General features: G+C 42.4%; 76 protein-coding genes, 6 tRNA genes and 5 pseudogenes. 46 read left to right on the plus strand and 41 right to left on the minus strand.

What is annotated here, in order from left to right; all coding sequences use genetic code 11:
* Window positions 1-401: 401 nt before the first annotated feature.
* Complete coding sequence (locus JCM15907_RS07815; RefSeq protein WP_025843376.1) at window positions 402-734, minus strand: T9SS type A sorting domain-containing protein; 333 nt, start codon at window positions 732-734, stop codon at window positions 402-404.
* Window positions 710-1,597 (minus strand): hypothetical protein, encoded by an 888-nt coding sequence (locus tag JCM15907_RS07820; RefSeq protein ID WP_025843377.1) that lies wholly within the window; start codon window positions 1,595-1,597, stop codon window positions 710-712. The genes JCM15907_RS07815 and JCM15907_RS07820 overlap by 25 nt, the downstream gene beginning before the upstream one ends.
* A gap of 420 nt (window positions 1,598-2,017) precedes the next feature.
* Here JCM15907_RS07820 and JCM15907_RS07825 point away from each other — a divergent pair.
* The 5 genes from JCM15907_RS07825 (at window position 2,018) to JCM15907_RS07845 (ending at window position 7,540) form a co-directional block, all read left to right on the plus strand.
* Window positions 2,018-2,088: transfer RNA gene (locus JCM15907_RS07825), tRNA-Gln, on the plus strand.
* 100 nt (window positions 2,089-2,188) lie between these two features.
* Window positions 2,189-5,269 carry a tetratricopeptide repeat protein gene (locus JCM15907_RS07830; protein ID WP_148297495.1) on the plus strand — a complete coding sequence of 1,027 codons (3,081 nt, stop codon included), beginning with the start codon at window positions 2,189-2,191 and terminating at the stop codon, window positions 5,267-5,269.
* A gap of 17 nt (window positions 5,270-5,286) precedes the next feature.
* Window positions 5,287-6,057: a hypothetical protein gene (locus JCM15907_RS07835; RefSeq protein ID WP_025843379.1), complete on the plus strand. Its 771-nt coding sequence runs from the start codon at window positions 5,287-5,289 to the stop codon at window positions 6,055-6,057.
* Window positions 6,039-7,046, plus strand: coding sequence for a TonB-dependent receptor (locus JCM15907_RS07840; RefSeq protein ID WP_025843380.1), 1,008 nt, complete (start codon window positions 6,039-6,041; stop codon window positions 7,044-7,046). Before JCM15907_RS07835 ends, JCM15907_RS07840 begins: the two co-directional genes overlap by 19 nt.
* Before the next feature lie 68 nt (window positions 7,047-7,114).
* Window positions 7,115-7,540, plus strand: coding sequence for a hypothetical protein (locus JCM15907_RS07845; RefSeq protein ID WP_025843381.1), 426 nt, complete (start codon window positions 7,115-7,117; stop codon window positions 7,538-7,540).
* Between the two features lie 143 nt (window positions 7,541-7,683).
* Here JCM15907_RS07845 and JCM15907_RS07850 read toward each other — a convergent pair whose 3' ends face one another.
* The 4 genes from JCM15907_RS07850 to JCM15907_RS07865 form a co-directional block, all read right to left on the minus strand.
* On the minus strand, window positions 7,684-8,106 hold the full coding sequence (locus JCM15907_RS07850; RefSeq protein ID WP_025843382.1) for a hypothetical protein: 423 nt from the start codon (window positions 8,104-8,106) through the stop codon (window positions 7,684-7,686).
* A 32-nt stretch (window positions 8,107-8,138) separates the two neighbouring features.
* On the minus strand, window positions 8,139-8,555 hold the full coding sequence (locus JCM15907_RS07855) for a hypothetical protein (protein WP_025843383.1): 417 nt from the start codon (window positions 8,553-8,555) through the stop codon (window positions 8,139-8,141).
* 147 nt (window positions 8,556-8,702) lie between these two features.
* A complete protein-coding gene (locus JCM15907_RS07860) occupies window positions 8,703-8,972 on the minus strand; it encodes a YtxH domain-containing protein (protein WP_036884844.1) in 270 nt (89 codons plus the stop codon).
* A gap of 174 nt (window positions 8,973-9,146) precedes the next feature.
* Complete coding sequence (locus JCM15907_RS07865; protein ID WP_025843385.1) at window positions 9,147-9,701, minus strand: pyruvoyl-dependent arginine decarboxylase; 555 nt, start codon at window positions 9,699-9,701, stop codon at window positions 9,147-9,149.
* Between the two features lie 251 nt (window positions 9,702-9,952).
* Here JCM15907_RS07865 and JCM15907_RS07870 point away from each other — a divergent pair, with 251 nt between their 5' ends.
* Both JCM15907_RS07870 and JCM15907_RS07875 read left to right on the plus strand, forming a co-directional pair.
* Window positions 9,953-10,834, plus strand: a complete 882-nt coding sequence (locus JCM15907_RS07870) for a fructose bisphosphate aldolase (protein WP_025843386.1) — start codon at window positions 9,953-9,955, stop codon at window positions 10,832-10,834.
* 1,021 nt (window positions 10,835-11,855) lie between these two features.
* On the plus strand, window positions 11,856-13,025 hold the full coding sequence (locus JCM15907_RS07875) for a PepSY domain-containing protein (RefSeq protein WP_025843387.1): 1,170 nt from the start codon (window positions 11,856-11,858) through the stop codon (window positions 13,023-13,025).
* 140 nt (window positions 13,026-13,165) lie between these two features.
* Here the strand turns inward: JCM15907_RS07875 and JCM15907_RS07880 are convergent, their stop codons facing one another.
* The 5 genes and pseudogenes from JCM15907_RS07880 to pdxH all read right to left on the minus strand — a co-directional run bounded on the left by JCM15907_RS07880 (window position 13,166) and on the right by pdxH (window position 18,260).
* Window positions 13,166-14,884 carry an Acyl-CoA dehydrogenase C-terminal domain-containing protein gene (locus JCM15907_RS07880; protein ID WP_025843388.1) on the minus strand — a complete coding sequence of 573 codons (1,719 nt, stop codon included), beginning with the start codon at window positions 14,882-14,884 and terminating at the stop codon, window positions 13,166-13,168.
* A 16-nt stretch (window positions 14,885-14,900) separates the two neighbouring features.
* Window positions 14,901-15,920 (minus strand): electron transfer flavoprotein subunit alpha/FixB family protein, encoded by a 1,020-nt coding sequence (locus tag JCM15907_RS07885; RefSeq protein ID WP_025843389.1) that lies wholly within the window; start codon window positions 15,918-15,920, stop codon window positions 14,901-14,903.
* Window positions 15,921-15,940: 20 nt separating this feature from the next.
* Window positions 15,941-16,806 (minus strand): annotated as a pseudogene (locus tag JCM15907_RS11440) (electron transfer flavoprotein subunit beta/FixA family protein).
* Between the two features lie 103 nt (window positions 16,807-16,909).
* On the minus strand, window positions 16,910-17,602 hold the full coding sequence (tsaB, locus tag JCM15907_RS11445) for a tRNA (adenosine(37)-N6)-threonylcarbamoyltransferase complex dimerization subunit type 1 TsaB (protein ID WP_051522448.1): 693 nt from the start codon (window positions 17,600-17,602) through the stop codon (window positions 16,910-16,912).
* A 13-nt stretch (window positions 17,603-17,615) separates the two neighbouring features.
* Window positions 17,616-18,260: a pyridoxamine 5'-phosphate oxidase gene (gene pdxH, locus JCM15907_RS07900; protein ID WP_025843390.1), complete on the minus strand. Its 645-nt coding sequence runs from the start codon at window positions 18,258-18,260 to the stop codon at window positions 17,616-17,618.
* A 138-nt stretch (window positions 18,261-18,398) separates the two neighbouring features.
* Here pdxH and JCM15907_RS11450 point away from each other — a divergent pair.
* The 4 genes and pseudogenes from JCM15907_RS11450 (at window position 18,399) to JCM15907_RS07925 (ending at window position 23,129) form a co-directional block, all read left to right on the plus strand.
* Window positions 18,399-19,659, plus strand: a pseudogene (locus JCM15907_RS11450) (L-serine ammonia-lyase, iron-sulfur-dependent, subunit alpha).
* Between the two features lie 30 nt (window positions 19,660-19,689).
* Window positions 19,690-20,049 (plus strand): dihydroneopterin aldolase, encoded by a 360-nt coding sequence (gene folB / locus JCM15907_RS07910; protein ID WP_025843391.1) that lies wholly within the window; start codon window positions 19,690-19,692, stop codon window positions 20,047-20,049.
* 450 nt (window positions 20,050-20,499) lie between these two features.
* Window positions 20,500-22,818 carry an outer membrane beta-barrel family protein gene (locus tag JCM15907_RS07915; protein WP_159099930.1) on the plus strand — a complete coding sequence of 773 codons (2,319 nt, stop codon included), beginning with the start codon at window positions 20,500-20,502 and terminating at the stop codon, window positions 22,816-22,818.
* A gap of 237 nt (window positions 22,819-23,055) precedes the next feature.
* A tRNA-Ile gene (locus JCM15907_RS07925) sits at window positions 23,056-23,129 on the plus strand.
* 114 nt (window positions 23,130-23,243) lie between these two features.
* On the opposite strand, the gene JCM15907_RS07930 is transcribed toward JCM15907_RS07925, so the two are convergent.
* The 18 genes from JCM15907_RS07930 to JCM15907_RS12670 all read right to left on the minus strand — a co-directional run bounded on the left by JCM15907_RS07930 (window position 23,244) and on the right by JCM15907_RS12670 (window position 34,991).
* A complete protein-coding gene (locus tag JCM15907_RS07930) occupies window positions 23,244-23,921 on the minus strand; it encodes an IMPACT family protein (protein WP_235266349.1) in 678 nt (225 codons plus the stop codon).
* 11 nt (window positions 23,922-23,932) lie between these two features.
* Window positions 23,933-24,006: transfer RNA gene (locus JCM15907_RS07935), tRNA-His, on the minus strand.
* A 122-nt stretch (window positions 24,007-24,128) separates the two neighbouring features.
* Window positions 24,129-25,607, minus strand: a complete 1,479-nt coding sequence (locus JCM15907_RS07940; protein WP_025843395.1) for an O-antigen ligase family protein — start codon at window positions 25,605-25,607, stop codon at window positions 24,129-24,131.
* Window positions 25,594-25,752, minus strand: a complete 159-nt coding sequence (locus JCM15907_RS13045; protein WP_159099931.1) for a hypothetical protein — start codon at window positions 25,750-25,752, stop codon at window positions 25,594-25,596. Before JCM15907_RS13045 ends, JCM15907_RS07940 begins: the two co-directional genes overlap by 14 nt.
* Window positions 25,752-26,546: a lysophospholipid acyltransferase family protein gene (locus tag JCM15907_RS07950; RefSeq protein ID WP_025843396.1), complete on the minus strand. Its 795-nt coding sequence runs from the start codon at window positions 26,544-26,546 to the stop codon at window positions 25,752-25,754. The genes JCM15907_RS13045 and JCM15907_RS07950 overlap by 1 nt, the downstream gene beginning before the upstream one ends.
* 347 nt (window positions 26,547-26,893) lie before the next feature.
* Window positions 26,894-27,862 carry a ferrochelatase gene (gene hemH / locus JCM15907_RS07955; RefSeq protein ID WP_025843397.1) on the minus strand — a complete coding sequence of 323 codons (969 nt, stop codon included), beginning with the start codon at window positions 27,860-27,862 and terminating at the stop codon, window positions 26,894-26,896.
* A gap of 21 nt (window positions 27,863-27,883) precedes the next feature.
* Window positions 27,884-28,462 (minus strand): acyltransferase, encoded by a 579-nt coding sequence (locus tag JCM15907_RS07960; RefSeq protein WP_081773833.1) that lies wholly within the window; start codon window positions 28,460-28,462, stop codon window positions 27,884-27,886.
* Between the two features lie 2 nt (window positions 28,463-28,464).
* A complete protein-coding gene (locus tag JCM15907_RS07965) occupies window positions 28,465-29,592 on the minus strand; it encodes a DegT/DnrJ/EryC1/StrS family aminotransferase (RefSeq protein WP_025843399.1) in 1,128 nt (375 codons plus the stop codon).
* Between the two features lie 416 nt (window positions 29,593-30,008).
* Window positions 30,009-30,091 (minus strand) — tRNA-Leu (locus JCM15907_RS07970).
* A gap of 76 nt (window positions 30,092-30,167) precedes the next feature.
* Window positions 30,168-30,240: transfer RNA gene (locus JCM15907_RS07975), tRNA-Gly, on the minus strand.
* A gap of 41 nt (window positions 30,241-30,281) precedes the next feature.
* Window positions 30,282-30,364: transfer RNA gene (locus JCM15907_RS07980), tRNA-Tyr, on the minus strand.
* Between the two features lie 42 nt (window positions 30,365-30,406).
* Window positions 30,407-30,907 (minus strand): 6,7-dimethyl-8-ribityllumazine synthase, encoded by a 501-nt coding sequence (ribH, locus tag JCM15907_RS07985; protein ID WP_025843400.1) that lies wholly within the window; start codon window positions 30,905-30,907, stop codon window positions 30,407-30,409.
* Between the two features lie 125 nt (window positions 30,908-31,032).
* A complete protein-coding gene (locus tag JCM15907_RS07990) occupies window positions 31,033-31,710 on the minus strand; it encodes a tetratricopeptide repeat protein (RefSeq protein WP_025843401.1) in 678 nt (225 codons plus the stop codon).
* A 318-nt stretch (window positions 31,711-32,028) separates the two neighbouring features.
* Window positions 32,029-32,574, minus strand: a complete 546-nt coding sequence (locus tag JCM15907_RS08000) for a 2-oxoacid:ferredoxin oxidoreductase subunit gamma family protein (protein WP_025843403.1) — start codon at window positions 32,572-32,574, stop codon at window positions 32,029-32,031.
* 15 nt (window positions 32,575-32,589) lie between these two features.
* Complete coding sequence (locus JCM15907_RS08005; protein WP_025843404.1) at window positions 32,590-33,387, minus strand: thiamine pyrophosphate-dependent enzyme; 798 nt, start codon at window positions 33,385-33,387, stop codon at window positions 32,590-32,592.
* Between the two features lie 11 nt (window positions 33,388-33,398).
* Window positions 33,399-33,590 (minus strand): hypothetical protein, encoded by a 192-nt coding sequence (locus JCM15907_RS08010; RefSeq protein WP_025843405.1) that lies wholly within the window; start codon window positions 33,588-33,590, stop codon window positions 33,399-33,401.
* Between the two features lie 66 nt (window positions 33,591-33,656).
* Entirely contained in the window at window positions 33,657-34,745 is a 1,089-nt protein-coding gene (locus JCM15907_RS08015) for a 3-methyl-2-oxobutanoate dehydrogenase subunit VorB (protein ID WP_025843406.1), read from the minus strand.
* 18 nt (window positions 34,746-34,763) lie between these two features.
* Window positions 34,764-34,991: a 4Fe-4S dicluster domain-containing protein gene (locus JCM15907_RS12670; protein WP_078737189.1), complete on the minus strand. Its 228-nt coding sequence runs from the start codon at window positions 34,989-34,991 to the stop codon at window positions 34,764-34,766.
* A gap of 571 nt (window positions 34,992-35,562) precedes the next feature.
* On the opposite strand from JCM15907_RS12670, the gene JCM15907_RS08020 reads away from it, so the two are divergent.
* The 24 genes and pseudogenes from JCM15907_RS08020 to JCM15907_RS08135 all read left to right on the plus strand — a co-directional run bounded on the left by JCM15907_RS08020 (window position 35,563) and on the right by JCM15907_RS08135 (window position 61,295).
* Complete coding sequence (locus JCM15907_RS08020) at window positions 35,563-35,859, plus strand: hypothetical protein (protein ID WP_025843407.1); 297 nt, start codon at window positions 35,563-35,565, stop codon at window positions 35,857-35,859.
* A gap of 61 nt (window positions 35,860-35,920) precedes the next feature.
* On the plus strand, window positions 35,921-36,322 hold the full coding sequence (locus JCM15907_RS08025; protein ID WP_025843408.1) for a cell division protein ZapA: 402 nt from the start codon (window positions 35,921-35,923) through the stop codon (window positions 36,320-36,322).
* Window positions 36,323-36,615: 293 nt separating this feature from the next.
* Window positions 36,616-38,181 (plus strand): ribonuclease Y, encoded by a 1,566-nt coding sequence (gene rny, locus JCM15907_RS08035; protein WP_025843409.1) that lies wholly within the window; start codon window positions 36,616-36,618, stop codon window positions 38,179-38,181.
* Window positions 38,182-38,209: 28 nt separating this feature from the next.
* A complete protein-coding gene (locus tag JCM15907_RS08040; protein WP_025843410.1) occupies window positions 38,210-39,793 on the plus strand; it encodes a peptide chain release factor 3 in 1,584 nt (527 codons plus the stop codon).
* Between the two features lie 61 nt (window positions 39,794-39,854).
* On the plus strand, window positions 39,855-40,871 hold the full coding sequence (locus tag JCM15907_RS08045; protein WP_025843411.1) for a tetratricopeptide repeat protein: 1,017 nt from the start codon (window positions 39,855-39,857) through the stop codon (window positions 40,869-40,871).
* Window positions 40,872-40,876: 5 nt separating this feature from the next.
* On the plus strand, window positions 40,877-41,479 hold the full coding sequence (locus tag JCM15907_RS08050) for a ribonuclease H1 domain-containing protein (protein ID WP_025843412.1): 603 nt from the start codon (window positions 40,877-40,879) through the stop codon (window positions 41,477-41,479).
* The gene (locus JCM15907_RS08055; protein WP_148297497.1) at window positions 41,466-42,707 is read left to right on the plus strand and encodes a hypothetical protein; all 1,242 of its coding nucleotides are present in this window, start codon (window positions 41,466-41,468) and stop codon (window positions 42,705-42,707) included. The genes JCM15907_RS08050 and JCM15907_RS08055 overlap by 14 nt, the downstream gene beginning before the upstream one ends.
* Window positions 42,708-42,845: 138 nt before the next feature.
* Complete coding sequence (locus tag JCM15907_RS08060; RefSeq protein WP_025843414.1) at window positions 42,846-43,349, plus strand: RNA polymerase sigma factor; 504 nt, start codon at window positions 42,846-42,848, stop codon at window positions 43,347-43,349.
* 119 nt (window positions 43,350-43,468) lie between these two features.
* A pseudogene (locus JCM15907_RS11455) lies at window positions 43,469-45,120 on the plus strand (fumarate hydratase).
* A 183-nt stretch (window positions 45,121-45,303) separates the two neighbouring features.
* Window positions 45,304-45,435 (plus strand): hypothetical protein, encoded by a 132-nt coding sequence (locus JCM15907_RS13725; protein WP_262498460.1) that lies wholly within the window; start codon window positions 45,304-45,306, stop codon window positions 45,433-45,435.
* A 537-nt stretch (window positions 45,436-45,972) separates the two neighbouring features.
* Complete coding sequence (locus tag JCM15907_RS11460) at window positions 45,973-47,790, plus strand: S1 family peptidase (RefSeq protein ID WP_159099932.1); 1,818 nt, start codon at window positions 45,973-45,975, stop codon at window positions 47,788-47,790.
* A gap of 5 nt (window positions 47,791-47,795) precedes the next feature.
* On the plus strand, window positions 47,796-48,260 hold the full coding sequence (locus tag JCM15907_RS08080; RefSeq protein ID WP_025843416.1) for a hypothetical protein: 465 nt from the start codon (window positions 47,796-47,798) through the stop codon (window positions 48,258-48,260).
* A gap of 15 nt (window positions 48,261-48,275) precedes the next feature.
* The gene (locus JCM15907_RS08085) at window positions 48,276-49,025 is read left to right on the plus strand and encodes a copper homeostasis protein CutC (RefSeq protein WP_025843417.1); all 750 of its coding nucleotides are present in this window, start codon (window positions 48,276-48,278) and stop codon (window positions 49,023-49,025) included.
* A 398-nt stretch (window positions 49,026-49,423) separates the two neighbouring features.
* The gene (gene rplM / locus JCM15907_RS08090) at window positions 49,424-49,879 is read left to right on the plus strand and encodes a 50S ribosomal protein L13 (protein ID WP_025843418.1); all 456 of its coding nucleotides are present in this window, start codon (window positions 49,424-49,426) and stop codon (window positions 49,877-49,879) included.
* 11 nt (window positions 49,880-49,890) lie between these two features.
* Window positions 49,891-50,277 carry a 30S ribosomal protein S9 gene (gene rpsI / locus JCM15907_RS08095; RefSeq protein WP_025843419.1) on the plus strand — a complete coding sequence of 129 codons (387 nt, stop codon included), beginning with the start codon at window positions 49,891-49,893 and terminating at the stop codon, window positions 50,275-50,277.
* 168 nt (window positions 50,278-50,445) lie between these two features.
* On the plus strand, window positions 50,446-51,318 hold the full coding sequence (rpsB, locus tag JCM15907_RS08100) for a 30S ribosomal protein S2 (RefSeq protein WP_025843420.1): 873 nt from the start codon (window positions 50,446-50,448) through the stop codon (window positions 51,316-51,318).
* Window positions 51,319-51,344: 26 nt separating this feature from the next.
* Complete coding sequence (gene tsf, locus JCM15907_RS08105; RefSeq protein ID WP_025843421.1) at window positions 51,345-52,169, plus strand: translation elongation factor Ts; 825 nt, start codon at window positions 51,345-51,347, stop codon at window positions 52,167-52,169.
* A 408-nt stretch (window positions 52,170-52,577) separates the two neighbouring features.
* Window positions 52,578-53,258: an HmuY family protein gene (locus JCM15907_RS08110; protein ID WP_025843422.1), complete on the plus strand. Its 681-nt coding sequence runs from the start codon at window positions 52,578-52,580 to the stop codon at window positions 53,256-53,258.
* Between the two features lie 67 nt (window positions 53,259-53,325).
* The gene (locus JCM15907_RS08115; RefSeq protein ID WP_025843423.1) at window positions 53,326-55,293 is read left to right on the plus strand and encodes a TonB-dependent receptor plug domain-containing protein; all 1,968 of its coding nucleotides are present in this window, start codon (window positions 53,326-53,328) and stop codon (window positions 55,291-55,293) included.
* A gap of 12 nt (window positions 55,294-55,305) precedes the next feature.
* A complete protein-coding gene (locus JCM15907_RS13995) occupies window positions 55,306-57,729 on the plus strand; it encodes a cobaltochelatase subunit CobN (RefSeq protein ID WP_081773834.1) in 2,424 nt (807 codons plus the stop codon).
* Window positions 57,726-59,690 (plus strand): cobaltochelatase subunit CobN, encoded by a 1,965-nt coding sequence (locus JCM15907_RS14000; protein ID WP_036885641.1) that lies wholly within the window; start codon window positions 57,726-57,728, stop codon window positions 59,688-59,690. Before JCM15907_RS13995 ends, JCM15907_RS14000 begins: the two co-directional genes overlap by 4 nt.
* A complete protein-coding gene (gene hmuT, locus JCM15907_RS08125) occupies window positions 59,687-60,370 on the plus strand; it encodes an HmuT family protein (protein ID WP_025843424.1) in 684 nt (227 codons plus the stop codon). The genes JCM15907_RS14000 and hmuT overlap by 4 nt, the downstream gene beginning before the upstream one ends.
* 12 nt (window positions 60,371-60,382) lie before the next feature.
* Window positions 60,383-60,966, plus strand: a pseudogene (locus JCM15907_RS11475) (MotA/TolQ/ExbB proton channel family protein).
* On the plus strand, window positions 60,963-61,295 hold the full coding sequence (locus tag JCM15907_RS08135) for a DUF2149 domain-containing protein (RefSeq protein ID WP_025843425.1): 333 nt from the start codon (window positions 60,963-60,965) through the stop codon (window positions 61,293-61,295). The pseudogene JCM15907_RS11475 and the gene JCM15907_RS08135 overlap by 4 nt, the downstream one beginning before the upstream one ends.
* Window positions 61,296-61,555: 260 nt before the next feature.
* Here the strand turns inward: JCM15907_RS08135 and JCM15907_RS08140 are convergent, their stop codons facing one another.
* Window positions 61,556-62,689: a carboxypeptidase-like regulatory domain-containing protein gene (locus JCM15907_RS08140; protein WP_159099933.1), complete on the minus strand. Its 1,134-nt coding sequence runs from the start codon at window positions 62,687-62,689 to the stop codon at window positions 61,556-61,558.
* 310 nt (window positions 62,690-62,999) lie between these two features.
* Between JCM15907_RS08140 and thrS the strand changes: the two genes are divergently transcribed.
* The 4 genes from thrS to rplT all read left to right on the plus strand — a co-directional run bounded on the left by thrS (window position 63,000) and on the right by rplT (window position 66,517).
* Entirely contained in the window at window positions 63,000-64,949 is a 1,950-nt protein-coding gene (gene thrS / locus JCM15907_RS08145) for a threonine--tRNA ligase (RefSeq protein WP_025843427.1), read from the plus strand.
* Window positions 64,950-65,068: 119 nt separating this feature from the next.
* On the plus strand, window positions 65,069-65,674 hold the full coding sequence (infC, locus tag JCM15907_RS08150) for a translation initiation factor IF-3 (RefSeq protein WP_025843428.1): 606 nt from the start codon (window positions 65,069-65,071) through the stop codon (window positions 65,672-65,674).
* Between the two features lie 165 nt (window positions 65,675-65,839).
* Window positions 65,840-66,034 carry a 50S ribosomal protein L35 gene (gene rpmI, locus JCM15907_RS08155; RefSeq protein WP_025843429.1) on the plus strand — a complete coding sequence of 65 codons (195 nt, stop codon included), beginning with the start codon at window positions 65,840-65,842 and terminating at the stop codon, window positions 66,032-66,034.
* Window positions 66,035-66,172: 138 nt separating this feature from the next.
* Window positions 66,173-66,517: a 50S ribosomal protein L20 gene (gene rplT, locus JCM15907_RS08160; RefSeq protein WP_025843430.1), complete on the plus strand. Its 345-nt coding sequence runs from the start codon at window positions 66,173-66,175 to the stop codon at window positions 66,515-66,517.
* A 558-nt stretch (window positions 66,518-67,075) separates the two neighbouring features.
* Here the strand turns inward: rplT and glyA are convergent.
* The 10 genes from glyA to JCM15907_RS11485 form a co-directional block, all read right to left on the minus strand.
* Window positions 67,076-68,356, minus strand: coding sequence for a serine hydroxymethyltransferase (gene glyA, locus JCM15907_RS08165; RefSeq protein WP_025843431.1), 1,281 nt, complete (start codon window positions 68,354-68,356; stop codon window positions 67,076-67,078).
* A 285-nt stretch (window positions 68,357-68,641) separates the two neighbouring features.
* Window positions 68,642-70,021: a tryptophanase TnaA gene (gene tnaA, locus JCM15907_RS08170; RefSeq protein WP_025843432.1), complete on the minus strand. Its 1,380-nt coding sequence runs from the start codon at window positions 70,019-70,021 to the stop codon at window positions 68,642-68,644.
* A 68-nt stretch (window positions 70,022-70,089) separates the two neighbouring features.
* Complete coding sequence (locus JCM15907_RS11480; protein WP_051522450.1) at window positions 70,090-71,703, minus strand: heavy metal translocating P-type ATPase; 1,614 nt, start codon at window positions 71,701-71,703, stop codon at window positions 70,090-70,092.
* The gene (locus tag JCM15907_RS12460) at window positions 71,703-72,275 is read right to left on the minus strand and encodes a cation transporter (RefSeq protein WP_051522451.1); all 573 of its coding nucleotides are present in this window, start codon (window positions 72,273-72,275) and stop codon (window positions 71,703-71,705) included. Before JCM15907_RS12460 ends, JCM15907_RS11480 begins: the two co-directional genes overlap by 1 nt.
* Window positions 72,272-73,222: a ketopantoate reductase family protein gene (locus JCM15907_RS08180; RefSeq protein WP_025843433.1), complete on the minus strand. Its 951-nt coding sequence runs from the start codon at window positions 73,220-73,222 to the stop codon at window positions 72,272-72,274. The genes JCM15907_RS12460 and JCM15907_RS08180 overlap by 4 nt, the downstream gene beginning before the upstream one ends.
* A 16-nt stretch (window positions 73,223-73,238) precedes the next feature.
* A complete protein-coding gene (locus tag JCM15907_RS08185) occupies window positions 73,239-73,637 on the minus strand; it encodes a GntR family transcriptional regulator (protein WP_025843434.1) in 399 nt (132 codons plus the stop codon).
* Window positions 73,634-74,401 (minus strand): hypothetical protein, encoded by a 768-nt coding sequence (locus tag JCM15907_RS08190; RefSeq protein WP_025843435.1) that lies wholly within the window; start codon window positions 74,399-74,401, stop codon window positions 73,634-73,636. Before JCM15907_RS08190 ends, JCM15907_RS08185 begins: the two co-directional genes overlap by 4 nt.
* A 27-nt stretch (window positions 74,402-74,428) precedes the next feature.
* Entirely contained in the window at window positions 74,429-75,277 is an 849-nt protein-coding gene (locus tag JCM15907_RS08195; protein ID WP_025843436.1) for an ABC transporter ATP-binding protein, read from the minus strand.
* Window positions 75,278-75,738: 461 nt separating this feature from the next.
* Window positions 75,739-75,948 carry a hypothetical protein gene (locus tag JCM15907_RS12465; protein ID WP_148297499.1) on the minus strand — a complete coding sequence of 70 codons (210 nt, stop codon included), beginning with the start codon at window positions 75,946-75,948 and terminating at the stop codon, window positions 75,739-75,741.
* 136 nt (window positions 75,949-76,084) lie between these two features.
* On the minus strand, window positions 76,085-79,120 hold the full coding sequence (locus tag JCM15907_RS11485) for a leucine-rich repeat protein (protein ID WP_159099934.1): 3,036 nt from the start codon (window positions 79,118-79,120) through the stop codon (window positions 76,085-76,087).
* Between the two features lie 548 nt (window positions 79,121-79,668).
* Between JCM15907_RS11485 and JCM15907_RS08210 the strand changes: the two genes are divergently transcribed.
* From JCM15907_RS08210 to JCM15907_RS08240, 7 genes and pseudogenes are all read left to right on the plus strand, one after another.
* Entirely contained in the window at window positions 79,669-81,027 is a 1,359-nt protein-coding gene (locus JCM15907_RS08210) for a Na(+)-translocating NADH-quinone reductase subunit A (RefSeq protein WP_025843437.1), read from the plus strand.
* Between the two features lie 22 nt (window positions 81,028-81,049).
* Window positions 81,050-82,253, plus strand: a pseudogene (nqrB, locus tag JCM15907_RS11490) (NADH:ubiquinone reductase (Na(+)-transporting) subunit B).
* Between the two features lie 18 nt (window positions 82,254-82,271).
* On the plus strand, window positions 82,272-83,012 hold the full coding sequence (nqrC, locus tag JCM15907_RS08220; protein ID WP_025843438.1) for an NADH:ubiquinone reductase (Na(+)-transporting) subunit C: 741 nt from the start codon (window positions 82,272-82,274) through the stop codon (window positions 83,010-83,012).
* Window positions 83,013-83,030: 18 nt separating this feature from the next.
* The gene (locus JCM15907_RS08225; RefSeq protein ID WP_025843439.1) at window positions 83,031-83,654 is read left to right on the plus strand and encodes an NADH:ubiquinone reductase (Na(+)-transporting) subunit D; all 624 of its coding nucleotides are present in this window, start codon (window positions 83,031-83,033) and stop codon (window positions 83,652-83,654) included.
* A 28-nt stretch (window positions 83,655-83,682) separates the two neighbouring features.
* A complete protein-coding gene (nqrE, locus tag JCM15907_RS08230; RefSeq protein ID WP_025843440.1) occupies window positions 83,683-84,297 on the plus strand; it encodes an NADH:ubiquinone reductase (Na(+)-transporting) subunit E in 615 nt (204 codons plus the stop codon).
* A gap of 50 nt (window positions 84,298-84,347) precedes the next feature.
* Complete coding sequence (gene nqrF, locus JCM15907_RS08235; protein WP_036884836.1) at window positions 84,348-85,616, plus strand: NADH:ubiquinone reductase (Na(+)-transporting) subunit F; 1,269 nt, start codon at window positions 84,348-84,350, stop codon at window positions 85,614-85,616.
* A 684-nt stretch (window positions 85,617-86,300) separates the two neighbouring features.
* Entirely contained in the window at window positions 86,301-86,645 is a 345-nt protein-coding gene (locus JCM15907_RS08240) for a DUF4180 domain-containing protein (protein WP_025843442.1), read from the plus strand.
* A 166-nt stretch (window positions 86,646-86,811) separates the two neighbouring features.
* Here the strand turns inward: JCM15907_RS08240 and JCM15907_RS13205 are convergent.
* A partial coding sequence (locus JCM15907_RS13205; RefSeq protein WP_206777362.1) for a hypothetical protein occupies window positions 86,812-86,995 on the minus strand: 184 nt, incomplete at its 5' end.

Below are 86,995 nucleotides of genomic sequence, written 5' to 3' on the forward strand. Positions count from 1 at the left end.
TAAGAGAATAGCAAAACAGGTTCTCGTCAATGAGTTTTGAGAGGCTTTTTATCGGACAGCTGACTCTGTGCAAGAAAAAAGGGGCTTACTGAAACAAAAAAGACTCCAAAGGAGCTAATTTATGGGCTTAACTATACCTTTTTATGCTTTCGAAAAGTTTTATCGGACACCAATAAAAGGGTTTAGTCGTTTATATTACTGAATAACAAATGATAAACGACTGTTTAAGGGGCGACTACTTAAGAGAGACGGAGGATATGCACTTTTGGAGGCTAAGATCTTTTTTCTGCATAGATATACAAAAAATCCTCAGCCTTGGAGGGGGTAACCAAAGCTGAGGATGCGCTTTATTTGAAGGAGAGTTAAACTCTTCCTTGTCGTTTGTAAAGAGTTATGGTCTCTTATAGTATGACTTTGTACGATTGCCCTTCGATAGAGAGGATGTAAACGCCTGAAGTCAAACGCCCGAGGGAAAGAGAAGTGGTTTTAATTATTCCTTTTGATTGTATAGCTCCTAAACTATCATAGAGATGGTATTCCTTATTCAATAATTCTTCTGAGATCTCTGCAAACAGTTCTCCGTTTAGAGTGTGGAATTTACAATTTGAAGTTTCTTTTTCAATTGTATCTACTGCAATATCTGAAGGAGTAGCCTCATATTCAAAGTCATACTGAGGTTCGGCTGGAGTCCCAACTCCATTAGTTGAACTTATTCTTGTGACTTGATGAGCCAAGCTTCATAGGGCATTCTGTAGAGAAAGGCTATAGAATAGTAGTTACCTCCAGTCATAGCAAAGAAGTCTATATATTGTGCTGGGAAGTAGGTGTCAGAACCCTTCTTGGTTTCATCGTACTGGATATAGTTGATAAAATCTCCTGTACCCGTCTTTGTAATACTACCATTTTCTTCGTAAACAAAATCTTCTGTCACTGTCTTCTTCTCTCCAGTGCCTTGATCGACTACCTCTACTTTGAGCTTAGAAGGTCTGTTTTGTTCATCGTAGTTAATGGTAGAAGAATTACGGAAAGAGCCGTTAGCAGTGAGTTTGTTTAGGATTTTGGTAATTTTCTGTTGGGCATTGTATTCCAAAGATATGGTATTAGATACTCTGGTTTGGGTTCTGAGATCTATTGTCTCATTTGTTATGGCATTGGGAGTTGTAGAAGCACCTTCGTATTCGTAAGATTGTTGGGAGAAGACCACATACTCCTCTTCGAACCAGATAAGGAAAATGGATCTGATCAAGCGACCTGCGTCATCATATTCATAGGTGTTTTTGCTCTCGTTTATTTCAAAGTTTAGACCTTTTTCGGTAACTCTCTCCACTAGCTGTTTCTTATCGTTGTAGACATAGCGAGTACGCTTCTGGTCTGTATCAAACTCTGTGGAGATGAGAAGTTCGTTAATATATCCATCTTTATCATATACATAACGATATAGAGCGGGAGTATCGCTACGATGTTCTATAAAGGATTTTAGGCGATATTTGTAGTTTCTCGAAGATAAAGTTCCTGGACCTCCGATGGCAGGAAGTTGGGCATGGAGTAAGAATGTGGAAAGGAACGCAACGACTAGAGTGTAAAAAAACTTCTTCATAGTTTCTTGTTACTATTATTTGTTTATGTATAAATCAGCGATAAGTTCGGATTCAGGTCCTCTCTGAGTGGAGAAATTGACATTTTAGACATTGCTTTAGGATTGTTCTAAAAGCAATAAAGCAAAGATTCTAAGTACTTGTTATAATCAAGAGGTTTATATTTCGACACAACGTAATATATTTCTGCAAAGGTAGAGTAGTTCAAAAGACTCTTCAATACCTAATATTTATTAAAAAGACAATCATCAATACCTTTATGTGAGTATTTTTATCTTTGTTTATATACCGTGTTAGGCTACCTCTCTCTGCTTCAACGAGAAAGTTGATAGCAAATATCTTGGTGTGTGATTTTATTTTCAGATAAATGCTTACCTTTGCACCCAGTTTTGAGCCTCTTTAGGTGTGACAAAGCTTTATAATGTCCCGTGGTGTAATGGTAACACGTCAGATTCTGGCTCTGAAATTGAGGATTCGAATTCTTCCGGGACAACAATGGATTGCCAACTCAGCTTTATTTATAAGGCTGAGTTTTTTTATTTATAGAGGCTTAAAGATATGATTCTTACAAATTGATTGTATCTTTGGACGTTATGCAAGTATTGCCATCTATGGATAATAACTTCGCTACAAGAGAAACGAGCTTTATAGGATTGAAAGCAATGAATAAGAAAAAGATTATAGTTTCCTCTTTAGGGGTACTTCTCGCCCTGCCTATTTTTTCTCAAAACATAACTTCCCCGCATCAGATACGATCCCAAGAGGAGCAGATACTTCTCCTTAACCATGTTTATTCGAGTAGGGCGCATTACCAAAAAGCTCCTTATGCTTTTCGGACGGAGTATATGCCTTTGGCTCATCGAGCCTATGATAAGGCAAAAGGGTATTATAGTGTTGGGTACCACCTTGCCGAACAAGCTCTCGAACATTTTATAAAGGAGTATCCGACGGAGAGTCGTAAATCTGTGGCTACACTATATAGGTCTGCTCTCTATATGCGCAAGGGAGATTTTAATAGAGCAAGGTATCATCTTGAGAAGATGGACGAAACGGCTCTCTCTGCCGAAGAAAAGACCGAGTGGCAGGTACGATTGGCCTATGCTCTCTTAAAGACTAATAGAAAAGAGGGTAATATAGCCGATCTCTTTGCTCAAGCCAGTACCTCTCACAATCATTGGGGGAGAGTGGCTTCTTTCTATGTAGGTAGCGAACTTATAGCACAAGGTAAATTGAAAGAAGCTGAGCAAATCTATAAATCGCTTCTAAACTATGAGGACTTAGAACCTGATGCTCGCATCGGACTCGCTGCAATAGATTATTTTGAGGGTAACTATGAGCAAGCTGTGGCTACAATAGCTTCGGTGGAGCGACGCTCTCCCAAGATGGCATCACACTCGGCTCTCTTGCAAATAGCGGGGAATGCTTTCTATCGTTTAGGAGATGCTCCTAATACGATTCGCTACTTCGAACGTTTGGCTTCGCTCAATCCCTCTCACTTGTCATCGGAAGATTGGCTTCTGTTAGGAGCAGCTTATATTGAAAATGCCGATTTGGAGACTTCGATCTCTCCACTTTTGAAGGCTTCGGTGGGTAAGAACTTTGCTGCTCAAGTGGCTAATCTTTACTTGGGAAGAGCTCGTCGAGATTTAGGACGCTATACAGAGTCTATTACCTCCTATGAGATAGCTTCATCAGAGGGGATAGACCCTGCTATTCGAGAAACTGCGATGTACGAAATGGCTCTTGTGATGCGTTCTTCGGGTCAATCCAATTTTGGGCAAGATGTACGTATTGCCGAGCAGTTTCTTACTCTCTTTCCCTCTTCAAAGCATGTCAAAACTATGGAGCGTTTTTTGACAGAATTTTATCTCTCTAATTCTAATTATGCCACCTCTCTTGCCTCTATCGAGCGAGTGAAAAGTACTTCTCCTGCTATCCGAGAGGCTACCCAGTATGTGCTTAACCACTTGGCTTTAGAGGCTCTTTCAAAGGGGAATATATCCTCGGCAAAAGGTTTTATTGCAAGAGCTCAACATAATCCTGTGAGTAAACTTTATCAGAGCGAGTCCCTATTTATAGAGGCTGAAATTGCTTTTGCAGAGGGGCGCTACGATGGAGCAGTAGCGCCGCTGAAAGAGTTTGTGCAGAATTATGCGCAATACCAATCTCAAAATGTACCAGAAGCACAGTATCGCTTGGGGTATGCTTTCTTCAACAGCGCTCGACTGGATGAAGCGGCAAAGCACTTTAATGCCTACTTGAAGTTGGAGGATAAAGACCTTCTACGTAAAAGTGATGCTTCGGCGCGTTGGGCAGATTGTCGTTACGCTAAAAATGCGTTGGAGGATGCCTTGCAAGGGTACGAACAGGCGGTAAATTTAGCACCACAAAAGAGTTCTTATGCGCTCTTTCGAAGTGCGGAAATATATGGTTTGAGAAAGAATTATACTCGTCAAGTTGAGACCTTGGATAGACTTGTTAAGCTCTTCCCTGATCATGCCGTTGTTTCTAAAGCTCTTTTTGAAAAGGGTAGAGCTCTTCTATTCTCAGGTAATACCTCTATGGCAGAGAGAACTTTTACTTCAACTTTTCAACAGTTTGGCTCTACAGAATCGGGACGTTTAGCTCAGTTACAACTGGCTCTTCTTTACTACAATACACAAAGATCGGATGCAGCCTTGGAGGCATATGCTACACTGATGCAAAAGTATCCAAGGAGTGCAGAGGCCTCGATAGCCTTTTCTAATCTGAAAAGTATGTGTGTCGAGATGGGACGTATGGATTATATTGACCGGGTAGTAAGTGCTTCGAAGGGAGCTTTTAGCCTTTCGGATAATGAGACGAGAGCTTTGCAATTCCAGACTGCCGAAGCAGAGTATAGACGTAACCCCGAGAGGGCAATAGGCTTGTTAGAGGCTTTTATTGCTCGTTATAACAATGGCTCTGATGTACTCAAATCTCAGAAATATTTGGCAGATATTTCCTATCAAAAGGGTGACGAAGAGCAGGCTTATAGCCTCTATGAAAAAGTCGTTTCAGCACAGAAAGAATTACCCGAGTCGCTCCAGCTTTCGTCGATCTCTCGTTTGGCAACCCTCCAGAAAAAGAAAGGAGAGTACCACAAGGCTTATAAAACATATACACAACTTTATAGTGTGGCTACAGAGCAATCGCTACGCCTAATGGCAGCTGAAGAGGCTACTTATATGGCTTTCTTAGGAGAGCAATATAAAGAGGGAATTGATGGAGCTACGGAAGTGCTTAAAACATTTTCGGGAGAGAATGTAGAGCGTTTACGCCTATATAGAGCTCATTGTTATAATGCACTTGGAAAGAGTGATTTGGCTCGTGAGGAATATAAGAGCTTGAGTAAAAATACAGACAAAGAGGTAGGCGCAGAGGCTTTAGTATCCTATGCTAAAGTGCTGAGTCAATCACCATTTCTTCGTAAGGAGGCTAAAAAGATATTGAATCAATTCATTGAGAGAGGTACTCCCTATGAGTATTGGTTGGCCTCGGGTATTATCCTCCTCTCAGATATTTATAGATTGGAGGGAGATGCTATTACAGCCGATCAGTACTTAGAAAGTCTCCGCACCAACTATCCTCACCAAAAGGACAATATCTTGGAAGAGGTAAACAAACGCCTCTCCGATTCTACAAGTAGCAATTAAAAGACTCGTTATCACCTATGAGATATTTCAGACTATCCCTATCCTTATTTGGAATACTTTCGCTCTTTACAATAGGTCGTACAGCCTCGGCACAGAACGAAGCTACTGCCCGTACTCCTCGGGCTGATACACTTCATAGAGAGTTGCTCGTGGTAAGTGACCAAGAGGTACAGATAGAGCAGGCCGTACCGTTGAATTCAAAATTTGAATTCGATAAACCTAAATTTACTAAGCTCAAACCTCTACCTCCTCGTTCAACAGGCGACTTTACTCCTCCCGTTATCGTGCCTCGCCATCCAGTACTCAGTGATTTAGCTGCTCAAGTGCCATCTTCGGATAAGTATGGTTATCTGCAGTTTTCTGCAGGAGCAGACCCTAATGTGCGTTTATTGGGAGGTTATAGTCGTCTTTTAGATGAGAAACATCAATTAGATATACATCTATCTCATCGAAGTAAGCAACACAATGTCCCTTTAAATGAGAAGGAGAGTTTACTCAAACAGCACACTTCAGATATTTGGCTGGGTTATTCTCGCCTTGCTCCTAAGGGAATTTTCTCCATACAAGCTCAAGGAGCGTATGACTACTATAACTACTTTGCTCCTAATCCACTGTTGCTGCTTCATAAACCTCTCTTTGTATCGCCTTTGAATGTCGGAGAAGATTACGAGAAGGTGCAATTTAATTACCGAACATTATCTACTCAAAAAGTGAACGCTGCGGTAGACCTTGCTTATGAGCATACAGGTTGGCAGTTAAAAGAGAGGGTATGCCCTTCAATAGGGTAGAAGAGCAGAGAGTACTATTCAATACACTCATTCAGAGTAAAAGGGGAAATGACTTCTTTATTGGGGTCAATTTTAGTGGTTTTGTCCAACTTCATAGCTCAGGCAACATGCCTCTTCTGTACCATAAGGGAAGTGCTTTGTCTCACGCTATTTTCCTTTCTGAGCTTGTCCCTCATCTCCAATATAGTTCTTTGCTTGGTAATACTCGCTGGGATGTGTATGTAGGAGGGGGAATGGGTTTTTTAACCTTAAGAGATCAAGGACTTTATTTTTATCCAAAGATTTCTACTTCGTTTACCTTCTCTAAGTATGTACAGCTCTTTGCTCGTGCAGAGGGTGGAACTGAGGCCCCATCAAGGTATGAGTTAGGTAAAGTGAATCGATTTATCGATCCGAATCACATCGTTTCGCCCAATGTGTATGCATTGGATGCAGAGTTAGGTGTCAGATCCTATTGGGGGTATGGATTCTCGTTCGACTTCTCGGGAGGTTACCAGATAGCTTCCAATAGAACTTTCTTGCTACCCAATGTCAATATGGCTATTCCAGAGCGTACCCCCTTTATTTCTTTTATACCCGTTTACGATAAGATGGACAATTGGTTCTTAAAGGGAGCAATCTCCTATGCTATGGGTGATAAGTTGCAAGTCTCTTTTTCTGGAATTTACAATAACTACAAAACCGCAAGACTTTCTGTTGCCGAAGGGTTACCCGTTTGGAGTTGGGAGGCAGAAGCCCTTTACCGTTGGTCGGAAAAACTTTCTTTTGCCTTAAGAACCAAACTACATCATGGTATCCGTTACTCGCTGACTCCTGATGAGCAGTACAGGATGCAGGAACTGGCGTTCAGTGGAGCTTATCGTCTGAATAAGTCATGGTCTATCCATGGAGAGATTAAGAACCCTTTTTTCGGAGCCTCTGAATATCCCTTTGGATACAGAGATTTCTATCCTTTCGCTGGAATGATTGGGGCTACAATGCTCTTTTAGAACATTGAAATAGGCACAATGCAACTAATAAGTAGAAGTATTACACTCCCATAATTACAGGTATTACGATGAAACATATTAAGATAAAAAGAGGTATAGGTATTCTATTGCTACTCATTACCTATAATGTTGTTTCTTTTGCTCAGAACGAACAGCCCTTTAGCTATGAGGATTTTATGGAAAAAGTAAGTTTGGTGCAAATTGGTTATACCAAGGAGCAAGTAGAAACTATCATGGGTCCTCCTTATAAAGTGGCTTTTGTGCAGTATAAAGATAAAGGGCTTGTAGAGCAACTTTCGTATGGAGTTGCCATACGCCTTGGGCAATGGAAAATAGTCAATTATAGTTTTACTTTCTACAACTCGAAACTTATTGCTTTGTTAGAAACCGAAATTCCTCGTGACTCTGCCGTTGCTCAGATGGATTATAACAATATTGGTTACTTCGTAAAGAATGTCCTCCCCTCCATTCTTACGGATGAACAGAAAGAGTAGAGGTAGGCTATTGTAGACAATAGCTTTCTATTTGCCTCACATAGGTTGTATCACAACCTTGTTGGAAAAGAAAGACTCCTTTGTAAAGAGTGAAAACTCTCGACAAAGGAGTCTTTTTTATTTATTCTGCGTTTCGCTGTCTCTTATCGAAAAATGCGACGTAAAATAGTTCTTAGAATACTACGCCCAGTAGAGATGCCTGCCGTTATTAGCAAAGGCTTTGTTAGCGTATAGGCTATCTGCAAGATTGGCTGATATTTTAGTGCCGAATTTATGATAGACTTTATTTTGGGTGGGAAGAAGTAAGCAACCTTCTCAATGTATTGAGTAGACCTTCTTGTACGCCTCTGCGAACTTATAGAGGGTACTTTGAAGAGGGAGAGGAAGCGATCCATGTAAGACCCTTTCGGTACGATCAATGAGGTCATTTCTTCCAGTACGTTGCGACGATCTTCGGGTTCACTCAAGAGATGGATATCTTCCTGTATCTGTCTGCTTGTAAGCCAATAGAGATGGTCTATCTCTGCTTGTCGTTGCTTAAACTCTTGATATACTTTGCTTTCCATAATCTCTGTGCTCTCTTACGTTAGGGATTTTATTACTCGATAGGAGTAGTTGGTTCGTTCTTGCTCCATCTCTGCATAGACCTCTTTAGTTGGTTGTCGCAATCCATAAAGAAGCGTAGTACCCTATTGGTTATGGGTGCTGTAAGAGGTTTTCTGAATATGTAGAGCAGTACCAGTACGACTACGAAAAAGAGAGCCGTAATCCACCCCGCTATAAGAAGAGAGAGGTCGAATACTTGAGCCACCGTTAGAGCTAACAAGAGCACAACAAACATTAGGAGAGTAGGGATGATTAGCAAGGCCAAGAAGAGTAAAATTGAAATGCGTACTAATCGCACTGAACCCTCTGCTGTCTGAAATAATGTGCGCCTAAGCCAAGCATAAAGGAACTCCACAAAGTGTAGCACCAACTCTTTGAATCCTAAATTTGTATTTTCTCTATTTGTCATAGATAGCTCCTAAACTAAGTTTGAAGTTTGTTCCCCTCTCCACATCTCAAAGAGGAGCGTAGATAAAGAAGGTCAAAAAGAAGAGAAAGAGCCTCCAGTTCTCAAGTCATAACCTTGATTATTGGAGACTCTTTCGAAAAAAGAAACTTAATCAAAATTCTCGATTCCTTCGTTGATCCGTTCGTTTACATCATTCAAGAGTTGAGAACCCTCTTTTTTTAGTTTGTCGCGGTACTTATAGTACTTTTCTTTTGCTTCATAGTAACCTTCTACCACACTATCGCGTGCCTTATCGGCTGCAGAAGATACACTATCTACAAAACCATCGCGTTTTTCCTTGTCTGCAAAGTAAGCGATTGCAGCTCCGATAGCTGCTCCAAGAGCAACCCCTAATCCAAATTTGAATCCACCTTTCATACTCATAACAAATTTAAATTATAGCCAACCACATCCTTTCTCATAAACACAACCTCGTAAAAACGAGGGAGGGTTACCGCTTATCTGTGCCAAGCTATATAACCTATAACGTAAAGGTACAAACAAAAAGTGTATAAAACAAGCCCTCTAACTATCTCTTTTTTAGGGAAGAGTTTAATTCTGACCCTCTGGCATAGGAGACTCAGGGTTGATGAAATCTACAAAACAGAGCGAAGCCAAGGCGGTACCGTAACGTTTAGTAATCGTAATACCCTCTGTGATGAAGTTGAGCTCTCCTAAATAGTACTGCTTGTAGGTCTTTTGGTGCAAATCATTGATAACTCGGATGAGACGAGACTCTAACTCTTCTATGCGGTAGCGCCCATTTACCTCACACACCAATCCTCCTGCCTTTTCGTCAAAGTTTTCGTCCTTGTACATCCAAGCATAAACAATCCCTGCTGAAACAAATTCATCTTGAAAACCATGAGAAACAGACATTATGGTTTTCATCTCCGATCCGAACGGAGGCATATCTACCTCGTCCATAGTAGCCAAATGGGCTGTGGCAGGCAAAACCGAAGAATAAGTCATAATGTTGTAGTCAGAAATACCTGCATCATACAAAGCCATGTGGTAAGAGCCTGCATGAAGTTCTAAGTCAGATTCTCCACTTCCCTTGGTTACAAAAAAAGTATTGGGGATTGTATTGCCAAAAATAGTACTCATTATCAAAAATATAATTACCTGTTTATTACCTATATATCAAGGCAAAGATAGTGATTTTGGCGGAATTATTCTACTCATCTCTTAGGCTTGTTTTTTTGTTTCTGTTGAGTAGAGATAGAACTTTTAGCTGAAGTTCAAGTGGGCAAGAAAGAGAGCTTTTTCTTATTCGTTTAATTTAACTCATAAATAATCCCTACCTTTGAGGCAAATAAACACTTTAATTCTAATCTTTCAATAAAAGTTACCCAGCAATGAACAAGGAACAATTGCAGCAGATGCGTCAAGCTCCCGGGTTTGTAGGAGCGTTGGATCAGAGTGGCGGTTCTACGCCTAAGGCATTAAAAGCGTATGGCATTCAGCCAGAGGCTTATGCTTCGGAAGAAGAAATGTTCGAGCTTATTCATGAAATGAGAACTCGTATGATTACGTCTCGTGCTTTTTCTTCACGTAAGGTAATTGGGGTTATTCTCTTTGAGCGCACTATGCGTGGGCAAATAGAGGGAATGCCTACTGCCGATTTTCTTTGGCAAAAGCGTAACATCGTACCTTTCCTCAAGGTAGATAAAGGTTTGCAAGAAGAAGCCAACGGGGTGCAGCTCATGAAGGCTTTCCCAGAGCTTGGCAAACTTTGTGACGAAGCCGTTAGCTATAACGTATTCGGTACTAAGATGCGTAGTGTTATCAAACAAGCAAATGAGCAGGGTATTCGTGATATAGTAGCACAGCAGTTTGCTTGGGGGCGTGAGATTCTTTCACATGGTTTGATGCCTATATTAGAGCCTGAAGTAGATATTCACTGCCCCGATAAGGCAAAGGCAGAAGAAATTCTTAAAAAGGAACTCTTGGCGGAGTTGGATAAACAAAAAGAGCCTGTGATGTTGAAGATTACATTGCCTACCGTGGATAATTTCTACAAAGAGGTTGTAGAGCATCCTATGATGTTGCGTGTAGTAGCGCTCTCCGGAGGTTACAGCCGTGAAGAAGCCAATGACCTTCTCGGACGTAACCATGGTATTATCGCTTCTTTCTCTCGAGCTTTGGCGGAAGGGCTTACAGCTCAGCAAAGCGATGAAGAGTTCAATAAAGTATTGGAAGCTACTGTGGATGGCGTTTATGAAGCATCTATAAAGTAACTTTTCCATTAAAGCAAGGGTGATTTACTAATCTCCTTACGTAGTTAAAGAGCATACTCTGTGTGGAGTATGCTCTTTTTTTGTGCCTAAAACTTGTACAAGGCTCTTTTCTGAGAGTCTTATTGCCTTCGCGTGTGGATTGTATATCTGTACAGAAATCGTATGGGTTACGAATTCAAAGGTACGTAGGTTAGGAGTAAAACCATTGACCCTTTTGCTTGAAACCTATGATGTTTTTTAGTGAGAGCTATGATGCTTACTCTTAACAGCTTCGAATAGGGAAGAAACTGGGCGGTAACTTCTCTCTAAAGGATTCTCTTCTTTATCTTTCTATTCACTACTTTTTGGTGGGAGGTTTATTGCACTTTTGTAGAGAGTTGAGGGCTATCTTTTATTTGACTTGGTCTGATTTTATTGTGTGTTTGTTGATTCTAAAGAGCTACAAAAAGAGCTGAAAGTCAAATTTTGGATTAATAGGAGTAATGAATTAGCTGTAAAGAGTCGAGGTAGAAGGCTACAAAATAAGCGAAAAACAACTCAAACGCCCTCTTTTGTCTATACGTAAAAATCGGACATGGGAAATTGGGTATTACTTGTTGTTTATGAGTGTATTATGGATTTTACATGTCCGATTTTGACAAATTTGCTCTTAATAACATGTCCGAAATTGACAGATTTTTGGCAGAAATTGATAAGTGAACTATCAATATAAACCTCGAACTTTGCCCTTGTAAAGAATTGAGGAGTAATATCTACAGGCTTTGAATTTTCCTGAGAAATCTCTTCTGAAACAGTAAGGGTAAAATAAGATAGGGTAGCGGTTTATATTAAATATAGGTCGAGATGAAAAAGGGTCAACTTTCATCGAAAAGGCCGAAAGTCTTTGTAGCCACATACTCTCTCAATTCTTTATTGAAACGTTTGTGTACTCTCTCAGAGAGAAACCCTTTATATCCTCCTCAAGTTAGCAAGATATGGAGCTTGGAGAGAATAATAATAATAATAATAAAAGACCGATGAGATGAAAGTAAAAGTTTTTCAAAATCTGATGTTGGCATTCTGTTTCGTATTAGTTTTGAGTGCTTGTAAGAAACCCGATGCTCCTGTTGTACCCGAACCTGATCTTCCTATCGTTGAGGATCCCTACCAAACTATAACGGAGAATAAAGTGCTCCTCCCTATATTGATTCGTGAGCCTGATATGGATAAGGTAATAGAGGCCGAGAAGAAAAGAGGGGGTACCTTGTTAGAAAAGTTGTTGCCCGACCCCAAAAAGGGAGGAGGTTATGTGCTCTATAGGTTTGGATACGAAAAGATGGATGTTAAAGAGCTACACTATCGCATTGACCCAGAGAGTGGTGTTCTCTTGAAAGCTATTGTGAAATTTCCCTCCAATCAGACCACTTTGGCAAAATGTTTGGCACTAAGTTCTAAACATGGGTTCAATGATGAGCATGTATTGGCTAAGCTGTGCTCCGGACTTGTTCGAGATAAAAGCACTCTATTCGTGATAGAACAAGAAAAAAAAGAGGGGGAAGATTGGCTTGAGTTCATTCAGTATGGTAAGCAACCTCAAGCCTTCCCAACGATTAAAGAGATTCCCTCAGAGTATGGAGAGATGTTGGAAAATAGTCTCTATTCCTTCACTCGAATTAAGCAAGTTGAGCTTAATGCGGGTAATGAACTAAAGAGAACTGAAGAGCAGGAATATGGAAAACATAAGGGTAAAGTGCGATATGCCCTTTTTGAACTTAATGAAAAGGAGGCTCCTATGACGCATAGAGGTTATTTCTTCGAGTGGCAAGATGACACTCCAGAGAATAAGTTGGGACAATGTTTCGAGATAATTTTTATCTACAATGAACCCACTTTAGGATACTACACCGACGATATTCGCAAGGCAAGTATTCCTTCCAAAGAGTTTTATAGTTTGTGTCAAAGAGAGGGCTTTGAGTGGAGGCTAAGACGAGAAAACGGAATAGATGACTTTTATAACAAAGAGAAAAAGTTGAGAATTATTTCCAGAACGCCTACTTTTAATGATATAAATCCTAAAAAAATGCTCTTTACCATCAATCTTGTTAGACATGATGATGCAAAGGTAGCACCTGCAATGCCTTCTCCTATTCTCAAGGCAAAGATGAATCCAAGTACAAATGAAAATGCCAACCAATCTATGAGACTGCGATAAGTTGGATAGGACTTGCTTCACATATAGAAGAGTCGCCTGACTTTCGAGGCTGTTGTACACTTCCCCCTTGGGGAGTGAGCAGAATACCAAAAAAGAGACCCCCATATGTGAGGGTCTCTTTGTTATAATAGAGTGATAGTTTACGCTTGCTTAGAGCGGTAGTCTGCCAATTCGTTAGCAGAGAAGTTGCGTACATAGCTGTCGATCTTTTCTTGCTCTGCCAAGGCATAGCGATGATACACACGACAACTCTTGTCAAAAAGTTCGGGTTCATCGTTGGCTGAGAGAAGAAGCAAGTGAGCAAAGAGAGCGTGAGAAGTAATCTCTACAAGGCGACGAGCTTGGAAGTCCAATAGCTCTTGGTCTTTTTGCTCCACTACGAAGTCTACCAAGGCACGAGCACGCTCTGCCATTTGAGCCATAGATTCTTTCAATGGTTGTAGCTCGGGGCGAACTTCAGTAGCTTGGTATTCTTTTATACGATCGAAGTAAGTACCGGTGGTCACGTGGCGGATGGCTGCTACCACTTGTAGCTGTGTAGTACCTTCATAGATGTTGGTAATACGTACGTCACGGTAGAGGCGTTCGCACTTGTAGTCTTTCATATAGCCCGAACCTCCGTGAATTTGTACACAGTCGTACACGTTTTGGTTGGCAAACTCAGTGCTCAATCCCTTACCGATGGGTGTAAAGGCATCTGCTAAACGAGTATAGTATTTCATTTCTTGACGCTCTTCGGGCGTTAATTTACGCTCACGAGAGATGTCTTCGAGTACCTTGTACATATCTACAAAGCGACATGTTTCGTAGAGGTGGGCACGAGAGGCATCTGTTTTAGCACGCATCAAAGCCAACATTTCGTACACGGCGGGGAACTCGTCAATCGTCTTGCCAAACTGTTTACGCTCGATAGCATAAGCATAAGCCTCTTGCCAAGCCGCTTCGCTGATACCTACTGCCTGAGACATAATGCCCAGACGTGCACCATTCATTAGAGCCATGATGTATTTGATAAGTCCTAAGCGACGCTCTCCACAGAGCTCAGCACGAGCATTAGAGAACACCAGTTCGCAAGTGGGCACACCTTTGATACCCATCTTATGCTCTATACGGCGCACCGTTACACCGGGATTGTTCTTGGCATCGAAGATAAACATAGACAAACCACGTCCGTCACGAGTACCCTCCTCGCTACGAGCCAATACCAAGTGAATGTGAGAATCTCCGTTGGTGATAAAGCGTTTTACTCCATTGAGGTACCAAGCATCCTCTGCCTCGTTATAGGTGGCCTTGAGCATCACGGCTTGTAAGTCGCTACCAGCATCGGGTTCCGTTAAGTCCATAGACATGGTCTCGCCTGCAGAGATACGAGGTAGGAAACGTGCACGCTGATCGTCGTTGCCAAATTCATAGAGCGTTGTGGCGCAGTCTTGTAGTCCCCACAAATTTTCAAAGCCAGCATCACTACGTGATACAATATCGGCTGCCATAATATAAGGTGTGATAGGAAAGTTCAATCCATCGTAACGACGAGGTAAAGCTATACCCATCAAGCCTGCACGGCGCACGGCATCAAGGTTTTGTTGTGTATATGGGTCATAAATAGCACGACCATTTTCCAGGGTAGGTCCTGTCTGGTCAACATTTTGTGCATTGGGTTCAATTAAATCTCCACAGATTTCACCTACAATCTCCAATACCTGTTCGTAACTATTCATCGCATCCTCAAAGTTTTGAGGCGCATAGTCGTACTTGTCTTTATCTGAGTAATCACGCTCCCGGAGAGCTACAATGCGCTCCATCAATGGGTGACGAAGGTGGTAACGTAGCTGGGGGATTTCGTTAAAGAAATTAGCCATAATATACTTCGGGGGATTATTTACTGTTTTTCTTGTAAGCCGTAATCATTTTAGGGATAACCTCTTCGACACGACCTGTTATTACATAGTCTGCAATGGTATTGATAGGAGCTTCGGGATCTTCATTGATAGAGATGATGAGAGAGCTCTCTTGCATACCCGCCACGTGCTGGATCTGACCACTAATACCGCAGGCAATATAGAGTTTAGGGCGTACGGTAACCCCTGTTTGCCCGATTTGACGATCGTGTTCGGCATAGCCTGCATCGACAGCGGCACGAGAAGCACCAACTTCGGCACCCAATACATCGGCTAATTGGTAGAGCAGATTAAAGCCTTCCTTAGACCCCATTCCATAACCACCTGCAACAATAATGGGGCTGCCGTTAAGGTTTACTTTGCTTTCCTCGATGTGTCGTTCAATGATTGATACCACGAAATCTGTATCGGTAACGTAGTCCGCTACATTATGTTTTACCGTTTGTCCTTTATAGTTAGCATCGAAAATCTCTTTCTTCATAACCCCTGGGCGTACGGTAGCCATTTGAGGACGACAGTCAGGATTCACAATTGTAGCTACGATGTTTCCACCAAACGCGGGGCGGATTTGGTACAACAGATTGGGGTAATGCTTCTTACTTTTGGGATCAGTGTACTCGCCTATTTCGAGGGTGGTACAGTCCGCGGTAAGACCGCTATGAAGAGCTGAAGAAACCAATGGTCCTAAGTCTCGTCCTAAGGTAGTGGCACCCATCAAAGCAATTTGAGGTTGCTCTTTTTCGAACAACTTGGTTACGATAGTGCCATAAGGCTTTGTTGTATAGTGTTTCAGTTTGGCATCTTCGAAGACGTGTAAGACATCTACTCCGAAAGGAAATACTTGTGCCTCAATTGTAGAGGCATCATCGGTTATAGCAAGAGCCTCTAACTGACAACCTAATTGGGTAGCCAACGAACGCCCCTTGGTAAGCAGTTCTAAACTTACCTCTTGTACACAACCATTCTCTATTTCGAGATATACAAAAAGATTATTCATAGGATTTGTTTATATGAAGGTTATCCGATCGTATGGTTGGCGATAAGCTCCGCTACCAAATCGTTAATTTGTGCCTCAGAAGCATCGTATCTGCGAGCCTCTTTAGCTTGGAATACTACATTCTCAATGGTTTTTACCTTTGTGGGAGAACCTGCTAAACCGCATTGCTCCAAGTCTGCTCCTACTCCAGCTGCAGAGAGCTCTACCAACTGTAGGTAAGGACGCTCGTTGTAGAGCTTTTTGCTGATGTCTGTAGCAGCATCAACTTCCGAAGCCGACAGAGCATACTTGTAACGTTGGAGTAATTTCGCATTGCGAGGACGGCAGGGAGCGGAGCTTCCATTTACTGTAACCAACAGAGGTAAGGAGGCCTTTACTTTTTCTACTCCATGCTCTAAGCGACGAGATACGGTAATTTCGTTTTTGTCAATAGACTCGATTTCTTCAGCATAGGTAATGGTAGTTATACCAACTTATGTGCCACTTGAGGACCTACCTGAGCAGTATCTCCGTCAATAGCCTGTCTTCCTGAAAGAATCAAATCAGGCATCCCGATGTGGCGTATAGCCATAGCAAGTGCGTAGCTGGTAGCCAACGTATCGGCACCTGCAAAGGCGCGGTCGGTTAGCAAATACCCACAGTCAGCTCCACGGTAGAGAGCTTCTCGTAGTACGTCTGCTGCACGGAATGGTCCCATAGTGAGTACCGAAATGGTAGTCTCTGGGAATTGATCTTTAATGCGGAGTGCCTGCTCCAATGCATTAAGGTCTTCTGGATTGAAGATAGCAGGGAGGGCAGCACGATTGACCGTACCGTCCGCTCTCATGGCATCCTTTCCCACATTGCGGGTGTCAGGCACTTGCTTGGCAAGGACTATGATCTTCATAAAATTTTTCTATTTAGAATTCTGTTTGTGACTATTCGTTCTAAAAATTAGCTTCCTTGTTGAGGTGTTACTACTCAACGGTTGAGTACTTTGTTTTTCGCAATCAGTGCGTTGTAGGGTTTGATGTAGTCGGGTTCCCAGTATGCCAAGTTGGCAAACCTCCCCTCTGCATACCGCTCAAAAGCGATTTTTTGCATATTACGAGCCATACAATCGAAAGGAAGAAAAGAGGCGTTGGGTAGTGATATTGTTTGAGCACACTTGGAGCTCCATTACCTATAAAGAAGGCTGGAGTATCTAAAAGTTTCTGAAAACTCTCAGGGGTTATGATAGCCGCTTCGGGTGCAGAAAGTTCTTTTAACTGCGAAGTATAAGAGGCGGTGTAGACCTCCATTCTACCTGCATCTATCATGGGGATGATGGTTGCCTCGGAGGGAATAGCATTACTCTGTAGAAACCCAGATGCCAAGGCTTCTAAGGTAGAGATGGCTATAATAGGCTTTCCTGTAGCAAAAGCATATCCTTTGGCAAAAGAGGCTCCTATGCGAAGACCTGTATAAGAACCTGGACCGCTACTAAGAGCGATGGCTTCTACTTGTAAGCCCCGTTGCTTTGCCTCTTCCAACAACTCTTTTGCAAAAAGGGCTACTTGCTTGGCATGAGCATTAGGCTCGGTATCGGTTCGCCCTGCGATAATTTCGGAGGCGGTGAATAGAGCCAAAGAACAAACGTTAGAAGATGTTTCCACAGCTAAAAAAGCTGTGCGCTCGCTGATAGATACTGCGCCTGTAGCCATATTGCCTGTTTCGTTAAGGAGCTATACGAGTTAAAGACCAAGAGTTGTCTGCCTGTTTTTGGTATAGGAAGCGGTCGTGTAGGCGACTTTCTCTGCCTTGCCAAAATTCTATACGAGAGGCTTTTACTCCATATCCACCCCAGTTGTCGGGGCGCGGTACAGTACGTCCAGCGTACTTCAAGGACTCTTTGGCAAACTGTACCATAATATACTCTCTGTTGGGGATGGGATGACTCTGAGGAGAAATTCGTGCTCCAACACGACTTTTGTAGGGTCTTTGCGCAAAGTAGGCATCGCTAATCTCAGGTGCTAATCTCTCTACTACTCCCTCTATATGTATCTGACGTTCCAATTCGTGCCATACAAAGGTCAGAGCCACATGGGCGTTTGCACTCATTTGTTCGCCTTTTCGACTTGTATAGTTACTATAAAAGATAAATTGGTCGTCCAAGATTTCTTTCAATAATACGGTGCGCATACTAGGATGTCCATTGGGGGTAGCGGTGGCAACGATAACGGCTGTTGGCTCTAAGGCCTTGGCTTCGATGGCATCCTTAAGCCACTGACTTACCTTTTCAAAAGGGTTATCAGGCATTTCTCTGCGCGTCAAACTCTTTTTGATGTATTCCCGACGAATATTCTCAAAATGCTGATCCATAATAATTTTATTTCCTGTATCGCTCATCTTAGACCCCTACGAGGTCAGAGAAAGGTATATACCTTTGGCAAAAATAGTCTTTTTTTCGATACCTTTGAAGCAGTTTCATTTTTAATACAAATACTTTTCCACCTTATGATGGACACTATAAAGCAGATATATCGCATAGGACATGGACCCAGTAGTAGTCATACAATGGGACCGAGAAGAGCTGCCGAGATGTTCCTTGCACAGACAAAAGGCTCCCGATACACTCTTTTGAAGTAACACTATATGGTAGTTTGGCTGCTACGGGCAAAGGGCATATGACGGACCAAGCACTCTTAGCAGTACTTGAACCCCTATCGCCTACTACTATCCTTTGGCAACCTCAGATAGAACTTCCTTTTCATACCAATGGTATCCTTTTTAGAGCCTTGGGGGTAGGAGGCGAAGAACTCAAACGTTTCACCGTGTATAGCATTGGTGGAGGTGTTTTGGCAAACGAAGATTTCAATGAACAGATTACCAACCCCATCTACAAGATGTCACGCATCAGTGAGATGATGCCCGTACTTCAGAAGCATGGGATGTCTTATTGGGAGTATGTAGAGCATTGCGAAGACTCTGATATTTGGGACTATCTTGCCGAAGTATGGAAGGTGATGAAGCAAGCTATTCAAGCAGGACTGGAGGCAGAGGGAGTACTTCCTGGAGGCTTGGGACTGCGTCGAAAGGCAGGAGAATACCTCATCAAGGCGCAGAGCTATTCCGAAAATGTACGCACCCGAGGTCAAGTATACGCTTATGCCTTGCTGTAAGCGAACAGAACGCCGCGGGAGGATTGGTTGTTACCGCTCCTACTTGCGGTTCGTGTGGAGTGATGCCTGCTGTGCTCTATCATCTGCAAGAGACCCGAAAGTTTACCGACAAGCGTATATTGAGAGCTTTAGCTACCGCAGGGCTTTTTGGTAATGTGGTACGAACCAATGCCTCGATTAGTGGCGCAGAGGTAGGATGCCAAGGGGAGGTTGGAGTGGCTTGTGCTATGGCTGCTGCGGCTGCCAGTCAGCTCTTCGGAGGCACGTTGGCACAAATCGAATATGCTGCGGAGATGGGCTTGGAGCATCACCTTGGGCTAACTTGCGATCCCGTATGCGGGTTGGTACAGATACCCTGTATAGAACGTAACGCTTTTGCAGCCAGCCGTGCTTTGGATGCCAATACCTACGCCAACTTCACTGATGGCCGTCATAGAGTGAGCTTCGACCGAGTGGTAGCCACCATGCACCAGACAGGAAAAGACCTTCCCAGTCTCTATAAGGAAACTTCTACGGGAGGGTTGGCGAGCAATTCTGATATGGATGAGCAACCCGGCGACCCAGCGTTGCGCACCAAAGACCTCAACAAAGAACACTAATCCTATAACCCTTAACAGAGCAAGGTCTATATGAAAACAAGCATCGAACTTTCAGGAATGCGCTTTTATGCCTATCATGGTGTCTTTGAACAAGAACAGAAAGTGGGTAATTGGTTTCTTGTAGACCTTGTTCTGTATGTAGATATCAGCAAGGCAATGTATAGCGATTGTCTAACGGATACTATCAATTACGCTCTTGTGTATGACTGGGTAGCGCAAGAGATGCAACAGCCTTCTCTGCTCATAGAGCATGTAGCAGGGCGCATCATAGAACACATTGCTCAAGAATGCCCTTCGATACAGTCTGTGCGAGTGAAAGTAACCAAACAAAACCCGCCTTTCAAAGGGCAGATAGAGGGCGTTTCTGTGGTGGTCGAAAGAGATCTATAAGGGGAGACTCTCCATATCGTTTTATACCACTTCTTACTTTTTCTTAGAGGAGTTCTTCCTCGCGTACACTTTCTTTTGGAGCTGTTTTGATGCCTTTTCGTGCTATCCTTTAGTGAGGTAGTATCGCTCTCTTGTTCCCTCGATACAAATAGTTATGTAGGCAACCATTAACCTTTTGCAAGTTTGCATAGAGGGTTAAACGAATTTGCACGGAAGGTTTTTGCTCAAAGGTATATAGGTTGGGAAAAGATACCTTTATATGTTCGTGCGATGAGCTTTAAGACTTTTCTTCTCATCGAATACTCCTTCTATTTTTTGCCTTGCAACTCTTCTTGTGCTATCATTTATGTAAGTCCTAACTTGCACTTCTCTAAAACTCTCTTTTTTTTGAGTGTTACTGATTTTTTTACTTTTGATACCACAAACCAATTAGAAATAATAGAGAGATTTATGCAACGCATTACTTTTCTTATCATTGCTTTTTTCCTTTTTTGTCAATTTAGCTATACACAGGCTCAGCAGGCTGTGAAAGGTGTAGTGATGGGTAATGGAGGAGAACCTCTGGAGTATATCAATGTTGTCGCAAAGAGTTTGCCCGACTCGACTTTTATTGCAGGAGTTGTTACTGATAGAGAGGGAGCTTTTTCTTTTGAGAGTTTGCCGAAAAACAGTTGTTTATCTTTTAGTTCTATCGGCTATGAAACTTCTATTTATCCAGCAACCGAAGAGATGAGCATCATCCTAAAGGAAACTTCCATAGAGTTAAAGAGCTTAGTGGTCAAAGCCAATCGCCCACAGATACGCCTTAAAGATGGGGCTTTGGAAATGAATGTGAAGGGCTCTGTTTTGAGCCATCACTCCGACATTATAAACCTATTGGGGCAAGTGCCTGGGTTAAGAGCTACTCCAGAGGGAGGTGTAGGCTTGATTGCAGGAGGAAGACTTATGATTTTCCTCAATGGCAGGGAAGTACGCCAAATGGATGAGTTGCGTACGATTGATATAAAGAGTATTAAGAGCCTGCGTATAGACAATGCCCCGGGGGCGCGCTATCCCAGTGATGTGCGAGCCGTGTTGCACATTCGCACCTTGCGAGACCTCTCGGCTCTCTCGGTGCGATTGGAAAGTTGGACAAGGCAGGCAACTTATCTCTCTAATAGTGAGGAGGCGTATATAAGTTACAGTCGAGGAAAGATGAACTTCTACGGAATGGCTTCGTATGGGTTCTATCAAAAAATCAATGAGCAAGATTGGAAGACTACTATCTCTGAAACCCAAGGAACAAATGTAGAGGAACGACTTAGTACGGACTTAATCAACAGGTCCAATAATAGGAGTCTTGATGTGATGGCGGGGGTCGATTTTACCCCAGTCGAAAAGATTACTTTAGGACTAAAATACACCTTTAACAGAGAGGGAATAATAGCTAATGTGAAAGATGATTCGCATTCTTACATTGGCACTCTTCTCAATGACCATGTACTTTCTCAAACACGTTTAGACAATATAACCCTTTCGCACCACGTCAATGCTTTCTCTTCATGGCAGATTACTCCAAAGCTCAATCTTACTTTAAATGCAGACTTCTTTGGGAAGAAAAAAGATAAAGACCAAAACTCTACCGAACAGAGTCTAATACACCATACTACCACGCCAATAGCTATTTACTCTTTTACTCGTCATAGTCTTTGGCAAGGTAATGCTATTCTGGGGTATGACTTGGGTAAGGGACGCACGGCAGAGATAGGCGCAGAGGTAAACAATATCGGGGGCGATAGCCACCAACTGTACGGACTGGAGCGTAAGCGAGTGAGTGACTATACCAATGCAGAAAAGATTTACGCAGGTTTTGCTTCTTACAACTTCGATTGGTCGGGCTGGAGTACCCAGTTGGGCTTACGATATGAGTATGCAGAGAGTGGCTTGTACAACCACCTTGTGACAGGCAAAGATATCCTTCGCTCTTGGAGTAATCTTTTTTACACAGCCAAGGTATCGGGCAATATTGGAAAGACAATGCACATTTTTAGCCTCAAATCGGGTATTGAACGCCCTACTATGGAGCAACTCAGTAACAATACTTTTCGTTCCAATCAGTATTTGAAACAAGAGGGAAATCCTTATTTAGTACCCGAGCGTAGCTATGATTTTGGGTATAACCTGATCTACTCTAACTATTACTTATCGGCAAGCTATACGTACTATCAAGATTATATGGAAACCTATATCCGAGCCAATCGAGAAGTGCCGAGCGGATATATTGTATCTTCAACTAACTACCGTCAGGCTGGTAAACTGCAAATAATAGCCAATATGCGACAGAAGTGGGATTGGTACAACCAGAGTGTAACAGGCTTTTTTCAGTACCACCATGTTAAAGGGGAGAAACAACTACTTTTCGTTAAACCTTTTCCTCTTTATTATCTTCGTTTGAACAATGGCTTTTCGCTACCTAAAGGTTACTATATAGATTTGGAGTATAGTTATCAAAGCCCTACTACAATGAAAGTTTATTTAGTAGGTAGGAAGCATCTTCTCAATCTATATGCCAATAAGGAGTTTTTCGATGGTAAGCTACAACTTTCTTTGCGCCTTAACAATATACTACGCTCAAGGAATCAATTCTTTACCTCAATGGGAGGCGTTGTAATAAACCAAGGAGAGTATGAGGACTCTCGCAGTATATCATTAAATATAATCTATCGATTCAATAAGGAACGCACTTATAAGGGAAAAGATACAGCTACTGAGGCTATTGGTCGTATGTAGTTAGCAAAAGAGGGAGTCTTGATATAACCTTGATAGTCGTTGTAGAATAGATGAGAGCAGAAGAGGCAGTGTGGGTTTTCTTATAGTAAAGAGAAGAGGCAGAGGTAATAAGAAGAAAGCACTTTGTAGACTCACAAAAACTATTTGCTATTTTCAAGAAAAATAGTACCTTTGCTACGCATTTGAGAAAAGAGTAATGCTTGGTTGTACCCAAAAGCTCTCTTTTCGACTAAAGCAGGTCCTATAGCTCAGTTGGTTAGAGCACCTGACTCATAATCAGGGAGTCCTTGGTTCAAGCCCAAGTGGGACCACACGAGTCTTTGTCTGTTGAATATTATATGCTACGTGCAAAGATAAGAACACAGAAAACGCCTCAAGGTATTAAACCTTGAGGCGTTTTTCTTTTGAAAAAGATGTTTTGCCTTTTATTCTTTGAGACTTGCCTCTGCTCCGTAAATCGCATTGATTGTTTCAATCAATCGCTGGCTACCACTTTTTCGCAAAGAGCAGTAGATAACGCTCTGTCCCTCGATAAAATCTTGTCCTGTAACCGTTGCTTCGTGCTGTTTGATGCGGTGCATAATCTCACCCGTTAAAGAGGGGTTGAATTGTATGCAGATATTATCGTGCAGTAAGACCTCTTCCCGTTCGGCACTCTCTAATACTAATTTGGCTCCCTCACGATAGGCTTCGATGAGTCCGCCTGTTCCTAATTTTACCCCACCGAAGTAGCGAACCACAGCTACTAAGACGTTGCTCAAGTCTGCCGAGACAATTTGGCCATAGATAGGTCGCCCTGCTGTACCTGAGGGTTCGCCATCATCGTTGTGTCGGCTTTCTGCTCGCTCTACCCCTATGGCGTATGCCCAGCATACATGTGTGGCGTCGAAATACTCTTTTCGTAGGAGAGCTACGAAGTTCATAGCTTCTTCTGCCGACTTTACAGGGTAGGCAAGGGCTATAAATCGGCTACGTTGTATGTTGTACTGTTGCTGGCACTCCTTTTTTATTGTCGTATAACTATCGAAAGAAGACATAGAGTTTATAAATAAAAAAAGACCAGCTCTTGGAGTTTCCCAAAAACCAGCCTTCAATCCAACCATTCAATATAAGGGGTGAGTAATGGGGCTCGAACCCACGACCTTCGGAACCACAATCCGACGCTCTAACCAACTGAGCTATACTCACCATCTATCGTATTTACCTCCAAGCATCTTTAACAGAAAGCCCTCTTTGGCAAAACGCACGGCAAAGGTACAAAAAGTTTTCTATTGCACAAGAGTTTTTACACTTTTCGCACACCATTTTGATTAAAGAGAGGCTTGTTTAGCCCTCTTTTCTTGAGTGGTTGTTGGAGAGAGGGCATAGAGTGTAATACTCAAAAGTAGAAGCATGGCGATGAGGTATTCCGAAAGAAAGACCACCAAGTCGATAACCATGATAAGAGTAAAGAGTAGTATCAAGAGAAGTGCCCCACCATTTCTCTGTCGGTAACTTTCGATGCTGTAACTGATTAGTATAAAGGTTATGAGTAAGGCACTGCAAAGTCCCCCCTCCAACAGCGATTGGATGAATTGATTGTGAAAGTGTGCCGAGTGCTCTGCTCCATAGAAGAAGGGGTAGATGAGTGCTTCGGAAGAGCCTAACCCATACCCGTTAAGCAGGTTGGTTCCCAAATAATTGCGCGCTATTTGTAGCAAGTGCAGTCGGTGTGTGTCGATGAAAAAGTTGAGCGTATCAGGGTAAAAGTAGACTACAACGCCCCCAATGAGTAGCAAGGCTACCACTACAGAGCCCATTACTCGTTTATACCCCCAGCTGTTTTGCCTCTTGGCAATAAGAATAAGGGATATAAAGAGGTAGAAGAGCATCAACGTACGGCTTTGATGTATAAACGAATAGCTAATAGCCGCCAGCGAAACGAGTGAGATAATCTCTAAAGAGCCTCTTTCTCTCCCCTTGAAAACATGTTCACTAATAAAGTAAAGGATAGGAGCAAGGAATACAAACCCGATATAGGTGTAGTGGTTGAATCCCATTAGAGAGAGCATAAAGCCTGGGCTAAGCGAAGTCCCGTTAAGAGAAAAGTAGCCTTTGTCGAAAGAGAAAGCTACCCAAAGAGGGTTTTCGATACTGAGGCAAACCCAGCCGTAGATGAGCAACTGGCTAAGCAGATATAGGTAACTGATCTGTAAGGCATATTTCATAAACCGACGGGCTACATCCGCAGAGGGTGGAGCGATGCCTATTAGTAGAGGTATAATAGCTATCCAAGCCTCCTTTTGCCAATAGAAAAAAGAGCGTGCGAGATTGTCGCTCCAGAGCAGAGTGAGTGCTTCGTAAGCTACATAGGCTACTGTGGCAAAGAGAAATAACCGAGGTCGGAAGAGCCCCTTCTCTCCACTGCGGAAGTAACGAACGCTACCCAAGAGAGCACCCAATATAAAGCAGATGAGGATACCCAAGTGGCTATTGACCACACCGAAGAGTAGGTTGGCATATCCCAATCCCCAAAAGAGGACTGTACCCTCTTCGTACAGTGTAGCACCCTCTTGTAGTCTTTTCGGCACCCCTCGTAAGAACTGGTACAGGATTACTACGCCTCCCAAGGAGATGAATATCCAAAAAGGAGGAGCAAGATGGCTTATATCAAGGTGGTCAGAGGTAATTTGCTCTCCAAAGAGTGAGGGGAAAAGGAGGGTAAATAGTCCGCCTCCGAAAAGGAAGAAGAGAGGAAGCAGACGGAAGTAAAGAGGGTAAGAGTCGAATAATTTTTCAAATAGTTTCATCTTGGATAAGGTGGGGGGCTAAGGTGGAAGAGAGTGTGATGCGAGATACATCTTGAGGGCGTATGCGCCATCGGTTATGGCTCCAGAGCCAAGCATAGGGTTGCCGACGGATATTTTCCTCTAAAAGATGTGCATAACGCTCCACTAAGGCAAAGGCTTTTCCTGTGCAGGCTGTGCCGATAGTAGGCGCAGGTGTCCAGTCCAGTGAAAACGACTGTCGCTTACGATGTCCATATAGACAATGGGTAGATTCATTTTGCGAGCTAGGGTTTCCCATCCTACGATAAAAGTGGTGGGTTGGTTCAAGAAGAGTGTCCCATAGCGCGCTGCCTCAGCAAAGGGGCATTGGTCTGCAAGGAATGCCACGATGGCAGTGTCTTTGCTCGCCGATGCTTCTCTTTCGAAGAGTACTTTGGCTGTTTGGCGCATTTCGATGCAGGTAGCTCCATGCTTCTGTCGAAGTGCTATCATCAAGCGGTCAAAGTAGGGATTGGATAATTGCTTGTAGATGTTGGCGTTGGAAAATCCTTTCTCTTGGATAATATAGGGAACACCTGTGAAAACCTCCCAGTTGCCAATGTGTCCCATTGTGAGGATTATCGTTTTATGACCTTCTTGTCGTAGCTTTTCTATTAGTTCTACATTGGCAAGGGCGACATGTTGTTTTAGTTTACGTTCCGAAAGACGAGGTATCTTAAAGCTCCAAAGCAATGTGTCGGTAAGGTGCAGGTAGTAGTGTTTTCCTATCTTTTTGCGCTCTGTATCGCTTAGTTCGGGAAAAGCTTTTCTAAGGTTCTCTTCTACCAATGTACGCCGGTAACCTATCCAGTGGTAGAGGATATAGGCAAAGAAGTGCGCCTTTATTTTCAAGAGCCAGCGTGGTAAGCTCCCCAAAAGAAAACAGGCGATGGAAAGAATAGTATAGAGATATGATTTCACGACCGCAAAGGTACAAAATGAGACCGTTGTACCATCTTTTGGATTTTTTTCTTTGTAGATACTTGTCTAAAATGTCGAGCAATGCTCTTTCCATAAGAGGCTGAGTAGAGGGCTTTATTCCATAAAAAGTGAGGCGTGAGTATGTTGGGCGTAGAAGTTTTTGTGTGTAATTTTTAATTTTATTCTTCTGTGAAGCTGAGAGATTGGAGATTAACTCGGAGCATTTTTCTGTCGCCAAGGCCCGTGTAGAGTTTTCTTGTTTGTCCTTTTTTTGATACACAAGTCAATTATAAACTTCTCTCAAAGGGAAGTGTAGGGTAAGAAGGAAGCAATAGACTAGCCAGAGACTATGAAACGAGACTCTCCTCTGCTAGCTGAAAGTAGAGTGCTCTTGCCTCTTGTTTGCTGTTCAGGCAGGGGATTAGGTGCAGTTCCTCGCCTCCATGTGCGATATATTTAGCTCGAAGTTCCTCTCCTATATCAAGTAGGGTTTCCAAGCAATCTATGGCAAACCCAGGACAGATAACGCTCACTCGCTTATACCCTTTATCAACCCATGTGTACATTTCTTTTTCGATAATGGGGTCTAACCAGCGATGCGGTTTAATAGAGGACTGGAAAAGCACCTCTTTCGCACTTTCAGGGGGTAGGGCATCAAAAAGCAGTTGAGCCGTTTCTTCGCATTGTTCTTTGTAGTCGAAGCCCTTTTCTACCCCTCTTTTCCAATGAGAAATGGGTATGCTGTGGAAAGAAGCTACATACAAATCGGACTTGGGGAGCGTTGCCGAAACGAGAGACTGCTGTAAAAGTCTGATGTAGGTAGGATGATTATAGTAGGGAGGAACAACTTTAAGGGGGATATGGGGCAAACGGTTGCGTAAAAGTTGTGGTATCTTTCCCAACGAAGCATAGTACGAACCGAACGTTTCGTGGGCAAAGAGGGGTAAAAGAATAATTTGTTCTACCTCGGATTCAGCTTCGATTTGGTTGACTAAACTGGAGATTTGCTCTCCTGAGTATTGCATGAAAGAGAGTATTCGCCATTGTTGATTTTCTCTCTGCATCTCTTCTCTTAGTTCATCTACATAGAGCCGTAAAGGAAGTTGTCCTTGAAACCGAGTAGCAAGTTGCTGGTATCGAGCATGCGAATCATTGAGCTTGCTTGGGATAATAATGCCTCGTGTTAGCAGATAGCGAAAAGGTTGAGGAACGGAAACAATGTTCTTGTCGCCTAAAAAGTTTTGGAGATACTTTTTTACCGACTGGCGAGAGGTGTCTTGAGGAGTGCCAATCGTACACAGGATGAGGACTTTCATAAAGAGTGGTTGTGGAAGAGATTATGGATGAGAGATAAGTCTGACTTGACCATTGATTAAACAATATTCCTCTCCCGTTGTAGGACAGATTGCTTTACCCTCTTCCGAAAAGATGAGACGCTCTCCAGCTCGGCTTACCCAACCTATGTGACGTGCAGGGTTGCCCACCACCAAAGCATAGTCGGGTACCTCTTGACAGACCACGCTACCTGCTCCCACGAGGGCGTAGGCTCCTACAGAATAACCACAAACAAGAGTCGCATTGGCTCCAATCGTGGCACCTCTTTTCAGAAGAGTGGGGCGGAATTCCTCTTTCCGCTCTATGCTAGCACGTGGATTGATTACGTTCGTAAACACAGCAGAGGGACCGATAAAAACTTCATCTTCGCACTCCACTCCCGTGTAGAGCGACACGTTGTTTTGTACCTTACATCCACTCCCTAGCTTTACCCGAGGGGCTATGAAAACATTCTGACCTATAACACAATTGGCTCCGATGTGGCTTTCGCTCATAATGTGGCAGAAGTGCCAGACTTTGCTTCCTTTGCCAATGCTTGCACCATCTTCGATAACGGCAGTTGGATGTGCGTAATAATCCATACTTAAGAGAGATATTGTTTTATTAGGTCAATAATTATATCCTGTGTTTTGTTCGATAGCTCTGAGTGAATTGGTAAAGACAGCACCCTTTGAGCTAAGAGGGTAGACCTTGACAAATCACTCCGAGGGCTGTGAGACGAGGCAAAAGCTTTTTGTGCGTGAAGGGGAAGTGGATAATAGATCATAGAGGGGATGCCTTGCTCTTGAAGCCACTGCTTTAACTCCTCTCTCCTCTCGTCGATTTGTAGCGTATATTGGTGGTAAACGTGCGTAGTATAGGCTCTCTCTTGAGGAGTAATAATACCTTCAATGCCTTGCAATCTCTCTGTATAGTATTGGGCGGCAGCGTAACGATGGCTATTGTATTCGTCCAAGTGAGGTAGTTTGCATCTCAGGATAGCGGCTTGGAGAGTATCTAATCGAGAGTTACAACCGACTATTTCGTGATGGTATTTTATTCTTTGTCCATGGTTGGCAAGCATCTTTACGCGTTTGGCAAGTTCTCCATCCTGCGTAAATATCGCTCCGCCATCTCCGTAACATCCCAAGTTTTTAGAGGGGAAAAAGGAAGTACACCCCATAATGCCCATAGTTCCCGTGTATGCCTTTCTTCCATCGGAAAAAGTGTACACCGCTCCGATGGCCTGTGCATTATCTTCTATGACGAATAGGTCGTGGCGCTGGGCTATCAAGAGAATTTCCTCCATAGGAGCACTCTGACCGAAAAGATGGACGGGGATGATGACCTTGGTGCGAGGTGTTATAATAGCCTCTATGGCGTTCGGGTCGATGGTGAATGTCTCTATATCTACATCTACCCATACAGGAGTGAGTCCTAATAGAGCAATAACTTCTGCGCTTGCCACGTAGGTAAAAGAGGGGACTATTACTTCGTCTCCACGCTGGAGTGGTAGTGCCATTAGGGCTATTTGTAAGGCATCTGTTCCGTTCGCACAGGGGATGACGTATTGGGAGCCTGTGTAGTGGGCCAACTCTTCGGCAAACAACTCTACATCTTTGCCATTTATGAAATCTCCTCTTAGAAGAACGTTCTCTATGGCTTTGTCTATTTCAGGCTTAATCTTTTGGTATTGTCCCTTTAGATCGACCATTGCTGTTTTGAACTCCATTATGGTATGCTTGTTAAACTGTCTAACAAAGATACTCAGTTAGCGCAATTATACTTGACATTTGCTTCGAAATGGCTTTTGATACTATTGTATAATGCCGCCTTTATTCTGTTATTTTCGACATTTTGATTCGGTTATCTCTTTGTGTATTCCGTATTCCAGACTTCCTCCTCTTACTGTATTTCCCTCCTCTCTAAAATCTCATAAAATCTTGTATTGTCCTTTTGAGGTGTATCATGTAGAGGTCTCTTTAGGGGAGTTGGAGTAATGTCTATATTATAGCTTTTCTGTCAAAGCTTCAGCGTAGAGTATGTTACTCTCTCTAAGAAAAGGTAGTCTGATATGCTCTAAGAATAAGGAGATAAATAAAAAAGTCTCTCCTCAGTCATGCTGAGAAGAGACTTTATGCCTCTAAGTGCCGAAGCGGGACTTGAACCCGCACGGCTGCAATAGCCAAAGGATTTTAAGTCCTTCGTGTCTACCATTCCACCATCCGGGCCTCAAAGAAGATTATCTAACAGAAAAGGAAAGAAGATATCAACCCCTTTTGATATTTCCTTTCCTATTAGACTTAGAGCGGAAGACGGGGCTCAAACCCGCGACCCTCAGCTTGGAAGGCTGATGCTCTATCGACTGAGCTACTTCCGCAAGCATTCGCTAATGCAAGGTGTCTCTGAAGAAGTATCGAGTGGGCAGTGATGGATTCGAACCACCGAAGGCGTAAGCCAGCTGAGTTACAGTCAGCCCCATTTGGCCACTCTGGTAACTGCCCTTATTATTGACTTCCTTTTGAAACCGATTGCAAAGGTAATAACTAATTATGAATTTCGCAAGAGGTATCAATCATTTTTAGTGCTGTAATTGCTGCTTCTGCCCCTTTGTTGCCTAATTTGCCCCCTGCACGGTCTTCAGCTTGTTGCAGGTTCTCAGTAGTAACAAGGCCAAAAATAACTGGAGATGAGGCGTTTCTATTTAGTGCTGTAATTCCATAGGTTACTCCCTCACAAATGTGGTCATAGTGAGATGTATCTCCTCGAATGACACAGCCTAATACGATAATGGCATCATAATATACCTCTGTTTGTAGAAAAGCAGCTGCGGCATAGGTTAATTCGAAAGCTCCGGGTACGTGTACGACCTTTATTTGTTCTTTTGTAACTCCAGATTTTTGTAATACTTCGACCGCTCCTTCCAAAAGTTTATGAGTGATATTGCTATTCCAATCTGCTACAGCGATAGCAATCTCGATATCTCTGGAGGGGATATGTTGAAGTCTATAACAATCTTCAGATGAGTTTTGTAAAATACTTGACATATAAATGTTCTTATTGAAGGTTTAGAAAAAGAGGGGAAAAGAAGACTTGTAGCCCTTTTCCCCTACTATATTTTTAAATGGAAATAGGTGATACTGCTCTATTCCAATTACTCAAAGATATACTCTTACTTTTGAAGCATTTGTAAACGCTGAATATCAGCCTTGGCCTGATTTACTTCAGCCGAATTGTAGTATTCATCGACAACCTTTTGGTAAGCTGCGGTAGCTTTAGTATAGTTCTTCTGTACTTCGTATACACGAGCCGCTTTAATAAGACATCCAGGAGAAACGACATCGTTATTGGCCATAGAAGCAGCCTTTTCGAAGTATTTGATGGCATCGTCTAAACGGTCCAATTCTACCGAGCAGTCTCCCATCAACCGTATTACTGATGGAGCTACCATTTGGTCTTTTGCGCTGAACTTCTTGAGCTCCACAAGAGCTTCTTCATATTTCCCTAAGTCATAGTAAGCGATGCCCGCATAGACATGGCTGATGTTAGCTGCATCTGTACTTGAGTATTCTTTGATGATGCGCAATACTCCCTCCTCGCTTACTCCTTTTGCCTGAAGCACAGTACTGTCTTCTCCCAAGATAAAACGATCTTCAGAGCGGTATAGTTCGGCAGAAGCCTTGGCTTCACGAGGTTTGCTTACATATTGAATATAAGCCCATATACCGAATGCAATAACTATGACTCCAAGTACACAATAGATGACTACATTAGCGTAACGCTCTGCGAATCTCTCGCCACGAGATATGATTTCTGCAGCATCAATCTCTTTTTCTTTTTCGTTGGACATAAAAACTTTAACTTTTTGTCTTGTTTCTGAGGAACAAAAGTAACACTTTCTGCTACAATAACAATATCCTCGATATCTCGTTTGTCAAATGCCTTCTAAAAAGAGGGAACGATAAAAAATTTTTCTCTTCTGTAGTTCTTCTTGAGAGTTTCGAGTTGCTCTCTATACCAAACAAGGCTTTTTCCAATGCAAGAGAATAAAGAGGAAATAAAAAGAGTCTGAAAATAGACTTCGAAAGAAGTTTTTCCAGACCCTTTATGATGGGTGCTGCTCTCCCCTTTAGGAGAGGAGAGCAAGGCAATACCGATAAAAATGCTATTAGTTAATCTGTTTGATAACAGACATCCCGATATTTATAGCCTCTTCATTCATAGGAATGAGTTTGTGGTGGCGTTCGGGAAGAGACTTCTTAAGACCTGTAATAACGCTCTCGAGTTTTACAACAGGAGCTACTTTGAGTAGACCACCCAAAATAATCATGTTGAACGATTTGTCGTTACCCAACTTAAGAGATTCTGCCGTAGCATCTACTTCATAGATTTGAATATCCTTACGATCAGTCATTGTATGGATACCATTGGGTTCATAGATGAGGATGCCACCTTTCTTTACGCGAGGGGCAAACTTGTCCAATGAAGGCTGGTTCAATGCGATAACAATATCGTATAGATTAACTACAGGCGAGCTAACTGTCTCGTCGCTAACAATAACGGTTACGTTAGAAGTACCTCCACGTTGCTCTGGTCCGTAAGAAGGCATCCAGCTAACTTCTTTAGACTCCATAAGTCCAGAGTAAGCCAATATCTTACCCATTGAGAGTACTCCCTGTCCTCCGAATCCGGAAATAACTATTTCGTATGTCATCTCTATATTTTTCAATTACTGGTTATCAATGTCTTTAAGGTCGCCAAGGGCATAGGTAGGAGTCATATTCTCTACCATCCAATCATTGGATTTTTGAGGAGATAGTTTCCAACCAGTGTTACAGGTAGCAACAAACTCGATTACAGAAGTTCCTTTTTCTGCCATTGAGTTTTCAAAGGCCTTACGAAGAGCCTTCTTTGCCTTACGTATGGCTGCTACAGTGTGTACAGCCTGACGTGTTACATAGCAAGTACCTTCAAGTTCTTTCAAAACGTTAGATACGATGAATGGGTATCCTTGTTTCTTGGGGTCACGACCGTAGGGAGAAGTAGCAGTCTTCATACCCACGAGACTGGTAGGAGACATTTGCCCCCCTGTCATACCGTAGATAGCGTTGTTTACGAAAATGATAACGATGTTTTCTCCACGATTGCAAGAGTGAATAGTCTCTGCAGTACCGATAGCCGAAAGGTCTCCGTCTCCTTGGTAAGTAAATACCAAAAGGTCTTTGTGGAGACGCTTGATGGCTGTGGCAAGAGCAGGAGCACGGCCGTGAGCAGCTTCTTGCCAGTCGATATCAACGTAGTTATAGGCAAATACAGAACAGCCTACAGGTGCGATACCTACAGACTTGTCTGCCATACCCATTTCGTCGATAACTTCGGCGATAAGTTTATGAATTACTCCATGGCTACAACCAGGGCAGTAGTGCATTGTGTTGTTGTTGAGTAGACGAGGCTTCTCATACACTAAGTTTTCAGGCTTAACAATCTCGTTGATGTCAAGAACCTTATTTTCTACACATGTATTCATTGTAATGCTTTTTATCTATTTAAATATCTCAGAATATAGCTAACTACACGAACAAGCAACGCTGCTCCTGCTGGGATGAGAAAAAGACGCGGTGTCTCTGTGTTTCTGTAAAGGAAGAAAACCACAATCATAGCCACAATAAGCACATAAAATGCCATTTGTAGTATGAACTCTATTTTCTTTATGCCCCGTTTGTTATCCATCTTTCTGAGTCTAACGTATTCTATTTCTTTCGAGTGGTAAGAAATAATCAATAGAAGAGTAAGGGCTTACTTACGGTTGATGATACGCTCTTTGAGAGCCTCAAGTACTTCGTCAGGAGAGAACAGCATACCACCCATACGTCCGTAGTGAGCTACAGGAACGGCACCATTTACTCCTAAGCGCACGTCTTCGATCATCTGACCAGCATTAAGCTCTACAGAGAGGAAGCCTTTTACGCCACGTTTAACCAAGTTTTCGATAGCGTTATAGGGGTAAGGCCACAGAGTAATAGGACGGAGAAGACCCACCTTGATGCCTTCTTCACGAGCCAACTGCACTACCTTTTGGCAAATACGAGCAGAAGAACCGAAAGCTACCAAAACGTAGTCTGCATCTTCTGTCTTGTACTCTTCGTAGCGTACTTCGTTCTTTTCGATCTCTGCATATTTTGCTTGGAAGCGTTCGTTGTTTCTTTCCATTACTGCAGAGTCTAATTCGAGAGATGTGATAATGCGGCGCTTACCTCCACGAGCTCCTGTTGTAGCCCAAGGACACTGTTCTCTAACTTCTTCGTCTGTACGACGTGGCTTGTAGTCAGGGAGCACTACCTTTTCCATCATTTGTCCGATGATACCATCTGAGAGCATCATTACTGGGTTGCGATACTTGAACGCCAATTCGATACCAAGGTCTACAAAGTCTACAGTTTCTTGTACAGAATTAGGAGCCAATGTAATAAGACGATAGTCGCCGTGTCCACAACCTTTAGTGGTTTGGAAGTAGTCTGCTTGACTGGGTTGGATAGTACCCAAACCAGGGCCACCACGCATTACGTTTACGATAAGGGCGGGGAGTTCCGCTCCAGCCAAGTAGCTAAGACCTTCTGCCATAAGGCTGATGCCAGGGCTTGAAGAAGAGGTCATAACCTTCTTGCCAGATCCAGCTCCTCCGTATACCATGTTGATGGAAGCTACTTCACTTTCTGCTTGGAGTACCACCATCCCAGTGGTTGCTTCAGGGTTTTCTACTGTTAATGTTTCGAGTACTTCTGATTGAGGAGTGATGGGGTATCCGAAGTAGCCATCCATTCCAGCACGTATAGCGGCATGGGCAAGAGCCTCATTGCCTTTCATCAGTCTGATTTCTTCTGCCATATCTCTAACTGCTTAGCTTTATAGTTTAACTTTGTATACAGTGATACATCCGTCTGGACATATCATACCGCAGCTTGCACAGCCTATACAAGCCTCAGGATCACTCATGTAGCAATAGTGATACCCTTTGTCGTTCATTTCATCAGGATGTAAGCTGATTGCTTGAGTAGGACATGATACCACGCACAGATTACAACCCTTACAACGCTGCTGGTTGACTACCACAGCACCTCTAACCTTTGCCATTACCTATGTTTATTTTTGAATTTAATACTTCCTCGGTAAGAGCCTTATGCTACTACCTTATAAATCTATGCGCCAAAGTTACAAATAGTTTTTTTGATTACTACCTAATAGCCGTTATTCTTTACATGATTTATACCTATTGTTCTGTATGAAGGTTTATTTTGGGGGTAATTATACCTTATTAATATAGAAGGCGTTGTTTGAGCTGATTTAAGTGGGGCAAATGAGGCGCTTCTTGCGGTGTTATTACATGATAGTCAAGAGAGGGGAAGGGCGAGAGGTAGAGGATGAAAGGTACTTTGAAAGAGCTTGTTGCCCCATAAGATCGTTAGAAAGGGAGATCCTCTAAAATGAGGCTGAGAGTTAGTTATAGGCTTGTTAATCAAAAGGTATAATACTTGTCCATAAAAGGGTTAATGGTTTTCTCTAAAAGGCTCTGTGTTTAGCATCAAAAGGATTAATGGTTGCATTTGGCGGCTCTGCCTCTTTCGTCTTTCATATATATGGATAACTCTAATTTTGCTTTTCTTTCCATTATATTACTTACCTTTGCAATGAGAATTGGTGTGCAATGACTCCAGAAGAGGAAAGAAACTTAGGTCGCTTAGAGCTGGCTATAACACGTCTTACCGATTTGGTGAAGAATCAGCGTAGCATTATTCTAAAGCAACGGGAAGAAAATATGTTGCTTTGGAAACGCTATAAGGAGCTGGAAAATCGTTTGGATGAGGCTCAGGATAAGCATCAAACCCTTCTGATGGCACGCATGATAGTGGCGAATGATAAGGATTGGCAAAAGGCTTATTCCCGTCTTTCGGTATTACAAAGAGAAATTCAAGAGGCTATAAAACTCTTGGAGTTAGAATAGGTATAAGGAATATAGAATTCGATAGTTGTACAAGTAGTAGGGAATTCTCAAAAGGGGTGTTATGAAAAAAACAAGCATAGATAAGGCAGATGCAAGGGCATTTGCAAGCCCCCAGGAGAAGGATATTAATATGACTATTGATGGAGAGACTTTCTCCCTACACATAGAGGCGAGTGCAGAGGCGTTGTATCGTTCGAGTGCTGGAGATTTTAATAAAACGATTGAGAGATTTCGTGCTATTTTCCCTCCTGATACACCTGGCATTTCAGAGGGGCATTACCGTTTGATGGCGGGCTTGGAGTTTGCCCTTCTCTATAAAAAGGAGGTCGAACTCAGAGATGCTGCCCCAGTAGAGCAGAGGTTGGAGGCTCTGTGTAGCGAGGCTGAAGAGTTTTTGCAACAACAAGAGCAAGACGAGCTTTGGCAAGCGCTTACTCAGGAGTACCTCGCTCAACGTAAGTGAGTTTGTCTTTACCTTTCTTTCTAATTCATCTTTAGAGAAAAGAGTGTAATGCAGAAGAGCTTATCTCTCTCTTGAACAGGAAGCTTTTGGAGTAGTCTCTCTCGTGTTCTCTTTTCCCTTGTAATACCCCAGATCATTTCCGTTTGCTTATGTGTGTGCACTTTCCTTACGTATGTGGGGAGTTGATGTGTGCATTAAGGTCTATTTGGGTAATTGATGTCCCCTAAGATACATGGCATCGAGATATAGTTTGAGTAGAGAGACTCAGACAAGAAGAAACTTAAAGAGGTTATATGACAGGAATTATTGTAGGAGGAGTATGCCTACTGGTTGCAGCCTTAGCAGCTGTGATTTTAATCAAACGTTATGCCGATAAACTCTACGCCTCCAAGATGAGTGAAGCGTTGCAGAAAACTGCACAGATGGAGAAGGAGGCAGAGAAGAAAGCGGAAGTGTTACAAGCCCAAAAGTTGGGAGAAGTAAAAAGTAAATATACCCAACTCAAGCAGGAGCTTGAACGTGAAGTGGCTCAAAAAAACAATGCTATCGAAGCTCGTTTGGATAAACTAAAACGTAAAGAGGATGATTTCTTCGCTCGTCAGAAAGATATTGCTAAGAAGAATGACGAATTAGAGAAAATGCAGGAGCAGGTTGAGGCGCAGCAAATCGTACTCAACAAACGTAAAGAAGAGTTGGATCAGTTAGTACAGCAACAACGTGCCCATTTGGAGCGTATAGGAGGACTTTCATCCAATGATGCTCGAGAGCAGTTAATCGAAAGCATCAAGGCTGAAGCACAGGATGAAGCCTCTTCTTATGTTTCTGAAATCATTGAAGAAGCCAAAATGACCGCCAACAAAGAGGCCAAACGTATCGTGATACAATCTATCCAACGCTTGGCGACAGAAACGGCTGTTGAAAACTTGGTTAGCGTGTTTCATATTGAAAATGACGAGATAAAGGGACGTATTGTTGGTCGAGAAGGACGCAATATTCGCGCTTTAGAAGCTGCAACGGGTATAGAAATTATCGTAGACGATACCCCAGAGGCTATCGTCCTCTCCGGTTTTGACCCTGTACGCCGAGAAATAGCTCGTTTGGCTTTACATCAATTGGTACAAGATGGACGTATTCACCCTGCTCGTATCGAAGAGGTGGTTTCTAAGGTAAGAAAGCAAGTGGAAGAGGAACTCATCGAAGTAGGTAAGCGCACTCTTATTGACTTAGGTATTCATGGAGTGCATCCTGAGTTGGTACGTCTCATTGGTAAGATGAAGTATCGTTCTTCTTATGGGCAAAACTTGCTCCAGCACTCGAGGGAGACTGCCAATCTCTGTGCTATCATGGCTGCCGAGTTAGGGCTTGACCCCAAGAAAGCCAAGAGAGCTGGATTGCTTCACGATATAGGTAAGGTACCTGATGATGAACCCGAACTCTCTCATGCCATATTGGGAATGAAACTTTGTGAGAAGTATAAAGAGAAACCTGATATTTGCAATGCTGTAGGAGCACACCACGATGAGGTAGAAATGACCTCTTTAATAGCTCCTATTGTTCAGGTCTGTGATGCTATTAGTGGCGCTCGTCCCGGTGCACGTCGTGAAATCGTAGAGGCGTATATTAAGCGTTTGAATGATTTGGAACAACTGGCTCTTTCTTACCCAGGAGTAGTGAAGACTTATGCTATCCAAGCAGGTAGAGAGCTTCGTGTTATCGTAGGGGCAGACAAAATCCAAGATAAGGATGTGTCTACACTTTCCGATGAGATAGCACGTAAGATTCAAGACGAAATGACTTACCCTGGGCAGGTTAAAATCACGGTTATACGTGAGGTGCGTTCAGTAAGTGTGGCTAAGTAAACTTCTTGTCAATAAATCTTATAGAATAATGTCTACGTATAGCCAAGAGATTGACAAACGTCGCACTTTCGCTATTATATCACACCCAGATGCGGGTAAGACGACCTTAACAGAAAAGCTCCTCCTTTTTGGGGGAGCTATCCATGTGGCGGGGGCTGTAAAGAGTAATAAGATACGAAAGACAGCTACCAGCGACTGGATGGAGATAGAGCGTCAGAGAGGGATTTCTGTAGCTACTTCTGTGATGGGGTTTCAATACAAAGATTATAAAATCAACATCCTTGACACACCAGGGCACGAAGATTTTGCCGAAGATACTTTCCGTACTTTAACTGCCGTAGATAGTGTTATTATCGTGGTCGATAGTGCCAAAGGGGTCGAAAAGCAGACACGACGTCTTATGGAAGTATGTCGTATGCGCCATACGCCCGTGATTGTCTTTGTTAATAAGTTAGATAGAGAGGGGAGAGACGCTTTTGAACTGCTCGATGAAATTGAGGAGGAGCTACAACTCTCAGTACGCCCTATGACTTGGCCTATCGGTATGGGAGAGCGTTTCAAGGGAGTGTACGATCTTTTTGCTTCGGAGCTAAATCTTTTTAAGATAGATAAACAGCACGTTGCTGAGGATATAAAGAAGATTGAGTCGATAGACTCCAAGGTCTTGGATGAGTCTGTTGGTGCAGTATTAGCGGAGCGTCTACGCGCTGATGTAGAGCTTGTCGATGGTGTGTACCCAGATTTCGATAGAGAGCGTTATTTGCGAGGGGAGTTAGCTCCCGTCTTTTTTGGTTCTGCCTTGAATAACTTTGGGATTAGAGAGCTTTTGGATTGCTTTGTTCGCATCGCCCCATCTCCACAACCTTTGCATGCTCAGGAGCGAGAGGTCCATCCTCATGAAGAATCTTTCACGGGTTTTGTGTTTAAGATACATGCTAATATGGACCCTAATCATCGTAGCTGTATTGCTTTTGTGAAGGTTTGTTCGGGACGCTTCGAACGCAATAAGTATTACCGGCATATACGCTTGGATAAGCAGTTCCGATTCTCTTCGCCCACGGCTTTTATGGCTCAGAAAAAAGAGATTGTAGATGATGCCTATGCGGGAGATATTGTTGGTCTACCCGACACAGGTAACTTCAAGATTGGCGATACACTTACTGAGGGCGAACTGCTCCACTTCAAAGGTTTGCCCAGCTTCTCTCCAGAACTCTTCCAATATATAGAGAATGCAGACCCTATGAAGCAGAAGCAACTCGTCAAAGGGGTAGAGCAATTGATGGGCGAGGGGGTAGCGCAGTTGTTCGTAAACCAATTTAATGGTCGTCGTATTATTGGTACGGTGGGGCAGTTGCAGTTTGAAGTTATCAAGTATCGACTCCTCCATGAATATGGAGCTGAATGTCGTTGGGAGCCAATACATCTGTATAAAGCCTGTTGGATAGAAAGTGATGATAAAGCTGTGTTGGACAATTTTAAACGCAGAAAAGCGCAATATATGGCGAAGGATATAGAGGGGCGCGATGTGTTTTTGGCTGATTCGGGTTATGTGTTACAAATGGCACAACAAGATTTCCCAGAGATAAAGTTTCATTTTACAAGCGAGTTTTAATACAAGCAATCCCTACCTCAAAATAGGTGGGGATTGTGCTACAATAGTAAGAGGGTAAATTATGAATATCTTAAAGTCAATATTCGGTCGTAAGAAAGAGACGCTCTCACAAGAGGAGGCGAAAGTATCTCAGGCGAAAGGCGAAGAAAAAATTATAGATCGGCAGGAAGAGAAAGAGGCAGATGTACTCAAATTTGATGGACTCCGAGCTATGCGATTAGGCGAGGTTTCTTTTGCTCTCAAAGCCCTCTCTAAGGCTTTGGAGTTGCGTCCTGAGTTTGAAACACGTTTCTATTATGCGGAGGCTTTAACGCTTAACCACCAAGAAAGGGAGGCATTGAAGCAGTATGATTTACTCCTCGAAGAGTGTCCCAATCATATATTGTGTTTAATAAATAGAGCTTCTTTAAGGATAGATGTAGAAGCCTATACAGAGGCTTTGATGGATGTAGAGCTGGCTCTTAATACTAATGAAGATGAAGAACAGCGAGCATTACTCTATCAAATGAAGGCTAAGGTGTATCTCTTGTTAAAGGAGTATGATAAGGTATTGGTTACAGCGGAGCAAGCTATTATGCTCAAAGCTAAGTCTTCCTTGGCTTACTTGCAGAAGATACAGGCTCTTGTCGGCTTAGAGCGTTGGGAAGAGGCAAATCGTTTTATCGAAAAAGCCATTTCTACTTTTCCTGAAGAGGAACAGTTTAATCTTTTTCAGGCTAAGGTGGCTTTGAAACAGGAGCAGTATGCAGAGGCTTATCAAGCCTATCAAGATGCTTTGGTGAAAGACCCTTTCAATGAAGAGGCCTATTGTGGTATGGCTTGTCTCTTAGTACAGAGAGGAGAGATGACAGAGGCGATTGACTTTTTGGAACAGACTCTTAAAGAGCAAAACCCAAGTGTTATGATGCTTTCTCTTTTGGCAAGTATCTATAAAAAGATGGGATGGGTTGAAAAGGAACAAAAGATACGTGAGCAGATAAAAGAATTTTCCTCCGATGGAGAGCAACCTATCGACTTCGTTCAACAGCTCTACAAGGGAAATGCCTACGGAGATATTTTTGGCAATCTCTTTTCTTAATCACGATGGGACAACGAAAGCGAAAGTTTTATGTCGTATGGAAGGGAGTTACCCCCGGAGTTTATTCTTCTTGGGCAGAGTGTGAAGCGCAGGTCAAAAACTTTCCGAACGCTTCGTATAGGTCTTTCGATACGGAGGCGGAGGCAGTTCGAGCTTTTCATAATGAGGAAGAAACCCCTTCTTTTAGCAGAATGGAGCAATACGTTTATCCCAGCATAGCGGTAGATGGAGCTACTTCGGGCAACCCTGGTCCCTCGGAGTATCGAGGAGTCGATACGTTGACCCATGAGATTTTGTTTTCTTTTGGTCCTATTCAGGCGACGAACAATATTGTTGAGTTTTTGGCGATTGTACATGCTATGGGTTACCTGTTACAAAGAGGTCTCAATATGCCTGTGTACAGTGATAGTCAAGTAGCTATTGGGTGGGTGTATAGGGGCAAGTGTAAAACACTTTTACCACGTACTCCTAATACAGAAATGACTCTCCAGTTGGTGGCTCGTGCAGAGCATTGGCTGCGAGAACATCCTGCTTCTCAACGTCCTCCATTGCTCAAATGGAATACTGTGGCATGGGGAGAAATACCTGCCGATTATGGTAGAAAATAGTTGTCATAGAGAGAATTTTACTCCCTCCTATCCACGTCTGTTTTGCTTAAATAGTGGTAATGAGAATGCCCTCTATCACTCCGATAAGGTCTCTTTTACCCACTCAAAGTTGGTGCAACAGATGCGTTGTGATCTCTCGATGCTTTTGGCTTGGGTGGCTCCCAATCCAGAGAGCGATTGGGTGTGGATGCCACAAGGTGCATCGAAAGAGTTACCCTATTATGGAGATTTACTACCGCCTTGCAGATGTTTGTTTGAGGATGAAGCGCCCTACAAGCTGGTTACTGAACCTTTAGAGTTGCATCTTTGGGCTCCAGAGCCAACGTTGATTCGCTTCTTTGTTCGAAAAGCATCTCTATTTCCTAATGGTCTGCTTCTACCCGAGGATATTATTTATCCCTCCTGTCTTTTTGACCGCACACAAGCCTCTCTGCTATTGCACTCTATGTCATCAGAGTATGCTCATCTTGTACCGATTATTTGTTCTTCTTATGCTGAAATCGAAGAGGCTATAACCTCTTTTGGTACATCGAGCCATATAGTTGTTAAACTTCCTTATACCTCTTCGGGACGAGGGGTGCAACTTTTCCAATTTCCACTGAGCGAACAAAGCAGGAAGCAGCTTTGTCTTCTTTTGAATACTCATAAACAATTGACCATAGAGCCCTTTTTGAACAAATCGGCAGATTATGCTATTGAGTATGTAGTGGGGGAGGCGGGAAGAGTCTCTTTTGTCGGGTTGTCGCATTTCGAGACGAAAAAATTTCGTTATCTCTACAATCATCTAGAGCATCCTGATATTCTTTGGAGAGATTTGTCAGAGCGTATAGGAGAGTCTCAATTACAGGAGGTAATTGTTGCACACCAAGATTTTATTCAAAAGCATATAGCCCCCTATTATCAAGGTCCTGTTGGGGTTGATATGCTTCTCTACAGAGTTGGGGATGGGGGCAAAGAGCTTTTGCATCCTTCTGTCGAGATTAATGTGCGTAGTACTATGGGGCTTTTGGCACATCTGTTATATGAGAGGTACGGAGAGCAAGGTTGCTCTTATAAAATGGTTATCCAATCCTATTCTCAACCTTCTTTGGCTTTGAGAGAGTATGAAGCTATTTCTCGTTCTTATCCCCCGAAGTCGAACGCAAAGGGAGCATTGATTGGAGGGATTTTATTGCTTACTCGTCCCACTCTCGAGAGCCGATTTTTAGCCTATATGCAGACGCTTTAATGTTCTGAGGATAGATAAAATCTATGTGATAAATGGTTATATCTATTGTTTTTGTCCTTTTTGTGGTCTATCTTCGCTATCGAATCTTAATCCAAAATCTCTATGGATATTGAATTAGGAAATAGTAAGTGGATAACTATGAATGCGATACAATTTAGAGAAAATCTTTTAGATATACAGGGTAATCTTCGTCGTTATGCGTTGAAACTAACGAGAGATGTAAACGATGCTGATGACCTAATTCAAGATACTACCCTTCGTGCGCTTAAAAACGTAGATAAATATGTTGAGAATGCAAACTTCAAAGGGTGGATGATGACTATAATGTATAACATATACCTTAATAACAGAGATCGATTGGATCGTCAAAGACGATTGATAGACTCCAATGTAGATATAGCTAATGTGCCTGTTTCTGTAAGTGGAGGTTACTCTACCCCTGATGGCTCTTATAATATTAAGGAGATTTATGGAGCGGTAAACCGTTTAAGTGGACATATAAGAGTCCCCTTCTCGATGTATCTAAGTGGCTATAAGTATGCAGAGATTGCCGAGCATTTAGATATTCCTATCGGTACGGTTAAGAGTAGAATATTTTTTGCTCGTAAGGTGCTCCAGCAAGAACTTAAAGAGATGCGCTAACGTATCGTTATTCCCGCCGTAATAGACTTGCTGAGGTAGCTATCTGTAGCTATATCCATTGGCAAGTCTATTTTTTGTATTTTCGTTCGTCAGAATAATAGATTGAAAGAGTAAAGGAAATGGAAAAGAAAGAATTTGTTTATCAGCAGATGTTCGCACTGGGAAAGGATACGACAGAGTACTATCATTTAACCAGTGATTATGTTCATACAGAAATATTTAGAGGACGAGAGATACTCGTAGTAGAACCAGAGGCTTTGCGTCTTTTGGCTCGTACAGCGTTTCACGATGTTTCTTTTTATTTGCGTCCAGAGCATCAAGAGCAGGTAGCACAGATATTACATGACCCTGAGTCAAGTGAGAACGATAAGTTCGTTGCTCTGACCTTTTTACGCAATGCCGAGATCTCTTCCTTGGGCAAGTTGCCTTTCTGCCAAGACACAGGTACAGCCATAGTTTTGGGCAAGAAGGGGCAAAATGTCTATACGGGCGGAGGTGATGAAGAGGCTCTTTCGCATGGTATTTTCGATACCTATACGGAAGATAATCTACGCTACTCTCAAAATGCTCCATTGGATATGTATAAGGAAGTGAATACGGGGACTAACCTGCCTGCACAAATTGATTTGATGGCGGTAGATGGCGATGAGTATAACTTCCTGTGTGTAGCTAAGGGGGGAGGATCGGCTAACAAAACATTCCTTTATCAGGAAACAAAAGCCCTCATTACACCAGAGAAATTGCTCCCCTTTATGGTAGAAAAAATGCGTTCTTTGGGTACTGCAGCTTGTCCGCCTTACCATATTGCTTTTGTTATTGGAGGTACTTCTGCTGAGATGAACCTGAAGACCGTTAAGTTAGCTTCGACCAAATACTACGATGCTCTTCCCACATCGGGCAATGCATATGGACGTGCTTTCCGCGATGTAGAGTTAGAGCAACAACTTTTAGAGGAGGCTTACAAGATAGGTTTCGGAGCTCAATTTGGAGGGAAGTATTTCGCTCACGATGTCAGAGTTATACGTTTGCCTCGCCACGGAGCTTCTTGTCCTGTGGGTATGGGTGTGAGTTGCTCGGCAGACCGTAATATCAAGGCAAAAATCAATAAGGAGGGGATCTGGATAGAGCGTTTGGAAACTAATCCCGGACGTCTTATTCCCGCTTCGCTCCGCACAACAGCTTTGGAGGGACAAGTGGTGCGTGTAGACCTCAATCGTCCAATGGATGAGATTAGAAAGGAGTTGTCGCAGTATCCCGTTTCTACCCGTCTTTCTCTTACGGTACTATCATTGTTGGACGAGATATTGCCCATGCCAAGCTGAAAGAGCGCATTGACCGAGGCGAAGGTTTGCCTGACTATGTCAAAAATCACCCCATCTATTATGCTGGTCCTTCCAAAACCCCTGAGGGTATGCCGAGTGGAAGTTTTGGCCCCACGACGGCAGGGCGTATGGATAGCTATGTACGTCTTTTCCAAGAGCAGGGGGGGAGTATGATTATGATTGCCAAGGGCAACCGAAGTAAAGAGGTAACCGATGCTTGTAAGGAGTTTGGAGGGTTCTATTTAGGTAGTATCGGAGGCCCTGCTGCTGTATTGGCTCAGGAGAGTATTAAGCACGTAGAGTGTTTAGAATATCCAGAGTTGGGGATGGAGGCAATATGGAAAATAGATGTTGTGGACTTCCCTGCTTTCATTTTAGTGGACGATAAAGGGAACGATTTCTTTACGCAAATACGCGAACAATGCAGTAGTTGTGGGTTGTATCGCTAATCCTTCGTACTGATACGTTGTAGATTAACTCTTGAATAGCCTCCCGACTGGAATAAGTTGGGAGGTTATTTTTTGAAGTGTACTAAAAGAACGTGTTGATGCGTTTACTAAGTAGAGTGATTAAAGCAAGGAGGATTTTTTCTTTTGTTGCGAGAAGTAAGTTTTACCCAATAAAGAGTGCCTATGGATGATAATTACCAGATTGATTTTTCCCTACAAGCATGGCAACGCCTCGCCTCGATAGAACGAGAGGTCAGGGATGAGCGCCACAGAATGGTGGTCGATTACCTAAAGGCTTACGCTCGTTCGTTGTGAGGGCAGGGACTTTGTTTCGAGAGGTTACGTGGGGTTGTCTTGGAGAGGAGGCTACGACATTGTCTCAGAGGAGGACTACCCGAACAGAGAGATTGTAGTAGATAATTAGGTAGTAATGCCAAAGTGTTTCCGATAGTTCTTCGGGGACACTTTTCTCTTTTTTTGTTTATCCGTCGGAGAGTGAAACAAAAGGTTGCCACATAGGTGACATATGTAAAAGAGGTCGTTGACGTGTCTAACTTGCCCCTTAACGAGAACAACTCTATAGGTTGCTCCCAGAGTGACTTGTGAGAGCTACTTCAAAAATGATTTTAGAACTCTTTGCGTGACAATTTTTTGTGTCGAAAAGAAGAGAATAATACTTTGTTGAAAAGACTTTTTTCAATGTCTAAATTCATGGCATGCTGTTCCGAAGAGCAGCTTGTCTGTTTGCTCATAGGGAGTTTTGTATGGGCTTATTCTCCCAATGCGTTATGTGGTGGTCGCAATATAAATTGTAATTTTGGCACATATACCTACAAGACAATCTTTAAGCAAATGAAACAAATAGGTTTACTATCCCTTTTTATTGCGCTGTTGTTTACCACTCCAAAGGGTTTGCAAGCCCAACTTTCTAAAGGAGGAGTACCCAATATCAATCTCTCTCAACTGCGCAATGCTTCCACCTCTCTTTCCGTTGTAACTATCACCCCTCCTTCGCAAAAGCAAATTGCTCAATGGATGGAGGCGAGTGGCGATGGCTTTCGCAATACCTATACGATAGGGATACCTCAAGAGGTACATATTACCCCTGAGAACAGCGGAACTCGATCGGTAGGAGAGAGTAATAACTTAGTATGGCAGCTTGTCTTGGAGAGTCCAGGAGCACGAGGGTTACAGCTCTTTTTCTCTCGTTTTCACTTGCCTGAAGGAGCTTGTCTATATCTTTTTTCTCCCTCTACGGGCGAAATGAAGGGGGCTTTTGGAGCGCATAACAATACCGAGGAGGCATGTTTGGCTGTTGCCCCTGTGCGAGGAGAGCGCATTATCGTGCATTATGAGGCACCCGCCAATGACTTTTCTCTCCCTGACTTGACCATCGGCTCTATCTCCTACTGTTTTAGAAATATCGTCCAAGACCCTACAAACGGAGTTTATACGCCGGGAGAACCTTGGTTCTCTGGAGGATATTCTTGTGCTCCTAATGTCATAGAGCATCAAGAGGTCGAAGAGATTAGTCGTAGTCAGGTGCTTCTTATTGTGAGAGGTAGAAGTGTATGCTCGGGTGCTTTAATCAATAATAGTGCGCAGGATGGTACTGCCTATGTGCTTACGGCAGCGCATTGCATGAATGGCTCTTTTCGTTTCCCAAATGATAAAGAGTACCGAGATGAATCGGCTCGTCAGACTATTTTCTTCTTTAACTTCCGCAGTCCTGTGGGTAATCGCTTGGTGCGCGGTACGGAAGAACAGTCGCTCTCCGGTGCTACTATCGTTGCTTGGGACGAAGACCACGACCTGTGCCTACTCCGTATAACAGGGGTACAGGATACTCAAGGGGGCGAACGTTGTGGTATACCAGCTTCTTACCGTCCTTATTTTTCGGGTTGGAATGCAGGAGAGCATCAACCTCCCTATGTAGGCTTACACCACCCAGCCGCCTCGGTTACTCGATACAATCAAGTAAAGGAAAAAGTGCAGTTAGCCTCTTTTGCTGCAGGTTCTATGCAGTGGAATAATGTCCATTGGAAAATTAATAAATGGGATATAGGCACCACTGCTCCAGGTTCGTCAGGCTCACCTCTGTACGACAACAAGAACTTGATTATTGGCGCTCTTACGGGGGGAAATTCCTATTGTCATAGCCCGTTTAATGATTACTATTATGCCATTAGTCTCTGTTGGTCGCCCGAGAGTGTCCCTTTGGGGGGACTTGCTCTATATCTCGACCCTAAGAATACGAAAGAGAAGACCTGTTCTGGTTTAGACCCCTATGCTCCTAAGTCTCCTCAGCGACTATCTAATAACTTGTACTCTCTTTCGAGAGATGATATAGAGCAAACCAATGGCAAATTGGAGGAAGTAACGGCTCTTGCCTCTCAATACATTCTAAAGGATAGCAGTCGCTTGTTGGGGGTGATGATTGTAGCCTCTCCCTCCACCGTGTTTAATCGTAATAAGTTACTCATTATGGCAGGTGATGAGCACGGTCCCATTTCTACTCTCTACACTCAAGAGATCAAGCATCCTGTGTATAAATACTGGGACCCAGCTGATGAGGGGCAAGAGCGCACTATCGGAGGAATTATAGAGTTCTTTGTTCCTCTTAATGAAGAGGTCTTATTACCCAAGAATACTACCTATATGTCGGGGTAGAGGCTATGGAAAAAGGCGAAGAGGGAGGCATGCTACCCATTGTTCGCATGAGATCTTCTGAGCAAAATGCGCATTCAGCCTGGGTGAAAAGCCCCTTAGTGGGCAATAGATGGCTCCCTAATAATAGTTCGGAGCTTCCCTCTAATCTCTATTATAGAGGAAATTATTGGATGGACCTTTTGACCCTTCCGCTTGACGAAGTAGGTAACAATACTCCCAATCGTTGGGATATGCCCTCCATCGCTTTTATGGGTGGGCGTTTAAGGCTTACTCTGCCCGAGTTGCCAGAAGGAGATGTTCATCTCAATCTGTACAGTTTGGAAGGAACTCGTTTCTTTACGTCGGCTGTAAACTATAAGATAGAGGAGTTTGCCGTGCCCTCCCTCCCCTTTAAACACTCTTGGATAGTAGCCGTAGTACTCTATAAGGGGGTAGCTTACTCCTATCTTCTGCCCTATGTAATGCCCTAACACTTTGAGAATGGGATGAAATACGAATTGGAAATATGCGTACCCTCTGCTGAGGGAGCTATGATAGCCCAGCAAGGTGGTGCTTGCCGTGTGGAACTATGTGCTGCTTTGGCAATAGGGGGGATAACTCCATCAATAGCTTGTATAGAGCGAGTTTGCTCTTCAGTAGAGTTAGATGTCTATGTACTTATCCGACTTCGTGAGGGGCATTTTGTCTATACCCCTTCCGAGGTTGAAGAGATGTGTCGAGACATTAGAGCGGCATGTAGGGTGGGAGCGGATGGATTTGTCTTTGGGGCTCTTACTCCTCAAGGTTCTTATGACTACGATGCAAATAGTCGTTTGCTTGAGGCTGCGGATGGACTTCCCTGTACTTTTCATAGGGCATTCGATGTGGCTCAGCATCCCAAAGAACTTTTGGAAACCCTCATCGAAAAAGGCTTCCGTCGGGTTCTTACGTCGGGGTGCGCTCCTACTGTGTTGCAGGGAGCATCTCTTCTAAAAGAGCTGACCGAGCAAGCGGGACAACGTATAGGTATTCAATGTGGAGGGGGAGTTACTCCTGACAATATAGAAGAGATCGCGAGTCGTACAGGAGTGCGTATGTTTCACGGCTCTTTCCGTTCTACTACTCCCTCGCCCTTGCTTTTTGATCGTCCTGATATTGACATGGGTGCCAATGCTGATGGCTCGCTGTATGTTACCTCACTGGAAAAAGTAGCGAAAGCGAGAGATCTTTTGTCTCATTTCTTTCACGAAAACTGATACCCTCTCTACGGAGATTTCCTTTTAGAGGGTTTTTGGCACTCTTTTATCTATTCATCTCAAAGGTATAATGGTTTTGCCTCAAACCATTATACCTTTTTCTTATTACCTTCCGTGCAAACTATTGAACCCATTATGCCTTTTGAACTCATAGTAACACTCTTGTTTTCTGACTAAAAGAGATTGATGTGATGTTGTTACGGAAATTTGTAGTACCTTTGCTCGGCTGATTATTATCAATAAGTGATAAAAGTGCTTCTGTTGGTATTGCTCTGTTCGAAGCTCTTGTACTATGTGTTGGGGTGTCCAACCCGATGTGTAGTGGGTGACAAGGAAGCTCGGACGCTATAGAGGAAGGCTCAGAGGCGAGTGTGTATAACAAAGAAAAAAATAAAGAAGTGAATACTTTAAGTTACAAGACAGTATCGGCGAATAAGGCAACTGCAGCCAAGGAATGGGTTCTTGTAGATGCCGAGGGGCAAACCTTGGGTCGTTTGTGCTCAAAGATTGCAAAGCTATTGCGTGGTAAGTACAAACCCAGCTTTACTCCTCACGTAGATTGTGGTGACAATGTAATTGTTATCAATGCCGAAAAGATTATGCTTACGGGCAAGAAGTGGGACGATCGTGTTTATCTCAAGTACAGCGGTTTCCCTGGGGGACAACGTGAATTCTCTCCAAGAGATCTTCAAAAGAAGGGGAGTGATCGCCTCTTCCGTAAAGTTGTAAAGGGTATGTTGCCCAAAAATAAACTTGGTGACAAGTTGCTTGGTAACCTTTATGTGTATGAAGGTACAGAGCATAAGCACGAAGCGCAACAACCTCGTTTAATTGATATCAATACGCTTAAATAAGTTGCCCAACGATGGAACAAATTAATGCATTAGGCCGTCGCAAATGCGCCATTGCGCGCGTGTATCTAACAGAAGGTACCGGCAAGATAACAATCAATAAGAAAGATTTGACTAACTACTTCCCTTCAAGTATTTTGCAGTACGTGGTTCGTCAACCTCTCGCAAAATTGGAGGTGGTTGAGAAGTACGATATTAAAATCAATCTTAGAGGAGGTGGTTTTAAGGGACAGAGCGAGGCTGCTCGTTTGGCTATTGCTCGTGCTCTTGTTAAAATCAATCCTGAGGACAAGGCTGCTCTACGTGCCGCTGGCTTCATGACTCGTGATGCTCGTGTGGTAGAACGTAAGAAACCAGGTCGTCCTAAAGCTCGTAAGAGATTCCAATTCAGTAAACGTTAATCTCCTTACTCGATATTCAGTACTATTTATACTACTGCTGTCGGATGCCAAAGGCGATTATTCGTGTTTAGTATCTAAATCCCTTGGATGGAAAGGTAAAAGATTTCTCTACCAAGAGGTTGCAAAATCAATGGTTAAACAGTTAAGAACGTAAACAAAACAAACATTATGGCATCGATTTCATTCGAACAATTGCTCAAAGCAGGTGCTCACTTTGGACACCAACCTCGTAAGTGGAACCCTGCAATGGCTCCCTATATTTTCATGGAGCGTAATAACACCCATATTATCGATCTCCACAAGACAGTTGCCAAAGTAGAGGAGTCAGCTGAGATTATCAAAAATATGGCACGCAACGGAAAGAAGGTACTCTTCGTTGCTACCAAAAAGCAGGTTAGAGAGCCTGTTGAAGAGCTTGCTAAATCTATTGGCATGCCTTATGTTATAGAGCGTTGGCCTGCAGGTATGCTTACCAACTTCCCTACTATCCGTAAGGCAGTTAAGAAGATGTCGCAAATCGACAAAATGAAAGAGGATGGTACCTACAACAATCTTTCTAAGCGTGAAAAGCTTCAGATAGAGCGTCAGCGTGCTAAATTGGAGAAGAACCTCGGCTCTATCCAAGACATGACCCGCCTCCCATCTGCTCTCTTCGTAGTAGATATTACTAAGGAACACATCGCTGTTCGTGAGGCTACTCGCCTTGGAATACCTGTGTTTGCTATCGTGGATACTAATGCCGATCCTAAGTTGGTGGACTATGTTATCCCTGCAAACGACGATTCTAAAGATGCGGTACAACTCATCGTTGGCGCTATGTGTAGTGCTATTAGCGAAGGTCTTGTAGAGTACAAGGCTCAAAATGCTAACGCAGAAGAAGAAGAGGCTAATCAAGATGGAGCAGCTCGTTCGGGTCGTCGTGCTCGTACAGGTGCACGTCGTGAGCGCGTTCGTGACATAGAGGGGGCTGCATCAGAGGCTACTGAAGCTGTAGCTCCAGAGACATCCGCCGAAGAAGCTCCTGCCGAAGTTGCAGAATAATTACTCTAAATTAAAAGACAAAAGTCATGGCTATTTCAATCCAAGATATTGCAAAACTGCGCAAAATGAGTGGCGCAGGACTCACAGACTGTAAGCATGCTCTTGAAGAGTCTAATGGAGACTTTGATAAGGCAATGGAGATTATACGTACCAAGGGTAAGGCTGTTGCAGCTAAGCGTTCCGATCGTGAAGCGGCAGAGGGTTGCGTATTGGCAGCTCACACAGAAGGTTTTGCCGCTGTGGTTTCTCTCCAATGCGAAACAGACTTTGTGGCAAAAAACGAAGGTCATATTAAGCTTACACAAGATATCCTTGATGTGGCGATGAAGGAAAAACCCGCCAATAAAGAAGCTCTTCTTCAGCTTCCTCTTGGAGACGGTCGTCCTGTTGCTGATCACATCACAGATCGTGTGGGTACTACTGGAGAGAAGATGGAGTTGGGGTCTTATGAGTTCGTTAAGTCTCCCTACACTATGTCTTACATCCATCCCGGAAACAAATTAGCTGTTGTAGCTTCTTTCAATGAAGCTATTGAGGAGCAAATGGCACGTGATATTACTATGCAGGTGGCATCTATGAATCCTGTTGCCATCCGCGAAGAAGAAGTGCCTCAAAACATTGTAGAGGAAGAGCTTCGCGTAGCACGTGAAAAAGCTCATGAAGAGGGTAAACCTGAAAATCTTTTGGATCGTATTGCTCAAGGATCATTGCAAAAGTATTTCAAGGAAAATACACTTCTTCGTCAAGCCTTTATAAAGGATAACAAGATGGATATAGAGACCTATTTGCGTACAGCGAGCAAAACGCTTACAGTAGATGCTTTCCGTCGAGTTACTCTTAATGCAGAGTAATACTCTTGTAAGAGTTTAGCGCTCATCAAAAGCCTCCTTTTCTTTTAGAGAAGAGGAGGTTTTTCTTTTTATCTTTTCGTTGAAAGTTTTTCTTCTATATTGTGGAGGAGTATTATTGTTAGAGACTTTTACAAGAAAACGGTATCGTGTGTTTTTCAGAGGTTGTTATGAGATTGCTGCATGCACTTAAAAAGTCTTTTTACGGGTTTTGTGAGACTTTGTTTTGTTGGTATAAAGAACTCTACCCCTAATAGTTCGTAAAGAAAGGAAGCTAAAAGTTATATACCATTATGTTTGTATCTCTTGTGGGAAAATACCAAAGAGTTGGTATTGCTGACTATTGTTAGAAGTATGAATTTTGCGGTGGAATTGATAATACAATCAAAACAAATAAAAATACGCATCCTTATGAAAAAACTTGTTACATGGGCCTCTTGTGCCTTTGCTGCGATGGCGATAGCCTTTACTTCTTGTAAACCTAAACAAGAACCTAATAACCCTAATCCTGATCCCCAAAAGCCACAGGAGCAGAAAATGATTGCAAAGACAATGACCATTGATGCAACCGATTATGCTAAGTGGGTGTATGTTTCTTTGAAAAAGGGAGAAGTAGTTAATGTAACAAATCCCAAGGAAGATCTTAATTGGGATATTGCTTTCCACCGCTATGATGTTCGTCTCAATGGAGGCTTTAGTGGCAAGGGTAAGGGAGCAGCTGTTAAGGCTAATATTAAGAGTAAGAAGAAAACACCTTTGAAGGATGCTGGAAACGCTCCTGCGGAGGGTTGGATGGCTGATGTTGAAGCAGACGTAACCGTTTCTTTTAACCCTGGTGGAGGAAATCATGCCTCTAAAATAGAGAGACAAGGACTCAATGAGGTTATCTCTGGTAAGAAAAAAGGAGGTTTGCCTGTTGGAGGTTGGGTTGATGTAACTATGGTGATGGGTCCCGCATATAAGTATAGCTACGATATTTACTTTGTTAAGTTGGCTGATGGATCAGTAGCACGCATTAAGTTGACAGATTTCTTTGATGCGAAAATAAAGCCAGGTTATGTTACCTTCTCCTATGAATATCCTGTAAAGTGATATTCAATGTAGATAGTGATTACTCTTTTACGTTAAAAGACTTCTGTCAGAAATACATTTTGTAGATATGAATCAGAATATTATGAAGCAGGCTTTTGTGAGCCTGCTTCTTTTACTTGCTTCGAGCGTAGGTTTTGTTTTTGCTCAAGACAAAAAATATATAGATAGAGATACGACTATTTGTCGTGAAAATTCATTGGACAATGTGGTGGTAACAGGTACCCGTACTCCACGTTTATTGAAGAATGAACCTATCCCGGTACGTGTTATAAAGGCCAAGGAGATAAAGATTTTAGCTCCTCAGAACTTTATGGATTTGATGCAGTATGTACTGCCTGGGGTAGAGTTTAGTAAGCATGGTCCTCAAGACAAAATTATGATGCAAGGCTTCAATGGAACAGCTTTGCTCTTTCTTGTAGATGGCGAGTTGGTTACAACTGGGGCTGGTAATACGGTTGATTTTGAACGTATCAATCCTGATGATATAGAGCGTATAGAGGTGCTCCGTGGAGCTGCTTCTGCTTTGTATGGTTCGAATGCTATCGGAGGGGTTGTTAATATTATTACTCGTAGTGCAAGAGAGCCTTTCCGTTTGGTAACTTCTGCTCGTATAGACTCTCGTTTGGGACAGAAATACGATCTGTCTTTGGGGTTAAAGAAAGGAATGCTTGCCTCCCAAACAGGTGTGCAGTACAGAACAGATCGTTCGTATGAGTTTCTAGGAGAAGATGGGCAAGGTATTAATGTTGCGGGGAATAAGGCTTGGACTTTGAGTGAGAAGCTAACCCTAAAACCCAATGAGAATCTCCAATTCTCTCTTACGGGTCGTGCCAACATTCGTAAGCAACAGTGGTCCGATAAGATAGATTTTGCTTATGATTCTTACGATGTTATTGCAGGAGCTCAGTGGAAAATATCAGATAGAGCAAGTACAGACTTCTCTTATCACTACAATAACTACTTGAGAGATACTATTTTCGTACAGACAGCCGATAAGGAGCGTAGCCACATCTTTACTGAGCAGATGCACCACCTGCGTGCGCAGTTCAACTATGAGTGGACTCCTGAGCGTTACATCAACACTGGGGTAGAGTATATTCACGATGCAGTGGCTTCAGATCGTTTCCTTTCTCCCACTCAGGGTAAGAAGCAGTATGTACGTAACTGTATATTCTATGGTCAAGGAGTTTATCAATTGATACCTACTTTGACTTTGAATTATGGTGGTCGTTTAGACCTTCACTCTGGTTTTGGTGCGCACTATACTTCCAGAGCCTCTATTATGTATAAGCCCGATGGACATCTTTCTTATCGATTGTCCTATTCAGAAGGCTACCGAGCTCCAACGCTACAGGAGCAATTCTTCTTCTTCAACCACCAGCCTTTCTATATCTTGGGTAATCCTGACCTTAAGCCTGAGAAGAGCCGTATGTTCTCTCTTTCTGCCGAAGGTAAGTGGAGTCATGTTAGTGTTATGGCAAATGTATTCTACAACAATGTGTACAGTCGCATTGCCTTGAAGAATACTGTTAATACAGCTACTAAAGAGAGCAATTATATTTATTCAAATATCCCAGGCAATAGTCGTGTGTTTGGAGCGGAGTTGCAGTCTCATATCTCTCTCCCATTGGGTTTTGGAGTGAGACTTTCGGGTACTTACACTAATGATAGGCGTTATGTGCGTAATGCCAAGGGAGAGAGGATAGCTATCTATGACACACGTCCTTTTTCTGCTTTAGGAGCTATTACTTACGATAAATATTACTCTGCAAACTATGGTGTTTCTGCCAATCTTTCTGTACGTTATCTCTCCTCTTTCACTGCAGCGCAGTTTAATGAAAAAGGGGATGTGGAAAAACTTAATTTCCCAGGTTATTTCTATGGACGCCTTTCTTTGGAGCAACGCTTTCTCAAACACTATAGCTTGAATTTGGGTATAGATAACCTCTTAAACTTTGTGCCCAACCGTATTTACGTAAATACTCCTGTTTCTCCAGGTCGTGTCTATAGTGCTACTTTCAGAGTACACTTTTAATGTTTAGATAATATGAATAAGAAAATAAAGCGATATGCACTGCCGCTATTAGGAGTAATCCTGGTAGCGGTGCTTGCAGCACTGTTTTGGCCTCGTCCTACGAGGGTGGCTCTCGTAAACTTTCCGCAGTTTATGTTGGCAAGGGCTATAAGTTCGTCGGATGCTAAGAATGTATCGGTTCGGAGTGAAGACAACTTTTCCAAATTGAAAAACTATGACTTTGTCTTGGCGTTTGGTATGGGTGCTCGTTGGAGCGAAGAGGAGCGTCAAGAGTTACTTCGTCTACAAGAGAAGGGTAGTGTAGGAGTACACGTATTGATGCCTACTAATCCAGACAATGATATATCTTCTTTGGAAGATGCCGATGCAGAGCTCATAGGCTCCTATTTTGGAAATGGAGGGGCTAAAAACTATAGATCGGGTTTTAACTATATTCGTCAGAATATTTTAGGTAAAAAACTTAGAGAGGGGAAGGTAGACAATCCTATAGTTTATTCAGGCAATATCTATTTTGGGAAGACAGACGAAGATATTTTTAATTCTTTCGAAGAATATCAAGAGTACTACAAAAACAATGGATATAAGCCTGGAGCTCCTAATGTAGCGGTACTCATCAGTTTTGCTTCTCCTATCAACTCTAATAGAGAGCATATTGATGAGATGGTTGCCTCTCTGGAGCAGTCGGGACTAAATGTCTATCCTTTTTCCTCGGGCACAAGCCGTCTGGAGCATTTGAAGAAGATAGATCCTTCTGTACTTCTTTATTTACCCCATGGAAAACTCATTGTAGGGCAAGATGGCTCTATGGAGCAGTGGCTTAAAGAGCGTAATATCCCCATTATTACTCCCATGACTATTGCCACACTCCGTAAGGCTTGGGAAGAGGATAAGCAGGGTATGCAGGGAGGATTCCTCTCGCAGAGCGTATCGGTCCCCGAGATAGATGGTGCAATAATTCCATTTGCTCTTATCGCTTTGGAAGAGGATGAGAAAACGGGTTTACAACTATTCCATACCATTCCCGGACGTATGGAAGTATTCACGAGTCTAATCAATCGTTACATAAACTTGCAGAAAAAGCCTAATAAAGACAAGCGTTTGGCGATATATTATTTCAAAGGTCCTGGACAGAATAGTCTTGTGGCACAGGGGATAGAGACGCTTCCCTCTCTGTATAATGTTATGAAACGACTGCGTCAAGAGGGATATACGGTAACAGGCTTACCTGATAGTGAAAAGGAGTTTGAGCGTATGATTATGGATCGTGGAGCTCTTTTCAATAGCTATGCAGAGGGTGCTTTGACCGATTTCATAAAGAAGGGGTATCCTCAATTTGTCTCTACCGACTCTCTTAATAGTTGGATGAAAGCTGTGCTTACACCTGCGCAAATAGAGTTACTTGCTCAGCACTATGGAGCTGCCCCAGGAAGATTTTACTCTATGGAAAAGGATGGAGTGGAGGGAATTGCCGTTACCGCCGTTCCTTTTGGTAATGTTGTCCTACTTCCTCAACCAGGGCAAGGTGTGGGTGCCAATGACTTTAGTGCTGTTCATGGCTCCAATCCTGTACCTCCCTATCCCTATGTAGCTTCTTACCTTTGGACTCAAAAAGGTTTTAAGGCCGATGCTATGATGCACTTTGGAACACATGGTAGCTTGGAGTTCATCAATGGTAAGCAAATAGCTCTCTCAAGCGAAGACTGGACTGATCGATTGGTGAATGACCTCCCCCATACCTACTACTATACGATAGCCAATATCGGTGAGGGAATGATTGCTAAGCGTCGTAGTTATGCTCAAACAGTATCGTATCTGGCTCCTCCTTTCATCGAGACTCGTATGCGTGGTACTGTGGGCGACTTATTGACTATGACCGATACTTATCTAGGTAACGAAAGTGATGATGATGCTCTTTCTCTACAAATAAAAGAGAAGGCTATCAAGATGGGTTATCACAGAGATCTTCGTTTAGACTCTATAAAGGATAAGCCTTGGACTCGGCTTGAAATAGAGCAACTCAGCAACTTTGCCGAAGAGTTGGCGGTGAGCAAAATCCCTGGTGGTATGTACGTTACAGGTGTCCCCTTTATGCCAGAGAAGATATTCTCTTCGGTAGTACACATTGCTACAGACCCTATTGCTTATTCGCTCGCCGCTTTGGATAGAGAGAGAGGACGCTATACGCAGAAGCAACAGGATAGTGAACGTCTTTTCTCTCGTCTCTACCGTGCTCCTGCCGAGCGTTTTGTACGTCAAGCTATCAATACAACTACTGTGAATGTAGATGTTGCTCTCCAAACTTTGGGAGTAACTAAAGAGGAGTTAGAGCGTGCTAATGTATTGCTTGAACAATTGGACAAGCAAGCGCAGATGAATAATATGATGCGCAGTATGATGAGTGGTGGTGGCGGAATGCTACGGGAATGGCTGCTATGATGCCTAGGACCTCTTCAAAGAAGGCTAAAAAGAGTGCTGGAGGAGGACATCCATCGTGGATTCCGAAGTCTTCTAAGTCTGATAAAGAGACTGCGAAATCCGATAATGCCGATGGTAAGACCGAAGCTACTCAAAAGGCAGATGCGGGAAAATCAATGACGCAAAAGGGACACCCTCAAAAGATGGACACAGAAAAGAAGGTTAATACAGGGGCTAAACCTGCTTCTATCGGAGGAGGACACCCTATGGGCATGGGTATGCCCCCTATGAGTGATAGAGATAGAGATTTTGCACTTGCAGTAGCTACTCTTAAACGCACTATTCTTTCAGTTAAACTATACCAGAAATATCTTACCACCAGCCCAGGTTTAGAGTTAGATGGTATTGTAAATGCTTTGAATGGAGGTTACACAGAGCCCTCGCCTGGTGGAGACTATATTGCTAATCCTGAAACTTTACCTACGGGACGTAACCTCTACTCAATCAATGCGGAAGAGACTCCCACGAAAGCTGCTTGGGATAAAGGACGTAAGTTGGCCGAAGATATGCTTGCTGACTATGCAGCTCGTCACAATGGAGAGTTACCTCAAAAAGTAAGTTTCACTTTATGGAGTAGTAGCTTTATTGAGAGTGAAGGGGCTACTATTGCCGAGATTATCTATTTGTTAGGCTGTGAGCCAGTAAGAGATCCTATGGGTAGAGTGCGAGATATTCGTCTCGTTCCCAGAGAAGAGTTGGGTCGTAAGCGTGTCGATGTAGTGGTGCAAACTTCTGGTCAGTTGAGAGATTTGGCAGCTTCTCGCCTCTATCTCATTCAAAAGGCTGTTGATTTGGCTGCCAAAGCAACCGATGAAAAGGATAATGAGGTGGCTAACGGAGCGATAGATGCAGAGCGTGTATTGCTAGATAGAGGACTTTCGCCCAATCAGGCTCGTAGTCTTTCAACTCAACGAGTTTTTGGTGGAGTGAATGGAAACTACGGAACTGGCATCCAAGGTATGGTAGAGAGTGGCGACAAGTGGGAGAAAGAATCGGAAGTTGCCAATGTATATCTTAACAACATGGGAGCTATCTATGGTATGGAGGGTAATTGGGGCGACTTCCAAGAAGGTTTGTTCGAGGCTGCTCTTCAGAATGTAGATGCGGTAGTACAACCCAGACAAAGCAATAGTTGGGGTGCATTGAGTCTCGACCACGTGTATGAGTTTATGGGAGGTTTGACCCTTGCAGTGCGTCATGTTACAGGTAAAGATCCAGAGGGATATTTCAATGACTTGCGCAATCACCATCGTACTCGAGTACAGGAGATTAAGCAGGCTGTAGGAGTAGAGGCACGTACCACGATCTTAAATCCTACTTACATCAAAGAGGTTACCAAGGGTGGTCAAGGTGCTGCCAATGCATTGGCAGAAACTATCCGCAATACTTATGGATGGAATGTGATGAAGCCTGCTCTCATCGACAAGGAGCTTTGGGATGATATATACGATACGTATATAAAAGATGAACAAAATCTTGGCATCCGTGAGTTCTTTGAAGAGAATAACCCTGCTGCTCTGCAAGAGATGACTGCTGTGATGCTCGAAACTGCTCGTAAGGGTCTTTGGGCTGCTTCGCCAGAACAACTTGCCGAGTTGGCTAAGATGCATGCCGAGGTGATGGCAGAGCATGGGGCTGGATGTAGTGGTTTTGTGTGCGATAATGCTTCGTTGAGAAACTTTATCCAGAATAAGTTGCCACAAGAACAACAACAGCAGTATAGCTCTTCTATCAAGAAGGTGAGAGAAGTCTCTGCTACTGATAAGAGCAAAGGACAGGTGCTTAAGAAAGAGGAGCAAGAGGCACAAACGCCTACCGAGCGTAAGCCTGCGCAACTCTTCTTGCCGATAGCTTTCGGGGTACTTGTACTGCTATTAATTGTATTTGTCATCTATCGTCGTCAGAGAGCTAAGCGACAATGAGCGAATTGCTTATAGTAATAGCCCTCCTCGGATCTGTTAAATGGATCATGGAGGAGGGCTTGCACTCCTCCTTTTTGGTAAGGGGGGGGCACTCGGTGTTTTATCTACTATTCATTATGTGGACGCACTTCGTTGCAATGGATAGTAGCCTTACCACGCTTCAGGAGCAACTTTATACACCCGATATGCTGAGGGATATTTCGCTCTTTGTTATGGTAGACTTGCTCTATGTAGTCTACCTCTGTACGAGAGGTAAAACCCCTTCGATCAAGTGGTATAAGCGTTTGAGTGCTATGCTTCCCTCACTTCTCTTCTTCCCCGTGCTATTCTACATAAGACTAAAGCTCTTTTATGTTCTCCCTGGTTATTCTTTTTTAGGAGTAACTCTAGCTCTGACGGCTTTAGTTGTTCTCATTACTCTTTTTGCCCCTCTCATTGGGCGCTTCATAATGCTCTCTGTCGATACGAGTAAGGAGCTAAGCATACTACTCTCTTTGGCTCTCTTCTTCATTGTCGTTGCGGCAGGGGCTATGCACCCCGATTCAAGAGTGCAAGGTACAGGAGCCGATGTAGATTGGCTACAAGTGGGACTTCTTTTACTAACTGTATTTCTCTTTGCCTTCATTGGGTACGTAGGAAGACGACTACTCTCTGTGATAAAAGGGAAACTTAAATCATAACTATTATTTGTAATGAATTACATTTCAAACGCCATGTTTTGGGTATCCAATGGTTTGTTGGTACCCGTTGTTATCGGACTATTGTTCCTTTTTGTCCGTTCCCTGCTTATGTTAGGTACACTTTTTAGTAAGTGGCAAGGTTATCGCAATCGGAATAACACGCTTGGAAAGTTGATTAGAAACGAAGAAAAAATCAATTTAGATGCTGTTAAAGAGACTGCTCTTCTGCACAAAAATAGCATCTTTGAGTCTACACTTATAAGTCTTTTGGGGAGCGACCGCACACGTAGAGAACTCCTCATCGGTGAATATGAACTCCGCATGGAGGGTTCTTTGGGCAGTGCCAAGATATTGAGTAAGTTTGGTCCTATATTGGGACTTATGGGTACTCTCATCCTATGGGGCCTGCTTTGGTAGGGTTGTCTGCGGGCGATATAGAGAGCATGGCGTACAACATGCAGGTTGCCTTTGCTACCACGGTAATCGGTATGTTTACTTCGGCAGTGGGTTATATTTCTCTTCACGTGTTGCGCAATTACCACCACAGAGACCTTATTTGGTTGGACTATATTAACGAATCTATCGATAAGCAATGAGTCGCAGGCGTTTTAGTGAAGAGGAGCCAGACCCATCTTCTCTCGTATCGAATCTTTTCGATATAGCTATGGTTTTTGCTTTGGCCCTGATGGTTGCCTTGGTGACCAAGTTCAATATGACTGAGGTTTTTAGCAAGGAAGACTATACCATAGTGAAAAATCCGGGTAAGGATAATATGGAGCTACTCATCAAAAAGGGGGATAAGATAGAAAAGTTTACTCCCAGCAATGAGACAGACAATAGCTCTGGGAGCAAAGGGAAGCGAGTTGGTACTGCCTATCAGTTAGAAAATGGAGAGATTGTCTATATCCCCGAAGATGCAGAGTAAGTACTACGCAATAGTACCTATAAAACTACTTGTTAAGTTTTTGTAAGAGTAAGGACTGAGCCTATGTTAGGGTCAGTCCTTTTTTATTGAAGGATTTCAAGAGAGTTCTTGTAATGGTTGTTACAAAGTAGTGGTGGGGATATGAGGTATGTTGGATAGTTTTGCTTGAGAATTTATGGCTTCCCTGAATTTGGTGTAGCTTACAATTGCACAATGACTTATTACCTTCTTCGCTTCCTATTAATAGGATGTCCTGTGTATTATTCAAGTTTGTAATCTGGAATTAAGTGTTTAAGATCTTCTATATCAACAATTTTAATCTGTTTGGAGATTTTGAAAGGATCTATTGAAGCGTTTGTCCCAATCTTTCTCTGCTTAGAATTGTAGTTTGTTACTAAAAAGTCATTCGTGAGAGTATAGCTACGCATTTCATTTTCTCCCTCTGAGAACTTAAACCTCCACTCACTTCTTGAATAATTCAAAGCATAACTCCCGTCTTCAAGTCTTTTGTACTTATAGATAATTGTCATCTTATTGTCCACAAGACGACACTCCTCGGGTAGTTTGATGAAATTATCCTTGGGGTATAAGTTTCTATCTACTCTCAGTATCGCATGGTCGGAAGCGTTTATATGTACAACTCCCTCCTCGACAACTACTCCCTTAATACTGTTCGTATAAGCAAATATATAGACATCAGAAGACTCGTCTTCATTTACTTTTTTATCCTTAAACCCCCATTTTATACTCTCGTTACTATTCTGAACAATAAAATGAAAGTAGGGATATAAAATGAGGTTGGAGTTGAGAGTTAGGAAGATTTTATTGGCGTTGTGGGTTCTGTTTATGGTTGCATAGGTTTCTCCGATTGCGACCTTGGGTACATTGCTAAACTTTTTGGTGTTTTTACATGAGACAGCACACTCTCCTAAAAAGACGTATTTGCCATTTTCAAGCAATTGTTTCCTATACACTCCGTCAAAAGTTGGGTATCTGGCAGGGAAGTTTTCTGCTATTCTATCATAGACAATAGGTATATACTTTTTGAAGTCGAACCTTCTTACAACAACTTCGTCCAGCGCAATAGTTTTGGGAGACATTTGTACGACGCTGTTGCTGTTAAAATCGGATAGGGTCAAAAACCTCTCTTGATACCCCACCATGGAGATCCGAATTGTATCAGAATAGTTTACATCACTAATTTTGAAGTCTCCATTCACATTGCTAATGGACCCTGTGTTATTAGCTTTATTAAAAACAGTACAGTAGGAGAGAGGCTCTTGTGTTTCTTTGTCAATGACCTTACCCGATAGTTCTGTTCTTTCTTGAGCTATTAGCCCCGAGAATGTGAACAAAGTAGTACATACCCCAAGAAATATTTTTTTGACAATCATAGTTTTCATTTACTTCCGTATGTTGAAAGTTGATAGTTGCTTGTGTTAGGCGTGCTTTTGTTTGTCTCATAACAAAGATAGTTTTTTCTCTTTCCTCTAATTCGCTTCTTTTCAGTGCTTATAGCTTCTTTTAGTTTATATGGAAGGTATTTGTCAAAAGGTTCTATGGTTTTTGACGAAAGGTAGCATGGTATTGGGCAAAACCATTAATGCTTTTTGCCGAAAAGTATATACCTTTGTGCCGAGCTTGTATAGTGTGATTTTTTAGACTATACAAGCTCTTTTATACACAGATGTAAAGAAGTCATTTATGATAAAGATTACACTCCCCGATGGCTCGGTGAAAGAATATGCACAAGGTATTACTCCCTATCAAATTGCAGAGGGGATTAGTACTCGTTTGGCAGAAGATGTTTTAGCCGCAGAAGTAAATGATAAAATAGTCGACTTAGACACTCCTATACAAGCAGATGCCTCTCTGAAACTTCTCAAGTGGGAAGACGAGGGCGGTAAGCACGCCTATTGGCACACTTCTGCACACTTAATGGCAGAAGCTATCCAGCAACTCTATCCTCAGACTCAGTTTGGTATAGGTCCTGCTATAGAGAACGGATTTTACTACGACATAGATACAGGCGATGCCGTTATAAAGGAAACAGACCTTGCCAAGATAGAAAATCTTATGTTGGAGCTTGCTCGTGAAAAGCAGGTGCTAACACGTTGCTCAATAACCAAGAGCGATGCACTCAAACGCTTTGCTGAAGATGGGCAGACCTACAAGATAGAGTTGATTAACGACCTCGAAGATGGTACCATAACGACCTACTCACAGGGTACTTTTACAGATTTGTGCCGTGGTCCTCACCTTCGTCATACAGGGTATATCAAGGCGGTAAAGCTCCTTAGCATTGCTGGGGCTTACTGGAGAGGTGATGAGAAGCGTAAACAGCTAACACGTATCTATGGGATTACTTTCCCTAAGAAGAAGATGTTGGACGACTATTTGGCTGTATTGGAAGAGGCTAAAAAGCGAGACCACCGTAAGATTGGTAAGGAGTTGGAACTCTTTGCTTTCTCTCAAACGGTTGGTGTCGGTCTCCCTCTTTGGTTACCCCGAGGTACACGCTTGCGTTTGAAGTTGGAAGACTATCTCAAAAAAATTCAAAAGAACTTTGGATATGAGCAGGTTATGACCCCTCATATTGGTAATATAGAGCTTTACAAAACTTCGGGACACTATGCTAAGTATGGGGCAGATTCTTTTCGTCCTATTACCACTCCGCAGGAGGGAGAGGAGTTTATGTTGAAGCCTATGAATTGCCCCCACCACTGCGAGATATATCGTCTCAAACCTCATTCGTACAGAGATCTGCCCGTTCGTTTGGCGGAGTTTGGTACAGTGTATCGTTATGAGCAGAGTGGTGAGCTCCATGGATTGACTCGTGTGCGTGGCTTTACGCAAGATGATGCCCATATCTTCTGCACGCCCGACCAGGTAAAAGAGGAATTTCTCAAGGTGATGGATATTATTTTCATTATTTTCAAAGCTCTGAAATTTGAAAACTTTGAGGCGCAAATTTCTCTCCGAGATAAGGTAAATCGTGAGAAATACATTGGAAAGGATGAAAACTGGGAGCGTGCCGAGCAAGCTATCGTAGAGGCTTGTCAGGAAAAGGGCTTGCCCGCACGTATCGAGTATGGAGAGGCTGCTTTCTATGGACCTAAGCTCGACTTTATGGTAAAAGACGCTATTGGTCGCCGTTGGCAGTTGGGTACCATTCAGGTGGACTATAACTTGCCCGAGCGTTTTGAATTGGAATATACAGGAGAGGACAATGCTAAGCATCGCCCTGTGATGATTCACCGAGCTCCTTTCGGTTCTATGGAGCGTTTTGTTGCGGTGCTTATTGAGCATACGGCAGGGCGTTTCCCTCTATGGTTGGCACCCGACCAAGTAGTAGTGCTTCCTATTGGAGAGCGTTTCAATGAGTATGCTCACCAAGTACGTGCAGAATTGTCTCGTCATGATATCGCTACTATTGTGGACGATCGTAATGAGAAAATTGGTCGCAAGATTCGTGATAATGAGTTGAAACGCATTCCCTATTTGCTGATTGTAGGCGAGCAAGAAGCCGAAAATCAAACCGTTTCGGTAAGAAAACAGGGCGAAGGAGACCAAGGTTCCATAAAATTGACTACCTTTGCAGAGCAGATTTGTCAAGAAATCGATAGAGAGATGAACGCTTGGCAGGAAGAGTAGGCTTTTCATCCAATGAAAAGGGTTCTTTTTTGTCGTGCTTTTTCTTTTGAATTTGAGTGATAAGAAGAAAGATTGTAAACCAACAAGGAGCGATGAGCTCCGGCTCATTGCTTTAGTTAGTGTATAATAACGATAGAAACAACAAAGACCACCATCGCGTAAACGAGGAGATCACGGCTCGTGAAGTCCGTATCGTTGGTGATGATGTGCCACAGGGGATTTATTCCATCCAAGAGGCTTTGCGTATGGCAGAGCGTGCAGGATTAGACTTGGTAGAAATAGTATCGGATGCTAAGCCTCCTGTCTGTAAGGTAATTGATTACCAAAAATTTATCTATCAAAAGAAGAAGAAGCTCAAAGAGCAGAAGTCTAACGCTGTAAAGGTTGTTATTAAAGAGATTCGTTTTGGACCTCAGACCGATGATCATGACTATAACTTTAAGTTAAAACATGCTCGAAGTTTTATCGCTGACGGAGCTAAGGTAAAGGCTTACGTATTCTTCAAAGGGCGTTCCATTGTATTCAAAGAGCAGGGCGAGGTTTTATTACTCCGTTTTGCGACAGATTTGGAAGATGTTGCTACTGTCGAGAATATGCCTTCCTTGGAAGGTAAACGTATGTTTATGATGTTGGCTCCCAAAAAATCTACATCGAGTGCCAAGTCTTCCGAAAAGAAGAGTAAATCTGCTCCCACTAAGGAAGAGTCTGAAACTATCGAGGAATAACTTCTCTTGCGAATAAGATTGAATTATAATAAGAAGAGACTTGCATGGTTGGAAGATTGCAGTAGATGATGCAATAGAAAATCTTTTCCTGCAAGGCATAGGCTTGCCTCACGGAAAATAAGTGTCTCTCATAATAATGTTTCACATACTAATTATTTAAAGAAAATGCCTAAGCAAAAAACAGTGTCAGGAGCTAAGAAACGCTTCTCGATTACAGGATCTGGAAAGATTAAACGTAAGCATGCTTTCAAAAGTCATATCTTGACTAAGAAGAGCAAAAAGCGTAAGCGTAACCTTACTTATAGTGGTTTGGTACACCGTGCCGATGTTGGTGCTGTAAAAGAGATGCTTGTGTTATAAAAATAAGCAACCTTTAATATCTTGACCAATAAGTATTATTTTAAGAGTTTATAATTCAAAGTTTCATCGAGAGGCAAGCTGTAAAAGTGCGTTCGGAACTTGTTTCGAAGCCGCTGCCAATCAAAAGACAAAAACAATATGCCAAGATCAGTAAATCATGTAGCATCAAGAGCTAAGAGAAAAAGAATACTTAAGCTCACTCGCGGATACATCGGAGCTCGTAAAAATGTATGGACTGTTGCCAAAAATACTTGGGAAAAGGGTCTTACCTACGCCTTCCGTGATCGTCGTAACAAAAAGCGTAACAATCGTGCTCTTTGGATTCAACGTATCAATGCTGGTGCACGTTTAGAGGGAATGTCTTACTCTAAACTTATGGGAGCTCTCCATGCCAATGGTATCGAGATTAACCGTAAAGTGCTTGCAGACCTTGCAATGAACAATCCAGCTGCTTTCAAAGCCATCGTTGATAAAGTACGCTAAGCCTTTTTATTGAACTCTTTTTGAGTGCAATATCAAATATCGAAATCATTTTACCCACCTAAGTACTTTGCAGTACGAGGGTGGGTAAAATCTTCTTTAGAGCTTCCTGCTTTGTTTTTTATTCTCTTTTTGAGATGCTTTCTCCATCTCTTATTTAAGAAAGGTTTTTTTCTTTGATATGCTGTGTGTAAGGAGATGTATCTCTCTCTTCGAGACAGGCGTGTACTACCCACTTGCCACGTTACTATTGATATGCAGGTTGGGGGTAGCTACCTCTATTGTGGTCTTTACCTTCGTATTGACTCTTTCTAAGGCACTGTTGCTCGTTTCGGAAGAGTAGTTGTATGCTCTTCCCTCTCATCTTTCACAACTATTGCGCTTACATTATTCTATCAAATCTCGAAAAATTCCATTGGAACAGAATTTATGAAGCCTGTGCAACGCTCTTTTTTCTCGTGTGCAATAGGATTTGTTGTAAGTAGTAAAAGAAAAACCCCTCTTTTCTCTAATAAGAAAAGAGGGGTTTTACTAGTATTAGTCAATTACTTTAGGAGATAATCACCAAGCGAAGAGAGGATATTCCTTCATCATGTTGTTAACTTCAGAGCGAACTGCCGCAATTACAGCATCGTTCTCTGGGTCGCGAAGTACTCGGTCGATGAGTTCAACAACAATAGGCATCTTATCTTCCTTTACGCCACGAGTGGTGATAGCGGGTGTACCTACACGGAATCCAGATGTTTGGAAGGCAGATCTGCTGTCGAAGGGAACCATGTTTTTATTTACGGTAATATCAGCTGCGACGAGTGCTTTTTCGGCTACCTTACCTGTAAGGTCAGGATACTTGCTACGCAAGTCGATAAGCATACAGTGGTTGTCGGTACCTCCTGATATAATGTTGTAACCACAGTCTACAAAAGCCTTAGCAATAGTGGCTGCGTTGAGCTTTACTTGCTCTTGGTACACTTTGAAAGATGGGTCGAGAGCTTCACCGAAAGCAACAGCTTTAGCAGCTATTACATGCTCCAATGGACCACCTTGAACACCTGGGAATACAGCAGAGTCTAATAGTTGAGACATCATCTTAACCACACCCTTAGGTGTTTTCTTACCCCAAGGATTTTCAAAGTCTTTACCCATCAAGATGATACCTCCGCGAGGTCCACGAAGTGTTTTGTGGGTTGTAGAGGTTACGATGTGTGCATATTGAACAGGGTTTTTGAGAAGACCTGCCGCAATAAGTCCTGCAGGGTGAGCCATATCTACAAGGAAGATAGCACCAATAGAGTCGGCTATTTTGCGGATACGTTCGTAATCCCACTCACGAGAATAGGCAGACCCCCCAGCGATGATGAGCTTGGGTTTGTGTTGTTGTGCCAACTGTTCCATCTCATCATAATCTACCATACCTGTTTCTTGACGAAGGTTGTAACCTACAGGCTTGTAGATAAGACCGGAGCTATTAACGGGAGAGCCATGAGAGAGGTGACCTCCATGATCCAAGTTCAGTCCCATAAAGGTATCGCCCGGCTCTAAGCATGCGAGCAATACAGCCATATTGGCTTGAGCTCCAGAGTGAGGTTGTACGTTAGCCCACTCTGCACCATAAAGTTCTTTGATACGGTCAATGGCAATTTGTTCACTCTTGTCTACCACTTCGCAACCTCCGTAGTAGCGTTTTCCGGGATAGCCTTCTGCATATTTGTTGGTCATATAGCTTCCCATAGCCTCCATTACTTGTTGGCTTACAAAGTTTTCAGAAGCAATTAATTCGATACCCTTTAGCTGACGCTGATGTTCCTCTTCAATGAGATTGAAGATTACATTGTCTCTGTTCATAAATATATCTATTATTATACTCTTGTATTACAGGCGCAAAGGTACAGATTATTGCTACAATAGAGAAACAAAAGTCCACTCTTTTAGAGATGGTTGTACGGTTTTGCTTCCAAAAATTCTTCCTTTCATCATGCCGAAACCAGTTTACTATTCTTTGAGCTTATACTCTTTAGGGGTAAGTATTGAAAAAGCATAGAAAAAAGCCCTCTTGCCAATCGAATAGCAAGGGGCTTTCTTATAAAAACTCTCTTCAAAAGATAGAAGAGAAGTGGTATTTAGGTGAAATTACTTAGCAGGTTCTAATTCTACAGTAAAATGACGCATTACAGGAAGTTCCTTAGTAATTACGTATCCACGGTTGATTTGCTCACGACGGTCATATACATTCTTCACAGCAGCTGCAATAACATCCATGTGATTATTGGTATAAGTACGACGTGGGATAGCTAAGCGGAGGAGTTCGAGGCGAGGGTAACGATTTTCACGAGTGATAGGATCTCGGTCTGCAAGGATAGAACCGATTTCTACCCCACGTATACCAGCTTCGAGGTAAAGTTCGATACCCAGTGTTTGAGCGATGAACTCTTCTTTAGGTACATTGGTAAGGATTTTTTTAGCATCGAGAAAGATAGCGTGACCTCCTGCGGGGCGTTGGTAGGGGATGCCATACTCATCGAGTTTACGCCCTAAATAAGCCACTTGTTCGATACGAGTTTCGAGGGTGTCGAATTCCGTTCCTTCATCCAATCCTTGTGCTAAAGCGTTCATTTCACGTCCAGAGAGTCCTCCGTAGGTGATAAATCCTTCATACATCACACAGAACATTTGGCAACGACGCCATAGCTCTTGGTCGCGCATAGCCAAGAAACCACCCATGTTTACGATAGCATCTTTCTTGCTGGACATAGTCATAATGTCTCCATAAGAGAGCATTTCGCGAACGATTTCTTTGATGCTTTTATCTGCATAACCCTCTTCTCTTGTTTTGATGAAGTAAGCATTCTCTGCAAAACGAGCTCCATCGATTTGAAGGGTGATGCCATATTTACGGCACAATTCGGCTGTTCCCTTGATGTTTTTCATAGAAACAGGTTGACCTCCTGCCGTGTTGTTAGTCAAGGTAAGTACGCAACAAGGAATTTTTTCTTTGGGATATTCTTTGAAGACTTTTTCTAACTTTTCGAGGTCCATTTCTCCCTTGAAAGGAATTTCCAACTGGGTGTCGGCTGCCGCATCGATGGTACAGTCAATAGCTAAGGCACGGCGGTACTCGATATGTCCTTTAGTGGTGTCGAAGTGAGAGTTGCCGGGTACTACATCTCCCTCTTTAACGATGGTAGAGTAGAGCACATTCTCTGCCGCACGACCTTGGTGAGTGGGCAAGAAGTATTCAAAACCTAAGATGTTTTGGATAGCATCTTTCATCTTGTAGTAAGAAGAGGCTCCAGCGTAGCTTTCATCACCGAGCATCATAGCAGACCATTGCTTGTCGCTCATAGCGCCAGTACCAGAGTCGGTCAGTAGGTCGATGAATACGTGTTCGCTGTGTAGGTTGAAAAGGTTGTACTTAGCCTCTCTAATCCAAGCCTCACGTTCTTGGCGAGTACTTTTCTTGATGTGTTCTACCATTTTTATACGGTAGGATTCTGAAAAAGGTAGTTCCATAGCTTTACTTTTATGTTGCTTTATTATTGATGATTGTATTTTGTAACAAAGTGCTACAAATATACGAACTATTTGCCGTGCAATCGCTTTTTTAGCAGAAGGCTATTGGAAACCACAGAAAGAGAACTAAAAGCCATAGCAGCTCCCGATAAGGCTGGGGTAATAAAGATGCCCCAAATCGGGAAGAGGACCCCTGCGGCAATAGGAATAGCTAAAGCATTGTATATAAGAGCCCAAAAGAAATTGAGGCGAATGGTTTTAAGTCCCTGTTCCATCATTTGGATTGTTTTGGGAAAGAGGCGTAAATCATGCTTGAGAAAGGTGAGGTCTGCCACCGATATAGCTATATCGCTACCCGAAGCGAAAGAGGCACTAACATGAGCGTAAGAGAGAGCCTCGCTGTCGTTTATACCATCACCAATCATGGCTACTTTCTCTCCTCTATCAATGGCAGATTGTACAATAGAGAGTTTTTCGCTCGGTAGAAGTCCTGCATGATACTCTTGTATGCCAGATACAGAGGCAGCATATTGGGCAGATAGCTCGTTGTCTCCTGTTAGTAGCACTACCTTTAGTCCCATTTTTTGCATATCGGTAATGGCTTCTCTGCTCTCTTCGGTTACTCGATCTTCAATAGTTAGATGCACAATGAGACTATCTTCACATGTCATATAAACATCTGTTCCAGAAGATGTAGAGAGTGTAGTGCCGACAAAAGAGGCGTTGCCTATGCGGTATTTCTTTCCCTCTAACTCAGCTTCTATCCCCTTTCCTACTACCGTGTTGATAGAGGTAAAACTATGTTCCTCTTTATGAGTATCTGCCAGAAACCTACATATAGCATCTGCTAAGGGGTGGGTGCTCTCTCGCTCGAGCGTGTACAATACCGATTGGTAGAAGGGTTGCTCTTCTGTAGAGATGTGCCACTTTTCACTGACAACCTCGGGCATTCCCGCTGTGATGGTTCCCGTTTTATCAAGGAAGACGGTAGTAATATGGGGCAATAGCTCCATAGTGGCAGCTTTGCGGATGAGTATGTGTCGCTTGGCAGTCTCGCCAATGAGAACTGTTAAAGCTGTGGGAGTGGCTAAACCCAATGCACAGGGGCAGGAAATAACTAATACAGAAACGGCACATCGGATAGCAAAGGAGACAGCATCCGCATCGCCATCTCCTCCGAAAAAGTACCATAGTAGGAAAGTAAGAAGAGATAGTAAGCCCACAACAGGGACAAAAATAGAGGCAATCTTGTCAGCTATTCTGCGGATAGGAGGCTTCTCTGTTTCTGCTTTTCGTATGGTCTCTATGATATTACCCAATACTGTCTCGCTACCAACACTTTGAGCTTCCATGGTAAAAGCCCCTGTACCATTGATAGTACCTGCATATACTATACTTCCAATTTCTTTCTCCACGGGAATGGGTTCACCACTGATTAATTTTTCGTCTACTGTGGAGCTCCCTTTCGTTACGACTCCATCTACGGGTATGGTTTCACCTGCTCTTACTCTTACTTTATCGCCCACCTTGATGAGTTCTACAGGTAGTTCTGTGGCAACCCCATCTCGCATTACCATGGCCCACTTGGGTGTGCGGTTAAGAATGGAAGCTATGGCATCGCCCGTTTTTACAGTGGCTTTCTGTTCGAGCCATTTGCCTAATAGTACAAAGGCAGGTATCATCACTGTCGCATCGAAATAGAGGTGTGCATCTTGGCAGGTAAGAGAGAATGCCACAGAGCAATGTTACCTGCAATAAAAGATACGGTAGTACTCAGAGAGACGAGTGTATCCATCGAGAATATCCCATGCCGTAATTGTTTCAGTGCTGCGATGTGAAAGCGAGAGGCGAATATAAAAAAAACGGCAGTTGCAGGAAGCAACATGCCTATTCGGTGGAGTGTTTCAGACCAATGCCACCACATCATAACCATCATTACGATAGTGGATATGCCAGCTCCGATAGTATCCAAACGCATACGTTTAAGCTCTTTTTCTTGAGCTTTACGCCTACGTTCATTAAGTTCTTGTCCTGTGTCTGCCGTGATGAGTTCGAAGCCGATATCTTTTACTCTCTGAGCAATTTCTTCTATTCCGATAAGTTCGTCTTTATAGTCTACATGTAACATTCGTTCGTTGTAGAGGACATTGGCTTCTTCTATGCCAGCCACTTTATCTAAAGCCTGCTCTATTTTTTGTGCACAGGCGGTACAGTGCATCCCGATAACGGGGAAGGAACGCCTTGTAAGTTTCATTTCCCTATTCGTTTTAGTATGGCTTGATACATTTTTTTATAGGTAGGTACTTCTATATGGTACTCCTCTGCTTTTCGTACCACATAACCCACCAAACTGTCGATTTCGGATTGATGTTCGGCAAGTATGTCGGAGTGCATAGAAGTGGTAGCTTCTCTGGGCATTTTTAGTACCATATTGTATGCTTTTTCTTCGAGCATAGAGTCTTTTTCCCACCCTGCCACTCGGTAAAGAGAGGCTATTTCCTGGAGTAGGGATCTAAACTCCTTATCATACTCTTCCTGTACTTTACCGATAGGAGCATCGAAATAGGTTGTTGCCACGGCAGAGGGGGAGAGCATCAAGTATTTCTCGCGCAGAGATTGTGCCATCTCTTGGTACAAACGGCACTTGATGCCCGATGCTTTGAGTAGTGTGTAGAGCCATTCGGCGCGCTCTATAGCTATCAAATCTATTGAGTGAGTCAGTGTGCTGTCAAGTCCGAATTTTAGTAAGTTTTCATCCGAACGCACCGAAATAGTGCCACAAGAACGCCTACCCGTTATATGACAAACAGCAGGGAGGATAAGATTGTTGGGTAAAGCCTCCTGTATAAGAGGGGGTACATCTAATCCATTGTGCATCGGTATAACGATGGTAGCGGGTGTTAGTATAGGTGCTAACTGCTCTAAGTTTTCTAAAGCATTGTAGCTTTTCGTTGCTAAAAAGAGATAGTCTGCTTTAGGCAAAAGAGTGCTATCGGCTGTGGCAAGAGTAGGATGAGCATACAAATCTATCGAAGGAGATAGAAGGTGTAACCCATACTGCTTGACGCTTTCCAAATGTTCTCCCTCTCTCATAAAGAAGAAAACATTTACCGACTGTAAATTTTGAGCATAAGCTGCCAGCATACCTCCATAGTAGCCTCCAATGGCTCCGATGCCCGATATAATTATGTTACAAGCCATATTTTCCCTTTCGTTATCACTGTTCTTTACTATTGTCTGTAGTCTCCTCTTTCCAAGAGCGATAGCTCCTTTGAATTGCTTCTGTACCATCCTCTTCGGAGATGTGTAAAAGATGCATTTCCTTAACGATGGAGGGTACGATATCTTTGAAAAAGATGTTTCTTCGGAGAGCAAGAACACGCTCTAAAGCTCCTTCGCAAACAAAGAAACCTACTCCCAACTGAGAGGCTATAAGCCCCCCAGCGATGAGCTGTTCGTAGGCTTTTACCACTGTATTGGGGTTTACCTCAAGGTTGGCTGCCATCTCTCGAACAGAGGGGATTTTTTCTCCGGGTTTGTATCTCCCTACTAAAATAGCATCTCGTATCTGATCTGCAATCTGTAGGAATATAGATTGTGGATGTATAGGGTTCATTTGATTTGTTTGCGTTTAAGGATATGGTAGCCGAGAAATAGGAAGAGGATAGAGAGGAATAGGTTGAATAGCAAGAAGAGCAGTAGAGCCGTCTCTGATGAAAATACTTCGGAAGTAGTGAAAATGATAGGAGACATAGAGGGAACTATAATCAAGAAGAGGGTCGCTACCAAGATGCCCGTTATAGCTTTAGAGAAGAAGATTTGAGACACCATATAGGTCGAAAAGGAGAGCAGAAGGTAAGAGATAATGTAAAAGACCCCTCCCCAAAATCGAGGTATTTTCCCGCTATTAACACTAATGTTAGCAAAGAAACGCCCCCAATCTGCGAATTGATTTTCTAAACAACCCGGTGCTAAAAGAGCTAGAGTGGTAGAGGAGAAGAGCCCTATAAAAAGGGCTAACACAATGTAGAATAGTGCAATGATAAAAAAGGTAGCATATTTCTCTCCTACACTGGAAGGAATGAGGGTATAGGGTTCTGTTTGAGATTTGTGTACTGTCTTATTAAGCCAAACAAGATAGGTAATAAAGAGGCCTCCGAGAGATGCGAAAGTATTACTTATCAATAAAGGATCGTAGCGCAATCCCTCTGCCCATTCACTATAATCTTTACCAAATATAAGAGGTAAGAGGCGCACTCCCCATAGTACAAGTAATAGCACCAAAGAGGCTTTGAGTAAAGACCGGTGTTGCAACGTCCACTCTCTCTTGAGCAGAAGACCGATACGTTGGATTGAGTGGGTAGAATATTGTGGGTTCATAGGTATATTTTGTTAAGAGGTATGAGTCTATTGTTTATTCTGTTTGTTAAGGAGGGAGAGCATCTTTTCCTGCTCGGCAACCATGCCGTTAAAGAAAAGTTCCATAGAGAAATTGTCGGTTTCTTGTGGAGTTTCGTTTTCAAAAATACCGATACTACCCATTAGAGATTTCTCTTGGTAGATAAGTTTGTCAGGATTTCCCTCCATAACAGGTTGAAACGAGAAGTATTTACACAAATTGTAAATGGTCTCATTGCAGACTACTTTGTTGTTGTCTAAGAGTACCAATCGGTCAATAAGTTGCTCTAAATCTCTTACTTGATGCGTGCTTATGATAATAGTCTGTTCTTCTGTGGTGTATTGAGCTATCAACCGGCGAAAGGCAGATTTAGACGGAATATCCAAGCCGTTTGTAGGTTCGTCCAAGAGAAGTACGGGAGTTCGTAGCGAGAGAGCCAAAGCTATAACTGCCTTTTTCTTCTGTCCCTGCGATACCTTACCCAAGTTCATCTTCCAGTTAAGGTCGAACTCTCGTATAAGTTTTTCGGCTATTTCAGTAGAGTAATTGGGATAGAAAGGGGTGATTATATTGAAGTACTCCTTAATCGTAATCGAGGGGCATACAACCTCTTCGGGAAGAAGGAATATCTGACTCAGAAATGCCACCTCTCTCTCGGACGGATTCTTGCCGTCTACGGAGATTTTGCCCCAACCACAGAGGAGTTGCCCCGTGATGAGTTTGAGTAGCGTGCTTTTGCCCTCTCCATTGCGACCTAAGAGACCAACGATAGTTCCCTTGGGGAGCTCAAGGTTTAGATGTTCGAAGAGATTTTTCGACCGCTTGTAGCAAAAAGCCATGTTTTCTATTTGTATCATCATGATCTTATATCTACTATTAGGGTTTGTTTTGCTGTTTTATTGTAATAGTACAGCGCAAAGATACAATAATAATTGTAGCAAACAAATCTTTTCTCTTTGCTCTTAGAATAAAATTGGGCATCTTTAGGTTCGTTTCTATTTGCGAATAAAGATTATTACACAGAGCTGTACACTTTCTTTAAGTATTGACTTTTCTCTTATGGGATTTTATTTGCCTTACTCTCTTGTAGGGTAGAAGTTACTCGCACTATACCTTTGACCAAAAAGCATTAACCCTTTTGCCTGCAACCCTCTGTGTAAACAGTTACAACCATTATACCTATTAAAGCTATATGTATAGAACTTTCAACAAGCAGTATGGAATGCTCTATTTATACAAAAGAAGAGGAAGCCGAAGTTTTCCCTCGACTCCCTCTCTCTGAGGTTAATGAAGATGCTTGAGATGCCTCTTCCTATGGTTAGAAAATAGTTTTAACGACCTTGAAGTCTGCCGAAGCTCTGTCTTGACACACAATGATGAAACTTCCCTCTAAATTGTCTGTAAGGCGGGTTTCGTGAGAGTCTATCTCATAAGATTTTACGAGGGAACCATCGGTAGTGTAGATGCTTACGACAGCTTTTTCGTAAGGAGAGTGCAAGTGAACCCGACCAGCCGACTTCCATACCACTAAAGTGGCAGTATTATAGATATCGAGTAGGGCTGTGTTACACCCGCTTCCATCACCTTTTATAGCAGGCTTCCAATTCCTTTCTTCGGCAATAGTCGTTTTACTTCCCTTGGCTTCACTATCGTTTTTATCACCATTATAAAGATTGATTTTTGCAGATGGAGCGTTGAGTAGGTAGTTGCTTGTAAATAGCGTTGAGTTCGCAGGCGGTCATTCCATTCTCGACCACTCCTAACATATTGAGCTTAGGGTTCTTGGAAAGGTCTAACTTGTGAATGTTATTCTTGCGGATGTTGAATATCTCAAGTTGGGGGAGTTCAGCGGTTGAAATCTCGGTTAGTTTATTAGAACCCAAATCAAGGCTTCGGAGACTATCTGCCTTAACAAAATTGATGCTACTTAACTGGTTATTTGCCAGAGAAACAATTGCTAAAGAGTCTGGGGTAGAGGGGAATTTTACTTCAGATAGTTGGTTGTTTTTCGCCTGTAGTAAGTAGAGCTTCGAATTCTTTGAAAGATCAAGAGATTTTAATTCGTTGCTATTCGTCCACAATTTATTAAGCTCTTTGAGGTGGGATACAGACAATTCCTTAAGCCCACAAGAACTTACACTCAATGTAGAGATGTTGAGGTTTTTAGAGAGGTCAATTTTTTTTAGCTCTGGGTTTTTTAATAGTGCAATATCCTTGAGATTTTTAGCTACTGAAATATCTAAAGATTTGAGGTTGTTTTGCATAGCGTATAGAGTCTCCAAGTTTGGAGAAACTATGTGTAGCCTTTCTATTTTATTTTCCGAGCAATCAATCTCGATAAGTTTGTTGAAATGAGTAAGGTCTAACTCTCTGATTTGATTTTTTGCACAAAGAAGTTCTTCTAATGGGGCATCTGTAGGGATATTGAGAGAGGTTAAAGAGCATTCATTTACAATAACGTGCTTTAGCTTATGACAATTGGAAAAATCAATGGAAGAGATTTTGCTCATTCGGGCACAGTCGAAATACTCAAGGTTAGGGCACTTGCTTATGTCTATTTTGTTGAGGAAATTGCCCGAACCAACAAAGCGTATCAACTTAGTACAGTTCGTAATATCAATTTCTTTTAATGTATTTGAGAAAAATTCTACATTAAGCAAATTGACAGATTGGGTAAGGTCAAGCTCGGACAGATAGTTAAACTCTGCTTGTAACACTTCTAACTGAGGAGCTTTTGTAACATCGAGTTTGGAAAGTTTATTTCCGATGCAGTTCAATTTGGTAATATCCCCTTTGATATGGAGTACTTTTCCTTTGAGTTCCGATTTGAGTTCGGTATAGTCTTTGCCAATTGTGTAGTCTACCCAATTCCCATCTCCCCAGTCTATGCTGACCTCTGTTCCTTCGTTTGCAGAGGCTACAGCAAAGGAAAGTTCACCTCCACTCTGTACAGTTTCAGCATCAATTACACTGCTACTCTCTTTTTTATCTTCCAGTACGATGCCACATGATTGTAGGATAGACATTTTGTAGGGGAGGTTGTCGTAATTGTAAATAGAGGCTACCAACTTGTATTTCCCCGATTCGTAACCCTCTATTTGTAAGGCTTCTGTGCTAAAAGAGTAGGTGTAATCATCATTGACACTTAAGGGAAGGCCTTCAAGAGGAGTAAGCATTTTGACTAACTTTTGAAATACGGGTGCGTCGGCATCGGGATAAGAGTCGTTCTCATCAAGAGAGGGCAGAGGTGTATTTTCTACGAGGTATAGGTTTAGATATAAATCATCTTTGGTAGACTGTTTAGAAATTTCTCCTGTTACCTTGAAGATGAATTTACCCGACTCGTCTTTTGTGATAGAAGGAGCCATTTTGGCAAAGGCTGGATTGTAAAAACTGCGTTGGAAAAGGAAGTCGAATACATCAGTAAATCGTCCAATTTTAAGAGATGGGGTATAGATAGAGAGGTCTTTTAACCTAAAATCGTTGTTGAGCATACCATAAGGTGTCATCAAATTACGATTGAGCATCACTCTGGGAATGCTATCTATGCGGAATAGTTTTGCCAGCTCCGAGGCTGTTGGAACCGAGGAACTAAAAAACTTAGAATTAGGAGAGCTTACATAGGATACGACTTCAAAGCGATTGGCTTGTTGTGTCGATTGGCACAGTTTCGCCATTGATAGGATAATAGTCTTATATTTTTCATAGGCTTCCTTATCCTTAGGATTGACAAATAGCTCGATATAATGGGTGGGCCTTCTGTAGGTCCCATTTATGTAGTAGCGCCTGAATATTTTGGCTCGCTCGCCCAAATCGACTTCAATATCGTTAATCTTATGAGGTTTGATTGTGATGAGGTGTGTTTGAGTATCTCGAGGAGTTTCGAAGGTGATGAACCCCTCTCCATCTTGCATTTCTTGACCAGGCATCAGTTGGAGGTCATTTTTGGTCTTGTACTTTACATTTTGCTTGTCGTTATCGAACCAATAGGCAAATTCGATTTTGTTTATCGTTTCCTCTGTATGATTGTCCATATAGAAAACGTAGAAAATAGGGTCAGGCTCACTTTGTCCCTCTTTGATAGGATAATAGCATTGACCATACAAATCATCAAAAACGACTTTGTCGTAGGGACCCACTTCTTTTTCCTTGATAGGTAGAATGTTGGCAAACTTTAGCCCCCGTATTTGGGTCGATTGGTAGGAGGTAACAAGACTCTCAGGGACATAGAGTTTAACACTTTTCATCAGAGCATAATCTACAAAATTGCCCCCTACTTTGGGAATAGTAGGCATGGGGAGCGTTATAGACTCGAGGGATGTACATTTGGAGAATGCCCCTCTTACAATACTTTTCAAACTCTTAGGAAGAGTAATATGCTTCAGAGTTGAGGTGTAGGAGAGAGCTGTGGTTAGCTCGTCTGCTTTGTAGTCGATGTAGTTATCCTCATCGTTGTAAGACTCAATAGAAGTCTCCGAAATATCAAGAGATACTATTGATCTGCAATACTCTTTGAGCCACAATAAATCTAATTGATTTATCTTGCCTGTCACGATAACTTCTGTAGCAGAACTATGGGTCTTAAATAAGTTTTTGCCACTTCCTGCTTCGGAAATGTTGATTTTTATTGGAGTGGCGGAAAGAGAAAACAACATTCCATTGACTATAGCCACTAAGAGGAGGTAAATACTTTTTCGCATAAACATATTTTTTAGAAGATAATATTGTTAGTTAATACTTGGTTGTTTCATGAGTAGGGGATGCTTTATTGTTACTGGAGGCAAGATTGTCTTTTGCTGCTATAACCTATGACTTAAAGCAATGGGTACAAATTTATTCATTAAATGGAAATATTCAATAGTGTTAATTGTATTCAATCTTTTTCTTCCTATTTTGTCGCTTTCTATTCGATTTTTCTTTGATATTTGAGTATAGGGATTGAAAATGTTGGATTATTTAGGAAAGGTTACAAGTGCTTTACTGTAACCTGAATGCTTTTCTCTCTTGTCCATTCTGTCAATGTGTATAAAGAAATTCCTATAATCCTTTCTATGATTGGAGAATAAACAAATGCTACAAGTTGCTAAAAATGTTTGAGTCGGAGGAGTTGCCTATACGATTTTGGGGGGCCTATCCTCTCTGCCTGTTAATGTATGGAAAATATAAGGATACTTTTTTCTGATAGATACCTATTTACTATGTTTTATGTACTTTTGCGTTCAGAAAATAGCAATTAGATAGTAGTTTCATGACTAAAACTATTCGAATAAAGAAGGGACTTTCCATTAATCTAAAAGGAAAGGCTCCCTTAGATAATTTGCCTGCTCTAAAAAAGAGTAGTGTCTATGGCTTAGTTCCAGATGATTATCAAGGGATTATCCCTAAGGTTTTGGTTAAGGTCGGAGATGTGGTAAAAGCCGGAGAACCTCTCTTCTGCCACAAAAAGTATCCAGAAATGCTTTTTACCTCACCTGTAAGTGGAGAGGTGACAGCTGTAGAAAGAGGAGAGAAACGCAAGTTACTTAGTATACAGGTCGCTCCTTCGGCAGAAATGGAGTACAAGGAGTATGCCGTCCTTCCTTCGTTTGGAGATCGTAAAGCTCTTCTTAACCTTCTTTTGTCTTCTGGTATGTGGTCTTTTTTCAAACAGAGACCTTATGATATAATAGCCAATCCCGAAGAACTTCCACGAGATATTTTTGTAACAGCTGTACTAACTGCGCCTTTAGCTCCAGATGTAGATTACCTACTTAAAGGTGCTGAAAATGACCTTACTACAGCTTTACAGGCTTTGACTTCCCTAACAGATGGTACAGTTTACTTAGGTGTTCAGAAAAACTCAAGATTATCTCAGATTTCTGTCAAGGGAGTGGAGGTTGTACTAGTAGAGGGGCCTCACCCTGCAGGTTGTGTAGGCACTCAGATTAATTACATTCGCCCCATTAACAAGGGAGAGGTAGTTTGGACGCTTAAAGTAACAGACCTTCTGATTATAGGTCGCTTTTTACGTACGGGTAAGGTAGATTACACTAGAACTATTGCTGTAACAGGCTCTGATGCTGCATTGCGTGGCTATGTGTCGTTATTGCCTGGATGTCGTGTAGAAGAGGTTTTTGGAGCCAATTTAACAGTTAAGAAAGAGCATGAGCGTATTATTAACGGTGATGTGCTTACTGGTGTTCAGCTCTCTCAAGAACGTCCTTTCGCATCGCTCAATATTGATCAGATAACAGTTATTCCAGAAGGAGATGATATTGATGAGATGTTTGGCTGGATTGCTCCTCGTTTCAATCAGTTTAGTATAAGTCGCTTGTATATGAGCTGGTTACAGAAAGGTAAGGAGTACGCTTTAGATGCTCGTGTAAAAGGGGGAGAGCGTGCTATGATTATGAGTAACGAGTTTCATAGAGTATTCCCATTGGATATTTATCCAGAGCAGCTTTTGAAGGCTATTATTGCTTTCGACATTGACAAAATGGAAGCTTTGGGTATCTACGAAGTGGCACCCGAAGACTTTGCTCTCTGTGAGTTTGTGGACTCTTCTAAGCAGGAGCTACAGTATATAGTGCGAAAAGGTCTTGACCTTCTATATAAAGAGATGAATTGATAAATACCCTCGAATACAGATTATGAAAATTTTCTTTGATAAATATCGCTCTGCTTTTACCAAAGGGGGGAAGTTGCATGCGTTCCATTCCGTTTTTGAAGGTATGGAGACTTTTATGTATGTTCCTAATACAACATCGAAAAGAGGGGTACATATTCATGATGCTAACGACTCAAAGCGTACAATGATTTTTGTTGTAATAGCTTTGATCCCTGCGCTTCTATTTGGTATGTACAATATAGGTTATCAACACTACCTATCCATTGGAGAGTTGGCTTCTCATACTTGGGGAGCTTTGTTCCTATATGGTTTATTGGCGGTTCTTCCCAAGTTGATCGTTACTTATGCAGTTGGCTTAGGGATAGAGTTTACTGTAGCTCAGTGGAAAAATGAGGAGATACAGGAAGGGTTCTTGGTATCAGGTTTTCTTATCCCCATGATTGTCCCAGTAGATACGCCTCTTTGGATGATTGCCGTGGCAACAGCTTTTTCAGTTGTGTTTGCCAAGGAAGTATTTGGAGGTACTGGATACAATATCTTTAATGTCGCATTGGTGGCACGTGCTGTTCTTTTCTTTGCCTATCCTTCGGCAATGAGTGGTGACAGTGTTTTTGTGCGTACGGTAGATACCTTTGGATTAGGTGGAGGGATTGTTGTAGATGGCTATTCTGGAGCCACTCCGCTCGGACAAATTGCTACAGCCGGTAAGGAATTGCCTATTATTACCAACATTGTGGGAGAAACCTCTTCTCTTTGGGATGCCTTTATAGGACTCATCCTGGTTCTATTGGGGAAGTTTCTACGCTCGCTATTTTGATTGGAGCCGTTATTCTCTTGGTAACAGGTGTTGCGAGTTGGAAGATTATGTTTTCAGGTATTATTGGAGCTACTCTTATGGCTTTGCTGTTTAATCTTATCGGTACTACAGCATCTATGCAGATGTCTCCTTTGATGCACTTCCTCTATGGAGGCTTTGCTTTCGGTCTTGTTTTTATGGCTACCGACCTGTAACGTCAGCACGTACCGAAACAGGGAAATGGATTTATGGATTTTTAGTGGGTCTGCTATGTGTATTTATTCGCGTACTCAATCCAGGATATCCAGAGGGAATGATGCTTGCTATATTGCTCATGAATGTCTTTGCTCCTCTGATTGATTATTTTGTAGTTGATGCTAATGTAAGAAAAAGAGCCAGTAGAGCTAAACTGCTACAGACAAATAAATAATGATAGGAATGTATTGTTATGAATAGAGAAGGTAATACTTATACTATACTATATGCAGCCATTATGGTTGTTTTGGTGGCTGTAGCATTGGCTTTGACATCTCAGCTTTTGAAAAACTTTAAGCAAGAGAATGTAAGGGTGGATAAAATGGAGCAAATACTTCGTTCCCTTAACATTGTTGTCTCTAACAAGACAGAGGTGGCTAAAACATATAGAGCTATCATAAAAAAAGAGTTGCTTGTCAATGAGAAAGGAGAGGTGGTAAGTTCTTTTGAAGGGAATGATTTAGCTGCTAATAATGCTTTTAATATGAATACTGCCAATCAGTTCAAAAGCATATCTTCAGGCTCTGAGTATATTCTACCCTTATATGTTGCAGAGGTTGATGGCAATCAAAAATTTGTTCTTCCTATGAATGGGAATGGTTTGTGGGGAGCTATTTGGGGCTATCTTGCTTTGGATGCCGATGCCAATACGATTTTTGGGAGCGATTTTGGCCATGCTGGCGAAACCCCCGGTCTTGGAGCAGAAATTGCCACTGAACATTTTGCAAAAAGTTTTGTCGGGAAGCATATTGCCAATGCATCGGGGCAAGTAATAGGTGTTGCTGTCGTGAAAGGAGGCAAGTCTGTAGATGAGCGCGAGTTCGTCGATGGTATTTCGGGCGGAACACTTACTAGTAACGGAGTTGATGAAATGATTTCATACTGCCTCAAACAGTATACCCCTTACCTAACAAAGAGTGCAAATCAAGAATAAAACTGAACGTACACTACTATGGCTAATACGAAAATGAAGGAGGTCTTTTGGGGACCTATCGGAAATAATAACCCTGTCTTGGTTCAAGTATTGGGTATATGTTCTGCTCTTGCGGTTACATCTCAGTTGAAACCCGCTTTGGTTATGGGGCTCTCTGTGATAGTAGTTCTTGCTTTTGCAAATGTTATTATCTCTTTGTTACGCAATACGATTCCAAATCGAATTCGTATTATCGTGCAGTTGGTGGTTGTAGCTACTCTTGTTACTATTGTTAATGAGGTGTTGAAGGCTTTTGCCTATGATGTTAGTAAGCAACTTTCTGTTTATGTGGGGTTGATTATTACCAACTGTATTCTTATGGGACGTTTGGAGGCTTTTGCTTTGAATAATAAACCTTGGCCCTCTTTTGTCGATGGGGTAGCCAATGGAGCTGGGTATGCCATTGTTTTGATGATAATAGCCTTCTTTCGAGAGTTTTTGGGAGCAGGCAAGGTTATGGGGATAACTATTATACCTCAATCATTCTATGAGACTGGATACCAAAATTTTGGTCTTATGAACATGGCGCCTATGGCTCTCATAATAATGGCTTGTATTGTGTGGATACAGCGTGCTCGAAATAAACAATTACAAGAGGATTAATTCCTTAGACTAAACGAACAATACGAATATGGATTACCTAAGTCTCTTTTTTAGATCCATCTTTATAGATAATATGATTTTTGCATATTATCTGGGAATGTGTTCTTATTTGGCTGTTTCTAAGAATGTGAAAACGGCATTTGGATTAGGCCTTGCTGTTACCTTTGTCCTTGTTTGTACCTTGCCTTTGAATTATATGCTCGAAAATTATGTGTTCAAAGAAGGGGCACTTGCCTGGGTGCATCCTTCCTTGGCAACGGCAGATCTTAGCTTTCTCTCTCTGATACTTTTTATTGCAATTATTGCCTCGTTTACTCAGTTGGTAGAGATGGTTGTAGAGCGTTATGCTCCTGCTCTTTATGCCTCCTTGGGTATCTTTTTGCCTTTGATTGCTGTAAACTGTGCTATCTTGGGAGGCTCTTTGTTTATGCAAACTCGAGATTTTGTTAATATCGGGCATGCTACTATATATGGTCTTGGCTCGGGTATTGGATGGTTGTTGGCCATTTTAGGTATGGCTGCCATTAGAGAGAAGTTGCAGTTTTCCAATATTCCTAAGCCACTCCGAGGGTATGGCATTGTGTTGATTGTGACCGGGCTTATGGGTTTAGCGTTTATGAGCTTCTCTGGTATTAAGTTGTAGTATACGAGACTAAGAAATTGGGATAGGACTTATCTAATTAAATTGTTGTGATGGAAATAAACTCTGTTATTATTATAGCAAGCGTAGTCATTTTCTTACTGATTACTTTAGTCTTAGTTATTGCTCTTCTTGTCGCTAAGAAGAAACTACTTCCCTCGGGCAATGCAACCATAAGAATAAATGATGAGCGAGATATAGAGGTACCTGTTGGAAGTACACTCCTTAATACACTCCAGAATAATGGGATTTTTCTATCTTCTGCTTGCGGTGGAGGTGGTAGCTGTGGACAGTGCCGTTGTCGAGTGATAGAAGGTGGCGGTGAGATTTTACCTACAGAAAAAGGTTTCTTTTCTCGTAAGGAACAAAAGGAACACTGGCGTTTAGGTTGTCAAACTAAGGTGAAAGAAGATCTCAAAATAGAAGTCCCTGAATCAGTTTTTGGTGTTAAAGAATGGGAGTGTGAGGTTATCTCAAATGCAAATGTTTCTACCTTTATAAAGGAGTTTGTTGTGCGTCTTCCGGAAGGAGAGAGTATGAACTTTAAGAGTGGTAGTTATGCTCAGATAAAGATACCTAAGTATCTCCTCTCTTTTAAAGATTACGATATTAGGGACAAAGAAGGGCAGGATCGTTTCCGCTCGGAGTGGGATAAGTTTGCTATGTGGGGACTTACTTCTCAGAATAATGAGGAGACAGTTCGTGCCTATTCAATGGCCAACTATCCTGCGGAGGGAAATATTATTACCCTTAATGTGCGTATTGCGACTCCTCCTATTGACCGTGCTACAAAAACATGGAAAGCGGGTGTTCCTTCTGGCATAGCTTCTTCTTATATCTTCTCTTTGAAACCTGGAGATAAGGTTACAATGAGCGGTCCTTATGGAGATTTTCATATCCACGAAGATAGCGATGCCGAAATGCTATATGTTGGAGGTGGGGCTGGTATGGCTCCCTTGAGGGCTCAGTTATTACACCTCTTCCGTACTGTAAAAACGGGTCGAAAAGTTTCTTATTGGTATGGAGCTCGCTCTAAGAGTGAGATTTTCTACGAAGAAGATTTTAGGGAGATTGAGCGCAATTTCCCGAACTTCCGTTTTGTAATAGCCTTGAGCGATCCTCGTCCAGAAGATAATTGGGATGGTGCAACAGGGTTTATCCATCAGGTTATCCATGACCAATATCTTAAGGATCATGATGCACCTGAAGACATAGAGTACTATATGTGTGGTCCAGGACCAATGTCCGATGCTGTTAATCGTATGTTAGAGAATCTTGGAGTGCCACGCGAGCAAGTTAATTTCGATGATTTTGGTGCCTAATAGAATACCTTAATACATAATGATATTACAAAAGAGAGGACTTTGATAGACCTCTCTTTTCTTTTTCAATGGGTTGTTTTTTACCTATCTCTGATACTTACCTAAAAAGCGTATAAGCTCCATTGTTCTTAGTTTTCTTTCTTCTTCAAAGTTAAGAACCAAAGAGGGTTACACATTTTTTCGGACACTGCCGAGAAGTTCACTATTGACTCTCTGCCTCAATCGACTTTTCCAAGAGAACTATAGGAGAGAATATATTTGCAAGAGGTGTTCCTTTGCCGTTCTCTTCCTTGTTCTGCTATGAATGAGTAACTTCGTGGCAAATTTCGTAACGTATAGCTTATGAGACAGAAATTTACTTTAATCACATTAGAGGTAAAAGACATTGACTTTCTATGAAGGCTTGGGCTGAAAGAAGTCGAAATATAGTCAGAAAAACTATGCCTTATACTTTGGGTGAAATGCTTTTGGAGTTATTCCTCTACAAAAATTGGAAAAAGACACTACGTTAAGTCTTCACTGGGTTGCTTTTTCGGGGCTGACCTAGAACTTAGATGGCTACCTGTTTGAGGTGACCTATAATCTGGTTTGAAAAATTGATAGTGAGAGAACCCTTGTCTTATAGGTTCGTGGAAAATTATGAGCAAAGAATGAACATTTGAGGAACTAACAATAAATAATTGCATGCAAATTAAAACTCATAATATAGACGGTGTAAAAGTGGCTGAAATTATAACCGACAAAATAATCTTAAGAACTACTGAAGACGGATTGGATTTGTTGGGAAACTTATATTATCAAGGCTTTGACAAAATCATTATTCACAAAAAGAATATCATACATGATTTTTTTGATTTAAAAACTAGAATAGCAGGGGATATACTTCAAAAATTCGTACAATACCAAATGCCTTTGATTATTGTTGGCGATTTTTCCGAATATAACAACAAGAGTCTCAACGACTTTATTTTTGAATGCAACAAAGGTAAACAAATCACCTTCATTAAAGACTTAAGCAACATCTTGTAGCCTTATTTTTTTCATAGGTTTTGCAGGGTTGCTTGCTCTTCGTTTTTTGTTGTCTCCCTTCATTTTTTCCTCCGATCGTGTGGAGTAGTGCTTTTCCCAAAGGTTGTCATTATGCTTGTCACGTCTATAGTAATACGGCAAGATATTCCCGTTGTACCGATTGTTCTTATTGATATGGAATTTTGAATCTACTAGTCATAGGTCTTAGGATGATTAAGGTTAAGTTTTTTGTGAAAGAGAGAAATCGCTTGCATCCGATTTGTGGGATACAGGGCTTGTCTTCATTGGCGACTTGAAAAGTAAAGATGTCAAAAACTTTTTTCTCTGTTTCTCCCTGTTTTTTCTTGTGA

This window comes from Porphyromonas gingivicanis JCM 15907 (assembly GCF_000614585.1).
Taxonomy (GTDB): Bacteria; Bacteroidota; Bacteroidia; order Bacteroidales; family Porphyromonadaceae; genus Porphyromonas; species Porphyromonas gingivicanis.

What these genes read in the sequence shown, in the direction of transcription:
- JCM15907_RS08025 (WP_025843408.1), top strand. Translation starts at nt 35,921, where the DNA reads ATGAAAAAAACAAGCATAGATAAGGCAGATGCAAGGGCATTTGCAAGC.
- JCM15907_RS08190 (WP_025843435.1), bottom strand. Translation starts at nt 74,401, where the DNA reads ATGAACCCACAATATTCTACCCACTCAATCCAACGTATCGGTCTTCTG.
- JCM15907_RS08240 (WP_025843442.1), top strand. Translation starts at nt 86,301, where the DNA reads ATGCAAATTAAAACTCATAATATAGACGGTGTAAAAGTGGCTGAAATT.
- JCM15907_RS08015 (WP_025843406.1), bottom strand. Translation starts at nt 34,745, where the DNA reads ATGGCAGAAGAAATCAGACTGATGAAAGGCAATGAGGCTCTTGCCCAT.
- JCM15907_RS07960 (WP_081773833.1), bottom strand. Translation starts at nt 28,462, where the DNA reads ATGGATTATTACGCACATCCAACTGCCGTTATCGAAGATGGTGCAAGC.
- JCM15907_RS12670 (WP_078737189.1), bottom strand. Translation starts at nt 34,991, where the DNA reads ATGGCAAAGGTTAGAGGTGCTGTGGTAGTCAACCAGCAGCGTTGTAAG.
- JCM15907_RS07855 (WP_025843383.1), bottom strand. Translation starts at nt 8,555, where the DNA reads ATGACAAATAGAGAAAATACAAATTTAGGATTCAAAGAGTTGGTGCTA.
- JCM15907_RS11480 (WP_051522450.1), bottom strand. Translation starts at nt 71,703, where the DNA reads ATGATACCTGCCTTTGTACTATTAGGCAAATGGCTCGAACAGAAAGCC.
- JCM15907_RS08185 (WP_025843434.1), bottom strand. Translation starts at nt 73,637, where the DNA reads ATGAACCCTATACATCCACAATCTATATTCCTACAGATTGCAGATCAG.
- tsaB (WP_051522448.1), bottom strand. Translation starts at nt 17,602, where the DNA reads ATGGCTACAGGCGCAGTATCTATCAGCGAGCGCACAGCTTTTTTAGCT.
- JCM15907_RS08005 (WP_025843404.1), bottom strand. Translation starts at nt 33,387, where the DNA reads ATGAATACATGTGTAGAAAATAAGGTTCTTGACATCAACGAGATTGTT.
- JCM15907_RS08180 (WP_025843433.1), bottom strand. Translation starts at nt 73,222, where the DNA reads ATGGCTTGTAACATAATTATATCGGGCATCGGAGCCATTGGAGGCTAC.
- JCM15907_RS08055 (WP_148297497.1), top strand. Translation starts at nt 41,466, where the DNA reads ATGGTAGAAAATAGTTGTCATAGAGAGAATTTTACTCCCTCCTATCCA.
- JCM15907_RS07845 (WP_025843381.1), top strand. Translation starts at nt 7,115, where the DNA reads ATGAAACATATTAAGATAAAAAGAGGTATAGGTATTCTATTGCTACTC.
- JCM15907_RS07915 (WP_159099930.1), top strand. Translation starts at nt 20,500, where the DNA reads ATGCAACGCATTACTTTTCTTATCATTGCTTTTTTCCTTTTTTGTCAA.
- JCM15907_RS07840 (WP_025843380.1), top strand. Translation starts at nt 6,039, where the DNA reads ATGCCCTTCAATAGGGTAGAAGAGCAGAGAGTACTATTCAATACACTC.
- JCM15907_RS13995 (WP_081773834.1), top strand. Translation starts at nt 55,306, where the DNA reads ATGAATAAGAAAATAAAGCGATATGCACTGCCGCTATTAGGAGTAATC.
- pdxH (WP_025843390.1), bottom strand. Translation starts at nt 18,260, where the DNA reads ATGGATCAGCATTTTGAGAATATTCGTCGGGAATACATCAAAAAGAGT.
- JCM15907_RS08110 (WP_025843422.1), top strand. Translation starts at nt 52,578, where the DNA reads ATGAAAAAACTTGTTACATGGGCCTCTTGTGCCTTTGCTGCGATGGCG.
- JCM15907_RS08060 (WP_025843414.1), top strand. Translation starts at nt 42,846, where the DNA reads ATGAATGCGATACAATTTAGAGAAAATCTTTTAGATATACAGGGTAAT.
- JCM15907_RS07850 (WP_025843382.1), bottom strand. Translation starts at nt 8,106, where the DNA reads ATGGAAAGCAAAGTATATCAAGAGTTTAAGCAACGACAAGCAGAGATA.
- JCM15907_RS07830 (WP_148297495.1), top strand. Translation starts at nt 2,189, where the DNA reads ATGCAAGTATTGCCATCTATGGATAATAACTTCGCTACAAGAGAAACG.
- JCM15907_RS08000 (WP_025843403.1), bottom strand. Translation starts at nt 32,574, where the DNA reads ATGACATACGAAATAGTTATTTCCGGATTCGGAGGACAGGGAGTACTC.
- tnaA (WP_025843432.1), bottom strand. Translation starts at nt 70,021, where the DNA reads ATGGAACTACCTTTTTCAGAATCCTACCGTATAAAAATGGTAGAACAC.
- rny (WP_025843409.1), top strand. Translation starts at nt 36,616, where the DNA reads ATGACAGGAATTATTGTAGGAGGAGTATGCCTACTGGTTGCAGCCTTA.
- JCM15907_RS07965 (WP_025843399.1), bottom strand. Translation starts at nt 29,592, where the DNA reads ATGGAGTTCAAAACAGCAATGGTCGATCTAAAGGGACAATACCAAAAG.
- JCM15907_RS07880 (WP_025843388.1), bottom strand. Translation starts at nt 14,884, where the DNA reads ATGGCTAATTTCTTTAACGAAATCCCCCAGCTACGTTACCACCTTCGT.
- JCM15907_RS07885 (WP_025843389.1), bottom strand. Translation starts at nt 15,920, where the DNA reads ATGAATAATCTTTTTGTATATCTCGAAATAGAGAATGGTTGTGTACAA.
- JCM15907_RS08020 (WP_025843407.1), top strand. Translation starts at nt 35,563, where the DNA reads ATGACTCCAGAAGAGGAAAGAAACTTAGGTCGCTTAGAGCTGGCTATA.
- nqrF (WP_036884836.1), top strand. Translation starts at nt 84,348, where the DNA reads ATGGAAATAAACTCTGTTATTATTATAGCAAGCGTAGTCATTTTCTTA.
- JCM15907_RS11485 (WP_159099934.1), bottom strand. Translation starts at nt 79,120, where the DNA reads ATGCGAAAAAGTATTTACCTCCTCTTAGTGGCTATAGTCAATGGAATG.
- JCM15907_RS08050 (WP_025843412.1), top strand. Translation starts at nt 40,877, where the DNA reads ATGGGACAACGAAAGCGAAAGTTTTATGTCGTATGGAAGGGAGTTACC.
- JCM15907_RS07835 (WP_025843379.1), top strand. Translation starts at nt 5,287, where the DNA reads ATGAGATATTTCAGACTATCCCTATCCTTATTTGGAATACTTTCGCTC.
- JCM15907_RS08045 (WP_025843411.1), top strand. Translation starts at nt 39,855, where the DNA reads ATGAATATCTTAAAGTCAATATTCGGTCGTAAGAAAGAGACGCTCTCA.
- rpsB (WP_025843420.1), top strand. Translation starts at nt 50,446, where the DNA reads ATGGCATCGATTTCATTCGAACAATTGCTCAAAGCAGGTGCTCACTTT.
- JCM15907_RS08225 (WP_025843439.1), top strand. Translation starts at nt 83,031, where the DNA reads ATGGCTAATACGAAAATGAAGGAGGTCTTTTGGGGACCTATCGGAAAT.
- JCM15907_RS14000 (WP_036885641.1), top strand. Translation starts at nt 57,726, where the DNA reads ATGATGCCTAGGACCTCTTCAAAGAAGGCTAAAAAGAGTGCTGGAGGA.
- JCM15907_RS08115 (WP_025843423.1), top strand. Translation starts at nt 53,326, where the DNA reads ATGAATCAGAATATTATGAAGCAGGCTTTTGTGAGCCTGCTTCTTTTA.
- JCM15907_RS08085 (WP_025843417.1), top strand. Translation starts at nt 48,276, where the DNA reads ATGAAATACGAATTGGAAATATGCGTACCCTCTGCTGAGGGAGCTATG.
- JCM15907_RS08195 (WP_025843436.1), bottom strand. Translation starts at nt 75,277, where the DNA reads ATGATACAAATAGAAAACATGGCTTTTTGCTACAAGCGGTCGAAAAAT.
- JCM15907_RS11460 (WP_159099932.1), top strand. Translation starts at nt 45,973, where the DNA reads ATGAAACAAATAGGTTTACTATCCCTTTTTATTGCGCTGTTGTTTACC.
- hmuT (WP_025843424.1), top strand. Translation starts at nt 59,687, where the DNA reads ATGAGCGAATTGCTTATAGTAATAGCCCTCCTCGGATCTGTTAAATGG.
- JCM15907_RS08210 (WP_025843437.1), top strand. Translation starts at nt 79,669, where the DNA reads ATGACTAAAACTATTCGAATAAAGAAGGGACTTTCCATTAATCTAAAA.
- JCM15907_RS07930 (WP_235266349.1), bottom strand. Translation starts at nt 23,921, where the DNA reads ATGGTTGGATTGAAGGCTGGTTTTTGGGAAACTCCAAGAGCTGGTCTT.
- hemH (WP_025843397.1), bottom strand. Translation starts at nt 27,862, where the DNA reads ATGAAAGTCCTCATCCTGTGTACGATTGGCACTCCTCAAGACACCTCT.
- nqrE (WP_025843440.1), top strand. Translation starts at nt 83,683, where the DNA reads ATGGATTACCTAAGTCTCTTTTTTAGATCCATCTTTATAGATAATATG.
- JCM15907_RS08040 (WP_025843410.1), top strand. Translation starts at nt 38,210, where the DNA reads ATGTCTACGTATAGCCAAGAGATTGACAAACGTCGCACTTTCGCTATT.
- folB (WP_025843391.1), top strand. Translation starts at nt 19,690, where the DNA reads ATGAAAACAAGCATCGAACTTTCAGGAATGCGCTTTTATGCCTATCAT.
- nqrC (WP_025843438.1), top strand. Translation starts at nt 82,272, where the DNA reads ATGAATAGAGAAGGTAATACTTATACTATACTATATGCAGCCATTATG.
- JCM15907_RS08080 (WP_025843416.1), top strand. Translation starts at nt 47,796, where the DNA reads ATGGAAAAAGGCGAAGAGGGAGGCATGCTACCCATTGTTCGCATGAGA.
- JCM15907_RS07870 (WP_025843386.1), top strand. Translation starts at nt 9,953, where the DNA reads ATGAACAAGGAACAATTGCAGCAGATGCGTCAAGCTCCCGGGTTTGTA.
- JCM15907_RS07990 (WP_025843401.1), bottom strand. Translation starts at nt 31,710, where the DNA reads ATGTCCAACGAAAAAGAAAAAGAGATTGATGCTGCAGAAATCATATCT.
- JCM15907_RS07820 (WP_025843377.1), bottom strand. Translation starts at nt 1,597, where the DNA reads ATGAAGAAGTTTTTTTACACTCTAGTCGTTGCGTTCCTTTCCACATTC.
- rpmI (WP_025843429.1), top strand. Translation starts at nt 65,840, where the DNA reads ATGCCTAAGCAAAAAACAGTGTCAGGAGCTAAGAAACGCTTCTCGATT.
- JCM15907_RS13725 (WP_262498460.1), top strand. Translation starts at nt 45,304, where the DNA reads ATGGATGATAATTACCAGATTGATTTTTCCCTACAAGCATGGCAACGC.
- rplT (WP_025843430.1), top strand. Translation starts at nt 66,173, where the DNA reads ATGCCAAGATCAGTAAATCATGTAGCATCAAGAGCTAAGAGAAAAAGA.
- glyA (WP_025843431.1), bottom strand. Translation starts at nt 68,356, where the DNA reads ATGAACAGAGACAATGTAATCTTCAATCTCATTGAAGAGGAACATCAG.
- JCM15907_RS08010 (WP_025843405.1), bottom strand. Translation starts at nt 33,590, where the DNA reads ATGGATAACAAACGGGGCATAAAGAAAATAGAGTTCATACTACAAATG.
- JCM15907_RS08135 (WP_025843425.1), top strand. Translation starts at nt 60,963, where the DNA reads ATGAGTCGCAGGCGTTTTAGTGAAGAGGAGCCAGACCCATCTTCTCTC.
- JCM15907_RS12460 (WP_051522451.1), bottom strand. Translation starts at nt 72,275, where the DNA reads ATGAAACTTACAAGGCGTTCCTTCCCCGTTATCGGGATGCACTGTACC.
- JCM15907_RS08140 (WP_159099933.1), bottom strand. Translation starts at nt 62,689, where the DNA reads ATGATTGTCAAAAAAATATTTCTTGGGGTATGTACTACTTTGTTCACA.
- ribH (WP_025843400.1), bottom strand. Translation starts at nt 30,907, where the DNA reads ATGTCAAGTATTTTACAAAACTCATCTGAAGATTGTTATAGACTTCAA.
- JCM15907_RS07875 (WP_025843387.1), top strand. Translation starts at nt 11,856, where the DNA reads ATGAAAGTAAAAGTTTTTCAAAATCTGATGTTGGCATTCTGTTTCGTA.
- JCM15907_RS07865 (WP_025843385.1), bottom strand. Translation starts at nt 9,701, where the DNA reads ATGAGTACTATTTTTGGCAATACAATCCCCAATACTTTTTTTGTAACC.
- rpsI (WP_025843419.1), top strand. Translation starts at nt 49,891, where the DNA reads ATGGAACAAATTAATGCATTAGGCCGTCGCAAATGCGCCATTGCGCGC.
- JCM15907_RS07860 (WP_036884844.1), bottom strand. Translation starts at nt 8,972, where the DNA reads ATGAAAGGTGGATTCAAATTTGGATTAGGGGTTGCTCTTGGAGCAGCT.
- thrS (WP_025843427.1), top strand. Translation starts at nt 63,000, where the DNA reads ATGATAAAGATTACACTCCCCGATGGCTCGGTGAAAGAATATGCACAA.
- tsf (WP_025843421.1), top strand. Translation starts at nt 51,345, where the DNA reads ATGGCTATTTCAATCCAAGATATTGCAAAACTGCGCAAAATGAGTGGC.
- JCM15907_RS07940 (WP_025843395.1), bottom strand. Translation starts at nt 25,607, where the DNA reads ATGAAACTATTTGAAAAATTATTCGACTCTTACCCTCTTTACTTCCGT.